We start from the raw sequence: 115,343 nt of genomic DNA on the forward strand, positions 1-115,343 counted from the left end.
GTGAGGGGGCGGCAATCGCTAGAGGATTAGGCGAAATTCTCGAACCGGTTAGAGGGTTTGAAAATGCATGGATGATATTGGTTAAGCCAAGTTTTGGCGTATCGACAAAAGACGTTTATGGTGGTCTAGAGCTGGGCGAAGTAAAAGCACATCCGGACACACCTAAAATGATAGAGGCACTAAAGACACAAAATAGGAAAGACATACTAAGTGGACTTATGAACGTCCTAGAAACGGTTACCTTGAAACTTTATCCTAAAGTCGAGGAAATCAAACAAACTCTAATGGCATTTGGCGCAGAGGGCGTTCTAATGAGTGGTAGTGGTCCAACTGTATTTGCTTTTTATGGCAGCTATGAAAAAGCGAAAAAGGCACATAAGAAGTTAAAGCTTCAGTATTCACAGTGTTATCTAGTAGCAACATATAATAAACAGTAAAAGTTGAGTGGAGGGGTTATGAACGTGAATTTTGACAAATTGGAAATCAGAAATTACAAACCACTTGGAGAGGTTGTTTTCGAGTACCTTAGAAATGCTATTCTTGCAGGTGAGTTAAAGCCAGGCGAAAGATTAATGGAAGTTACCATAGCTGATCAGCTAGGCGTTAGCCGTACACCTGTGCGTGAAGCCATTAGAAAGCTTGAAAAAGAAAGCTTTGTAATAATGATCCCAAGAAAAGGGGCATATGTCGCAGATTTAACTAAAAAGGATATCATGGAAGTACTTGAAATCCGTAAAGAATTAGAGGGCTTTGCAGCTTATTTGGCAGCAGAGAGAATGACTTTAAGTGAGAAAGAAGCACTTGGAAAAGTGGTTGAGCATTTTAATGAATCCCTTTTAAGCATGGATAAGAAAAGCATGATCGAAAGTGATAATGAATTTCACTCATTGATCTTTGAAGGCACAAAAAACCAAAGATTGATTAGTATCATTTACGATTTACACGATCAATTTCAACGCTTTAGATTAATTTACTTTAACGAGTTTAACAATTTCAAAGAGATACAAGCATCACATAATCGTATTTTCGATGCAATTATTCGTCAAGATGGTGCGGTAGCGAGACAAGAATCAGAAAGCCACGTGGAAAGTATCAAAACATTAGTTAATAAATGGATTGCAGAATAATGAAAAGTGAAAACTTAAAAATCATCGTTAGCTCCATTATCAAAAGTGGCGATGGTGAAATGAATGAAATGACACAGGTTGCAGAAGCAACTTATAAAAAAGAGCCTTATAAGACCTTCTTGATGTACAAGGAAGTAGAAATGGAAGGAACTAAGACACTTTTGACATTTGAAGATGACATTATTTCAATAAAACGCTATGGCGAAAATACAAGTGTTTTAAAAATCGAAAAAAATGTTTGGAACGAGACCGTTTATCAAACGCCATATGGTACATTTATCATGCAAACGTATGGCGTTGATATCAGTTGGAACGAATCCATAATCGAACTAAAGTATTTATTAAAAATCGAAGGTGAAGAAGTGAAACCTTCTGAAGTAGTGATTAAAATAGATATGAAAAGAGATTAGTGTCATGTTCAAAAAACGCGAGAAAAAACAAAAGAAATATAATTTTAGACAAATGGGCACACGGCGATTGTTTATATTTGCACTTGTGGCCAGTATTTTTCCGAGCGTTTGGATTACCATTAGTGAATTTACGAAATTTATTGAATGGTATATCGTTATTTTATTTTATACCGTCGTACTCTTGTTTTTAGCATTTGTCGTCAATGAATACTTCAATAAAGAAGTCTCTGAAAAAGTAAATGAGATTTTTAAAAATGAAGAAATTATCAGCCGTGAGCTTATCAAAATTAATACAGAAGAAAAATTAAAAAATGTTCTGTCATTAGAGTTTGAAAGAAGCCATCAATCACAAATGCTTTCAACCGTTGTATTTTTCGATGTTGATGATCTGGGTGAAGTTAATAAGAGGTTTGACATTTTTACTGGAGATAAAGTGCTTATTGATATCGTTAAAGTCACTAAAGCGTTTATTCAAGAAAATAGCATTCTTGCCTCCAATGGGTGTCAGGTGGCGAGGGTTAAAGGTGATACTTTCGCAATCGTAATGCCGAATGTTTCACATACGGTTGCTTATGACATTACCAATCAACTTAGAGATCGAATTCATAATATCAATTATGCCAAAATTAAAGATCAAGATAAGGAAAAAGAGATCAATGTAACCTGCCGTTATGTTATCTTGTCCATTGATCAGTGGCAATCAGAGGATAAGTTTGTTCACTTAGCTTATGAGAAGCTTAAGCTTGCAAAGGATTATGGAAAAGGGACCATATTATAAAGCGCCGAAATATCAGCAATAGCCGAAATGTCGGCGCTTTCAATATAGGAGTGTAGAGATGCATCCGATTTTAACTCTAGAACATGTAAAAATAATGCTTGAATATATAAGTGATGGTGTTCAAATCGTCGATGAAAAAGGGAATCTCGTTTATTGTAATCGAAATTCTGCCCTTCTTGATGACATCAACATAGAAGACTCGATTGGCAAACATATCACTGAAATCTATCCGTCACTTAAAGAAGAGGAAAGTACCCTTTTGAAAGTGCTTGCCACAGAATTGCCTATTTTGAATCGAGAGCAAACCTATCGTACCTATAAAGGAAAAAACATAGCGACGATCAATAGTACGCTTCCGATTATAAATGAGGGTCAAATAGCAGGAGCTATTGAAATTTCTAGAGACATTACAAGTTATAAGGAGCTTACAGAGAAAGTAATCGATTTGCAATCACAGGCGAAGGGCTCAGAAGAATCCCTTAAAGTCCAGCAATCAGGAAAAAAGGGCTATCATTTTGAAGATATAATAACCGTTCACTCAGAATTTAACCGTGTTAAGGCAATTGCTATGAAAGCTGCAGCAACGGATATAGCCATTCTAATATATGGCGAAACGGGCACGGGTAAGGAGCTTTTAACCCAGGCAATTCACAATTCAAGCAAAAGGAAAAACAAGCCATTTATCGCTCAAAACTGTGCCGCTTTGCCGAGTTCGTTACTTGAAGGAATCCTCTTTGGTACAGTTAAAGGGGGATTTACTGGTGCTGTAGATCGCCCAGGTCTTTTCGAACTTGCAGATACGGGAACTTTATTCTTAGATGAAATAAATTCAATGCCTCAAGAGCTTCAAGCAAAGCTTTTAAGGGTACTTCAAGATGGAAAAATTAGAAGAATCGGTGACACAAAAGAGCGAAGTGTTGATGTTAGAATAGTTGCAGCTACAAATATTGAACCAAATTTGGCCATTGATTTGGGATTGATTCGACGCGACTTATATTATCGACTGAACACAGTTACCCTATGGATTCCCAAGCTATGTGATCGACGTGAGGATATTCCAGTTCTTACAAGATATTTTATTAAGAAATATAACGGTCTTCTCTATAGAGGACTCAAAGGGGTTACACCTGAAGTTATGGCTCTTTTTAATGAGTATCCATGGGATGGTAACGTTAGAGAGCTAGAACATGTTATAGAGGGTGCAGCGAACCTTGTGGATGGGGATTTAATCCGAATAGATGATTTGCCATATAATTTTAGAGCGTTTTATGAAAAGCAAATGCCAAAAATTGAAAGGAATATCGTATCAACCCCTGAGTATTTTAACCTACAAGAAGCACTTTCTGGCTATGAAAAGCAGTTGATTATTACCGTTCTAGGTGAATCGGAAGGTAATATCTCTAAGGCAGCTAAAAGGTTAGGCTTACCAAGGCAAACCTTACAATCAAAAATGAAAAAATATCAGATATAGCGCCGATAATTCGGCGTTTTTTTATTGTTTTTTTTGATGGTCGCTGTTTAAATTTTTGATTTGTCTAAAAATTTGAGTGTTTCTAAAAGGATTTTTATTTTAGCAATATGTAGACAACTACGAACTGGAATATAGTTAATTCAATTGTTTCGCCCATCATAGTCAGCTACTTACAATTAGGTTTTTCACTGTATGTTCTAAGAATTAAACATTTGTTAAAGATTTGGCATAAGAATTGCACTTATAAAATACGTATGAAATAACGTTTAAGGTTATCGGGATTTGAGTCAATTTTTGGGAGGAACTTATGAAAAAAGGCTGTAAATTTGGAACACATCGTGTTATTGAACCAAAAGGAATTTTACCACAACCAGCACAAAAGATTTCTAATGATATGGAAATCTACGACAATGAGATTTTAATTGATGTGCAAACACTTAACATTGATTCTGCGTCATTTACGCAAATTAAAGAGCAAGCGAATGGTGATGAGAGCAAAATTAAAGAAATTATGCTCGACATCGTTGAAAAACAAGGTAAACACAAAAACCCTGTTACTGGATCAGGCGGTATGCTGATCGGTACTGTCGCTCAAATAGGCGATGCTTTAATAGGTAAAACTGACTTAAAAGTAGGCGATAAGATAGCGACATTAGTTTCATTATCATTAACGCCGCTTGTAATAGAAGAAATTATTGAAATTAGAAAAAGTATTGATCAAGTTGATATTAAGGGCCAAGCAATTCTATTTGAATCTGGATTATATGCTAAGATTCCTTCAGATATTCCAGAGAATTTAGCTTTATCTGTGCTTGACGTAGCTGGTGCACCAGCTCAAACCGCTAAACTCGTAAAACCAGGTGACACTGTACTCGTTATTGGTGGTGCTGGCAAGTCAGGTATGCTTTGCTTATATGAAGCTAAAAAAAGAGCTGGCGTAACGGGAAAAGTAATTTGCTTACAACACAACGACGCAGCTAAAGAACGCGTTATGGGTGCTGGTATTGCAGATGAGTTTCTAGTAGCAGATGCAACTGATGCAGTAGAAGTTTTAAGAAAAGTTGAAGAATTAACTGACGGCAAAATGTGTGATCTTGTTATAAACTGTGTCAACGTACCAAACACAGAAATGGCATCAATCTTAGCGACTAAAGACGATGGTATGGTTTATTTCTTCAGTATGGCGACAAGTTTTACAAAAGCGGCACTTGGTGCTGAAGGTGTAGGTAAAGACGTTACAATGATCGTTGGCAATGGTTATACAAAAGGACATGCAGAAATCACGTTACAAATCATAAGAGAAAGTGAAGTTTTAAGAAAAATCTATGAGGCGCTTTACGCGTAGGAAGGGGATTATCAAATGAGACATTACACTGAAATCGAAATGTGGAAAGACGTAACACAAGCTGAGTGGGATTCTTGGGAGTGGCAAGTAAGAAACAGAATTACAACACTTGATCAGCTTAAAAAAGTGGTTAACTTAACGGATCTTGAGCAAGATGGTGTTGTAAAAACATTGGCGCTTTTAAGAATGGGAATTACACCATACTATGCATTACTTATGGACAAAGATGATCCAAAATGTCCAGTGAGAATGCAGGCTGTTCCAACCATCTATGAAACTTACCAATGCTCAGCTGATATGGACGATCCACTTCATGAAGATGGTGACTCTCCTGTTCCTGGCATTACACATAGATATCCAGATAGAGTACTTTTCTTAATTACAGATATGTGTTCGATGTACTGTCGTCACTGTACAAGAAGAAGATTTGCCGGTCACAATGACGGCGGTGTACCAAGAGATAGAATCGACGCTGCAATCGAATATGTTGCAAATTCACCTATGGTTAGAGACGTTCTTTTATCAGGCGGCGATGCTTTACTCGTTTCAGATGAGCTTTTAGAGTACATCATCAGCAAGCTTAGAGCGATTCCACATGTGGAAATCATCCGTATTGGATCGAGAACACCTGTTGTTTGTCCACAAAGAATTACACCTGAGCTTGTTAACATGTTGAAAAAATACCATCCAGTTTGGTTAAATACACACTTCAATCATTCAAAAGAAATTACACCAGAAGCAAAAAAAGCATGTGCTTTACTTGCGGATGCAGGTATCCCACTTGGTAATCAATCGGTTCTATTAAAAGGCATCAACGACAGCGTTCATATTATGAGAGATTTGGTTCACGATTTAGTTATGATGCGTGTTCGACCATATTATATCTACCAATGTGACCTATCAATGGGTATTGAGCACTTTAGAACACCAGTATCTAAAGGGATTGAAATCATTGAAGGCTTAAGAGGCCACACTTCTGGATACTGTGTGCCAACATTCGTTGTTGACGCACCAGGCGGTGGTGGTAAAATTCCAGTAATGCCACAATATATGATTTCTCAATCTCCAGAAAGAGTAATCTTGAGAAACTATGAAGGTGTTATTACAACTTATACGCAACCTAGCTCTTATGAGTTTGACGTAGAAGGCGCAGTAGAAACTGAAGCGCAAAAAGAACACAAGTTATTTGGTGTTGGCGGTTTATTACAAGGCAACAGAGTATCCATCGAGCTAAAAGAGCTTGAAAGAACAAAACGTTCTCACCACGAAGAATAATTACCATACTGTGAAGGGAGTGCCTGCATGAAATTGATAGACTTATTTGAAGCGAAAGAACGTATTATTTCAATCGTTGGTATGGCTAAAAATGCAGGCAAAACCGTCACTCTAAATCATCTAATCGAAAGTTTTGATGAAAACGGGTTCAGAGTTGGGATAACTTCCATTGGTCGGGATGGTGAGCGGACAGACATCGTAACCAAGACAGACAAACCAATGATTTTTGTAAAAAAAGGGACATTGGTAGCAACCGCAGAAATGCTGTTTAATTTGTCAGAGTCAAAAATGGAAATTTTAGAAGTTACCGATTATCAGACTGCAATGGGGCGTGTGATTATTGGTAAAGCACTTACTGAGGGATTTGTACAGGTCGGGGGGCCAACGACAAATTCTGAAGTGAGAATGATATGTGAAAAAATGTGTGCCATTGGAGCAGATTATGTTCTCGTTGACGGTGCTCTGGATCGGACCTCTTCAGCTTCACCTGCAATTACAGATGCTTGTATTTTATCTACTGGTGCGGTGATTAGCCGTGACATGTACAAAACAGTTGACTTAACCGCTTATAAAGCTTCAATGTTCAGCTTAGAATCGATAGTAGATCCTATGATCCTATCGGCTTGGGAGATAGCAGAAGCCTCAAAACAACCGGTCTTGGTTGAATCGGATGGCACTGTAGTGCCTTTAAGTGAAGTCATAACTGCGATAGGATCAGGCAAATTAATTGCAGATCAAATTACTGAAGAAACAGTTGCAGTGTTAATTCCTGGCGCACTTGTTACACAGACGGTTAAAGACGTCATTTCAGTAAACAAAAACTTACAATGGGTGGTAGCAGATGCCACGCGATTGTTTATCGACTATAAAGATTGGCTTTATTTTAAACGAGTGGGACTTAAAATGAATGTGAGATATGGGATGCAGTTAAAAGCAGTTACTGCAAATCCTTTTTCACCGCAAGGCTATTACTATGATTCTGAAAGCTTTGTCTCCGAGCTACAGTCAAAGATTGTAGGTATACCGGTATATGATGTTATGGCATAACACACGAAAGAGGTTGGTATGAAGGACTTTATCAGTAAAAAAAATCTAACAGATTTAGATATGGGTTTTGTTCTTGACCGCCTTAGTCTTGTATCGCCTTATGGTGAAAGACATCGTAGAAACTTAAAGCCATTTAAAAGCGAATCAGCAAAATCGCTTGAAGCGGAATATGACAAATTATCGGCTATGATGACACTTTTTGAGCAGCGAAGAGCTGATGTTTTAAGAATTAAGGAAGAACTTAAGCGTATAAAGCTTTTGGATGGTTCTTTTGACCGTATCTTACAGGAGGATGTTTTAACAGAAACTGAACTCTTTGAGATTAAGCAACTCACTAGAACCATGGTCATGATTCTAAAGATTCAAGAATCGATTCACTGGCACAGTCGAATTGGTGACTATCAGCTAAAATCAGTGGATTCAATTATCGAGCTTCTCGATCCTGAGAAATCAGGAACACAAGCCTTTCATCTTTATAGTGTCTATTCGAAGGCATTGACTGAAATAAGAGCACAAATCGAACAAACAGATGTAGAGATGAAGCGATATAAGCTGGATCTGATAGAGGCATTATCTAATGACGGCTTTATAGTACAAGCAAATGGCGATGTCAGAATTAAGTCTTTTGAAACAGAACTTTTAAATCGAGCAAAAAATGATGAGAGGCTTTCCTATAAATCTGAGTTACCACTGTATAAGCTTTATACGGTTAAACCCTCTCAAAGCTTAAGCCAAATGAAAGAGAGCTTACTCTTAAAAGAAGAGCAAGAAGAATACGAGGTGAGAAGCCAACTCACTAAAGCGTTAAAAGAGAATTTGGAAACCCTAACTTCCAATACCGATGCAATCAGCTGGATCGATTTGTTGATTGCAAAAGCGCAATTCTCAATCGCATTCAGATGTGTACGACCTATGCTTCTTAACACTGAAGAAGTCGTAATGAAAGGCGCGAGGCATATAAAAGTTGCCATTGGACTTGAAAAACAAGGTAAGACGTTCACACCAATAGATGTTTCCCTCAAGAACTCAGTGACGTTGATAACGGGAGCCAATATGGGCGGTAAGACGGTTTCTTTGAAGCTGATTGGTCTTATGCTCAGCATGGCTCAGTATGGTTTTTTTGTCCCATGCGATGAACTTGCTTTTAAACCCTTTGATTATATCTTTATCTCTGTGGGAGATTTTCAGTCAATAGACATGGGTCTTAGCACATTTGGTGGCGAAATTGTCGAGATCGAGCAGGCAATAAAACGCACAGATGAGTATGGATTAATACTGATAGATGAGCTTGCAAGAGGGACAAACCCACTTGAAGGCTTTGCAATTTCCAAAGCGTTAATAGAGTATTTGACCAAACATAAGTCGAAAGCGGTTATTACGACGCATTTTGACGGTTTAACACATGTAAAAAACACGACGCATTACCAAGTTAAAGGGTTATCTGACGTGGATTTAAACATCGTAAGTGAGCGCATCAATCAACATGGCGCTGGATTACTCCACGAGTACATGGATTACCGGTTAATAGAAGTGAGCCAAACGAAAGAAATACCCAAGGAAGCGATTAGAATTTCTGAGCTTATGGGCCTTAATAAAGAAATTTTAGACCGTGCAAAAGAAATATTAGGAGGATCAAATGACGAGTAAGTTGAATTTGGATTTTAGTATCGTTGACAAAGCGCGTCAATCTGCAAGAGTGATTGCAGAGGATACACAAAAATTCATCGACCGACACACCACAGTGGCTGTAGAGAGAACAATCGTCAGATTACTAGGTGTCGATGGTATCGATGATATTGAAAGACCACTTCCAAATGTGGTAGTAGATAACATCAAAAAAGGTGGCGGTTTGGCAGAAGGTGCGGCTTTCTGGTTGGGCAATGCCATGGTAGCTTATGGAAAGACAGCTCAAGAAATTGCAGAAGACATTTCAGCAGGTGAAATAGACTTAGTAAAAGTTCCTGTACAAGACATGGGAAAAGTGACTGAAGTCGTTGAAGCAGAAGCGGCAAAAATGGTTGAACGCATTAAGAATAACCGCGCTCAAAGAGATCAGTTCTTAACAGAAATAGGTGAAGGTCCCAAACCTTATCTATATGTAATCGTAGCAACTGGCAATATCTACGAAGACGTTTTACAAGCTCAAGCAGCGGCAAGACAAGGTGCAGATATCATCGCTGTTATCAGAACGACAGCTCAAAGCTTATTGGATTACGTACCATTTGGTGCAACAACTGAAGGCTTTGGTGGTACTTACGCGACTCAAGAAAACTTTAGAATCATGCGTAAAGCACTTGATGAAGTTGGCATGGAAGTCGGTCGTTATATCAGACTTTGTAACTATTGTTCAGGCTTATGTATGCCTGAGATCGCTGCTATGGGTGCGATTGAGCGTCTTGACGTTATGCTAAACGATGCTTTATACGGCATTTTGTTTAGAGATATCAATATGCAAAGAACGTTGGTTGACCAGTATTTTTCAAGAATTATCAATGGCTATGCTGGTATTATTATCAATACAGGCGAAGATAACTATTTGACGACTGCAGATGCTATTGAAGAAGCGCATACCGTTCTCGCATCACAGTTTATCAATGAACAATTTGCACTTCTCGCTGGACTACCTGAAGAACAAATGGGACTTGGTCATGCATTTGAAATGAATCCAGATACTGAAGATGGCTTCTTACTTGAATTATCACAGGCACAAATGGCAAGAGAAATCTTCCCAAATGCACCGCTTAAATACATGCCACCAACAAAGTATATGACGGGTAATATTTTTAAAGGTCATATCCAAGATGCACTATTCAATGTGGTATCAATCATGACAAACCAAGGGTTACAATTACTTGGTATGCCAACTGAAGCGATTCATACACCACTTTTACAAGATAGAGCACTCTCAATTGAAAATGCGAAATACATCTTTAACAACATGCGTCATTTTGGCGATGAGGTTGAGTTTAAAAAAGATGGTATCATCCAAACAAGAGCACAAGGCGTTTTAAAAGAAGCGGCGGATCTATTAATGGAAATCGAAGAGATTGGTATCATGTCAACTATTGAACAAGGCAAGTTTGCTTCTGTTACTAGAAAAATCGATGGCGGTAAAGGTCTTGATGGCGTTACTCAAAAGGGAGAGCGTTATTTCAACCCATTTATTCCAATGATGTTAGGAGGGAAGTAGGATGAGCGCACAAAACGGATTGGATTTAACTAAAGTTAAACCTTATGGCGATACCATGAACGATGGTATGATGCAATTTTCTTTTACACTTCCTATTCCACTCAGTGAAGAAAGCAAGGAAGCAGCAAAACAGCTTTTAATCAAGATGGGCATAGAGGAGCCAGCAGTGGTTTCAGCACAAGATTTAGGCGTAGGCTATACGTTCTTCATCATGTACGGAAAATCAACACATACAGTAGATTTCACACAAATCGAAGTACCTAAGGTTGATTCTGACGTTATGGACAAATACGCAGTTGAAGACTTTATCGAAGCAAATATTGGTCGAGATGTGGTTATCGTCGGCGCTTGTACTGGAACAGATGCGCATACCGTTGGGATTGATGCGATCATGAATATGAAGGGCTATGACGGTCACTATGGTCTTGAGAGATATCATGGCATCAAAGCATATAACTTAGGCGCACAAGTACCAAATGAAGAGCTTGTGGCGAAAGCGATAGAGCTTGGTGCAGATGCGATTATCGTTTCTCAGATCGTAACCCAAAAAGACGTTCATATTCCTAACATGACACAGCTGATCGAACTTTTAGAATCCGAAGGCTTAAGAGATAAGATGATCGTCTGTGCAGGTGGTCCTAGAATTTCTTATGAACTTGCAAAAGAGCTTGGCTATGATGCTGGCTTTGGCACAGGTACCTATGCTGAAGATGTTGCATCCTTCGTGGTTCAAGCTTTGGCGAAAAAATTAAATGCGTAATATAATGCATAAACAAATACAAAAATATAGTTCTTAATTCAATATTAAAGACTCCTAAATCGGAAAAACTGATCTAGGAGTCTTTTTCATTTACAAATAATATTACAGTGGGGGTTTTTTGCCAATTAGATAACGAATCTTATTATTTCCTTTCATCGCAATCTATTTTTTTCTTCTAATATAAACGCCTATAGCGGTTAACATACCACCGACACCGTAGAATAGTTCAAGTGGTAATTGACCAGTTTGTGGTAATGCATCTGCTAGAGGTGTTTCTTCCTCTGCAATTACTTCTTCAGTAGGCATTTCCATATTATCGTAAATGCTATCAAAGTTTACTGGAATAACAGCTGCTCCCAATGGGACAACTTCCTCAGTAACCGCTTCAGTTGCTTCAGTTGTAGGAATTATTACTGCATCAGTTGGTAAAACACTCTCAGTTGTTGGTTGAGTTGGTGCTTCAGTAGATGGTTCTGTTGGTGGTTCTGTAGTAGGTTCGGTAGAAGGTTCAGTAGTTGGCTCTGTTGGTGGTTCAGTTGTAGGTTCAGGTGCTTCTTGATAAACAAAAGTTACAACAAAGTCTTCAGCGCCATCGCCTAATGTACCAGATGCATTTGGTGAAGTGTAAACATGTTCCCATCCAGTTATTGATGGAGCGACAAAATTATATGCCTCACCTAAATATACTTTTACGTCTTCACTTGGATGACCTGGAATAGGCACATCTTCCGTATCTACATATTCTAATGTTGCCATTACATAGGCATCTTCTTCATAAAATACTGTAATTTCTATATCACAGTCTTCAGAACCAAACAAGAAGTTTGGATCTTCAGTATCATATGGAGATGGGTTAACTATCATAACTTGTGGTAATGGTGGTTCACCAATTTCACACATGTATTCATAGTTGTATCCTACAAAATGCCAGTGCTCTATTGGATTTGGAATGACATTAAAAGTTTCACCAAGATAATATGCACCATCAAATCCCGGTTCGCCTGGTAATGCGTTGGCATCTAATGTAGGATTTCCCATACCATCTGGATCTGTATAAAGTTTTACATTGTATTTGCTTAATAAATCAAAATCAGCAATGGCGGATACGTTTTGTTCAGGCATTACAAACCCAGTAATAGGTGTAAAGGTTTGTGGGAAAAGATCATCGCCAAAGGTCCAATCATCGAAAACATAACCTCTACTTGGAATGGCTTCAAGCTGTACATTGTCACCAACTTGATATGGTCCTGCACCAGTTACAGTTCCACCGCCTTCTGGTGTAACGTCAGCAGTAACCATGAAAGTAGGTATTGCTTCAAAGTACAAATCGAGCTTTGCATCCATAGCAGGCATATTAAACACAATTAATTCAGCGATTGAATGTGGTTCTCCATTTAAAGACCAACCAGTCATTCTATATCCAGGATTGATAGTTGCACCACCAAAAATGGTCTCACCTGGGAAGTAATAACCGGGATCTTTTCCATCGTAGACTGCCATTTCACTAGAATGTATTTCATAAGAATACAGATATTTTTCTTTAAAAACAGCTCTTAAAGTAGTATCGTGCTTTATCTCAAAAGTGTCAGTTTGGTCATAAGAAGTATCTTTCCATCCCCATACTGGATGATTAAATGACCCACCGACTATAGTGTAACGTTGCCATTTTTCGAATACAAACTTTTCAGTCCCTGTTGCAGAAATGTGTGCTGTATGTGAATCAATTACCCAATAGTATTTCCAAAGGATATAACTAAATTTCCAATGTCCTTCTTCAGTAATACTACTCTCTGTAGTTCCAGATGGATCTGGAAAAACTGACAATGTTAATGTAGGTAAATTTGATGGTGGTGGTGGATCAGTTGGCATAGGAGGAAGTGTTATTTTATCAACTTCTGTCTCAGCAAAGACAGAACCCACAGTCCCCATAATTAAAACAAGAATTAACAAAAACATAAACAAAACTTTTAAATTCTTCATTCAGTAAATCTCCTCTCTTTAATAAATAAAGAAAGGGTCGGTTGCACTATTCACTCCACACCTCTTAAGTGCCCATTTTCAAGAGGCGTTTCATCATGTCCCTCCTTGTTAAAGTAACACCTTTCATATTTTAAAGTGTAGCCCCCACTTCTTAAAAACTCCATTTAATATGTACCAAAAAAAACAAAAAGTTAACATAATATTAGAAGTCATTCGTGACAAAGCATTAGATGCTTTTTAATAAATTTATTAATTGATTTAAAGAACAGGTTGAATCATGTATAATAAGGGTATTAAGTAATGAGTATTTTGAACAAGTCTAGGAATAATTAATCAATTATAACTGTATGGTTTTTGCATTGTATGTAATGTTAAGGTAGAACAATTAAATCAATTAAAGTACAGTAGTTCTTTTCCAGTACCTATAGAACTTGCTTTACATGGGAGGTAGCATGAAACAAAGAATTTTAAAACACAAATATGTCCTTACCACCTTTGGAATTTCATTTACTTTTATGATGATTGCATTTGCAGTTATCGGACTTTTTCCATTTGGAAAGAGTCAGATAATGGTAATAGACAGCTGGCATCAATATTATCCCTTCTTTCAAGAGCTGCAATATAAATTACAGCACGGAGAATCAATCTTTTATTCATGGGACATGGGTATGGGATCGAATTTCATCTTGGTTATGGCGTATTATGCATTCAGCCCAATTTATCTCCTTTCCGTTTTAGTACCAGCGCAATTTTTGAGAGAGTTTCTGATGCTTGCCACGGCTATTAAAATTGCACTTGCGGGCACTTTTTTTTCAGTTTATCTTAAGCATCAATTTAAAAGAGATGATTATACAATAACTGGATTTGGTTTATTATATGCCTTCTGTGGCTTTACGATGGGGTATTACTGGAATGTTATGTGGCTTGATGCAGTGGCTTTATTTCCGCTGATTATCCTTGGGATGAATCGAATTATTAGTGGAAAAGGTTTTAAGCTGTATGTAATTACTTTAGCAATTGCACTGATCAGTAACTTTTATATAGGGTATTTTATTTGTGAGTTTATTTTGATTTACTATTTTATCGCCTATTTTTCAAGAAGAGAAAAGTTCAATTTTAATCATTTTTTCAATAGAACGGTTCAGATTGCAATTTATTCTTTTATAGCAGTTGGATTATCTGCTGTTGTATTGCTACCTGCTTTCAGAGGCTTACAACTTTCACATGCAATAGAAGGTTCAAAACCAACCAGCTTTCAGACTTATTTTACAACCTTAGAGATATTGAACAATCTGTTGGTTGGCGTTCAACCAACTGTAAAAAGTGGTTTACCGAACATCTTTAGTAGCTTCTTAGCGTTATTAATGTTGCCAGTATACTACCTTTCAAATCGTATAAAGATTAAAGAAAAAGTATTACACAGTGCATTGATTGTGTTTTTAATTGCAAGCTTTAATATCAATTATTTAAATTATATTTGGCACGCATTCCACTTTCCAAATGAAGTACCTTATCGATTTGCATTTGTATTTTCTTTTGTTATCTTAACAATGGCTTATAAAGGCTTTGAACATTTTGAAGAAATCAGAACCAAACAGGTTTGGGGCATTTTGGCCGGATTCGTAATTTATTTACTTGTTAATGAAAGCATCGCTTTAAAAAATGCAGTATTATATGCGACTTTGGGAGCGGTGGTACTATATGGCACAGTCATCATGCTTTATCGTTATCAAGTCATCCGTAAAAAGCTGTATGTGATTCTTTTTTCAATATTGCTACTAAGTGAAGCCTTATTGTCGGCAATTTTAGGTACATCTACAACCGGAAGCTCAACGAGAGCAAGTTATCCATATTTAGGAGATGAAGTAAAATCAGCAATCAAAAAAGTATATAATGCTGATGATGATTTTTATCGTATGGACATGATTAAATGGTACTCGACAAACGACCCTGCTCTATATGGCTACAGAGGCGTCTCGATGTTTTCTTCAACGGTTAATTCTAATGTAACCAGCTATTTAAAAACACTTGGTCTTGCTGCATCGCCAGCTTCGAATAGATATTTATATGCAGCGAGTACCCCTCTTGTTAATGGGATGCTAAATGTTAAGTATTTGATTGCTAGGGGGAGTCAGGGTACCGAAAATAACGTAGGTTATAGTCCTTATATTAAAGATGAAAAAGTTTCAATTTATCAAAATAATTATCCGCTGTCACTAGGGTTTAGAGTAAATTACGACACTTATAATTGGACTGGAAATGCATCAAATCCATTTTTAGCTCAAGAGGAGTTCTTAAAAGGCGCTTTAGGCCAAGACTACAAACTATATACAAATGTTCCAATCACTACTGAAACCTATGTTAATATGGAACGCACAAATTTAAGCAATGATCTAAGATACTCATATAAGAACCTTGATGCTTCTGCAGTCGGCAATGCAACACTAACCTTTAACGCGCCTGAAACGAAGCAAATGTATTTAACCATGTATGCCAATCGTTCTTATAAAACAAAGGTTTCAATAGCGGGTGGTACGCCTGTTGAATATGAAACCCGAAGAGGATTAATTATTGATTTAGGTGTTTTAGAGGAAGGAACTGAAATTAAGCTGGAATTTGAAGTTCAAGCTGCAAAAGATGGCTATTTTAATCTACAAGCTGTAACCTTTGATGAATCAACCTGGAAGTCTGCATATGACCAATTGGCTGATGAGCAACTTGTTATAACAGACTATAGCTCACGTAAAATAGAGGGTTTTATAGATGTTAAGGAAGATGGCGTTTTGTATACTTCAATTCCATATGAGCTCGGATGGACTGTAAAAGTGGATGGACAGAAGGTGCTTCCTGATTCCTTGAAAGATGCGATGCTAATGGTTGACTTAGAACAAGGTCACCATGTACTTGAGTTTAGCTATGTGCCATATGGATTAAAGCAAGGGTTTATCATCACATTGATGGCATTAGCTCTTTTCTTAGTGGTTATAAAATTCGGGCTTAGCCAACCAGATCCAGAGTTTATTGAACCGGAAGTTGTCGCTTACAAAGAAAAACTAGAAGTTGAAGAAAATGATGAACATCGTGCTGCTGAAACTCAAATTGATCAACTAGAAATGAATGATTCAAATACATTAAGAGAAGATGAGGAAGTAAAGCCTTCCTGATCTGAAATATTGTAAATAAAACAAAGAATAAACAAAGAAAGACCTGTAAGCCAAACAAATTGGTTACAGGTCTTTTTTAATTAATGTCTTTCAGCTCGCTTTTCAATTAAATATCTTGGGCGGCGTTTAATTTCCTCATAGATTCTTGAGACATACAGCCCAATAATCCCTAACGAAAGCATAATCATCGATCCTGTAATTAAGATTAGAAGAATTACAGTAGAGAAGCCACTGATTGCATTTCCAAAAAAGAAGTTAAACAAGGTCTGAATACCCATTACAATGGCAAAACACAAGAAAAGTGCACCTGCAAATAATGTAAGATACAATGGTTTACTGGTATAAGATACAATTGCACTCATGGCTAAAAATAGTAAACGACCAAATGAAAAATGACTTGTTCCTTCTTGTCTTTCATCGACGTCAAATTCAAATTTCACTGTTTTAAAGCCTACCCAGCTGACAATACCACGAAAGAAGACATTTCTTTCATGGAAACTTCTCAAACTATCGATCACTTGACGATTCATCAGTTTAAAATCAGATGAGTTGTCCATTTCAAGACCAGTAATCCACCTTAAGGTCTTATAGAAGCTCTTTGCAAAAAACTTATGCCCGAGTGTTTCATTACCTCTAGAAGCCTTTACGCCGTCAATTATATCTGCATCGCTATCTTCCATAAGCTTGAGCATATCTTTAACGTATCTAGGTGGATGTTGTAAATCAGAATCCATCGTTAGATAAAGATCTGCATCTATCGTTTCTATTCCAGCTCTTAAAGCAATCTCTTTTCCAAAGTTTCGAGCAAACTTAATGCCAGAAACCTGATCAAACTCTTTAGAAAGAGATTCAATCACTTGCCATGTATGGTCTTTTGAACCATCATCTACGAAATGATAATCACAAAAGATTTCATCACCATCGAGAATTCTTTTAATTTCTAAAAAATTTGATCTTAGCGCATCTCCTTCGTTGAATACTGGGATTATAATGACAAGTTTAGAGTTTGAATTCATATAGTTACTCCTTGTAAATTATATATTTGTAGATAAGAAAATTCCAGCAGACGACGCAAGCCATCTTTATGAATGGTGAGATCAATGCATTAATCCCCAATACATCGGTTAAAAATTTTAATAAAAACGCATTGGCAACAATTAAGTTAAAAAAGAACAGCAAAAGATATAGAATTAATTGTCGATTCAGTTTTCCAGTCGATTTAAAAGACCATTTTCTATTAACAAAAAAGGAAAAAAGAAAAACAAGTGCGTATACAATCATGCTGGCAATAACATAATTCATTCCAATAAGTTTATATAAAATGACATATAAACTGTATTCAATCCCAAAAGCTGTAAACCCTGTAATGAGATAGCGAATAAGCTGATTAACGGTTTCTGAAGACAGTCGTTTCGTGATAAAATTCATAATATCTCCTAGTGTCAATTAAGTCTTACTTGTTCATTATAGTATAAATACCCAAACAAAGGAAGGATAGCCCCTGGAATCTAAATTAAGTGAAATAATAAAATGAGCTACTGTGTTTATCTTAATCACAGTAGCTCATAAATTTTGAATTAAGTCATTTATTAGAATTTACAGCGTTTATTTTTTTCTTTTTAAGAATACACCAGCAGCTGTTATCAATGTACCAATTCCGTAGAAGAGCTCAGGCGATGCTTGACCAGTTTTTGGTAGTGCATCAGCAAGAGGTGTTTTCTCTTCATCAATTATGATTTCAGTATCTGTTGTAGGTTCCATATTGTTATAAATACTATCAAAATTCATAGGTGTTTTTGTATTACCTAAAGCCACCTCTTCATCAAGAACCTCTACAAATGTAGTAGCTGGTGGAATAATTGGTTCGTCTGTCGGTAAAGTACTTGGTTGTTGTGGCGCTTCGGTAGAAGTTTGAGGTGCCTCTGTTGAAGGCTCTGGATTTTCATTTGTAGGTTCAGGAGCCTCTGTAGTTGGAGGTACTTCAGTAGTAGGTGGAACCACTACATTTTCAGTCCATTGTGCAGTTGCAGTAACACCATAAGAGCCATCAAATGGACTTGCGTATACTACGCTATAAGTTGTATCAAAAGTTGCTTCAGAGCCATCGTTATCATATGTCCAACCAGCAAAATCGTATCCTTCTCTTGTTGGGTCAGTTGGCATACTGAATGAAGTTTCTGGATGCGTTAAAACGATTGGACTTACAGCAGATCCGCCATTTGAATTAAAAGTTATCGTAAAAGTAGATGGATTTGGTTCAGGCTCAACAGTTGTTGGGACTTCTTTCCAGTTTGCAGTAGCAGTAACACTATAATTTCCATCGTAAGGGCTTTGATATACAACAGAGTATGAAGCATCAAAAGTTGATTCGGATCCATCATTATTATATGTCCATCCTTCAAATTCATAGCCTTCTCTTGTTGGATCTGCTGGCATACTAAATGAAGTTGAAGGATATGTTAATGGTATTGAACTAACTGCAGACCCACCATTAGAGTTGAAATTAATGGTGAATGTTGATGGTGCTTTAGGCGCCCATAATGCATACAATGTTATGTTATCAATTGTACCAAATGGTTTTGAGTAATTAACGATATTATTTAAATCAATTGGATTATTATTTGCGTCTACCCACATAATAAAGCTATTTCCTGCTTTTTCAGGGTTGGCTGGCATCGTAAAATCTTTCTGCGGATTAACTAATGGAATCGACGGGATTATATTGCCACCTCTAGTATCGAAATTAATAATAAACAACGATGGTGGAACAGGAATCCATTTTGCAAAAACAGTTGTTTCGTATTCGCCAAAGTATGGAGCAGCATAAGAAACCAATGTTGAGAAGTTTATATCATTACCTTGTTCATCAACCCAACCACCAAATATGAATCCTGTTTTTTCAGGAGCAGCAGGTAAGTCGAAAGAATTTACAGGATAAGTAACTGTAATTGGACTAACAGTTGAACCGCCATTAGAGTCGAAGTTAACTGTAAAGGTTGATGGTGTTTTAGCAATCCATTTAGCATATAAAGTTACTGTAGTATGAGAGTTAGTAGGGCTACTATAAGATACAGTATTATCAAACTCTGTTGTAAATTGATTATCTGTATACCAACCGATGAAAGTATAATCAGCATCAGTTGGTGTAGGTGTTGTAACTGAAGTTTCATTATATTTTTTCACTATAGGAGAGTGTGTTGAATGTTCAGATACAAACTCAACAGTGGCTGTTGACCATGCTTCGGTTTTAAATGAGCCAGAAGCGTTAATTGAATAATTAGTTGTGTATGTTACACCAATTAGTCTTGAACCGCCAGTGAAATTATCATTATTATCTTCTTGTATAATAGCTGATGAATCATAATTTGCTATGATTGCGTCTTTAGCACTAGAATAACTTGTATACTCAGTAGCATCAGAGTTTATTGTATAGTAAGTTACTCTATGATCAACTGAGTAACTATATTTTACATCAAGTACATCCCAACCAGAGTTGTCCACATGACCAAGAACTGTGTAACTAACATCTTTAGTATTCGGATGTTGCGCTTTCAACAAAGCGTCCATAGACAAGAAAGCATTTCTCCAGTCATTTGTTGTGTTGTAGACACGAACGTCCTGTTGCTCGTGTTTAATTTGTTTAGTGTATACTTTTATAAGAACATCTGATGTAACAACTGTATTAATACGTTCTTTTTTGTAAATTCTAAACTTATCAGTTGAAGTTGTTTTATAATTTGCTGTTATCGCAAGTGTGTAATCAGTTTTTTCAGTAAGACCAGAAAGAGAAAGGGCTTCACTTTCAATATTTATAGCCTGGGTATTGCCATTGAGTGTAGCAGAAGCGCTTGTCAGTACATAAGGTGCTGGCATATCATATTGCCAACTAAACTCGCCAGAAGTTGCTCCTGTAGCAGTGCCAGTTACATCAGAAAGTACTGGTGTGCTTTGAACCACAGCAAAACTTGAGAACGGTATCCCTAAGATAATCAATAATGCTGCCATCAGTAAAGATAAGTGTTTTTTGATAGTCATTTTCATAAATTTCTCCTTTGCCAAATTATAATATAAATTGGCAGTCGGACGATCGTGGTCTAATCGTAGATACCCCATTATTACCCATCTTAGACTTTAGACTCCTGACTTTGCGTCCCTTATTTTCATAAGGTTTGCCCTTGCTATAAGTAAACGCTAGATAGCGTTTATTACTCTTTCATCATGCCATGTACGCATCGGTTTCGAATCATTCGCCTGCTCAGAAACCGCTGAGTTGATCAAATTAATTAGTTCAAGTTCACTTCGGAAGTGCATCTTTTTACCTGTATCCAGCCATTCTACTGCACCTTGCCAGCTGTAGTTTTCTTGATGATAGATGGTGACTAAGAAGTTAGATCCAAAACTTTTAGATACGGGATTATTTTTCTTGTTCATCGCTCACCTCCTATGGACGTATTTTCTATTATATTTACAATTATAAGTGTCATGCGTGACACGGTGGGAACATCCATGTGACATCCTTGTGACAAATAAATAATTATTTTAAAATTAGAGATTATGTTAAACATAATTCTCATATAGTTTTAAAAATAAAAAAAGTGCTAGTGTAAATCTTATTGATAAGATTTACACTAGCACTTTTTTTAAATTGTTAGATTAATGTTGAAAGCATAAAGCCAAACTACTTAAGTTCTTTAATTTGTGTAATGGCTATTTGATCATTGTTAGGGAATGAAGTAAGCACCCTACTCAGTACTTTGTTCATTAAATTAGAGTCCACACCTGGAAGAAGCGCAATGAACTGAGAATCATTCCATTGTGTAAATGTGTCTCCTTTTCTTAGGTGATACATCAGATGCTGTTTTAAATGAGAAATTCTTAAATCTTCTTGTGGCTGACTATAGCCTGAAATTTTTTTAGCGCTAACAACACCGATGCTAAAAGAAACACCTGAGCGTTGAGATCTTCTTCTCTCAAGCTCATAGATGGATTTAAATGTACCTGGCTCACAATAAAATGCATTTTCCATGACGAGATCTGATTCTAATACTTCATATAAGCTGCTTTCTGATTTTACAGGTTGATGTGTTTGTAAAAGCTTCTTATAAAGTGATTTCATCGATACTGAAGGTTTTAGTCCCATCTCAGTATAGTAGAAACCAGTGATGTACTCATAATGCTCCAATGCTTCTTTTTGTTCACCCTTATGCATAAGGGCATCCATCAAACTCAAATGAAAACTTTCTTCATAAATATCGATGACAATCGCTCTACGACAAAGTGAGATGATTTCCTCGTATTCTCTTTGTGCCTTTAGAAGCTCAATTGCATTGAGGACGGTCTTTAAATACAAGCGTCTGTAGTGGTTGCGAATTGAAAACACCCAGTGCTGATCCACACAATCTGGTAAATAGTCTCCAGTATAAAGGTGGATGGCTTTCAAAAAACTCTGAAGAGCAAGTGAAGGTGAGTTTTGCATCAAAGCTTCACCATTTTTTATTAAGTATTCAAAATTTTCGACATCAATTTCAAAATGAATTTGATCGTTCCATTTATAATAACCATTAGAAAAGATGAGTGTTTTAGTCAGCTCGGAGTCATTGTTCTCTACGAGAGCTTGTCTAAGACGATGCATTTGTCTACGAAGTGTACTTCTTGGATCACTATAGGACTCAGTTACCCATAGCTGATCCATTAAAGACTCAGGTGTAAAAACACGATCACGATGTGTCAGCATAAACTTATAAAGCTCCCAAATTTTCTTGGAACCTGCAGATGAGTTGACGAGAGACTCGCCGTTTTTAGAAACGTCGAATTTTCCCAAGGTCTTTATGATAAATGTAGGATCAGTTTGCGTAACTGGGGAGATCAACATGATTAACTCCTTAAATAAGTATATTTGGGAATAGAATATTATACCATGAATGACGTTTTATAATATAGTAAAAGTAGTAAGTTCATCTATAGTATATCAATATAGTTATTATTACCAATTATAATAGATAATAAACTTTGGAAGCAAAAAAGATACGATTAAATAGAAAATTAAGTAGGTTTTTAAATTATTTTGTAATATTTTATTACTTAACAGATTATTCACAAAGGGGTCATAACCTATACACAACTCTATTTTAATATAAGAGCATGATAAGTGATAAACAGATCGCTTAACACAATAAACCCCCAAAATATTTACCTAAATTGCAACAAAACCCCAATAATGAATTCCGAGTGGGCATCCCCCAAATTAACCCACTCGTGAAATTCCCCCCTTCTTAACTTTTAGATGGACTTTCATTCGTATGAATTGAAGTCTTTTTTTTTACCTTAAATTCGATTAAAAGTTAAAAAGTATTTTCATCTAAAATCATTTCTATAAAAGCAGAAACAATTTCACTATCGTATTTTGTTCCCGAGAGTTCTTTCAGTTCAAGTAAAGCAGATTCAACAGATTTCCCTTTTTTATAAACTCTATCCGTTATCATGGCATCGTAGCTATCACAAACAGCTAAAATACGTGCTTCAAAACAAATCTCTTCCCCCTTTAGTCCATTTGGGTAGCCTGTGCCGTCTATTCTTTCATGATGCTGATAGATGATTTTAAATACATCAGGATCAAAGTTTTCAAGAATCAAGCTCTTACCATGCTCAACGTGAAGTTTAATCGCTTCGAATTCAGAAGCATCAAGCGCACCTGGTTTGTTTAGAATCTCATCTGGAATTTTTATTTTACCCAAATCATGATAATAAGCTGCTTTGTTAATTAAATTTAAAGCTTTTGATTTGTAACCGAGCTTCACGGCAAGTTTTTTTACCAGTTCAAAAACACGTTGACTGTGCTCGCCAGTATAATGATCTTTTTCTTGAATTTCTTTAATGAGGCGATCGACGATGCTGTGATTATTCTCAAGCGTTTTATAGACATCATAATTGGTTGCATGGACGACGATGATGGTGTCCTCTAAGGTTTTTAAGGTGTGTACTTCTGAAGTGTTTTTGAAAACAAGAATATCACCAGCCTTAACAATAGAAGCGTCTTCAAAAACAAAGCATGCGCCTTTAACGATATAATAGGTTTTAAAGTCCTCTTCTGAGGGGAGTGGCTCTATATATAGGATTCGATCAGAAGAAATATGCAAAACACTTATTTGCAAATCATCATCATGAAATTTTTTTTCTACCTGTGAATTTTTATTTTTCATTTCATACGTTGACTCAGCTTCTCCAGAACGTATTATTTTATAATCAGCCATAGAGTCCTCCAATTGCTGTATATACAGTATTACAGACTTTTCATATTTCACTCAATTATACACAAAATTTTCTGAAAATAAAAGTGGATTACATAATTATTACCTTTACAAGTTATGGACAACCAATCCAAATCATTTATCAAAAAAGATAAATCATACATAAATAAACGATCAATGTTACAAAATAAAGACAACCTGTTAATTTTCTTAAAGAAAATAGAGAAAATATCCGATATTCCTATTGTGGTGTATCCTGTCATAAGGGTGTCACATGCTTGTAAAGAGCCTTTAATCCAAATAGAAGAAAGTATTTGATATAATACAAGTATATTTTGCTATTATGGGAGAAGTGTATCTTGTAAAAAGCACAGTTAAAAAGTCAAATTCGTTTATAACTTTAGATAAGTAACATTAAAATTTTGCGTGAGGTGCATTATGAAAAAAACTTTGATTATATTGCTAACGATCATTACTATATTGGGGTCTATCCCGCTTGATGGCATCCTATCCTTTGCACTGGTCGTTGGATCGAGTGGCGGTGAAGATGTCGTCGTAACCGATGTAAAATACGCCATTTCACACGAAGTTTTTCAGATCACCAATGGCTATATTGAAATCCTAGGTGAGAATTTAAAAGATGTTGAAGTCCTCTTTGAGAAGTACGGGCAAGGCTTTGTCAGTATGGGAACGAGAGTGATTAACTCATCAACATTTGTAAAATTTAACCTCAACACAGATGAGACACAATCATTTATTGGTAGAGTTAGAATAGGAAATAGAACGATCAACTTAAATACAGGTACATTTCCAAACATTCAAAGCTCAAACAAACAAACCGTAAATAAAGATCAAACGCCAAATAGCATCACCTTTACAGGTAACTATTTGGATACCATCAACACAGGCAATATCACAGGTACTTATGGATCAGGTTTATCTTCAGCATCCTTAGGTACTGGTTCTTCATCATCAACCCTTACGCTTAACAATCCAACCAACCCAGGATCACTTGGCTATCAAAATATCATACTAAGAAAGTCTGTAACGGCCGATCCTAATGTTGAGATAGAGTACACCTATCAAAATGCATTTAGAATTATTGAAGACTTAAACTTAGACGATGTCCGTATGTTTCCAAACACAGGTGCAAAGGGCGACTCTACTACGGGTGTATTAGGAGATGAAGTTTATTTTAGAGCGGACAATTTTTCCGACACGAGAAATTATCAAGTCTATTTCCTTAAAGCACTTGATGGCTCAGATAAATTCACCTCTGTAAATAAAGCAGAGTTTGTTTCACTTGGTTTAAATGTCAATGGAGACGAAGACGTCCTCACCGTACGCCTCCCAAGTAATAAAGACTTTGAAAGAAGAAATTACTATGTTGTTATCACCGACGTGCAAAATGGACAGGTTGTTGCAGAACAGGTCGTCCTAAGGCAAGACGGTAGCTATGATGAATTTACAGTTATTCAGGCGGATTATAAACCATCCATCGTTAGTATTTATCCTGAAAAAGGGCCAGATACAGGTGGTAATGTCGAGATCAAGGCGTTAAATTTATTGACCTTAAACATTCCCGATTTATCGACAACAGGTGCTTTTAAAACTGACCCTACTAGTGAATCAAACGATGAAATATTGGTTTTAAACTATGCAGATGGCGTTTATAAAGGTGAAAACGTTACAATCGAGCGTAAAATCAACATGCAAATCGGTAAGAAAGTAAAATTCTATAAAGATACCGATGGCATTTTCCAAATTATAAAAGCAGCTACCGACCAGGTTATGGTTGTAACCGATAGTGTCACTGACGCTGAGACCAATCCGTTTAAAGATGTCATTATCGAAATTTCTACAGTACTGGAAATTAAAGACGGTGTGAACGCGGGCAAACAGTTTGTATTCAATCAAATCATTACCAAAACCAATGGCTTTGAATTTGAACCGAGTACTTTTACTCCAGTAATTGATACCTTTACGCCGGGTATGATTCAAATCGAAGATACGGCAACTGCGTATTCAAAGCTTAAAAATGAAACCTTAATTGCAATTCAAGGTGACAAATTCTTAGTAGATCGTTTCGTTGATACAGACGGTACGGTTATTACACGTAAGCCTACAGTCTTGATTAAGAAAAATGACAACAATACCTTTAATAACAGATATCAGCTTGGCTTCTTCCCAAATGAAGAGTATACAAGTGGCGGTGTTACGGTTAGAGGGATTATCAAATATAAACTTAATGAAACCGATGCCATTGAAAACGTACTTACGTATTCTGACGGGAAACCTGTGCCACTGGATATGATTGTTCTCGACAGTGAGGGCAACGTCGTAGATGGTACAAGTAACAATCAACTTGGAACGAAGATCCTCATCCGTATACCAAGTAGCGCTTTAATCGCCGATGGCGGTATCAAACACATTCAAGTGACCAACCCGACGAGAAAATCTGCAGATTACGGTAAATCAAGTATTAAATCAGATTTTGTTGAGTTTATCAAAACCTCAGACATTCCCGTTATTGAAAGTGTTAAGCCGAACATCATAACGGTAGAAGGTGGGGAAACGATTACCATTACAGGTTCTAACCTTCAAAATGGATTGAAGCTTTTCTTGGATGGAGAAGAGATTACGAACTTCACAAGAGAGCTCGATACGACTGGTAATAAAATACTGGTTAAATTTAAAGCGCCTCCAGGACGTGAAGGAACAACTCAAGTTCAAATTTTGAATCCGAGTGGTGGTTTGGCAGTAAGCGACTTCACGTATGTAAAAACCTTTAATAAGGATCCAATCTTTAATAGTTTTACACCACCACTTGGAACCTATGGTACTTTAGTTGTGGTTAATGGTGATAACTTCCTTAAACCGGATCCGACTGCTGTAACTGAACGTGGAATTGATGCTTACCGATTAATCGGATCGAGAATCTTATTAGATGGCAAAGAAGTTAACTCATATAAAAGAGATACGACGGGTAACATTATTTTTGATGTGTATGCTGCACCTTCAGAAGAGGCGCTGATTAAGCTAGATGCTGGTAAGCCTGTCTATTCTAAGTTTGCGGACAATACGACAACCATTAACCAAAGTACGGGAGATGTCGTTACGCTTTCAAATGACGCAGATGGCAATCCTGCAATCGTAACTGCAACTGAAGTATATGCAATTAAATACTCTGGTGGCAGCTATCAAGCTTATAATAAAAACAATGTATTAATAGGCAGTGCAAGCATTAGTTACAATGGTGGCACCTCTGCGACGACTATTGCAATAACAGGTGGTCCAACATTTGTTTCAACCATGAACAACCAACTGATTCGAATTGGATTAAATGAAGAAGGCGAAAAGCAAGTTTATTTGTCTGATTATACTGATTCGATCACATTAAAATCTGCAGATGGCGAGCGTTTCACACTTTCTTATAACTTTTTAGAGCAACCAATCTTAACCAATGGTAAGGACAAGAGCTATGTGGTTAAGTATGAAGCTGTGGATCAAATCGTTGCAGAGGATAGCATTGGTTACACTAGACCAATTGTTGTCAATAATCAGGGGATTGAGCTCGATGGTACTCAACTGGATATGATTACACCGTATACTGTTAACTCTGCAACGGGTCGAATTGATGGTAATCTATCTAAAGTATTATCCAAAAATCAAATTATTTTTACAGTGCCTTACCTAACCACAGGAAAGGGCTATAAAGATATTTCAGTTGTGAATCCAGATACTAAAACCGCTAGTAAAACGGGTGACAATGGTTTCTACTATATTACTCAAGCGACATCTAGTCCAATTATTACAACAATTGAACCTCCTAAGGGCTCGGTAGATGGCGGTTACTATGTCACGATATCAGGAAGTGATTTCGAAGACGAGGTAAGAGTGTTTATCGACTCTGTTGAAGTTCCTGCTTCAGACACATACGTCGCACTGGATGGTTCATGGATAAAAATTAAAATGCCAAAATCCATTAAAAAACTGAATGAAGACTATGGCGTAGATGAACTTGCTGTTCCAGTCGTTATCGTCAATCCAGATGGTGGTAATACGGGAAGAGACAAGGGCTTTACCTACATTATTCCGATGTCAGACCCAGTTATATCGAGAATTGTTCCAACGGGTGGTTCATCTAATGGTGGTGAAATCGTTGAGATTATTGGCTATGAGTTCAGATTCTATGAGCCATATGAAAACTCTGTAGGTGGTCCAAATTATGATTTAGGCGATATATTCATAGATCAGTACAAAAACGGTATTTGGGATGACCTGTTATCTGCAGCTGTAGATCCAGGTGCGGTGACTTCTTATCCAGAGCTGACCAACCCTTATTACTCTGTTTACTATGATTCAGTTATTTTGCCGAAAGTATACTTTGGCGAAAACGAAGCAAAAATCGTTGAATACTCGAAGGGCTTTATCAAAGTTATTACGCCAGCACATAGTGCAGGCGCTGTAGATGTATACGTCATCAACAATGACTCTGGTGTAAGTAATAAAGTAAAATACACATACAACGCAACGACGCCAGTGATCAGTAGCATCGTTCCAAACTTCGGTAGAAGACAGGGACAGGAACCAAAAGATATCTATGGTTCTAAACTATATCGTTCAGTCGTTTACGGCTATAAAGACGATGATGCATCTCAAATTCAATTATTAGATCATGTTCAAGCATTGGTGAGATTTGGCACTATTGACAACAGAAGCATCGATAGAAACTCAGCCAACTCTGGTTTAATTAACAATCAGAGGACGACCGTCAACTTAGATGGTGGCCTTTCAATGAGCTACTATGGTGATCTTGGTCAAGTGAAACTCACCGTTACAGAAAATAATATTATTTATTCGAGAACCTTTGATTATGACAATACTGTCGCTTATCTACCACTGGATATGCTACAAAATTCAGCTGGAGAGTACTACGTTCCAAATGGACTCAAAAATGTTGATAACAACGTTTACAGTGGCAACGCGTATGAATATGTCAAATTAGAGATTTCGGACCGTCGTGTCTTCGTTGAAAGAGGTTATGCACCTAAGGCAACCTATGACAACGACACACACGTTACAGTTGTGACACCATCGTATTACACGATCGGTACGGTTCAAATTGCTTACTATAACTCAGACGGTGGAAAGACAACTAAAAACTTCACTTATACCAACCCAGCAAGTGAACCAAAAATTCTTAACATTGAACCTCAAAACCTATCATTTGATGAAACCAAATGGTTAGTGGAAACCTCGATGGATGGTGGCATTGATATTGAAATTGTCGGTAATGACTTTAGAAATAATGTAGCCGTTTATATTGGTTCTTATAAAGCAACTGTTAAAGAAGTGACAACAAAGCAAATTAACGGCATCACATATGACTTGATCGTAGCAACCGTACCAAAGGCAACGATTAACGATGTGGATAAAGAATATCCAGTTATGATTCAAAATGAAGATAAGGGTTTGGCAACTTCAAATAACCTATCCGATTTAATTGGACCAAATTATGGCGCTTCAACTTTACCTTTCTACTTTGTTTACAAAAAGCCATTATCAGGACCAAGAATTGATAAGATCACACCGACAAAAACATCAATTTATGGTGGCAATAAAATCGTCATCACTGGTAGTGACTTTAGAGAAGGTGCTTATGTAATCATCGGTACGCGTGCTGGTATTCCAATCTATAATGGCGTTATAACAGAAAGAGGAACTATACTCACCTTTACGACACCTAATAATATGACGTTAGGAGCAAAAGGCGTTCAGGTTCTAAATAATGATTTCGGTATTGCGATTAAAAATCCAGGCATTACCGTAGTTTCTGCACCAACACTATCACCAGTAATCACGGATGAAAACGACAGTATAATCAATAGAATTCACGTTACTGGAGGGCAGGTAATCAAGCTTAAAGGAACTGGCTTTGCAGAAGGTGCAACCGTATACTTTGGTGGAGAGTGGTTAACTAAAGGCTCTTCTGATACAGTTGCAGAAACAGAACAAGGGATTTATAGAGACGACTCAATTAAATATGTAAAAGATGGCATCAAAGCGGCCAAGGTTGAGTTTGTTGACAGCGAGACGCTCTTGGTTACTACACCTGAAGTTGATTTTGAGGGAGATGTGACCATCGTCGTGAAAAATGCAGATGGTGGTATTACTGATAACAGTGTTAAACTCAACTATACGGTGCCAATACCGAAGGATCCTTCCGGACTTAAGGTTTCAGTAGTAGATGATCGTTATATTAAGCTTTATGATTATGTCTCAGACACTGCAAATTACTTTGAAATCTATGTCTATATTGGGATTAAAACAAACGCTGAACTGATGAGTAACAATTATCGTGACTTTAAATACCTTGGCATCACCAATATTGAACCTTACAAAATAACGACATTACCAGGGCTAGAAAATATGAGCTCTGCGGAAAGAGTTGTCTTTGTAGTAAAGGCTGTAAATAAGTTTGGTTCCTCAGGGTATTCAAATGTCGCAGCGTTAACTTATCAGGATACAAAAAATATCGATGAACTGGGTCCAGAAGACCTCGATGGAGATTTGGGCGTACCAAGTGGTCAAGATTATAGTACCGTACAAAATGGAAGTATCGTGACGGTAAATCTAGCATCTAAGATTACGAAGGGCTTGGTTAACATAGATTTATCAGACTCAGTGACCGCTCAAATGACGACGAAACGCATCTTATTACCAGAGACATTGGTAAGATCAGGGTTAACCAGCATCACGATAGATTTTGGCAACAGTCAGTACAGATTTACTCCAGTAGCAGCGAACACAGCAACCTTTAGAAGTGTTGCAGATCTTTATAGTGCTTATGCCCGAATTGTTGAGGATTCCTCAATGAGCTCTTCAAGATCCTATCTAACGCCAAACGTTCGAGGGAAAAAGCAAGTATCAAAAGTTCATAGCGTATCCTTTGATGTAAGTTCAAATGAATCTACTAAGAGCTTTACACAGCTTGCTTCCACCATGGACTTGACGCTTTACTATGATCCAACGGGTCTGACGACTTCTGGAGAAGCACAAATTCAGATGTATAAATACAATGTTTCGACAGGTACCTATACAGCCGTATCTGCAACTGTAGATACCATTAACAATCGCGTTACTGCAAGAATCAAAGATGCAGGACACTATGTATTGTTAGCAAATCGTTAGGGAGGAGAGGCTCATGAAGAAAATAATCATACTCATATTAGTCGTTTGCTTAGTGACGCCACTTGCTGCATTTGCTGCGATGCCATTTGACGTTCCAGTACCTGAGTTTACAGCACTTAAAACGGACACGACAAATGCCAATACACTAACTGGAAGTGTCAAAGGAAAAGACATCATTACAAATAGTTATTTCAGTGATATTAAGGGCACATACGGACATGAAAGTATCGTCCGTATGGCAGCTCTTGGAGTCATTAAACAATATGGTGATAAAAAGTATTATCCTGCTAGAAATGCCACTGGCTATGATATTCTTGGGATGCTAGTAAGGATGCGAGGTAATGAAGCTGCAGTAATGCAAAGAGTCTATAACCAAGCGGGCTCATCCACTACGGATGCTCAGCTCGTTCAGCTTCGCAATCAAGAGTATTTAACTGAAGCACAGACACTTGGAATTATTACCGCAGCAGAAGTGCTCAATCTTAACCAAGCGGTGAATAAAGAAACTGTAGCGGTTTGGACGGCGAGGGCGATAGGTAAAACGCCAGTTTTTAGTCAGCAAACTGTATTCACTTATTCAGATTGGGTGAATGTTAATCCAATTTACCGTTCTTTAATTGAAGATATGACGACGGAGGGCATTATTCCCCTTAATAATGACGGTTCATTTGGTCCTAAAGAGAACGTTACAAGAGGTGAACTTGCTGTTATTATGGCAGCCGCAACGGATACACAGTATACAGCAAGAAATATCGCATCTGGTTTTGGACTTGTAATTGGGGTTAAACCAGAGACCATTTACGAAAATGGTGATACCATTAAACGCAATACTGTAACGGTAAAAAATACGGATGGAACAGTGACCAACCTAGTGAGTGAAACGCACTCTAAAGGCAATTTACAATATGACTATGTTGTCTATAAAAACGGAATCGTATCGAATAACTCATATCTAAAGCTTGGTGATGAAGTGGAATATGTCACTCTTGCAGGAGATCTTCAGTACGTTGAAGTGGTAGACCACAACTTGATTTTGGAAAAAATTGCAGCAAGTAACGAAGCCGATATATATACGACGTTTCACTATGGCACACTGATCGATATCAATACAAAAACGCAGTACAAAAATGGTTCTACTGTCATTACAGAAATATACAGAGTTGTAGACATTACGGGTGATACCTTTGACATACTTGTCGATGAAAACATGTACGATGGTCAAAGGGATGATGTGATCACTTATAAAAATGATAAAGTTGGTGGTGTTCACTTGCTTGAAGTAGGCGATGTGATGGAGTATCTCGTTAACGAGAATAGAGAAATCATCTACATCAAGGTTGCACCCCTTGATAAAACGAGTCTTTCAGGAACTGTAAGAGAAGTAACACCTCTTGCTGAAGATGGTCCTGCTACGATGACGATCTACGGCTATGACGATAAAGTTTATCAGTTTCCCCTTGCGCCGTATGCGAATCTAAGAATTAATGATCGAGTAACGGATCTCAACAATTTTGTGTATGGTATGCCAGTTGATGTGGAGATTTCAAATGGCTATATTACCTTAGTTGAAGGAGAATCCTATAGTGGGGAACCAGGCTATATTCCTAAATACGGAAAAATGCGTATGGGGGACATCGTCGCGGTGTACCAAAACAGCTTCTCTGTCAAATTAAGCGACGGGAAAACAGAGTACTATCAAATTGCTTCAGATACGCAAATAACTAAGGATGGTAATACTGTCACTAAATCAGCATTAAAATCAGGTCAGCCAGTTAAAGTCTATTTTGACAATATTTCCACGGATCAGGCATCTAAAATTGAAATTGAAGCACCTGAGATTTTGTTTGAAATTATCTACAAGGGAAAAATAAAGAACGTTAATGAAGCGAGAAAAGAAGTTCAAATAATTGGTTCAGATGGTGTTTCTAAACCAGAGTACATCAGCAATAATGATTGGTTATCAGCAGATACTTATAGTATCAACCTTAAGGTAGATGAAAAAACGGAGTATTATGCGGGCAATCAAAAATTGACTTTAAATGAATTACAAAGAAACTATGCAGGCTATCAAACATATGCCGTTGTAAAGAACGTCTATGGCCAGCCAACAGTTGTTAAACTAAGTGTTAAAACTGGTGGTGAAATGATGTTCTCAAGTACAGTTAGAACGATTGACCATACACTGGGTAGCTTTGACATAGCAACAAAAGAGAACTTTAACATCACAGATGGCACCATTGTAATCAAAGATGGATTGGTTGTTCCTTCTTCTCAACTGAATGCAAGAGACACTGTATTTGTTGTATCAGAAAGCCCTATGGGCTCATACAACAAAAACGCAATGGTTGTAAAAGTTGTAACGCCTTATGATAGCATCTTTGATAGCATTAGGATTGGTGTTGTAGAAACTGTAAATCCTTCTAATATTACTTTCACGAATTATACACAGTACACAAACAATTTCCTAAATGCAGTTAACACCAATGAATCAGGTTATTATAAATTCTATACAGACAGTAAAATCGTCGATTTAACAGATGCGACTGATATCAAAACGATTAAGCCAGCAGATTTCTGGCATGCTTCCTATGCAAGAAGTGAGAACGTAGATAAAACCTACACATCATCGTCTGCGGGATTACAATTTGAACGTTACTATGCGTTTATGGTCGTCAATGAAGCGGATAGTGCTATTGTTGCGATGCATCTAAGACAAAAAGGTTTGTTGTCTGGACAGAATTTTGATGATACCCTATATTATGAGTCAGACATTCCAAAGAAACTGGAAGATACTTTTACAGGAGCTGTTCTTTCGAGAGGCATTGTAACGGGAGATGATGCTACTTGGGATCGTATAGAAATCACAGATTCACATGACTGGACAGATTATACTGGACAGTGGACAGCAAATAAAGCAAACATCTTTATAAAATACACGGACGCAATCGTCATAAAAAATAATCGAGTTATTTCGGTAGATGACATTCAAATGGGCGACTATATTTATGTGATGCGTATTAAAGAAAGTGCATTGGTAATCTTTGTTGAGTAAGGAGTCACTATGAAAGTAAAATTTAAGGTAAGCATCGTCCTATTTATGGTGCTCATTTGGATCAGTACAATCACATATGAATCAAGTGCTCAGGTGGTCTGGATGGATGGCGGGCTCGTAGGGGATCTGATGATTTCAGGTACCAATGAATATCAAGAGCTATGCTTCATTACGGGTGAGCCAGTACTTTTAAAAGGGACGGTTAAGTTACCTACCATACCGACAGGAAGTGACAAATATTCATTGAAATATACCTTTGCACTCAGTAATGCTGCAAAAGGCATTACACTTACAAGAGATATCACTTTTGATGTTACCAAAACCTCTAACAGTGGTTTGGGTCAAACAGCCTATGAACAAAAGCTTTCAAAGTATGCCGAGACCATAACTACAGGAAGTGGTACTTATACGCTAGGGAAATACACCTTTAACGAGAGTAAGCTTGAGGATAATACACCTGCAGTCAATTATTTTTCTGGCAATATTATTTCTGAAAGAACCTACTATCTCAATGGGGATTATCTAGACAACGAAGGCTATGTTACCTATATCATCGATGCAAAGCCAATCGTAGGCTATGATCATCTATATGGTAATAATGAAACCATCGTCGTCAGTCAAGAGATTCAAAGCGCCACACCAAACGCGAACTATGATCCTACTGTTTATGGTTCGAAGGAGTACAACATTTGGACAGGTACAGTAGACATCGGCATGTCATCCACAAAGTCTGTGAGCTACCTCTATCAAAATACGGATCCTCAAAGCATCAGTTTTAGAGGCAATTACTTTCAAGTAACCAGTGAAGAGAACGTACTAACTTACACGTATTCGCTTCCCTATATGAGTGGCGGTGCAATTGATACCACAAGCACCAGACGAAATACAGGAGATGTTCATATGAGCAAGGATGTCGTGCTCGAATCAAAAGCACTTGTAACGCCAAAGATTCGTGATATCGGTGGGCATTGGGCAGAGAAAGAAATTTTCCTCCTCACTTCATTAGAAGTGTTTGATGTTGAAAAAGAGTATTTTGTTCCAAGTGGTGTGATTTCAAGACTTGATTTTGGTAAAGCAATGGTGGTAGCAACACATGGTGTCTTACCAGAACCAACCAGTACACAAATCATCAAACGGATGCGACCAGGTGTTGAGACGCCTTATTTAGATATTATGGTGACCGATCCTGACTATCATTATATTGAGTACATTAAAGAAAACAATATAATGGCAGGGAAAAATGGTTACTTTAAGGGCGGAGAAACGCTCACAAGAGCAGAAGCCATAACCATAATGATCAAAGCTTTAGGACTAGAGTACATGGCACCAGCGCCACCTTATCGTACGAGCTTTGCTGATGATGCCGCTATACCGGAATGGGCAAAGGACTATATTTACATGGCCAATGAAATTGGACTTGTAACCGGTACACCAGAGGGTTACATTAACCCAAATAAAGCGGTTACAAAGGCCGAGGCAGCGGCGATGATCAATAGCTTTATCAACCATCTTAAGGACTATATCACTTATGATTATAGAGAAAAAATATTAAATAGATAATAACCGTAAAAAGACAAAACCCATAAATAGACAAAAACAGTAATTTGATAAATTTTAAGCACAAAAATCCCCACATTTAAAGGTGATAAGACACTTTTGAATGTGGGGTTATTTTTTTTGACCATTATAAATCATTTGCGTTCTTAAAGAAGGGGATAAATTGTTCTGGTAGCATAGGCTTTGCAAACCAATAGCCTTGAATAATGTCACAATCAAATACGGCGAGGACGTCACATTGCATCTTAGTTTCGACACCTTCAGCGACGACATCAAAGCCCAAAGTATGGGCCATGATAATCAATGCTTCAACAAGCTTGAGTGCTTTATCATTGTTCATCATTGAATCGACAAATCGTTTGTCGATTTTCAGAACATCAACATCAAGTGCATGCAGATATTCAAGGTTTGAAAAGCCAGTTCCAAAATCATCTATTGCTATTGTAAAGCCTTTTGATTTTAAGTAGCTAAGTGTTTGTTTTGCATTTTCTGTAAGTGATATCAAAGTACTTTCGGTGATTTCAATTTCAAAAGGATGAGGAAGATCTTTGAATTGATGATCCAGTTTACCATTGATGGACAAAGCAGATATGTTCACAGCCAGTTGAAATTTAAAATCAGGATTAATTTCTGTAATTTGATTATGTATTACAGAGGCTTCTTTGACGATGTGTTCTGTGAGTAGGTCGATTAAGTACATCTGCTCAGCAATTGGAATAAACTCATTTGGACTAACCTCACCATATTCAGGATGGTGCCACCTTGCCAATATTTCAGCGCCGTGTACTTTGTAATCCTTTAATGTGACCTGTGGCTGTATGACGATATAAATGTCACCACTTTGTATCGCTTGTTCTAGGTCCTTCTCAAGTCGAATTCGACGTTTTAACTGATCAAAAGACCTTTGGTCGTACCACCTAATAGAATTTATACTTGGTGAATTTGAATATTTCAAGTGATACAGATTGTCGATTAACTGACTTGGATAGGTGCCATCTTGTGGGTATTGTGTTGCTAAAAGCTGATACTTGAAGTGAATTTCTTGATTTTCATAAAATTTGGTACTTTCCAACTGGTTTATAATTTCAAGTAGATTTGTTTTTGAGTCAATTAATGCGTTTTGGTCAGAATGTATGATATATGCTAAAACTGGGCCGTCGAGTTTGTATGTAGAACCAAATGGAATCATCAAGGATTGTATTCTTGCTAGCTCCTCAATATACAGCTTGTGAATCGTTCGATATCCAAAATGGTGATTTAATTCTTGTAAGTTAGAGAGATCAATTGCAAGTACAATTAGCTTATTTTGATCAGAAATTGCCTTTGATAAAACGTGCTCAAACTGTCGTTCATTATAAAGACCAGTTTTAAGATCAATATAAAGAAGGTTTTTGATAAATCTAGTTGCACGATTAATACTCATCATTAAAGCGATATTAAAAAGTGAAATCATAATCAAAAGGTAATTCAAAGAAATTAAGATTGAAAAATAAAGCGTTGCATCCACATATTCACTTATGTTCGGGTGAGTAGGCTCAAGTGCTGCATATATATTTAAATAGAGCACAGTACCAATACCCAAAATAAGGGTCACTTTTCTGTTTTCATACCAAGTACTTAAAATGAGCTGAATCAGTACAAGCGTAATACTGACAGAAATGAGTGCAATCAGATTATTGCTTGAAGGAAAAAACGTTACGATTGTTAAGCTAATGGAAAGGCACAATAAAATTGAGATGTGTGCCAGCGCTTTTTTTTCATAGATCAGTCCCAATAGTGCGAGGATTTGAATCGATAAATTGATACATCTTAAAGTTACAATAATTGTATAGAGATTTTCTGTGACCAGCGATTTGTTGGCAACCGTAAAAACGATTGCCATAATCGTGTTCATAATAAAAATAACAATGAGACCAATTAACTGTTTCTTCACATTTTTAGTCATAAAAGTATCAAGATGCTCCATGTTAACTCCTCTCCTAGGTGAAAAAAGTAAAACTAATCTATTTGAGATAAATAGGTTTCAAACAAGTCAACTAGATCAGGATCAAATTGTGTACCAGAACAGCGTCGGATTTCTGCTAAAGCGTTTTCTGTACTTAACGCTTTGCGATAAGGTCGATCGTTAGTCATTGCATCGTATGAATCAACCAAAGATAAAATTCGACATTCAAGTGGTATGTCACTACCTGATAATCCAAGCGGGTAGCCTGACCCGTCCCATTTTTCATGATGCTTATAGATTAAGTCTGAAATGGTCTCAAGTTCAGGTGAAGCCGCTGCAATCCTTTGACCGATAGCAGTATGTGTTTTCATAACTACCCACTCGTCGTCAGTTAATGGACCGGGCTTTTTTAAAATGCTATCTGGAATTCCAACTTTCCCTAAATCGTGAAATTTGGTTAAAAGAATCAAACGATCAAGACGATGCGGTGGCAATTTCATAGCGGTACCAAGTCTAAAAGCTAAATCTCCCATCCTGTCCGTATGACCCTCTGTCACATAGTCCTTAGCCTCCAGTGCCTTCATAAGTGTCTTAACGAGATTAGACTTACTGCTTTCTTGCTTTAGCAATTTATGATTAAACAAGTTATGATCAGCAGTTTGATATAGCCCTGATGCATTGAGGGGATCGTCTTTGGTAGTTGCCATACCATGAGAAACGGAAATTTTAAAAGTACTGGATTCATTGGTTCTTGAAAGTGCTTTTTCGAAGATTTCATGTTTCTGTAAAATACTTTCTAATGGTAGCGTTTCGTATAAAATTGCAAATTCATTACCGCCAATGCGACTGATGATTTTTGCATCCTGATAGGTGCTGTTTAAATGATTGGCGACTTGCTTGATGACTTGATCGCCAACCGTATGACCCAAAGTATCGTTAATATTTTTAAGTCCATCAATGTCATAAATCAATAGCGTTAATTGACTGACAGGGGTGATCTCATAATCTAGCATTGCTTCTTCGAACTTTCTCCGGTTATAAAGCCCCGTACTACTATCGCGTTCAGCCATATCTCTTAATCGATTTTCTAGTAGAACTCTATTGGTCATATCGCGAATAATAATTAAAACTTCAGAGGATTCTGCCAACTGAAATCTTGCTTCATAATGCTTGATGCCTTTTTCGGAAGTTAGAGTAAACTCAATAATTTGTGGCACACGGTTGTCAAATACTTCATCAATCCCTTTAATAAGTAATGCTGTAATCGTTTTACTTCTCATTAATTGCATCACAAGTGCCGCTTCCTCCTTACCTGATGCAGAAAACGGTGTAAAATGATGCTGGCGATCACTTACAAGTAAAATATCTGGGATTGCCATCATCAAAGCTTTATTTCGTGCTCTGATTTGCTCTAAAGCACTGACCTTGTCCTGTAGCTCAGGATAGTAATTTTTTCTAATTGAATCTTCACCAAGACCAATAATAGCCTCTTTGCTAAGTGGCTTTTTAGGTTTTGAATAAGACGCCATATATTGATTTCACCTCATCATAAGTTAGTTCTTTAGGATTTGTTACCATACAAGGATCACTCATTGCTGCCAAAACCATCGCTGTCATCGTATCTTCAGTTGGATAGTCGAGTGCAATAAGCGATGGAATGCCAATAGCAGACCTTAAGTGTGAAATTTTGCTAACCAACGCCTGTTTAACGGCATTCATATCAACTGAAGGATGATATTCAATGCCAAGAGCAATGGCTATGTTTTGATATCTTTCCTTTGCACTATCAAAATTTATGTCGATTAAATGTTCCAGTAAGATGCTGTTACATTCGCCGTGGGGGAGATCTAAGACACCGCCGAGGCTGTGTGCCATTGCATGCACTGCTCCTAAACTGGCATTTGAAAAGGCGAAGCCCGCATGCATGGATGCCAGCATCATTTGATACATCGTATCAAGTGTGCGGTTGGGTTTTACAGCATTCTCAAGATTGCTGTTTATTAGCTGAATTGCAGTTAAAGCATGAATGTCAGTAATTGGTGATGAGGCCGTTGAAACATATGCTTCAATAGCATGTGTTAGTGCGTCCATACCTGTGCAAGCAGTTAGATAGGCATCCATAGTCATAAGAGGTACAGGGTCGATTAAAGCGAGATCAGGTACGACTTTCTTGCTGATAATTGCTTTTTTAATATGCTCTTGTGAATCTGTAATAATCGCAAACTGAGACACATCGGCAGAAGTACCAGCTGTCGTAGGTACGCAAATCAGTGGTGGACCGGGAAGTCGAATTTCATCTACGCCAACATAGTCTAAAATATGACCACCATTAGTAGAAACTATACTGATGCATTTTGCACAATCGATTGGGCTACCACCACCTATGGCGACAAGACAATCGCAATCCTCAGCCAGAAACAATTCTGCTCCTAACATCGCTTCGAAATCTTTTGGATTACTTGATGTATCATCAAATACAACATATGGGTATTGATCCCTTTCAAACAAGGATAATAATTTCTTAAACCAAACCTGTTCAGATACGTTTTTATCTGTTACAATCATGGTTTTTCGTGCACCAAAGTGCTTTAAATACTGCGTTATAAGCAAACTTGACTCAAGTCCAATAATTAATTCAGGAACTACAAATTTTCTTTGTTCAAGTGTAGGGTTCATAAATTCACCTCTAAGACGATGGTTATACATAGGAAAAACAGATACAAATTATCTTTGGTATATACCCTTAGTAGACATAAAATAAACCGATCACCTAGGCGATCGGTTTATTAAAAAATTGTTACTAATTAGAGTTTAAAGCGATTGATAATGGTTTCAAGATCTCTTGCAAGCTCATTTAATTTAGCTGTTTGATCGTTGATTTCAGTCATGCCTGCAAGTTGCTCTTCGGTTGCTGCTGAAACCTCTTCAGTGCTTGCCGAAGTTTCTTCAGTAGATGCTGAAATACCAGTCATAGCATCTACGATAGAGTCCTTTAATCTTAACATTTGGTTGACTTCGTTTTCGATTTTTACTAGTTCATTACTTAGCTCTATAATCCCTTTTGAAATAACTTCAAATTGAGATTGAGTTGTTTCAACTGATTGATTTTGTTCAACAGTGACCTTCTTGAGTTCATTCATCGTTTCGATAGAGAGCGTTGAGTGACTGTTGATTTCACCTATAATACTCTTAATTTCGCCTACCTGATTAGCCGATTGTTCAGCGAGTTTTCTAATCTCTTCCGCGACGACTGCAAAACCTCTTCCAGCCTCACCAGCACGCGCTGCTTCTATAGAAGCGTTTAGAGCAAGTAAGTTAGTTTGTTCTGAAATACCAGTTATTGCATCGGTAATAGTGTGAATTTTTTCAGTGCTTTCGGAAACTTTGAGTATTACTTCATTTATTTTTTCTGTTGCTTTATTGGTTTCTTCATTTGCTGTGAGGAGCTGTTTTACTATTTGTGAACCGTCGATACTTAGAGTTTCAACAGCCTTTGAGTACTCTTCAACATTTGCAGTTGACTGTTTTACGCCATCAATGCTAGTTGCAAGCTCATTGACTTTAATAACAGTTTCTTCAGTTGTTGAAGCCTCTTCACTAACTGCTTTAGCAACTTCGCCAATGGTTTGAGCCACTTCATTAATTGCATTGGTCGTTTGATCCGTAACTTCCACCAGTGAATGTGCAAGACCAGTAACTGTACTAGAAGATTTTTGCATTGTTTCGATCAAGTGTCTCATGTTTGTAAGCATTGTATTATATGATGTTGCAAGTGTGCCAATTTCATCTTTGTTTTTAATGTGGATTTCTGAGACATCAAGGTTGTTATTCGAAACCTCGAGTAATGATTTAGAAATCTGACGTATTGGTTTTGCGAAACTACCTGAATAGAGTGTTATAACTAGTAGACCTATGACCAAAGAGATCAACAAAACAACTACTATTACAAGAAGTATCAGGTTAGCGCCTTTATTAAAGTCCTGAACGTATGCGCCAGCAGACACTACCCAACCCCAATCAGCATCGTATTCTTGATAGGTAATTTTATCACCGATGCTTTCAGAACCTGGTAAAGTCCAAGCGTATGTAACAAAACCACCACCGTTCATAGCGACTTTAATTTGTTCTTGTACAAGCTTAAAGCCTGATCCAGATTTATCTTCAACGTCCCAAACGTTTGTCCCCTCAAGTGACGGATGCATTACTTCAACGCCATCAGAAGAATAGGCTAAAAAGTATCCGTTAGGTCCTAAGTCTATCGTTTTACTAATTGGTCTTTTATTATCTGCATCTTTTACACCGAGCATTTTTACTCGAACTTCTTCTTGCGCATCTTCTAAAGAGATACTACCTCGAGAAACTTCAAGTTTCTTTGCATCGATAAGCTGCATAACTTGTTTTACGCCGTTTTTGAGAATGGTTTCACCTTTTAAAGAAAGTTGGTTTTTTGCAAAGAAATAGCTAGTTGTTCCAATTGCTAAAATAGGAATGATTAGAAGCAAACTGGAAATGAGAATGAGTTTTTTTCGTATTGATAACTTCAATTATGATGCCCCCTTTAATTATTCAAATTGGTATTAACCCTAACGTAATACCATCGCTCACATCTATAATATACTATTTATAGTGGTGTGCAATCCTTTTAGACAAAGTTCTGATAAAAAAACAAATAAATTCAATAATATGCATATCTTCTTTCTGAGAGTGAGAAGTCATAGCGCTTGTGGTGAGTTTATATCCTGTTAAACTTGTCTTTATTCAAAAGAATTTGAACAAAATATCAATTATTTGTATAAGCATAGACCGATACAAGGTACATCAGTTATAATAGTAGGGAACAAAAACGATAAAACTAAAAATTTATGTTGAGGTGAATCTGTGGTTTTTACAAACAAAATTGAAGAAAGAGACCTGCACAAGGAGCAAAAGCTGTTGATATTGGCTTTGTTTCCGACCCTATTTTTACTATTCGGTTTAATTTATGCACTTCTCGATCATGAAACACTTTTAGGAGGTTTAAAAGCAATTATAAAATCTCCAACCACTCTTTTAACCGACTTTATGGCATTGGGCGGTATCGGTGCGGCATTTGTCAATTCAGCACTTATCGGCTTTTTTAACTTGTATTTATTAAAGCGCTTTAAGTTGCGTATCAACGGACTTTTAATAGCTGCTTTTTTCACTGTCTTAGGTTTTTCATTTTTTGGGAAAAACGTTTTAAACATTTTACCGATCTATTTTGGTGGGTATCTTTATGCACGTTATCAACAAATCCCTATGAAAAACATTATTCTCGTCATTATGTTTAGTACAGCACTTGCACCAATCGTTAGCTTCATTACCTTTAGTGGTATTTTTACTGAGGGATTTAGCTATTTAATGGGGCTGATCACAGGGATTTCTATAGGATTTATTATCGTACCTTTGTCGTCGCATATGATTCGTTTTCATGATGGTTTCAACCTTTATAACATTGGTTTTACTGCGGGAATCGTAGGCACGGTCATTACAAGTGCATTAAGAAGTTTTGATGTGGACATTGCAACCGTCAACATCATACATGACACAAACAGTCCTTATATCATTGGTCTTTTAATCCTTTCTTTTGTCTATTTGATAGGCGTTGGGGTATATACTAACAAGGACGCATTTAAACGTTATAAAGAGATCTTTGACTATAGAGGTCGTACGATAACGGATTTTACATCCTTATTAGGTTATGGGATTACCTTTGTTAACATGGGATTAATGGGACTTGCCAGTGTGGCATTTGTCTTAATTCTAGGTGGTGTCATAAATGGTCCTGTTATTGCAGGTATCTTAACCATCGTAGGTTTCGCTGCATTTGGTAAGCAACCAAAAAACTGTTACCCGATAGTTTTAGGTGTGCTTCTTGCAGGAATCTTCTTTGGATATGACTTTTCAAGCACGACATTTTTAATCTCCGCACTGTTTTCTACAACCATAGCACCAATTGCAGGAGCCTATGGTCCAATTGTAGGTGCTATGGCAGGAATGCTACACTTGACTCTAGTAACAAATATAGGTATTATTCATGGAGGGATAAACCTTTACAACAACGGTTTTTCTGGGGGAATCGTTGCTGGATTTATGTTACCAATCATAGATGCATTTAAGAGGGGGAGTAGAAAGGCATGAGACACGAAATAAAAAAGCTCTGTAAAATAGTAGATGAGCTAACCACATTGTTTTTAAGAGAGGATACCAACGAAGTTGATTTTAAAATCATCACAGAATCAGATCGTTCTATCGTAAGAATCGTTGATTACAATACAAAATACTCTGAGGATTTTATCAACCACTTTGAAAAGATGTTGAACAATCAAAGACAATCTGAAATAGAAGAATATTACTGGCAGCTTGCAGGTGAAAACGACGATGATGATGAGTTAACGCTAATCAGCGCAATGATTGATTCTGCAACTGTAGAGAAAAGGGATGGCAATCTCTATATAGAGTTGGTAAGACTTAATAAATAAAGATTGGTGGTTCGTCGTAAAATATTTATTAGCAAGATTTAAAGACTGATATTATTAAATCAAATGAATAAAAGTTAAAGACGGTAAAAAGACAAGCATGAAAAGGTTTGTCTTTTTTATTAGGAGGCAAAAGTAATGTCGTATGTTTATGGATTTTTACTGAGTTTTATAGTGAGTCTATTTGCTTTTAAAAAAGGTTCATTGACCTTATCAGGAATGATTGCCTCGGTTATCCTAGGTACCTTATTATTTGGGTTTCAATCTGCGACGATTTATATGAGCTTAGTTGGCTTTTTCATTTCTTCGAGTTTTTTATCAAAGATCAGTAAATTTATGGGTGGTAAAGAAAACGAAGAAATTGAAAAACGACTAGAGAAATCGGACAAAAGAGATTATACACAGGTGATAGCAAATGGCGGGGTAGTGTTAATATGTGCTGTTCTTTTTCAAATGACAAGTGTTACACTATTTAAACTTGGAGCAGTAATTGCAATAGCTGCAGCTAATGCAGATACGTGGGCGTCAGAAATTGGAGTTTTAAGTAAAGACATACCAATTAATATTCTATCGAAAACCCCAGTTGCAAAAGGGTTATCTGGTGGAGTTACGAAGCTTGGCTTTATGGCTTCGTTTGCGGGTGCTTTATTTATAGCCTTTATCAACACTTTTTTATCTATAGGAACGATGTCCTTTTATATATCGATATTACATTTGTCTTTAGTTGCATTTTTCGGTTTTTTGGGGTCTATTATTGATAGTATTCTTGGAGAAGTATTTCAAGCTAAGTATCAAAATCCTCAAACAAATGAACTTACTGAAAAGACATATGAACTTGGGCAAAGACCAGTCAGTGGCATAAAAATAGTGACCAATAATGTCGTTAACTTTATCAGTGGCTTAATTGCAACTGGATTAGGTATGCTGATCCTGAGTTTGATGAGGTTTTAGCGGATTTACAGAGTTCTTGTGTCGGGATTGAAATTGCCTATTAAGTTTCCTTGAATTAGTATGTTATAAGGGGTATAATTAATTCCATGACAAAGGAGGTTGGATATGGCACAAACGAATTCAATAAAAAAAGATCCTAAAACACTTTTAATGGAGAAAAAACTGCGTAAGCAAAGGCGCAATAAATTAATAAAAAGCGGACTTGCTATTTTAATGGCGCTTTTGTTAATTGGTACAGCTCTCGCCCCAATATTCGCAGATACTTATATAGCACCAGATAGTTATTATTTAGGTAATGGACAGACTTTGGTTTCCGATAACGACATTGCATATACTGCACAAATTTCTACATCTGATGCTGCAACAGATGAGAATTTTCATGATTTTATAGACTTCATGATGGAAACAATTCAAAGCAATTATTATAAAGACGTCAATAAGCAAAGCTTAATTGAAGGTGCTTATAAAGGAATCTTTAATGTTCTTGATCCATATAGCACCTACTTCACCCCTTCTGAGTATGAAAGCTTTAGCACTTCTTTAGAGGGTGAGTTTAGTGGCATTGGCGCTTCTATAACTGAGGGCGATTCAGGCTACGTTGAGGTTGTTGCACCTATTAAAGATACACCAGCTGATAAAGCAGGCTTACAATCAGGAGATATGATTATTAAGATTGACGGCGTTGATGCAACTGGATTCACTACTGAAAAAGCAGTATCGATGATTAGAGGTGAGAAGGGGACGCCAGTCACACTTACCATTAAGCGCCCTGGTTTAACTGAACCTTTGGAATTTACAATTGTACGCGATACAATCATCTTAAAATCTGTTAATTATGAAATGTTGGATGGTGGTATTGGGTATATCCAGATTACAGAGTTTGGAGATAAAACCAATAGTGAGTTTGATGCAGCAATGGCATATATGACAAATAATGATGTGAAAAAGTTAGTTGTCGACGTCAGAAATAATCCAGGTGGTTATCTTGACACTGCTATTCACATCTCAGATTATTTTATTCCTGCTGGAAAACAAATTGTTAAGATCGATTATAAAGGCACTAACGATCGTACCTATAGAGCGACTACTGCAAAAGCGCCTATGGAGGTTGCAGTACTTGTCAACGGTGGCTCTGCAAGTGCTTCAGAGATCTTCTCAGGAAGCTTACAACAAACGGGAAATGCAGTTGTCATTGGTACGAATTCATTTGGTAAAGGTACGGTTCAAAACCTTATGCCTCTAACAAATGGTGGTGCAGTAAAGCTAACAATTGCCGAGTATTTACTCAATAATGATTATAAAGTCAATGGTATCGGCATTAAACCAGATATCATAGTAGAAGCTCCTGTCAATATGACGGATGAATTAGCGGCATCACTTGCACCTTTGAATGTAAATTCAGGCTCGATTTCACTGAATGTCTATGCGATACAACAAAGACTTGCACTGCTAGGCTATGATATTAAGGCAGATGGTTCTTATGGACCAATGACGAAGTCGATTATAAAAGAATTTCAATCTTCTCATAGCTTAACGGCGTCGGGACTTTTGACAAAAGAGACTCTAGAAGCGATTCAAAGTGCGTTGGTCTCTGAAGATGCTAGAAACTATGATCCGCAGCTTGAGGCGGCCATTGATTATCTTAATAAATAGTTGAAACTATTGAGGGTTGCTATAAATATAATATTTATAGCAACCCTCTTTTACATAGATCAACTGATTTATCGTCGTTGGCAAGTGAAGGAACTACAAAAGTACTTATTATAGCATTTCTTTTATAGACAGCAACTTTTTACAGTTTCTTTTAAATGACAAGTCTGCATACTCTGTGATATGGTAGTTGTAGGTGGGATGATAAGGGTTTATCAAACTTTTGCATGACCTTTGTTTATGCTAGAATATTAGTCGTTTCGAAAGATAAAGCTTAATTGTGATAATGAGGTAGAGATGAAGCAAATCGTTATTGTTGAGGATGATATTAATTTAAGCCGCGGTCTGGTATTAGCACTTAAATCAAATACGATTCAGTTGGTACAGTGTTATGATGTTAAGACTGCTAAGGCTCAGATTGCATGTGGTATGACATCGCTTGTCATCCTAGATATAAATTTACCAGACGGAAGTGGGTTTGAGATTTTAGAGCTCATCAAGAGCAATGACCCTCACATCCCTGTGATTCTTTTGTCTGCAAATGATATGGATGCAGATATCATTATGGGGCTTGAAAAAGGCGCTGATGATTACATAACCAAGCCCTTTAATCTAGATATTTTAAGAGCTCGAGTGAACACACAGCTAAATAGGCTTCCAGCGAAAACCCCAAATATTCTTGAATTTGATGATTATAGATTTGACTTCGATAAGATGATATTTACAAAGAGACATATTCAAATTGAACTCAGTAAGATAGAGCAAAGATTACTTAGAGTATTGGTTGAAAACAAAGGATTAACTCTGCGCCGTGATCTTTTAATCGAAAAGGTTTGGCAGACTGAGGGCAACTGGATTGAAGAAAGTACTTTGTCGGTTACGGTAAAAAGACTTAGGGACAAGCTGGACGCAGCCAATTATATTAAAACCATATATGGCATTGGTTACACATGGGTGACAAAGATATGATGCAATGGCTTTTGCACGAAATCATTATAAGTAAGGCGTTCTTAATCGCCCTATTTATCATTATGCTAACCGTTATTATCTACGCCAGTTATAGAGTTCATAAAACCTCGATTGTCATGAAAAAGCTTAAAAACATGCTCGAGCAGGCAGCTAATGGAACTTTTAATGCATCTGAGTACAATGAGAGTCTATTTTCATCAATTGAAGATCAATTTAGTAAATATATAGCTATATCTGAACGCAGTAAAACCAGTATTGAAGAAGAAAGAAACCGTATTAAAGCACTTATATCTGATATCTCACATCAAACTAAAACACCTTTAGCGAACATACAGCTCTACAGTCAACTTATATCGGAACAGCTTCAGGAGGAAGAACAAAGCGATCAGATTGAGGCGATCCGTGCGGTTCAAAATCAAACCAATAAGCTCAGTTTTCTTATTGATACGCTTATCAAGCTGTCTAGGCTTGACGCTGGCATTATTAAACTATCACCTTGCTTAAATGATGTAATGCCTTTACTTAGAGAGCTAAAGCTGATATACGAACCCGTCGCTGAAATGAAGGGAATTAGCTTTTCGATCTTGCCAACTGAAAGTAAAGCTGTCTTTGATATGAAATGGACAATAGAGGCTGTAGGAAATGTTATCGACAATGCAATTAAGTACGCTCCAAAGGGAGGAAAGGTTAATATCTCTGTGATTGAGTACGAACTTTTCTTAGCGATCAATGTTGATGACAATGGGATGGGCGTTGATGAATCTGAGCATGCCAATATCTTTACGAGATTTTATCGCTCTAAGGACGCAGCCAGTGTCGAGGGGCTGGGTATTGGTCTTTTCTTGACGCGAGAAATTTTATCGGATCAAAACGGGTATGTGAAAATAAAATCCTCAAAGGGCAATGGTGCAACTTTTTCAATTTATCTTCCCAAGGGCTAATTCTTTCAAGTTTGTCAGATTTTAAAAAGCGTTATTAAGAATTGAGTAAGAATCACTTGATAAAATCTGTATAGAGTATACAGATTTTTATTTTATAGGAGGCAAGATGACCGTTTTAAAAGCAGAAGGACTGAAGAAGGTATATGGCACTGGTGAGCAAAGTGTATTTGCACTCAATGGTGTGAATATAGAAGTAAAAAAGGGAGAGTTCGTTGCAATTGTTGGCACATCTGGCAGTGGTAAATCAACCCTGTTACATATGCTGGGCGGACTCGATCGACCGACTGAAGGCAGTGTTATGGTTGAAAACCAATCGATATTTTCTTTAAAAGAAGAGGCGTTGACGATTTTTAGAAGAAGAAAGATTGGATTTGTGTTTCAAAGCTATAACCTGATTCCTGTATTAACGGTATATGAAAACATACTTATGCCCATACAGCTTGATGGTGGTACACCGGATATCGAATACATTCATCAAGTGGTGGATACTTTAGGACTTTCTAAAAAACTACAAAATTTACCCAATAATTTGTCGGGAGGACAACAGCAGAGAGTTGCTATCGCTAGAGCAATTGCAAGCAAGCCCGCTATTATTTTAGCTGATGAACCAACTGGCAATTTAGATTCTAAAACCAGCCAAGATGTTATGAGTCTACTTAAAGTATCCAATCAAAAATTTCAACAGACCATTGTTATGATCACACATAATGAGGAAATCGCTCAGCTTGCAGATAGAATCATCCGTATAGAAGATGGCAAGATCATTTAAAGGGGAGGGTTAAAATGCGAGTTGCTAACAGAAAGTACTTATGGCATTTAAGTGTTCGAATATTGAAATCACAAAAAACGAGAAATAGAATCGCTGTTTTAGCGATGATCCTTACGACGGTTTTGTTTACAACCCTTTTTACCATAGGGATGTCATTTAACGATGCGGTACAAGAAGCGAACTTTAGACAGGTGGGTGGCTATGCGCATGGTACTTTTAAATACCTAAGTGAAGCAGAGTTTGATCAAATCAAAAATGATTCAGAAATTAAAGCCTATGGACTAAGACGCGTGGTTGGTATGCTTATGGAACCGCCGTTTAACAAATACCATGTGGAGGTTGGGTATAGCGATGCCAATCAAGCAAAGTGGATGTACTGTGAGCCGATCGTTGGTAAGCTTCCGACGGAAGGCACCAATGAAGTTGCAACCGACTTAAAGGTTTTATCTTTACTGGGTGTAAAGCCCGAGGTTGGAGCAAACATCGAGCTTGAGATAGACGTTAATGGCACCAAAGTACTTGAAAAATTTGTCCTCAGCGGTTGGTGGCCATATGATAGTGCTGTAAAAGCAAATCACGTATTAGTGCCTGAAAGCAGAGTGGCGTCAATTTTCAAATCAGCCGGATATGACGTAACAAAGGGTGAAAATATATACGTGGGCACTTGGAGTATGGATGTCATGTTTCAAAACTCACTTCAGATAGAAAATACTATGTTGCGTATCATAGAGAAAAATGGTTTTCAAGTTGAAGACCCTAAGAATGAAAATACGTATATCAACGTTGGCATCAATTGGGGCTATACAGGTGCGCAGCTCATTGAAAATATGGATATGGGAACTATCATCGGAATGATCGGTATACTTTTAATGATTACTACAACTGGATATTTGATTATCTATAACATCTTTCAAATTTCAGTTATGAACGATACGCGTCTGTGGGGGCTGACAAAGACAATCGGTTTAACAGGCAAGCAGATTAAAGGTATCGTATATAAACAGGCGAGTATACTTGCGTTAATAGGTGTACCAATTGGCTTATGTATGGGTTATTTAATCGGCAGCTTACTTACGCCTGTCGTTTTGAATCAGATGAGTGGTGTTGTGAAAGAAACGGTCTCGATAAGTCCAGCAATTTTTATGTTTTCTGCACTGTTTTCTTATCTTACAATCATCATTTCATGCTTAAAGCCAAGTAAAATTGCTGCAAAGGTAACGCCAATAGAAGCGATTCGATATGTAGAAGCAAATGGTTATCGACCTAAAAAAAGTAAAAAATCAAGTCAAGTGAAGGTATCATCGCTACAGCTGGCTATTCGCAACTTGATGCGGAGTAAAAAAAAGACTGCAGTCACCTTGCTTTCCTTATCTCTGTCAATTGTACTCTTAACGATGACAGTTACTTTTTCGGATGGCTTTGACATGGATAAGTATCTCTCTGATCTTGCAGTGGACTATATAGTAGCAGACAGTGATTATTTTGAGGTAACCCGTCATTGGGAGAACGATAAGGGGTTGACCGATGATGTCATCGAAGCGATGGATCAGCTTGAAGGCATAATTGATTTTGGTCGGGTATATGGGCTGAACACTGGTGCTACTGAATATGTTCCAGAAGCATATTATAGAGCATACTTTGGCAGATGGAATGACGAATCAACGTTAAATCAGATGATTCAAAATGCTAAAAAGGACAGCTTTGGAAATGTTGGCAACTGGGTGCAGCTCTACGGTATGGATCAGTTCCTTATGGATCAACTTATCATTATCGACGGGGATTTATCCAAACTAAGCGATCCGAGTGGTCGCTATATCGCTGCAGTCTACTCTATGGATGATTACGGTCATGTGATGGAGGGCTCACATTGGGCTAAGATTGGCGAACAGGTAACATTAACCTTAGGAGAAACTAGGGACGTGGTGTACGAGGTCGCAGCAACTGTTCATGTGCCACATGCGATTAGCTATCGCTATTATGGTATTGATGAGTTTATTCTCAGTACAGAAGCCTTTTTAGAGGATACACAGACCAATGATGTCATGTATGTTGCTTTTGACGCAGAGGATGCTTCGAAAAAGGTGATTGATCAATACTTGAGTGACGTTACTTCGAATGATTTTTCTAACCTGAACTTTGAGAGTAAGAAGACACAAGAGGACGCTTTTCGGTCCTTTCAAAATATGTTTTTAACGATAGGCAGCCTATTGAGTTTGATTATTGGACTTATTGGAATTCTAAACTTTATTAACGCGACTATCACCAGTATCGTTGCTAGAAAGCACGAGTTTGCTTTGATGCAGTCCATCGGGATGACGGGCAAACAGCTTAAAATTATGCTGATTAGTGAAGGCCTGCTCTATACAGTGGGATCCGTTTTATTTGTAGGTATTATTGTGGTCGTAACCAGTCCGTTGATTGAACATTTTCTAACCAATGTATTTTGGTTCATCACGTACCGATTTACCCTAGTACCCGTTTTATCTGTACTGCCAATCTTCGGTATTTTAGGGATCTACATCCCTCTAGTGATCCTTAGATCCGTCAATCGATCTAGTATAGTAGAACGACTACGAGAATCAGAGCTTTAAAGTCAAAGTACACCTGTTGATATGTGATGGGTGTACTTTTAATTTGCTTTACACTTGCACAAACACTGGAAATACCATACCATGTATGTAAATCACACATATATTGCGGTGCCAATAGGAGGCCAGTATGAGCTACATAGATCAATTGTTTTCATATAAAAATATATATGATCAAGCAGGAAGTGAGCACTTGTTTGTGGCCGCGATGAAGGAATCACTGCAGCATCACGGCTCAAATACAGTATTTTGGAAGGATGCGCTTTTGCATTTGAACCAGTTTAAATCAACTGAGGACTTATATGCCATCGCACCTATTCCGTCAGATGTCTTCAAACGCAATGAGGTACTGAGCGTTCCAAAAGAGAACATCGTTTTACATGCCACATCATCTGGTACATCAGGACAAAAAAGCCAGATTTTTTTAGATCAGAAGACGTTAGATCTCGGTGTAAAAATGATCATCAAATCCATGCGTTACCATGGTCTGTTCTCATTATTACCTACCAACTACATCATCCTCGGCTATGAACCTGGACCAGAAAATGCTATGGGAAACACAAAGGTCGCCGATGGCATGCGCCGATTTGCACCGGCTTTAAACACAAAGTATGCCATCAGAGCCATAGGAAATTCGTATGAGACGGATCTCATCGGTGTACTGGAAACACTTAAAAAATATGAAAAAATGCACCTGCCTGTAAGGCTACTCGGCTTTCCAGTCTATCTAAATCGTCTACTTGATGTGATGGATGAAATGGGTATGCCTTCGCTTAATCTCAGTAAAAAATCAGTTGTCCTTACTGGTGGTGGGTGGAAGCAGTTTGCTGGGAGTGAGATCCCAAAAGCTGAACTGCGTGAGCGCGTATTTACCCGACTGCGTATCCCAAAGGAGAATATTAGAGATTTTTACAGTGCGGTGGAGCACAGCGTCGCCTATCCAGAATGTCGAAATCATCATATGCACGTCCCCATCTGGAGTCGTGTGGTGATCAGAGATGTTAAAACGCTAAAGCCACTCGGGTATGATCAGCCGGGGTTTTTGAATTTTATCAGTCCACTTGTGCAGTCTATGCCGCTATCCAGTGTGATGATGAAGGACATCGCAGTGCTTAGAGAGGGTAGAAGCTGTGGTTGTGGGATATCGACGCCTTATTTTGAGGTGCTTGGTAGAGCGGGAGTAACGCAGAGTAAGACGTGTGCGATAACCGCTGGTGAACTGATCGGAGGAGGCGCATGATGAATCTGTTTAGAGGTGAAAGGTGCTCAAGAGAAAGCTTTGTTAATCAGATATCGGATTTAGGCGATATCATCGCACAGGATTTGGCGATGGAGATTTTAGATGCTGAAATTGTAATCGATGCCGTAGATCGACTAGCTAACAGCGTTACTAAGGAAGATGCACTATCATTGTTAAAAATGATGGGGATTGGTACGCAAGGGATAGAAGCGGTTTTGACACATACTTTAGAGGACATGAAGCGTGAGGCACTGGCATATAAACTTAAGTCGGAGTTAGTTGCACCGTTAGGTGAATGGATAACATCGAAAGACCCAAACGGGACTGAAAGAAAATCATGCTATCTACCACTTGGCGTACTCATGCATATCGGTGCAGGCAATACGATAGGGCTTTCAGCTTTTTCTGTAATTGAGGGCCTCTTAACGGGCAATATCAACATACTTAAGCTGCCTGAAGGCGAATCGGGGATTTCTTATTTTTTACTTGAAAAATTGATTCAGATAGAGCCGAGGCTAAAACCCTATATATATGTAACTAATCTACCTTCGAGTGACGAAATGAGACTACAGGCTCTAGCGGAAGTTTCAGATGCGGTAGTGGTCTGGGGAAGTGATGCGACCATAAAGGCGCTGAGAACTTCTCTTCCAGCAAATAAGCCGATGATAGAGTGGGGACATAAGATCAGTTTTGCTTATTTCTCAGAGTGCGAAACAACGGATGCAGACCTAAAGTTATTAGCGGAAGAAGTCTGTATCACCAACCAGCTATATTGTAGCTCCCCTCAATGCGTTTTTTACGAGATACCAGATCAAGCGGGAGTTGATAGAGTGGGGGCTGATATAGAGGTGAAAACATATCTAGATGAAAAAGCATATCTAGATGATTTTGCTAGAAGATTGGCGAGTACACTTTGTGACTGTTCTAATCGCTTTCCCCAAACTGAGCTCAGCTTTGAAGGACAAGCTGAGATTACTTTCTTGCATCAGACGTTAAGTATGGAAGGAAATTTAAAAGGTAAATTTCCGTTAACGGATGCGGATCATAGTTATGGCGTTCTAATCGCAGACGAGAGTACCTTAAGGACATCGCCACTTTTTAGAAACCTTTGGGTCGTGCCAATAAAACGCTCAGATTTGATCAAAATGCTTAGACCTCATATTGGACATCTTCAGACTGTAGGGCTAAGTGTACCAGAGTCGATTAAGAATGATCTACTGATGAGACTGTACCGATCTGGCGTTACGAAGATTACAAAATGCGGTGAAATGTATCTGAGTAAACCTGGCGAAGCACACGACGGTAAAATGACACTGAGTCACTATGTGAAAAAGGTAGATAATCGACAGTAAAGAGTGACACTAAATTTTCTTTCCTTTATATATGGAAAATAAAGTGCTCCCAAATAACTGTTTTTATAGGTAATTGGTACTGGAACTTTTTAAAAAATATCGCGTCTAATTAAATAATTGAGTATCACAAAGTGGATAGTGGTATATAACTTCTGTCATGGTATTGTAACACGATGTAATGGTATGGTAACAGACTTCATATACAAAAACATGTATAATGAGGTAGTACAAGTAGTTCTGTACTTTTACAGTTCTATTACAATAAAAAACTTTGATTGACCGAGCTTCTTGTAAGGTGATATAATCAGTAATAGGATTTTGCGATATCCCACGCGGGTTACGCGGTTCCGAGGCAGAGCTTTGGCCTTGGAAGGGGGTTATTGATCAAAACTCTCTTCTGTAACAAGAAGCAAGAAATTAAACCTAAAATTAAAGGGAGGAATTCGCAATGAAAAGAGTATTATCTTTAGTATTAGCTTTAGTGCTTGTACTAGGTATGATGCCAACTGCATTCGCTGCAGACATGAGCGGAGCTGAAATGTTATTAGACAACGGCTTCATCTCAGGTAAAGACGGCGCTACAGTTGACGCGAAGCTTGACGTTAATGCTAAATTAACTAGAGCTCAATTAGCAGCATTAATCGCTGAATTAAACGGCGCTAAAGAAGAAGCTGCTGCTTTTGCACAACCAGCTGATTTTACAGACGCTGACACATTCCAAGATTGGGCTAAGCCTTTTATCGCTTACGCACAACAAAATGAATGGATGAACGGTTATCCAGATGGAACATTCAGAGCTGATGCTGAAGTTCCAGCTAACCAATTAGCTGCTGTATTGTTAAACGCTCTTGGCTATGAATTCGAATACGGTACAGTTTTAGAAACTGCTGCTGGTCTTGGAATCATGGTTGAAGGTACTGCTTTAACAAGAGGCGAAGCTTTCGAAGCTATGTGGGTTGCAGTTTCAGAAGTTCCTATGAACACTGAAGCTGGTTTAACACTTGGCGTATTCTTAGGCAAACTTGAGCCTGCTACTCCAGTTGTTACAGATTTAACTGTTAAATCAGTATCTGCAACTAACTTAAGAGAAGTTATGGTTGAGTTTAACAACGAAATCGATGCTGATACACTTGACAAAGCTAACTTCACAATCGGTGGTACTGCTGCTGATAGCGTAGCTTTATCAGAAGATGGCATGACAGTTACTGCAATCTTCACATTAGCTAACCAATCAACTTACACTTTAAAAATCGCTGAAATCGCTGACGTAAACGGTTCTGAAGTGAAAGATTTCTCACAACAATTTACTGTAAATGATTTCGTTGCACCTATGGTAACTGGTGTTGAAATCGTTGGTAACAAAAAATTAGTTGTAACTTTCAGTGAGCCAGTTCAACCTGCTCAAGCATCAATCTTAAGCAACTACAAAATTGATGGTTTATTATTTGGCGCTACTGTAACTGTTGATGGTAGAACTGTAACTTTAGTTACTTCTACTAGATTAGCAGAAGGCGTACACAATGTTGAAGTTAATGCAAACGTTGTTGACTATGCTAACTTCAAACTTGTTGCTAACAAAACTGAATTCGTTGTAGCTAACGATACTACTGTTGCTGCTTTAGCTTCATTAGATTCAGCTACTCAAACTAAAGTTGTTGTTACTTTATCTAAACCAGTTGAAGGTACTTTCACAGTAACTACTGGTAATGGTGTTGCATTAGTAAGCAAAACTACTAAAGACAACCAAACTTGGACTTTAAACTTTGCTAAAGCTGCTCCACTTCCATTATCAGGTACTGAAATTACTTTAAAAGACGTTGTTGACTACTATGGCAACAAAGGCGACATTAAGTTCAACGTAGTTCCTACATTAGACTTAACTAGACCTGAAGTTGTTAGCGTAACTGCAACTTCACAAACTGAATTACTTGTTAAATTCAGCAAAGACGTTATGGCTGCTGGTTCATTTGTAATCAAAACTACAGATGCTACTCCTGTAACTGTTCCTGTAACTGCTGTTGCTTATGATCAAAATGACGATAGCGAAGATATCTTAACTGATCTTGTATTAACTGGCGCATTTGATGCTGATGAATACAAAGTTGAGTTCACAGCTGTAACTGATACTACAGTTCAAGCTAACGTTATGGTTCCTTACACTGCTACTATTACAGTTGCAGACTTAACAAAACCTGTTGTTACTGATGTTAAAGTTCTTCAACCAACAACAACTACTACTGGTTCTATCATCGTAGAATTCAGCGAAAAAGTTGATGCTGCTACAGCACTTGACAAAGCTAACTACTCTTATATCTTAAACAGCACTAAGCCAGTTGCTTTAGGTACTTCACACACAGTTGAATTACTTGCAGATGGCAAAAGCGTTAAGATCACAGTTCCTAAAAACGCTACAGCTAACGCTGGCGATGTTGTAACTAGCGTTACAATCATCAACGTAACTGACGTTGCTGCTAACAAAATGGTAGCTAAAATTGCTACTGCATTAAATGCTATTCCGGCTGCTTATGTAACAGTGACAAACGCTGTTGCTACAGCTACAAATAAAGTTGTTGTTGCAGTTTCTGCTAACATCAACCCTGCTACAGTAACTGCTTCTGACTTCAGAGTAGATGCTACATCAGGTACAGTTTATGTAATCAACGCTGAATACAGTGCTGATGATAACGAAATCACTTTAACATTATCAAGTGACTTAACAGTTAACGCTTTAGTTGGTACTACAGTTCCACACGTATCAATCATCGCTCACAACTTAGCTGATATCTATGGAAACAAAGTAGATCCAGCTCAAACAGTTGTTGCTGGTAACATCACTGATGGTATCGCTCCATCTGCAGTAAAAGTAGCTACAGCTAACTCTAGTGCAACTAACGCAGTTGTAAAAGTTAACTTAACTGAAGCTTTAGCATCTACTGCTTTAGACAAAGCTTACATGGTAGTAAAAATCAACGGTGTTATCTACACTGCTGCTAACTACACTGTAACTTACGGTTTAGATGGTACAACTCCACAAGTAACTTTCAACGTAACTGTTGCTTCTGATATGACAGGTAAATCTTACAGTGTTGAATTCTTCAAACATGCAGGCACTGAAGATGCTGCTGGTAACAAACTAGCTAACTTCTCATACACTGGTACACTTGAATAGTTATTAGTTAAAAACTAAAGCCAAGGTCTTTGACCTTGGCTTTTTTTATTGCAAAAATGGCACGCCAGTTGTAAAATCTGACAACTCGATATCAGAATATTTGATGCGAACCATATGGTGAGTACTAGTTGCAAATTAGACAAACATAGTAAGGGCTACACTATTATAATTATTATGATGAATTTGTAATTGTGGCTGGTAAAAGGTTTGATCTATAGTATCAATATTAAGGCACTAAGATGTGCAAGTGTAATTGTTAGACTCATAATCTAAAAAGTGGTTTAAACTTGAGAAGGGTGTGTTAAGACTGAGACTTTGTTTTTTAATGAAAGTAGATCTGTGTACATATAAATAGATGAAATGCTTAGATTAGCGGATTTTGAGACCCTGGACGACATCTAAGGAGAGCATTTAATGACTATAAGATAGAACCTTTTGGAAAACTATTAACTATAAGTAAAGTATAAGTATATAGTTGAATGATACGGTATTAAATTGAAGCTAAAGTTTAGTTTGAGATAATGTTAAAGAATAAAACAAAATCCAAATCCCTTAGTCATGGATTTAGGCAAGAGCTAAGCGTTATATTGTGATGTTATAGTACTTACAATAATGGTTATACAAAGCTTTATTGAATAAGTGCAAGTCCTTGTTAAAGCAAAAATTGTGAAACTCAGAAATGATAAGTTTAGATTGATGAACTTGGAAATGAAGAACTGAAAAAGACGAACTGAAAAAGAGGAACATAGAAGAAAAGTTGAGAAAAAGCGCAGACAAAAACACATCTTATTTTTCTTGAGTTACTATGATGCTAAGCGATCTTACATAAAGCACTGATATAAAAAGCCCCCAGCGTTCTAATCGAACATGGGGGCTTTGATACTTGCTAGAACTTTTGATTACTTTTCAAGCATTGATTTGATTATACTTACTGCTTCAGCTCTAGTTGATAGATCACCAGGTCTGAATAAGTTGTTATAACCCACGATAATGCCTTTGCTTTGTACGTATCCAACATACATTGCATTGCCATCAGTGATTGATGAAGCATCTGTGAAAGTAACGCTAGGTGTCTTATCGGTTAACTTAATGTTATTGATAAGTGCATGAGCTTTAGCTGTAATAGTTGCTATTTCTTCTCTTGTGATGTTTTCTAATGGATTGATACTTCCGTCAGCTTTTGCATCTATTAAACCAAGATCAGCTGCTTTAGCTAAATAACCAGCATACCATTTGTCAGCAGTAACATCTGTGAAAGTTGTATTGCCTTCTGGTGTTTCGCCCATTGCTTTAAGAATCATTGCAACAAACTCTGCTCTATTAACGTTTTTATTTGGTGCAAATGTAGATTCGCTTACACCTGATACAACGTATTTTGAAGCCATTTCTTCGATATTTGCTTGACCCCAATGTCCTTGGATATCATCAAAAGTTTTGCTGAAAGACATTAAAGCGTATGTGCTAAAGTGAGGTGCTTTGAAAGAAACTGTATTTGTTGCTGCATTGTAGAAGCTCATTACATAGGTCCATGTACCGTCTTCATTTTGAACATAAGCACCAAGTTTTGAAGCTGAAGCAGTTCCTTTTGGTAAAGTTACTGTAATTTCAGGTCTAGTACCAAACTCAGTTACTTTTTCACCATCAAGTGTAATATTGAAATCGTATACGATTCCTGATGGTGTTACACCACTCTCAACGTTATAGTCTTCAACTTTTGTAGGATTCATTGAGAAGACAAGTTTTGTTGCTTTATCAAGATTTGTAATGTTACCATTTAATTTAAATGATACTTCACTACCTTGAATGACAAGTTCTTTACCAGCTGCAAGAAGTTCTTTTAATGAGCTTGCAGGGATATTAACTTCGATTGGTTTATCTGTGTTGATTGTTGCAGGTAATTTAAGAATTACTTCATTTCCAGTAGCTTGTTTAATTTGCTCTGTAATTGTTTCAGCAGGAACAGTTACAAGTGATGCTGATCCATTATTGCTGTAAGGTAATTCGGTAGTTCCTGGAACACTTGGTGTTGATGGTGTAGAAGGTGATTCAGGGTTAGATGGAACTGGTGGATTTACTACTTGTGTATCTGGAGTTGCAGTAGTTTCAGTTCTGTTACCTGCATAGTCAGTTACTACAAGTGCCAAATCTTCTAATGTTAAACCAGTGACATCTAAAACATTAGTAGCAGATTGAACAACTACGTTATTTTGTGCATCTACAAGTTCATAACTCATAATCGCATGATTATCATAAGTGGTTAAAGTAAGTTGATTATTTGATAGTGATCTGTTTGTTACTGATGGCTCAGAGTAGTCAACATACACAGGATATGCAAAATACTGAGTACCAAAGCCACCTGCGATATTAGCTTCTACCACATAGTAGTATTGGCCTTCTGGTGCAGGTTCGTTGCTGAGTGTTCCATCCCAAATAATGCTTGCTAGCTCATTATCTGGAGTTGGGAACTCATAAGGTACAAAGTTACCATTACTCAAGAATGGTTTTCTTAAGAAGCCAACTTCATTTAAGCTAATGAATTCCAATGGATTTTGGTTTTCATCTGCGATGAAGACATTCAAGCTTTCAATGTTTCTTAACATAGACATCAATACGGCTGCATTATCATTTACGCCATCGCCATTTGGAGAAATTGCGATGTTATCATATGAAGCAGTATCAGCGATACTGTTTACGCCTAAGAAGAAACCATCGTAAACACTGTTACCAGTATCTACTACTGAAATCATTGATTGGAACTGAGGATAGAAGTAAGACCAATCAGCACCCATGTAGATATCGTCATCAAATACTGATGCATCTTCCCAATCACCTACAAATCCCATATAAGGAATACTTAAGTTAGGATTATCATCAGTTTCAGCTAAGCTTAAGAACTGAACAAAGCCATCTGCGAAGAATCCATTAAAGCAATAGTCATATAATGATGGGTCGATTCCTGAAAGATCTACGCTAACGGTTACAGTTTCAGTCGAGTTAGCAGCCACAGGAACGATTACCATTGTAGCGCCTGAAGTAGTTGAAGCATCAACTGCATTAAATACGTTAACTGTTGAAGGTGCTACTGCTGGAGTAATTTGATATACGCCTACTGTAGTAATTTCAGCAGTTTTAACATTAGTACCAGATACTTTAACTACGGCACCAGTTAAATCCATAGCATAACCAGCATTTACAGGAATACCAGAGAACATGCCAACAGCATCTGTTAAAGCACTTACACTTACAGCAAACTCGTGATTGTTACCACTAAAGTTATCTAAAGTAACTTGGAAGCTGAATTGTGAACCAACTTCGCCTAGTGCAAGTTTAGCATCATCAGTTGATAATGTAGAATAAGCATATACATCTGTATTAACCGCAGCTTCAAGGTCTAATAGACCAGCACCTTGTTGTCTAGGAGAATATTCTGTATCGCCATCGATTACAGGAACAGCAGTACTCATCATCAATGCTTTTGCAAGTTTACCTTGTTCAACAGCAGTTAAACCAGGGAATTGATCTCTGATGTACTCAAGCATAATTGCCGACGCACCAGCGATGTGAGGAGCTGCCATAGAAGTACCGCTCATTGATTCATATTTATTGTCATTTACTGTAGAGTAAATGTCGCCACCTGGAGCAGTAATTTCAGGTTTGAACTCTAAGCTTGGTGTAGGACCCCAAGAAGAGAAGTCGCTCATAGTACCAGCAGTAGGGTTTGCAAAGCTATCAACATATGTTGGGTCAAATGTAACTGTTTTTACTGTAGCATTAACGAGTTTGTTACCATCAGTTTGTCCGATAAAGATCGCTGGAATCGTTTCTCCATCTGGATAAGCCATGCTAATCATGCTGTTACCTGAGTTATTAAATACGATAACACCAGCAGCGCCAGCAGCAATTGCATTATTGATTTTATCTACGAAAGCGTAAGATCCTCTTGAGATAAGAGCGATTTTACCAGTTAAAGTCTTACCTTCAAAATCAGCAGTAGCGCCAAGTCCGCAATATACATATTCAACTGGACCTGCGTTGAAGACTGAAGTTGGATCTGTATTTCCAGCTGGCATGAACTGCATTTTATCACTATCTGCAGAAAGGACATATGGTGACATCGCCATGATGTTTTCTATAGAAGCTACTGAAAATGTGCCAGTACCAGCACTTGGGCTACCTAAAAGACCAGTATCAGGATTCCATGGGAATGTGAAATCGTAAGGGAATCCACTACCTTCACCAAATCTAGCAGAGTTACCTGCTGATACTGCAACTACAAGACCAGCATTTTTTGCATTTGCAATTGCTTGTTGTTCAGGATCTGTATCATCAGTAAAGCCAGCAGTTGCACCTAAGCTCATGTTGATAACGTCAGCTCCGATAAGGATTGCATCTTCGATACCAGCAACGATATCATCTTCATAAGCATATGGGCTATCATCACTGAAAATTTTCATTGTAGCGATTTGTGCTTCTGGTGCGATTCCTTTAATATTACCATTAGCTGCGACTGTACCAGAAACGTGAACACCGTGGATTGACGCTTGTGGTTTTGTCATATCTGGTTTAGGATCAGTGTCGATATCAGCATAGTCAAAAGCAAAAGGAACTTTTGATGATTTGTATAAATCAGCTGCAGTAATTGCTAAGCTTTGAGAAGCTGCAAATTCTTCAACAGCTAAGTCATTATTTGCTAATAAATCGGTTATGTCATTTTGGTCTAACTTTGCATTGCCTGGATTGGTTAGAACAAAGTCTTGATGTTGATAATCGATACCTGTATCAAGAACAGCTACCAACATCCCTTCGCCTTTGTAACCTAAATCCCACATGCTATTAACGTTAACCATTCCTCCGCTTGTAAGCATTTGTGGTTCTGGTTTTTCATAGCGGTTTGCAATGTGAACAGATTTAACATTATCAAGTGCTTGAATTTCTGAAATTAAGCTTGATTTCAAATCTGCAGAGAAGCCATTATAGCTCTTCACATAAGTATGTCTAAATGTTACATCAGTGCTCAAAACTAAGATATCATCTTTGACTTCGTTTTGAACTTCAATGAGTTTAGCAGTTTCAGATGCAAGATAATCTGAGTTGATCTCACTTAAACTCATCCCCCTTGTGCCTGAACGGTCTAAAATTGGAGCTTCCTCTAACTCAACGATAACGCGAACGATTTCGTCAGGTTCAGTGAAAGTAATTTTAGCAGGCAAGTCGTTCTGTCTATCAAGTGTTACACCGAACGCAGGTGAAATGGTACCAACTACGATAATTAGTGTTAACACGAGAGACCAGATTTTTCTCTTTAACATAAATACCTCCTGATAAATTTTGTAAAATTCAGATATCTGAAAATTTACAATGTGTTAACAAATATTATAGTACTATCGTAATGTCTTGTCATTAAAAATGCATTAAAAAAACTACACATATAATTTATTTTATATGATAAAAAAAAATAATAAAAAAGCACCTCTATTCATCCAATTATCAGCATTTGGCTGAAAATGGTAAAGAGGTGCAAATTCATTATAAGAATATAACTATTTCTTTAAAACGTTAAATTTCGATATTGAAGCGGATAACGCAAGTAGGACCCAAAAGACACTGCTTAATTGCACTGAGGAATCATTAAAGAAAGCTGCAACAGAATAACTAATAACTGAAAGTACAATTGCAACATTCCATGAGGACATAGGATTTGATCGATTATAGATAAATCCTTTATAGAGTACTAAAATTGTTAATCCTAAATAGACAATTAATGAAGGAATTCCAGAATTCATAGGGATTTGCAAATACATATTGTGTGATTTATCTACAATCATATTTGTCGTATTATAGGCATTGTATTTCCCAACATAATCTTGTTGAGGAAACACAACTGCAAAAGTATCTGCCCCGTATCCTAATATAGGTTTTTCTAAAATCAAAGGTAAAGTGCGCGACCAAATATAGCCTCTAGATGAACCAAGCTTTTCGCGTCCTTCAAATCCTAATGTATCAGGCTGGGTGATGATATCAAATTTTCCGAAGGCATTAACGTACTTAAGTTCCTTTGTGTCATCATATGCGAAGTTCCACTTTTCGCCATAGGCATTTATCGTTAGCATGGTAAGTGTATCATATTGCGTTAGAAACAAATTAACGCCATTTAGTTTTTCATCATCAAAAACATAATAATTATTTGCACTATCAAGCGTCAAAGCTGTAGGTTCAGAATTAAAATAAAATTCAGAAGTCCAATCGGAATTAGTATCTGAAAGAACATTGATCAACAATTCACCCGTACTTAACTCAAATTTGATTTGATTATCTATGATCTCTATTGTGTTAAGCTTGTTTTGTGTTTCGACTGAGGTGAAGATGCTCTTAATTCTTGTTGTAATAAAACCATTAGTTGAGGCTTCAAATGCTGTGAAGACAATTACGAAAACGAGACAAAGCACGAGCACTACTTTTTTATTTTTTATTAAAATGTGTCTATTGAAATAAATGAAAAAAGGTATAGATGCAATTACACCTACAAGGCCACCTCTAGCGGATGATCCTAGTAAATTAAACACAGATAGCGCAAGTAGTAAAACCATTGACAATTGAAGGACTCTATTTTTCTCATGTAAGATAAAGGTTAGTATAAAAGGAATACTTAAAGATAAATAAAAGCCAACATAATTATAATGGTATAACGTTTGTACGATTACTTTATAATTAATTGAATAATCCGCATTAAAATCAATTCCGTTCATCTTAAAGCTCGTTATAAAAGGCTTGGTTAAATTATTAAAAACAGGATCGAATCCTAAATACTGAAAAACGCCGATTATTCCCAAAATGGCAGTGGATGCAAGGAAAGCGTATTTAATCTTCAATAATGCTTTATCACTCCAGTTTTCACCATAAACACATAGGAAAATTAAAATATAAGAAATCCATACCCAACTGCTTTCAAATCGATCAATCATTCCGGAATTTGAGATGTTAGGAATAGAAGAGAAAAATTGAGATAATAAGATTAAAATTAAAAATAGCAATGAAGTGATTACTATTGGATCTTTGAAAGAATAAGTTTTATATAAATATTGTCTAATAAATAATATAATTAATGAAGCAACACCTAAAAATAAGATGACATTTGATTTAATTAAAGAGTAAGAGTCAAATCTAACTGCGTCGGAATTGTACCAAGAATAAGTATTCAGGTAGTTTGCAACTGGCGTTACACGAACTAGTAAAGGTACTATTGCCAATCCAATAAATGCAATGATAAATACCACTAAACTGATTAAACTCTCAGTGCTATGTTTTGATGAATAGGATTTATTTTTCATTTTGATTTCCTTTCTTAAAAACTAATATCTCTATTTTAACATACATAGATTGTTTGTAATACACTGTTAATGTCTAATCTCTATGATTTTAAGTTAAACTCATGTATAATAACCTTGGACTAGAAAATGGAGGAAGTACAAATGGATAATAGAGAAACAAATTATACGGATGAAATTAGTTTAAAAGAACTAATATTGAATTTGATTGATTATAAAAGGCTGATTATTGTTATTACTATTGTTTCAGTTCTTTTGGGAATGCTTTATGCGTTTGTAATTAAGGATGAATTATATGAGGCTTCTGTAGATGGAACGATATTAATTTCTGAGTCGGCTACAAGTAAGTATGGTACATTTGTGTTTCCATCGACTTTAAAGTCGGATTATTTAAATGTCTTATTGAGTGAAGAAGTTCTCTCAAAAGTAAAGACAAAACTTGAACTTTCATATTCTACAGATGAGTTAAAAAAGAAAGTTAATATTTCTACCTCAGATGATAGTAGCAATTTTTCAATCTCTATAAGAGATAACGATAAACAATATTCAAAAGTTATATTAAATGAATTGACCTCTACCTTTGTGAATTCATTAAATATGAAATATAAAAAACTTGCTGTAGATATGTTCGAACGCGACTACTTTGTTCAAATACGTTCATTAAATGAGCAAGTCGATAAAAAAACAATTGAAATTTCTGAATTACACAATCAATTATCACAAATTTCACCAGTAATTACACTTAAAAAACTTGTATCTTCTGATCCTAGTTTGTTAATTAAAATTGCAAATGACAAAGGTGTTTCAGTTGAGAACTTATCTGAAGAGATGATGTTAGAGGAAATTGAGAATCCAAATTACACGATGCTAGAAGAGACACTTATAAGAACAGAGACTGAACTTATTGGCCTTCAAACCTCAATTGAACAAAATCAAAAATTGCTAGATGAATTAAAGGAAGAAAAGGCTGCGATAACAGAGTATTATACTAATGGTACAGTTGATTCTTTGGACGAGGGTTCTCTCGAATTTATGAAATCAAGAATAAATATAAGTTCATATTTAAGTGTGTCAGAGAATCCAGTTGAGCCTAATAAAATTATGATCATATTGATTTCACTTATACTCGGTTTAATGGTTGGCGTATTTGTTGCATTTTTTAGAGGTTACTGGAAAAACAACTAATTAGGGTGATTTTTATGGTAAAAGAGAATCAAAAAAGTTTAATTCGATTAAAGGTCTTTTTAGATGGGTTTATACTTCTATTATCCTTTTTAGTTGCGTACTACTTAAGATTTTACACGAATATTATTTCAGAAGGTATAATAGTATTTAGCCTTTGGGAATCAATTCTACCTATTATTTTTAGTTTACCTATCTACATTTTAATCTACAATGCTTTAGATTTATATAATGTGAAAAATCAATACGGTATATATGAATCATTCCTTAGAGTATTTCGTGGAAATACTCTAGGAATGCTTGTTATCGTTTTAGCATTATACTTATTGAAAATTGTAGATTTTTCAAGATGGACCTTGGCTTTATTTTTAGCGATTAATATTGTTTTAACAACAGTTGCTCGAATATTGTTTCAATATATATGGCGCGAGAGTACTCAAAATGAAAAATACTTTAAAAAATGTTTGATTATAGGCTGTAATGATATATCAACACAATTAACTCAAAACTTATCTGTAAGAAAAGACTGGGGTTATAATATTGTCGGATTTATCGATGAAACAAGGGACTTGGGTTCTTGGTTTAACGAGAAAAACATTTTAGGAAGATTAAATGACCTTGATTACATACTTGAAAAGCACGAGGTCGATATAGTAATTATTGCATTAAACGATGCGGACTATGTGAAATTGGGCGAAATTATTCTAAGTTGTGAAAAAGCGGGTGTTAAAACTCAGATTATTCCATATTACTATAAATATATTCCAACCAGACCGTATATGGATGATTTGGATGGTCTCCCTGTGATTGATACTAGACATGTTCCTCTTGATAACTTTGTTAAAAAAGCTTTAAAGAGAGGCTTTGATATTTTGTTCTCACTAGTAGCAATTATTTTAACATCACCTATAATGCTACTATCAGCAATAATAGTTAAACTTACTTCAAAGGGGCCAGTTTTTTATAAACAGGAGAGAGTTGGATTAAATCGACAAACCTTTATGATGTTGAAGTTTAGATCTATGATTGTGCAAAACTGCGATGATGAAAAGGCAAAATGGACTACCCCAAATGATCCTAGAAAAACGAAATGGGGATCATTTATGAGAAAGACGAGCATAGATGAGTTGCCACAATTTTTTAATGTTCTTAAGGGAGATATGAGCGTCGTTGGACCTAGACCAGAAAGACCTTTTTTTGTTGACCGTTTTAAAAATGAGATTCCAAAGTATATGATTAAGCATCAGGTCCGTCCTGGTATCACTGGTTGGGCTCAAGTAAATGGTTGGCGTGGAGATACGAGTATTATAAAAAGAATTGAATGTGATTTGTATTATATTGAAAATTGGAAATTTTCTTTTGATATAAAAATCATTTTATTAACCGTTTTAAAAGGTTTTATTAATCGAAACGCATATTAGTAGATAAAGGGCTAGTAATAGCCCTTTTTTTGATACTTTAATGTAGATTTAATCCAGTTTTAATCCAGTTACATTGACGATATATTCTAGAAATGTTATTCTATCATTAGCGTTCAAGAATTGAACGCATGGGGTGGGATAATGGATATCAATGAACTAAACATACTTGAAGTTATTTATAAACATGAATATATTTCTCAAAGAGAAATTTCGAATGAAGTAGGCATTTCCTTAGGAATGGTTAACCTTTTACTTAAAAAGTTTCTTAAGGTGGGGATAATTAAGGCTGAGAGGTTGAATGGAAATAAGGTAAAGTATATTTTAACACCAGATGGCATTGCTTTTTTATCAAAAAAAACCATCGACTTTGTTTCTAGATCATATCAAGCAGTGAAAAAAATTCAAGCGCATATGATTGATGTGGTTAAAGAGCATTATCGTGAAGATGAAGTAGTGATAATGGTTGGACAAGAAGATGAAGTAGGAAATCTACTTTATGATATATTGAAGCATAACGGTTATACAATCGACTGGAGAAAAGAATCAGTAGAGACAGTTAAGTTTTTACAATGGATGGATCCTAAAGGTGAAGGCATTTATGTATTGCATAAAATCTAGATGATAATTGGAGGCTTTTATGGCAGAAAAAATTTGGTTAGCATCACCACATATGAGTGATGAAGGTTATGAAATGAAATATATTAATGAAGCATTTGAAACAAATTGGATAGCGCCGTTAGGACCAAATGTTACTAATTTCGAGAATGAAATTGCAGAAAAAGTATCGATTAATGCCGCTTCAGCAACTACTACGGGAACTGCAGCAATACATTTAGCATTAAAATCATTGAACATTAATGAAGGAGACATTGTGATTTGTCAATCATTGACTTTTTCTGCGACAGCAAATCCAATCATCTATGAAAAGGCAGTACCTGTTTTCGTAGATAGTGATTTCGAAACTTGGAATATGAGCCCATCAGCTTTAGAAGAAGCATTAATAAAGTATCCAAATGCCAAAGCGGTAATTGTTGTACACCTTTATGGATTATCTGCAGATCTCGATAGTATTATTGATATTTGCAATAGATATAATGTACCTTTAATAGAAGATGCTGCAGAGTCTTTAGGAACTTATTACAAAGGAAAGCATACAGGTACATTTGGCGAATATGGAATATTTTCGTTTAATGGAAATAAAATAATTACAACATCTGGCGGTGGAATGCTCGTTTCAAATAATGTTGATAAAATCAATAAAACTCGCTTTTGGGCGACACAGTCAAGAGACCAAGCACGTCACTATCAGCATAGTGAACTTGGATTTAACTATAGAATGAGTAACATTGTGGCTGGTATTGGAAGAGGGCAATTGAAAGTTTTAGATCAAAGAGTAGAAAAAAAGAATTATATTTTTGAATATTATAAGAGTCATCTTAGCGATTTAGAGGGAATTTCGTTCATGCCAATTAATGATTGGAATAAACCAAATTGTTGGTTAAGTGTTATTACACTCGATGGGAAAGTGAAACCATTAGATGTTATGCTTGCACTTGAAAAAGATAACATTGAGTCAAGACCGGTCTGGAAACCGATGCATCTTCAGCCTTACTTCGAAAAGTATGACTATATCGGAGGAAAAGTAAGTGAAGAGTTGTTTGAAAAGGGTGTCTGTTTGCCTAGTGATACGAAGATGACAGAAGAAGATTTGGCTAGAGTTTGTAATGTAATTAGAAATGTTTGGGGATAGATAGATTTATGGCAAATGAGAATAACGGAATAAAGGGTTTATACAAAAAATATTTTAAGAGGATGATAGATATTGTTCTGTCATTCTTCGCATTAATCATACTATCTCCATTATTGCTGACTATTGCCATAATTGTTTCAGTTAATTTAGGTATGCCTGTTATTTTTAAACAAGCAAGACCAGGACTAAACGGTGAAATATTTCATTTGTACAAATTTAGGAGTATGAGCAATAAAAAGGATAATGAAGGAAATTTGTTACCTGATGATGTGAGATTAACTAAATTTGGAAAAATCCTAAGAGCGACAAGTCTTGATGAACTTCCTGAGTTGATTAATATTTTAAAGGGTGATATGAGTATAGTCGGGCCAAGACCTTTATTAGTTCAATATTTACCATTGTACAATGAAGAACAAAAAAAGAGACATGATGTTAGGCCTGGGCTAACAGGCCTTGCTCAAGTAAATGGAAGAAACGCTATTAGTTGGGAAGAAAAATTTTCTTTCGATGTAAAATACGTTGAAAATATATGCTTTACTCAAGACATAATCATAATTATAAAAACGATAAAAAAGGTATTAATTAGAGAAGGAATTAGCTCTAATGAATCAGTTACAATGGACTACTTTAAAGGCAATGAAAAAAATAAGGAAGTATAACTCTATGAAAAGTAAACTAATTGTTATTGGAGCTAGTGGTCATGGTAAAGTCATTGCTGACATTGCATTGAAAATGAAGTGTTGGGACAAAATAATATTCTTAGATAAAAATGATCAGATTAACAAATGCCTTGATATGGAAGTTTATTTTGATCATGGTGAATACGAAAAATATGTAGATGATTATGACTTTATAGTCGCTATAGGTAATAACAAAATAAGAAAATTAATTATGACCAAGCTTGAAAATATCAATGCCTCATTGGGAATATTAATTCATCCAAGTGCTGTAATAGGTTGTGATGTCTCTTTAGGTGTAGGAACTGTAGTAATGGCAGGTGCTATTATAAATACATCCACTCAGATTGGTAAGGGTTGTATTATAAATACTGGTAGCACAATTGATCACGATAATTTTATTGAAGATTATGTTCATATTTCTCCAGGTGTAAAAGTTGCTGGTGGTGTAACTATTGGCATGAATAGCTGGATTGGAATAGGAAGCACAATAATTAATAATAAGTCGATTTGTGCAGACGTAATGGTGGGTGCCGGAACTGTCGTTATTAAAGATATCGATGAATCTGGCACTTATGTAGGCTGTCCAGCGAGGAGATTATACTAATGAATATATTATTTTTGACATTGCTTGACTTTCACTCATTGGACCAGCAAGGTATTTATACGGATCTCTTAATGACATTTGCGAAAAATGGACACCACTTATATATAATTTCACCTGTTGAAAAAAGAAACAAAATGCCAACAAAGTTAATTACTAGTGATAATGTTAACTTGTTAAAGTTAGAGATTGGGAATGTTCAAAAAACAAATATTTTTGAAAAAGGAATTTCAACATTAACTTTAGAGAGTAAGTTTAAAAAAGCCATTGAGACATATTTTAATGATGTTAAATTTGATTTAGTTTTATACACAACACCACCAATTACATTGCAGTCAGCGGTGGAATATGTGAAAAAAAGAGATTCTGCAAAAACATACTTGTTGTTAAAAGATATTTTCCCACAAAATGCTTTGGATTTAGGAATGTTAAAAAAAACAGGTTTGAAAGGATTGTTATATAAATATTTTAGAAATAAAGAGCAAAAACTATATCAGACATCAGATTATATAGGTTGCATGTCGGAGGCAAATGTCGAGTTTCTTCTGAATAATAATCCCATAAAACCGAGTAAAGTCGAAATATGTCCTAATACTCTTACACCTAGAATTCAAAATCTATCACAAGATGATAGAGTTGCTTTAAGGAAAAAGTATAACTTACCTCAAGAAAAAGTAATTTTTGTGTATGGTGGCAATTTAGGTAAGCCACAAGGGGTACCATTTTTGAAGGAGTGTATTAAAGCTAACGAACTAAGGTCTAATGCACACTTTTTGATTGTTGGATCTGGAACAGAATATGTTAAAATAAAGGACTATTTTGATGACAATGAGTTTGTAAATTCAACTTTATATGAGTCTATTCCAAGAGCAGAATATGAAAACCTTGTTGCTGCATGTGATGTTGGAATGATTTTTTTAGATCATCGATTTACAATACCAAACTTCCCATCTCGATTATTATCTTATATGCAAGCTGGCTTACCTGTGATTGCAGCGACTGATATAAATACGGATATTGGAAATGTCATTAGAAATGGCAACTTTGGATATTGGTGTAAAAGTGGAGAATTACAATCATTTAATACAATAGTCGATAAGTTTCTTGATATGGAAAGGATTCATTTAATGGGATTGAATTCTAATAGATACTTGTTAAATAACTATACTTCTGATCACGCTTACGAGATCATTATGAAGCATTTTGAATAAGGGGAAGGATATGTTTAAAGATAAAATATTACTTATTACTGGTGGCACTGGATCGTTTGGTAATGCTGTAATGGAAAGATTTTTAGATTCAGATATTAGAGAGATTAGAATTTTTTCAAGAGATGAAAAAAAGCAAGATGATATGCGGAAAAAATATAACAATGCAAAACTGAAATTTTATATAGGTGATGTAAGGGATTTGGCAAGTGTTAAGAATGCGATGCACGGTGTGAATTATATTTTTCATGCAGCTGCTTTAAAACAAGTACCTTCCTGTGAGTTTTTTCCAATGGAAGCAGTAAAGACGAATATCATTGGAACAGATAACGTGCTGACTGCAGCAATAGAAATGAATGTTGAAAAGGTTATCTGTTTATCAACAGATAAAGCTGCCTATCCAATTAACGCAATGGGAATATCTAAAGCAATGATGGAAAAGGTTTTCGTTGCAAAATCTAAGACAGTAGATCAGGAAAAAACACTTATTTGTGGAACTCGATATGGAAATGTAATGGCATCAAGAGGTTCGGTGATTCCATTATTTATAGACCAAATAAAAAGTGGTAAGGATCTAACAGTAACAGATCCTAATATGACTCGATTCTTAATGAGTTTAGAAGAAGCAGTTGAACTTGTTGTTTTTGCTTTTAATAATGCTCAAGCTGGCGATATCATGGTACAAAAATCACCAGCATCTACAGTAGGTGATTTGGCAATCGCATTAAAAGAACTCTTTGAAGTTGAGAATGAGATTAGAGTTATTGGTACGCGACATGGTGAAAAATTATATGAGACATTATTGACTAAAGAGGAGCATATCGTTGCTAAAGATATGGGCAATTTCTTCTGTGTTCCAGCGGATACAAGGGACTTAAATTATGATAAATATTTTGTAGAAGGATTAAAAGAATTGTCATCAGAAGATGAATATAATTCACATAATACCGAAAGACTAAATGTTGAACAGATAAAGGAAAAGTTATTAACCTTAGACTATGTAAGACAAGAATTAGAGTTGTGGAGAAGAAGATGAAAATACTCGTAACTGGATCAAATGGTTTTATAGCTAAAAACTTAATTTCTGAATTAAAAATGAAGCCGAATCTTGAAATTTATGAATATAGTAAATCTACGACTTTAGATGATCTAAATGAGTATTGTAGAGACGCTGATTTTGTCTACCATTTAGCAGGTGTTAATCGACCGATAGATCCCGAAGAATTTACTAAAGGAAATGTAGATTTAACGGATACTTTGCTAAAATTCTTGGAAAACCATGAGAATAGATGCCCTGTAATGCTTTCTTCTTCAACACAAGCAAGTTTAGATAACCCTTATGGAAGAAGTAAAAGAGAGGGCGAACTACTCGTATTGAATCATAAATGCGAACGTAAACTAATATACAGATTTCCGAATGTATTTGGAAAGTGGTGTAAACCCAATTATAATAGTGTAATTGCAACATTTTGTCATAATATTGCTAATGATCTCTCAATTAGTATTAATGATCCATCCGTTGAATTAAATCTCGTCTATATTGACGATATTGTCAAAGAACTTATAAATGGTCTTGATGGTGCTGAAAATAGAAATGGTGAATTTTGTGAAGTTAAAGAGTTTTATAAAGTGAAGCTGGGGAGAGTTGCTGATTTAATTTATGAATTTAAAAACAGTCGTGATTTAAGAAACGTTCCTAATATGTCTGATGCCTTCACAAAAAAGCTTTACAGCACATACATTAGTTATTTGCCTACAGATCAGTTCAGTTATCCACTAAAAATGAATGTGGATTCGAGAGGCTCGTTTACTGAATTTATAAAAACGGATGACAGAGGTCAAGTCTCAGTCAATATTTCAAAACCAGGGATAACTAAAGGTAATCATTGGCATCATACTAAAAACGAAAAATTTCTTGTTGTCTCTGGAAAAGGTGTAATTAGATTTAGAAATATATATTCTGAAGAAATTATTGAGTATTTTGTAAGTGGCGAAAAGCTTGAAGTTGTTGATATTCCAACGGGATATACACATAATATTGAAAATTTAGGATCTGAAGATATGATTACAATTATGTGGGCAAATGAATCTTTTGACCCTGCAAATCCAGATACTTATTTTTTGGAGGTATAGGATGAAAAAGTTGAAGGTAATGACAGTAGTTGGCACTAGACCGGAAATAATCCGATTGTCAGCTGTGATTAACAAATTAGATGAGTCAGATGCGGTTGAGCATATATTAGTTCATACAGGACAGAATTATGATTACGAACTTAACGAAGTGTTTTTTAAGGACTTTAAATTAAGGAAGCCTGATTATTTCTTAAATGCAGCAACAGGAACTGCTGTAGAAACCATAGGGAATATATTAGTCAAAATTGATCCAATTCTCGAAGAAGTAAATCCGGATGCCTTTTTAGTTTTGGGTGATACTAACAGTTGCTTGTGCGCCATAGCTGCCAAAAGACGACATATCCCGATTTTTCATATGGAGGCAGGTAATCGATGCTTTGACCAAAGAGTACCTGAGGAAACAAACAGAAAGATTGTCGATCATACCTCAGATATAAATTTAACCTATAGTGATATTGCAAGAGAGTATTTACTAAGAGAAGGATTGCCGGCAGATAGAGTTATAAAAACTGGTAGCCCTATGTTTGAAGTTTTAAACTCTAGAAAAGAAGATATTGCTCAATCCAATATCTTAAGTGAATTGAATTTAAAGGAAAATGAGTATTTCGTTGTTTCCGCACATCGTGAAGAGAATATTAACTCTGAAACAAATTTTACTGATTTAATGGAGAGTTTAAATGCAATTGCAGAAAGGTATAATAAGCCAATTATTATTAGCACTCATCCAAGAACTAGGAAGATGATTGAACTTAAAAATATAGAATTAAATCCTTTAATTAGAACTTTAAAACCCTTAGGATTTAATGATTATATTAAACTTCAAATGAATGCAAAAGCCGTACTAAGTGATAGTGGCACAATTAGTGAGGAATCATCAATTCTAGGACTAAAAGCGCTTAACATTAGACAGGCACATGAACGACCAGAAGCGATGGAAGAAGCATCTGTAATGATGGTTGGCTTGAAATTTGACAGGATACTACAAGGTTTAGAAGTCCTTGAAAATCAAAAGGAAGAAACACTTAGGTTGGTTTCAGATTACAGTATGCCGAATGTTTCAGACAAAGTATTAAGAATCATTCTCTCCTACACTGATTATGTGAATAGAGTTGTTTGGGGAAAGTAAATTGATATTGAAATGATGGAGGAAAAAATGAGCAATATTTTGATTACAGGTGCAGATGGTTTTATCGGAAGCCATTTAGTAGAAGAAATGGTTCATAAAGGTCATAAAGTTAGAGCTTTTGTCAACTATAACTCTTTTAATACTTGGGGATGGTTAGATACAGTTTCCAAAGAAATAATGAATGAGGTTGAAATTTTTGCAGGTGATGTCAGAGACCCAAATGGAGTTAGAAATGCTGTGAAAGGTATGGAGCAGGTTTTTCACTTAGCTGCATTGATTGCTATCCCATTTAGTTATCACTCTCCAGATGCCTATGTTGACACCAATATAAAAGGGACGCTCAATATTTTGCAAGCTTCACGTGATTTAGATGTTAGTAAAATTCTAGTTACTTCTACATCAGAAGTATATGGTTCTGCTCAATATGTTCCAATAGATGAAAAACATCCTTTTCAAGGACAATCACCTTATTCTGCTACTAAAATTGGTGCAGATAGATTAGCGGAGTCTTTTTATCGTAGCTTTAATTTACCAGTAACAATCGTTCGACCATTTAATACCTATGGTCCAAGACAGTCAGCTAGAGCTGTTATACCTACTATTATTACTCAACTTCTTAGTGGTAAAGAGCAAATTAAACTAGGTTCTTTAACGCCAACTAGGGATTTCAATTACGTTTTAGATACAGTTAATGGATTTATCAAGATATCTGAATCAGACAAAACGATAGGTGAAGAGATTAATATTGCTACACAGCAAGAGATTTCTATCGAAATGCTTGCGAAGGAACTTATAAGACAAATTAATCCTAATGCACAAATTGTGACTGATAATGTGCGTATAAGACCAGAGAATAGCGAAGTTGACCGCTTATTAGGATCGAATAAAAAAATCATGGAACTAACAGATTGGAAACCACAATATTCTTTTGAGCAAGGAATAGCAGATACAATTGCATTTTTCAAAGCAAATTTGCACAAATACAAGTCAGATATTTACAATTTATAAGTGAGGTGAATAGCTATATGGCACAGAAGTTTATACCTTTATCTGTTCCAAATCTCAAAGGTAGAGAATTAGAGCTAGTATCAGAAGCCATTAATACAGAGTGGGTTTCTACAGGTGGTAAATATATTAATGACTTTGAAGCGGCAATTAGCGGATATGTTAAATCATCTGGCGCAGTAGCTTGTCAAAGTGGTACAGCAGGTCTTCATATGTCTTTACTAATTGCAGGTGTTACATCAGCTGATGAAGTAATTGTACCAACATTGACATTTATAGCTGCAGTTAATCCAGTTAAATATGTTGGAGCAAATCCTGTTTTTATGGATTGTGATAGTGATTTATGCTTGGATCCAGAAAAGCTTAAAAAGTTTTGTGAAGATGAATGTGATTATAGAGATGGTAAACTTATTAATAGAAAGACAAATAAGCATGTTAAAGCCATAATTGTAGTTCACGTATTTGGAAATATGGCTGATATGGAAAAAATTATGGAAATAACACGCAAGTATGGCTTATTTGTTATAGAAGATGCAACAGAAGCAATAGGAACTTACTATACTTCTGGTGTGTACTCAGGAAAATTTGCTGGAACCATTGGGGATATTGGTGTTTTTTCATTTAACGAAACAAAATCATAACCACAGGTGGTGGTGGCGCTATCGTAAGTAACCAAAGTGCTTTTTTGGAAAGAGCAAAGCATCTCACCACTCAAGCTAAAAGCGATGAGCTTTACTATACCCATGATGAAATTGGCTACAATTATAGAATGACAAACGTTCAAGCTGCTATTGGTCTTGCACAGCTTGAACAACTAGAAAAGTTTATTGAAACTAAAATAGAGAACTATCATCTTTATGCTAGTGAGATTTCAAAAATCAAGGGGATTGAGTTGCTTTCGTTTAGAGCGAATACCCGTCCTAATTATTGGTTTTATTCCTTACTTATCTCTGAAGATTGGAAGATGAATAGAGATGATCTTATACAGTTTTTACAAGATAATAAAGTACAAACTAGACCAATATGGGGCTTAATTCATGAGCAAAAACCATATTTGAATGATTATGCCTATCAAATAGAAAATGCAACGACGTATTATACTAAAGTAATTAACTTACCATGTAGTACTAATTTAAATGCAGATGATATTAACTATGTTTTGAGCTTAATCAAATAAAGCTTATTTTATACTAATATTAAAAGAAAGTGGTAATCTTATGACAAACATAGAAGAAATATGTGTAGGTGTTGATACCACCATTATAAAAGTAATTGACAAGTTAGATACAACGTCAAAAAAAATAATTTTAGTTGTTGATGAACTACGTCAATTGCTAGGAATTGTAACAGATGGAGATTTCAGAAGATGGGTATTGAAAAATGGTGATCTTTATCTACCCGTAACGCATTTAATGAACTCAAAACCCATTGTTGTCAGAGATAATCAAATTCATGATGCCCAAAAAATCATGCAAGAAAAGTTTATAGATGCAATACCTGTTATCGATGAAAACAATACAGTGATTGATGTGGTGTTTTGGAACGTTGAAGTGAGTAAAAAAAACAATCTAAATCTTCAAAATACAGATATTGTTATTATGGCGGGTGGAAAAGGTACAAGACTATATCCGTATACCCATATCCTACCTAAACCTTTGGTACCTATTGGTGAGATCCCAATAGTAGAACGTATCATAGACAAATTTCTAGATTTTGGCGCAAAACAGTTCTATATGACAGTGAACTATAAGAAGAACATGATAAAGTCATACTTTGAAGAAGTAGATAAGAATTATGAACTCAACTATGTAGAAGAACCTATGCCATTAGGAACTGGTGGAAGTTTAAGATTAATTAAAGATACATTAAAAAGCACATTTATTATCAGTAATTGTGATATATTAATTGAAGCGGATTATTCTGACATTCTAAATTTTCATAGAAAGAATAACAATAAAATTACAATGGTAACGTCACTTAGAAAATTTCAAATTCCATATGGCGTAATTTTGATTGATGATTCTGGACAAGTTACTCAAACTATTGAGAAACCTGAAAATAGCCATTTGGTTAACACTGGGTTTTATGTAGTCGAACCTGATGTCATAGAAATGATTCCAGATAATCAACTTTTTCACTTTACACAATTAATTGATGAATGCTTGAATAAGGGAATTAAAGTAGGAACTTATCCCATCAACGAAGGTAACTGGTTGGATATGGGTGAGTTGTCTGAAATGGAGAGAATGGTTGAAAAATTAGGATATAGTAAAAGTAGCTTATAGACATAGAGGGTGAAAATTTGAAGTATGCATTTGGTACTGTGGTGTATAAGGCAGCATTAAACTATATTGATGCGTTTTGTGATTCTATCAATGCACAAAACTACAATAATTATGAGATATTGATAATTAATGATGATTTAGAAGAGAATGAAATAGTAACAATGATATCAAAATTAAATCGACATGCTGTAGTCATAAAAGGAATAGATCATGCTTCACCTGCAGTTTTAAGATGTCAATTAATCAAGTATGCATATTTTAATGACTATGATCTTTTGATATTAGGTGATGCTGACGATACGTTCAAATACGATAGAATTCATTCTATAGTTGAAAAATATGAAACTAATAAGGACGTCTCCTTTTTCTATAACGATCTAAGATATTTAGATTCTGACAGTCGAGTTTTTATTGATATTCCAGAGAGACTAAATGAACCTTCAGATTTAGTGGAGTATAATTTTGTTGGCTTAAGCAATTCAGCAATTAATTTAAAAAAAATTGACAATGATATATTAAATATTATTTCTTTTGGAGAAACTGCTATTTTTGATTGGTATTTATATTCTGTTATTTTATCTTTCAAAGGAGTTGGATTATTTGTACCTAAAGCAGTTACTTATTATAGAATACATGAAAATAATACGGTTGGTGTTTTAAATAACAAATATAAAGATTATGAAATAGAATATAGCGTTAAATTAAGGCATTATTCTTTACTTAAGGAACTGGATGTTGTCTGGTATAATGCTTTAAGTTGTTATCAAACTTTGGATCTTATGGCATATTATAATCAAGATAATACAATGGAAACCAACTCATTTTGGTGGTCAAAAATTAAGATTTTATAGGAGTTAATTATGAAATTAGGTAGAAAAGAAATTAAAAATTTTGGAGAACCGTATGTAATTGCTGAGATTGGTGCTAATCACAATGGTGACATGGCATTAGCTAAGGAAATGATTGACTCAGCTGTTGAAAACGGCGCTGATGCAGTGAAGTTTCAATCTTGGACAGATAAATCATTAATAGCAAAAGAAGAATATGAAAGAAACCAAAGCTACGATGATTCTCCAAAGAAACATTTTGGATCTTTAGAAGCTATGGTTAAAAAATATTATTTAAGAGAAGAACAACATTACCTCTTAAAAGAATACTGTGATTTGAAAGGTGTTGATTTCTGTTCAACTCCTTTTTCTGAGGAAGAAGTTGATTTACTCGAAAAATTAGAAGTCCCTTTTTATAAAGTTGCTTCTATGGATATCAATAATTTTAGATTACTTGAGCATATTGCTAAAAAAAATAAACCAGTTGTTATTTCAACTGGAATGGCAACTTTAGCTGAAATTGATGCTGCAGTAAAAGTAATTGAATCCTGTAATAATTTTGATATTGTTTTGCTACATTGTGTTTCAATATATCCTCCAAAAGTAGATGATATTAATTTGAGAAATATTACGATGCTTCAAGAAATGTATCCTATGTATACTGTGGGTTTTTCAGATCACACACTAGGAACCTCTGTTCCTCTAGCATCAATTGCATTAGGTGCTGCTGTAATTGAAAAACACTTCACGACAGATAAAAATTTACCAGGTTGGGATCATGAGATATCAGCAAATCCTGAAGAATTAAAAGTAATTGTTGAAGAAGGTAAAATGCTAAGTCGTGCAATGGGGAATTATTATAGAACCGTTTCTGATGATGAAAAAGCAAAAATGCACAAATTTAGAAGAAGTATCGTAATAAATAAATCACTAAAAGCAGGTGAAGTGTTGAAAGAAAGTGATTTAGAATATAAAAGACCTGGAACTGGAATTAGACCTGATGAAACGAAGTATGTGATTGGTAGAGAATTAAAAGTAGATGTCCCCGAAGATTATGTTTTGAGATGGGAAGACTTAAAATAAAGAGGATAATATGATTGCAATAATACCTGCAAGAGGAGGATCAAAAGGTCTTCCTCGTAAGAACATAAGAGATCTCTGTGGTAAGCCATTGATTGCATATACGATTGAAGCAGCTTTGAATTCAAAGTATATAAGCGAGGTTATTATTTCTACTGATGACAAAGAAATAGCAGAGATTTCAAAAAAGTATAATGCTAAAGTTCCGTTTTTAAGACCTCAGGAGTTGGCGGGAGATAATTCTAAGGCGATTGATGCATATCTATTTACTGTTGATAAGCTAAAACAGGATTTTGATATGGAGATTGAAGATTTTATGGTTTTATTGCCAACTTCACCATTGAGAGACGCTGTCGAAATAGATAAAGCCGTTGAGCTTTTTTATAGCAAAAAAGCGCATACGGTTATTTCTGTTGTAGAGTCTGAACATCCACCTACTTGGTATAAAACGATTTCTGCCGAAGGTAAATTAAATGATTTTTTTACTGGAGCTGACAATAGCTTAAATAGGCAGGAAGCAGTTAAAACTTATCTACCAAATGGAGCAATCTATATTTTTAATTTAGAAGCCCTTAAACAAAATGGCAATTATTATAACGATGACACATATGCATATATAATGGCAAAGCATAAGAGTGTTGATATAGATACATTGTTTGATTTTAGAATAGCAGAATTTATTATGGCTGAGGGTGATAAAAATGGTAACGTGTAAAAGCAAAGTTGGTTTATATGTTAGACCATGGAATGATAAGTATTATCAAAGTATAGTATCTGAATGCTTTCCAGAAAGCCAAATAGTCACGATAAGCGAATTTCGAAATGTGGGAAGTATTTGGACTGGCGATGGCATTTATAAAAATGAGAATCGTGAAATATTAGATTTTAAAATATTAAATGACATACATTATAGATGTAGATTCCTGAGAAGCCTTCCGATAACTAAATCATTTGAACTAATTGAAAAAAGCTATTTTTATCTTAATAAATTGTTTGATACCAATGACTTTCACGTTTTTTTTGGAGCGCTTGTCGACAATTATACTTTAGATATTTTAAGTCGTATTTGTTCTGAGAGAAAAATTCCTTTTGTTTCTTTAGTAAGTCATTTTATTAATGGATACTCAAGATTTTCTATAAAGGGTGAAATGACCTGTTTTAAACGTGAAGTTTCAGACGACGAGGTTAAGAGGGTACTTTCAACTATTGATAAAGATGATTATTCACCAAACTTTGAATTTAATAAGAAGAAAACATATTCAGGAAGTGTAAAATACTACTATAAAGAACGGCTAAAACAGATAGTATTTACACTAAAAAAAATAGCTGACAGAGATCCATATAATTATCATTACAATACGTTGATATTTAAAGGAATAAAGAAGAAAAATATTATAAGCAAAGAAATTATTAAAGAGTTTGATTTGATTTCTGATCTTACCGTTGAAAATAATGCTATATATTTCCCTTTGCATTATACACCAGAAGCTACAGTTGACTATTGGGCAGATGATTTTGAATGTGCAAGATATGAAGGCTCTGTTCTTGAAATAATTAAAAACTCATCTAGTAAGGTTCAAATACTAATTAAAGAACATCCAGCAATGTATTTGAAAAGAGATTTAAACTTCTATAAACAATTAAAGAAGTATCCAAATGTTAATTTGATTCATCCTTACGAATCTAGTAATGAGCTATTGCGGTTGGTTGAAAATGTATATGTTTATACTGGTTCAGTTGGATTAGAAGCCCTCATACGAGGTAAACGTGTCTTCACTAAAACGAGTAACTATTACTCTAATTTAAGTGAGAATATCCTAAGAAAGGATTTTATTGCTTTTGAAGACATTGAAGTGAAATTAACATCTGTAAATAAAGAGAATATTATCAAAAGTATTCTTGAAGGTCTTATCCCTGCAAAATTTATTAATAGTAGGAATATTGACAATAGTGAAAGTGGTAAAATAATTGAATTTATTAAGTTGTATGTAAGTGATTATTATAATAAGATTGGATGATTATGAGAAAACTATATTATATGCTGCTTCCTGTGTATTTAGTTGGATTTGTAGCATTTGCAGTATTAAAGTTTATATTTCCTGCAACGCCTTTGGAAGTTGTAGTTAAACTATATTTTGTTTCAAACTTATCTATAATGGCGATGTATTTATTGCTAAACGGTAAGCTGAAGATCTTTCGAGAGACAATTGTATTTTATATTTTCTCGATTTTTCCACTGGTTTATGGATTATATCAATTTGGTATTAGGTCAGAAACATTTGCACATTTGTTTGCGATTGTACTACCAACCTTGGGCATGTCATTTGGATATTATCTAGGAGAACACTCAGAGCAGGATAGAAGTTTAGTAAGATTTGATAAAATAATGAAATTTTCATATATTACTAACATTTTAATTATTATTTTTTTCCAGTTGTCTGTAACCTTAGGATTTGCAAGATACCCAGCGATAGCGCCAACAGGTTTAATTATATCTTCGATTTATTATTTAGGTAATAAGAAGTGGCCATTATTTTTCAGTGGGTTAATTTTTATTGTACTTTCTGGAAAAAGAGCTTCTCTTGTTATGGTTATGTTCGCATTATTAGTATTTATTTATGACCTAATTAGAAATAAGTCAATTGATCCTAAGTTATTTAAAAGAGCAAAAAAAATAATTGGAGTGTCATCAATTTTTATCGCTGTAGTAGTTTTCTATCTATGGAACTTTACTAGATATCTAAATCGAGTGAAACTAGTTTTTCAATTTGACTTTTCAGACCCGCATGCGATGTATATCGCAACTGGCGGAAGAAGTGAGGAAATAATCAATATACTTGGATTTTTAAGTGAAAAGCCATTACGATATATATTTGGTTCAGGTTTTGGTGTTAAAGTAGAAGTCGCTGAAAATTTTTATAGACATTACTCTCACTTTTCTCCTTTGTCATATGCCTTAATATTTGGTGTGATTTTTTCAGTGATAATATATGGTTATTTTTTTAAGCGAATCCTTACAAAAGGAGATGTCAGCCATCCATTATATTTTACGAAATTAGTATTTGCAGGCTTTTTTGCATCTTCATTTTTAGGTGCTATTGTTATGAATGACATTAATATGTGGGTTTTTTATGGCTTAACGATATATATAGCGAAAGTATCAAGTAAAAAAACGCTCAGCAAACAATCTAGATGAAATATGGTGGAAACAATGAAAAAAGCAGTATTCTCTTTATTTATCTTTACAATCTTAGTTAAGCTAACTGGATTGCTAAGAGAGCTTTCTTTATCATATGCGTATGGTGCATCAAATATTAGTGATGCGTATATTATTTCAATGACAATACCAAGTGTTGTTTTTTCATTTGTAGGGATTGCCATTTCAACTTCATTTATTCCATTATTTATGAAAATTAATAAAAATGGAAAAGATCAATATACGACTAATAAGTACTCTAATAATTTAATCAATTTTGCATTAATACTATCAGCAATTGTTTACTTTCTAAGTTTTATATTTACGGAGCAATTAATTAGAGTTTTTGCTTCAGGGTTTTCAAATGATGTTATGAACATTGCAATAACGTTTACAAGAATTACACTAATAAGCATCTTCCTATCGAGTATTAACTTTGTTTTTAATGGATATATTCAATCAAATAACAATTACAACTATACTTCATTCGTTAATATTCCGGTTAATATAATTGCAACTGTTTTCATTTTAGTTAGTTCTTTTTCTGATATTAGATTATTGGCTTGGGGAACTGTTATTTCTATTTTATTTCAGTTAATCTTACTAGTAAGCAAAGCAAAAAAATATGGATATAAATACAAATTTGAAGTTGATATAAAAAATGAATATTTAATGCAAACACTTAGGTTGGCAGTACCATTAATTCTTGGAATATCGGTAAACCAAATAAACGTATTAGTTGATAGAACAATAGCTTCAACAATTGTTGAAGGTGGTATTTCGGCTTTAAATTATGCAAACAAATTAAATATGTTTGTCTATGGAACTTTGGTAATTGCAATTACAACTGTAGTTTTTCCAAAGATATCTAAACTAGCAGCAGAAAATAATATTGCTGATTTAAAAAATGAAACAGTTAAAGCACTAAATCTAGTTATGCTATTTGTAATGCCTGCAACAATAGGTGCAATGATATTTAGTAATCAAATTGTAGAAATGTTATTTCTAAGAGGAGAATTTGGGTTAGAAGCCGTAAATTTAACATCGGGGGCGCTACTATTCTACTCAATAGGTATGATTTTTGTAGGGATAAGAGAAATCATTACAAGATGTTTTTACGCTGTTAATGATTCTAAAACGCCTACTAAAAATGCAATAATTGCGGTAATAGTAAATATAACATTGAATATAGTTTTATCTAGATTTTGGGGACTAAATGGTCTTGCATTAGCAACAAGTATTTCTGCAATTTCAAGTGCTTTATTGCTTGCAAAGGATTTTAAACGAAAATTCAAGAGTAGTATTTTTAAGGGCTCAAAAGTCGAATATACGAAAATATTTCTGTCGTCTATTATTATGGGACTAATTTCAAAGCTTGTATTTCAATACATTTCAAACGTTATAGGTTCAAACTTATCGCTGATAATCTCTATTTTTATAGGAATAATTGTTTATTTTGCGTGTACTCTAGTTATGAAAGTGAATGAAATACATGAATTGAAGAGAGAAATTTTCTCTAAAATAATGAGAATTATATCAAAAAAAGAATAAAGGAATCATTATGCTTAAAAAGTTGGGATGGCAAGGACTTCTATTTTCTATAGTGGTATTAACGATAAATATTAATAAAGTTATCTATATAGGTGAGGGAGCCAAATTTAATGCAACATTTGCGGATCTCTTTTTACCTATAGTTGGTTTGATAATATTAATTGATGCAATAAAACATAAGCGTTTGGACAACTTTAAATATATGTCAATATTTATTGGCTTAGTTGTATGGCTTGTGTTTACTGGTGTGTTAAACATTTATAGTGGAAATGTTGTAAATCAGGGGATTATGGGGATTCTGGAAGAAGTTATAAAAACACTGATTTGCATCGCTTACTTTTGGGTGGGATATAACACATTAAACTACATAAGCGAAACGCAAGTAAATAAATTATTGAAGATTTCATTAGTGGTCTTCATTTTTTTAGGGTTAATTATATTTGTTCTTGCTCAAAATAATATTAATATTATGGGAACAAACTCAAATTATGCGATTTATTACATGGGAACTGATACAGATCCTAATCATGCGGCTATGTTTTTAACGATTATGTTCTTTTATATTGGAGCAAAATATCAAGAGAGTTTATCTAAAAAAGCATTGGTTTTACAAGGTCTGCTGTTAGGCTTAACAGCAATAGCATTAATTTTGACGGGTTCAAGAGGTGGTTTAGTTGGTTTCACTTTAGGAATAACGACGCTTATGTTGTTCAACCTAAAACATCATCGAAAGCAAATCGTAATCATTGGTTTGTTTATAGTGATATCTCTTTTAGCAGTTGTCAATTTGGATACATTTGTATTTCATGATACGTTTTCAAGCAGAATCATTTATAAATTAGTTAATTTTTCTGATGGTTTTGATGTGCGTTTTAATTTAACTCAAGTTGCATTTGAAATGGGTAAAGACCATTTACTAACTGGTGTTGGTCGAGGCAACTTTAATTTAAATAAAGAGTATTATTTCAAGGCCTTATCTTTACCGATAAGAGGTGATATTCCTCATAATACGTACATGGGTTTATTTGCAGAGGTTGGATTGATTGGGTTAATACTATATAGTATGCCAATTTTAATTTTAATTAAAAAAGCAACTTATATTCTAAAAAAGAAAGAGTTATCTGAGTATACCTTTGTTAAAAGATTTCCTTGGTTTTTTTCTATTGCAGTAGCAATAGGCATACAAGCATCGGTATTAAATGTTGAAAACAGAAGATTTTTGTGGTTTCTAGTTGGTTTAATGATTGCATATTTCAATCAACTTATAGCTGGCAATAAAGAAGTAAAACTAAAGCCATTTAATACAGGAGCTGCTAGCGATACATTATTATCAAAGCTAAATAAAAAATATATGGTGACTGTTCTTTTAGCAGTTATGTTGCCTGCGTTAATATTTACCTGTATAAATGAAAAAGTTGAAATGAGTTATATGACCGTTAAGGATTCATATCAATACGAAATTCCTGTTGTGTTTGATGATCACCATGGGGGAGTTACATTTAAAAGTTCAATATATGGAATATCTGATGACAAAGCTGAAGATGTTGCTAATGTATCCATACATGAAATAAGACAGGATGGTTCCAAAAGACTAATATTAACTGAAATTTATCCGTCAGTAAAAGGTGATTTTGTTTATCATATTGATAATCTAAGCCGTGGATCAAAATTAATAGTAGAATATAAAAATCTTAGTCACACTCTAAATTCAATTTTAGTGAAGCCTTTGGAAGTGCAATTTGCAGATAAAGTAATGTCTTTAAAAGAGTTTCATTACTTGCTACCTAAGATAGTTCAATCAAATTTTAATCATTTGTACTGGCAAGCCATAAAACAGGATGAGAATAAAGTTGATTTTGAAGAAATGCCACTCAGTATTTCAAACCAATTTCAAATTAATAATATTACAACTGAGTTGAAAAATGAAATGTGCTTGATTGAGATAGAAATGATAGCATTGCGCGATATTGAATTTAGCTATAAATTTTGGGCTATAGGTTATCCAAATGATCTACATTATATCGACTCATCAAGGTATTCATTTGGCTATGAGGCATATGATATAGACCAACCTTTCGATACAAAAGAATTAAAAGAAAATACTACCTTTGTTGTATCATTTGAAATTCCAAGAACGAAAGGCAAATATCAACTTGAACTTGGTTTAAATTATTATGATCAAAAGATATATAAGTCGTTACAAATAGATAATCTTGGTAATACAAGAATGCCAATAGGCAGTATCAATTTAGATTAGAAAAAAGGTGGAATTAATGAATAAGAAGATATTAAAAAAAGCTACACTCTCTATACTTGACATACTTTGTTTTATAATATCACTCTTTTTTGCTTATACAGTTAAGTTTGATCAAATAACTAAAGTTACCATTACATGGACTAAGTCAATTATATTTGTTTTAGCACTAATCATAGTAATTAAATATCTAACTATGTTAGTTTTAAAAATGTATAGTAAAATGTGGCGATTTGCTGGAATAACTGAGCTCGTCGATGTGATTATAGCTTGTCTTGTTGGCTCGTCCTTAAGTATGGCGATGCTGTTTCTTATGTCGAGACAGCCTGAGTTTCATCACATTGTCATTCCGAGAAGCATTATGGTGCTGGCTTTAATATTCGATATAGCTTTAATAGGAGGTTCTAGGTTTACCTATAGAATGCTTTTTCATGTAAGTCCAAAGGAAGTGCTTAAATATCAGCAAAAGAAAAGAACTTTGATTTACGGCGCTGGACAAGCTGGTGTAATGGTATTAAAAGAGCTAAATTCAAAAGGTTATGGCGATTTCATGCCGGTGGGATTTGTCGATGATGATACATCAAAGAAAGGCCAAAAGCTTCACGGGTTACCAATCTACGGAAGTAGAAATGATTTAGATAAAACAGTAATCAAAGAAAAAATTCAAGCTATCATTATTGCCATTCCTTCAGCATCTGATGAATCAAGAAAACTTGCAATCAATGCTGCTAAGGAAACGGGGGCAATGGTGAGCATTCTTCCAAGAGTTCACGATCTAATCGACGGTGCTGTCACAGTATCAAAAATTAGACCTGTGGAAATAGAGGATTTGCTTGGTAGAGAACAAATTAAATTAAATAATGAATTTGTCAGTGGATATATAAGAGGAAAACGTGTCATGATTACTGGTGGTGGCGGTTCAATCGGATCAGAATTGTGTAGACAAATATCTGTATACAATCCATCTGCACTAATCATAGTCGATATTTATGAAAACAATGCATATGACATTCAACAGGAACTGAAAAGAAATAATTCAGAATTAAACTTAAAGGTGTTAGTCGCTTCTGTTCGTGATCGTGATCGGATGGCCAAAATAATGGAAACTGAAAAGCCAGAAGTCGTCTTCCACGCTGCAGCACACAAACATGTACCACTAATGGAAGATTCTCCAGAAGAAGCAATTAAAAACAACGTTTTTGGAACAAAGAATATGGTTGAATTATCCAACCAGTTCAATGTTAGCAAATTTGTTCTAATATCAACGGACAAGGCTGTAAATCCTACAAATGTAATGGGCGCATCAAAACGACTCTGTGAAATGATCGTTCAAAGCTATTCTCAAAACGAAGGGATTTCAACAGAATATGCTGCAGTCAGATTTGGTAATGTATTGGGAAGCAATGGTAGTGTAATCCCTCTTTTTAAGAATCAAATTCAAAATGGTGGTCCTGTAACTGTAACGCATCCTGATATTATAAGGTACTTTATGACGATACCAGAAGCGGTTCAGCTTGTGATACAAGCAGGTGGATTGGCGAAGCGTGGGGAAATTTTTGTTCTAGATATGGGAAGCCCTGTGAAGATAGATACACTTGCTAGAGATTTAATAAGATTGTCTGGTTTTATTCCAGATGAGGACATCAAGATTGAGTACTCAGGCTTAAGACCTGGTGAGAAATTATATGAAGAGCTATTAATGTCCGAAGAAGGTTTAAGCGATACTGAGATTGACAAAATATTTGTCGCAAAACCGATGTCCCAATCCTATGATTCATTGAGTACACAGCTTGCAGATTTGAAGTTACTTTATAATGATAATAACAAACTAACCACAAAATTAAAGGAAATCGTTCCAACCTTCAAAACACCAGAAGAAATTAACGATGGCTTTGCAAAACAAAATAACTGACGTAGCACTTAAAAGGGATTAATGGATATAGAAAGAAGGGAAAAGTGTATTTTAAGAAAATAAGTTGGCTTTTGGTTATTCTATGTTTACTCGGTATTTTCATAATGTCAAATCTCAATGGTGTAAAATCGTGGTATCTGACAGGAGAAGTGCTAAATGTAGCAAAAGGAAATATTAATTCGGAAGCCACCTTTGAGGATAAAATGGCGTCATACGAAGAAGATCACACGAGAATTCAAATGATTGTTCTGAGAAAAGTGGCACACTTTACAGAGTATTTCATCTTAGCGTTATTGCTTATGAATGCATTGTTATTTAGCTATGACATAAAAGGTGCGTTGACGAGGGCAGTCCTATTTGGCGTCCTATATAGCTTATTTGACGAGTTTCATCAGCTCTTTATACCTGGAAGAACGCCTAAGATTTTTGACGTGGGAATCGATAGTATAGGCGTGTTGGTAGGGTGTGGGTTATTCTATGTTTTGACGAAAAATAGGAAGGTAAAAACATATGGGCAATAAAGTAAAGATCTTAATAATCGCCGAAACGGTTATGGATGGCGTCGGCAAGCATGTCGATGACATCATAGAATATATAGATAAAGATAAATTTGACTTAGTGGTTGCTCATGGCGCTTCTAGAATGGATTATAGATTTAAGTGGATAAAAAAGAAATGGGAAAATGAAATTGAGTTTGTTGAAATTCCCGAGCTAAAGCGTGAAATTAAGCTTTCTGAAGATTTAAAGGCAATCAAACGTATCATAAAAGTTATTAAACGCACGAAACCTGACGTCGTACACTGCCATAGTTCAAAAGCAGGTGTTGTAGGAAGAGTGGCAGCAAAATTATGTCGCGTTAAAAGAGTTTATTATACACCACATGCCTATGCCGTTCAAAATCCGGAGAGTCAAACCTCGAAGTATTTATTGTACTTGTCAATTGAGCGATTTTTAGCGAGATTTGCTACGACTTTAACCATAAACGTTTCAAGAGGTGAAAAGCACTTTGCTATTAATCATAACATTCAAAAGCCCAATCATTTTAGAGTGATTTACAATGCTTTGGGTCCTCAAAAATCAAACCATCCTGCTAAAGTTTCATTTGATTATATCCCTGAAGGGGTTCATGTAATCGGATGTGTAGCAAGAATTTATGAACAAAAGAACCCAGAAGAGTTTCTCAAAATTGCTAAAGAAATATGCGAGAGACGTGACGATGTTAAGTTTATATGGGTTGGTGTCGGCTCTTTATATGATATGTGTATGGCACTTGTTAAAGAATATCAATTAGAAAATAAAGTCTACTTTGTTGGTCATCAGGTTAACATCCCGGCTTTTTTAGATCGTTTTGATATATTTCTTTCAACCTCTTTATATGAGGGGCTACCTTATACTTTGATTGAATCGATGCAGTCAAATTGCCCGATTTTAGCTTCAGATGTAATCGGAAATAATGAAGTAATCAAGAGTGGTTATAACGGCTACTTATATAAACTTGGTGACGTAAGGGAAGCCTGTGATAAAATTGAGTTATTGTTAGATAGTCCTTCGATTATTTCTAAAATGAAAATCGCATCACAAATGCGTTTTAAAGAACTATTTACTATTGATAAAATGATTTCACAAATTGAAACGTTATATTATAGTGGTGAGATAGAGTAATTAGAAAGGTGGTTTTCGCTATAGATAGAGCTGGTAAAATCAAGATCATAGTAATTTTATTTCTCATGGTGGCACTATTAAATCCTACTAAAGCATATGCAATAGATTTAAACTGGTCTGCTGGTAGCGTAGAAGAACTTGAAAGTTATCATTTTCTAAAGTCAACCATGTTTGACAATCTAGAGGATACGATTTCAAGGCAAGAATTTATTTATCTTGTAGTTAGAGTGTGTGAGCTTATCGGTGGGGAATATATTGAACCAATAAAAGATAAACCATTTAGTGATACAAACGACATTTATGTAAAAAAAGCTGTCACCTTAGGACTAACAACTGGTGTTGGTGGCGGGTTATTTTCTCCGGATGCTAAAATGACTAGAGAACAAATGGTAAGCTATTATGATAAAATCAATCAGCTTTACCATATTGCAGTGAATCAATCGACGGATGAAATTTTTGTTGATGATACAGACATAAGCTCATGGGCAAAAGCGTCCGTTTATTTAGCACGTACAAATCAGATTATTACAGGTAAAGAGGATAATTATTTTTACCCAAAGATTGAAGTAAGCAAAGCTGAAGCATTAGTATTCATTAACAATATCATAAAGTCTTATCAATCTGAATTGTCAGGGTTCGATAGCTATAACAACAAGAGACTTCAGGCGATTTTAAGTAATAAAGAAAATTATCCATCTGTGGTGTCTGATGACGCTTATGAGAAAAACATGTATATCGCTCACGGTGGTGGCGAAATTTTAGATTTGACAGTTACAAACACGCACGAAGCAATTATGAATTCTTTAGAAAAAGAGTATTTACTCCTTGAAATCGATTTTCTTAAAACTCAAGATAATAAATATGTTCTTGGTCATGACTATAGCTATATAAGTAAATACTTTGAAATTCCTTATGGATCATTTACATTGGATCGATTTAAAAAAGCAGCATCTAAATTTGAAATTACGCAAATGGATTTAGACGATTTAATTTATCTAATGGAAACCAATCCTAACTTCAAAGTAATAACAGATACAAAAGACGGTAACATAGAATTACTAACGTATATATCAAATGTTTACCCAGATTATATCAATCGTTTTATTCCTCAAATATTTGATATGGACAATTATGATCAGGTTAGAGCCATGGGATATAAAAATATCATCTACTCTCTTTACAAGATTTATAAAACCGATTGGCAAGTTGTAGTATTTGCTAAATCCCATAAACTCTTTGGGGTCACTTTCGCTGAGTCCCGAGCCAACACATACATAGCCTCTGAACTAAATAAGTTAGGAGTCAGAAGTTATGTGCATACAATAAACGAGTTTCAGCGAGTAAAATATTTGCGAGATTTAGGTATATTTGGTTTTTATACAGATAATTTATTTTAGCCTTGAAAGAACAAAATAATGCAAATTATATTATTAACCATGAACATCTAAAACACATATAGTCTTCATGTCATCCATCAATATCCACAAAACACTTAAATGAGAGCTTAGCTCTCTTTTTTTATGCTCAAAATTCAAAGTAACGTTAATGAAGCAAATGCAATTGTAGATAGTTCACATAGCAAATAGTTACATAGAATGCTTTCAAGAGGTGCAAAAATAATGAGGAAAGTTATTACTTTTTTACAATTCTCAAGTGGAATTGAATGAAATAAATTCATAATTATTCAAAATAACTTAGTAATAACATAATAATTGGCAATTGAGAAATATTCTCTAATGAAATTTTAATGAATATATTGAATTTTCTGACATTGACAGTATAGAAAAATTTATATATCTTTATTATTGGACCTATAATTTACAGAGAAGTAACCAGAAGTTAAAAAAAATAGCATCCAAAATTAACAACGGATGCATATAATCAGATTTGCAGCATGACGATTATGTTAACATACATACTCAAATAAGGTGGTAAAAATGAATAAATATTCAACGAATAGCATAAACAAAAGCGTAATTAACAAAATAGCAGTCATTGTAGTTTTTTCACTATTGTATATAAGTGTACTGCTATGGGCAAATTGGCCACAAGACGGTACATATGCCACAGCTGCAAGTAAAATATGGTTTGAAAAAGCCCATGTATCTGAGCTAATAAGCGATGACGCGAGTCCTGACACATGGACAGAAGGCTTAAGGCTGGGAACACAATATGTCGTTCTAACTTTGGACAGTGGGAAGTACAAAGATAATGAGTTAGAAGTGATCAATTATCTTGCTGCCTATGGGAATATCGATCTTAAAGAGGGCTCGAAAGTTATCGTCAGGATGGATTATTTAGAGGATCAAACCCCATATGTCGTAGGAATTTTAAATTATAATCGAACCTTTATGATGGGGATATTGATCTTGATTTTTGCAGGATGTTTAATTGGATTTGGTGGAAAGAAAGGGCTAGCAGCGCTTGTTGGGCTTTCTTTTACAATCTTAAGCATTTGGTTTTTATTGATTCCACTTATTCGAAAAGGGGTTCCATCTATCCTTGCAGCGATATTTTTAGTGGCGATAACGACTTTTGTTTCTCATTTGGTTCTAAATGGTTTTTCAAAGAAGACATATATTTCTGTTATTGGGTGTATTGGCGGCGTAACAATCGCAGGTATGATTGCATATCTTGCAGGACAACTGACACCGATCAACGGATTTAATATGCCAGAAGCAGAGGAGCTTGTACTTAGAGCAGCAGATGAAGGTTTAAGGATTAGCGGTCTATTGGTTAGTGGCGTATTAATCGCATCACTTGGCGCTGTAATGGATGTTTCCATCACTATTACCGCAGCCATTGCAGAACTAAAAGAGTTAAATGCACACATTACGATGAAAGAGCTGATTCAATCAGGTCTTAACATAGGAAGAGATGCAATGGGGACAATGGCAAATACGCTGATATTAGCATTTGCTGGTGCATCTTTAAATATGTTAGTGCTATTTAGAGTTTTTGATTACCCTTATATTCAAATCTTCAATAGTGATCTAATGGCGATAGAGGTCATACAAGGAATATCGGGATCTATAGGAATTATTCTAACGGTTCCTTTGGTGACTGTGTTGGGGGCATATTTCTATAGTCATGAAAATCAAACCGTAAAAAGTAAAAATTAGTGAATGTTTAGGAGTTGTGTTAAACGATTAATTTTAACAATAAAAGTGTAATCGATATAGTTTAACTGATTTGTGTAGATTATTGCAGTTTTTTCGTTATCTGCAATCATCATATATAATTCTCATTTATTAAAAGTAACTAGAGGGGGTTCTTATGAAACAAAGGGCAAAAAAATACTTAAGCCTGCTTATGATTGTACTCATGATCATGAGTACAATGAACATCCAAGCCTTCGCAGCTGAGGGTGTACTTGCAAATCACGTCGTAATTAATCAAATTTATGGCGCAGGAGGAAATAGTGGAGCAGTCTATAACGCAGACTTTGTGGAACTCTACAATCCAACCGATAGCGATATTGATTTAGCTGGTTGGTCTGTACAGTATGCAAGTTCAACTGGCGCTTTCACAAATATTTGTGGACTGACAGGAACTATTAAAGCAAAAGATTATTATCTTGTGGTTATGGCACCAGGAGCGAATGGGGTTGCAATTCCAAATTCGAATCAAACTGGAACTTTGAATTTTTCAGGTTCAAATGGAAAAGTGGCTCTCGCATCGAAGGTGACTTCTATAAGTGGCAAAGCAGATGCTGCAGTAATTGATTTTGTTGGTTATGGATCATCAGCAAACGAATATGAAGGATCAGCAGCTGCACCTGCTCCAAGTTCGACAGAATCAATTATAAGAACTACAGATGGTGTAGATACGGATAGTAATAGTATAGATTTTACTAAAACAGCTGCAAATCCTAGAGCTGGGGCTGTACCACCACCAACAGTATGTGCAACTCCTATAGCGAACATTCCATCAGGAGTAGTACTTCCAAATACAGTTGTATCATTTTCAACATCTACTGCTGGTGCAAATGTTGTATATAATACATTTTCAGCAGAAAGTGCTGAATGGACAACAAGCTCTGTAATTACGATTACAGCAGATACAAATGTTTATGTAAAGGCTGTAAAAGAAGATTTAGGAGACAGTCCAGTAAATGTATTTAATTACACAGTAGACTCAACTGAACCATTAACCATTGCTGCTGCTAAAACAGTTCCTTTAACGACTGAAAATGTTAAAGTTAAAGGTGTGGTTTCTTATATAAATAATAAAAATGTCTATATTCAAGATAACACAGGCGCAATTTGCCTTTATTTAACTGCAAACGCAAGCTCATTGCATGTTGGTGATGAGATTGTGGCATTAGGTAAAAGAGAGAATTACAATGGTTTGGTTGAACTGACAGGTGTTATGGAAAGTAAATTATCAGTGCTTTCAACATCAAATGATGTACCTGATAGAGGTACGGCAACGATTGCAGAGATTACTGCAACACCAGATGGATTAACCGCTGGATACAACCATATGTGTGAAATAATCAAGATTGAAGGAGCAACGCTTACTGATTTATCAACACTAACTCAGGAAAGTGCAAATATTACAATTTCACCTTCAATTGTTGAATCTAATTTTCCAGGGATTACAATAGGCGACACTGTAGATGTTGTCGTGCGAGTTTTCGATCAAGGTGGAACAACAAAAGTTGAAGTAGTTTCTATGTCAAAAACAGGAGCTGCAAATAATTTGTACTTAGCTTTATCGAATGGCTCTGCTGATGTCGTTAGTGGTGCAACGATTACAGTAACATGTAATGATGAAGCGGCGGCTATTTACTATACTTTAGATGGTAGTGACCCTACAGAAGCAAGTACATTATATAATGGTGGCATTCATATTAATGGTGAAATAGGGGATGTCATTACTTTAAAAGTAATCGCAAAACTTGAAGGAAAAGTGGATAGTGAAGTTGTTAGCGCAACTTATAAAATCAAAGATCCAAGTGAAGCTAGAACGATTAAAGACGTATTATCGTTGGCAAGCGGAACTGCCGATGTTGAAGTAAAAGGAACTTTGGTATATTTCGCAACAAACTATTCCAACCCAGTTATTCAATCAGAGATCAATGGAGAGATGTACTCACTTTATGTGTACGGTTCGGCCCCAGAGGGTGCTAAAATTGGGGACGAAGTGAAATTTAAAGGCACATACACCATTTATGGTGGATTACCAGAGATGACGAGTATTCTATCATCAGAGATTTTATCTAGTGGAACACCTATTCCACCTCAAGAAATAACAATTGCTGAACTTAAAGCAAATGGGTTAACTATGCTTGGGAGATACGTAAAGGTTAAAGACGTTACATTAGGTGCGACAAGTAGTAACAATACTGCAATCTCTGATTCAACAGGAACTATGAACATCTATAAAGCTACTAGCTTCCCAGTTCAAGTGGTCCAAGGTGATGTCGTTGATTTATATGCTATGGTAGGCTGTTATAATACAACGGTTCAGTTGTATACAGGCTTAAAAGAAACCAATGGTTATAACGTATACGATGTTGTTAACGATATTAAAGGACCAGTCGTCACACTTAAAGAAAGCTATCTTCCTGCAAAAGTAGGACAAGACTATACCGTTGCACTAAATGTGGAAGATAACAAAGGTGTGGACAACGTTAAGATTAGCTATACGATAGGAGATGCAACAGTAAGCAATCAAATGATGACCTATGTTGCTGAAAACAATGAATATCAATTTGTAATTCCAGCAGTAGAAGTAATCGCAGAAGCGGATACGATTGACTTTACAGTAACTGCAACAGACGTAACCGGTTTAACTACAACGACAAATGCAAAGAGCATTATGATCGATAGCAAACCACAATTTATATCTGTTTCACCAGCTAGAAACGGTAGTACAGGTGAAGATAAAGCACCGATGATTTCTGTTGAAATTCAAAATGCTGGTGAAAATCCAGTGGTTAAATTAACGGTTTCTAGTGAAGATTCAGTAATTATTAACGATCAAGTAATGAATGTAGTTGTTCAGGATAGTAAGTACGCTTACCCGATGCCGACATCTGTGGATGGTAAATACTCTGCAACAGTTACGGTTACGAGAGCGGACAGCTTAACTGCAACGACAACTTGGAGCTTTACAGTGGGAACACCTACGATTAAAGCTTTCTTTGGTCAACTTCATGCCCATACTGCACAGTATTCAGATGGTTCTGGAACTCTAGCAGACGGTTTAAGTTACCTTAAAAATTTACCTTCAAGTGAAAATGTAGACTTCGTCGCATTTACAGATCACTCAAACTACTTTGATACACAATCGGCAGCAAATCCAGCTGATGCAATGAACGATAAGACTTTAATGACGGCGCAAAGCTTAGAAAAGTGGAACACATATGTATCTGATATGGCTACGTTCAATGAAGAAAATGCTGGAAGCAAGCTTGCTTTCCCAGGATATGAGATGACATGGTCAGGTGGTCCTGGACATATCAACACATTTAACTCAGTAGGATTAGTAAGTAGAAATAACACAACACTAAACAATAAAACTGCTGATGCAGGAATGAAAGCTTATTATGACACATTAATAAAGAATTCAGATCCACTTGCAAACTTATCACAGTTCAACCATCCAGGCTCAACCTTCGGAACTTTCTCTGATTTTGCATACTGGTCAGCATCTTATGATAATAAAATGGTTGCTGTAGAAGTAGGTAACGGTGAAGGTGCTATTGGATCGGGCGGCTACTTCCCAAGCTTTACAGAATATACGAAAGCTTTGGATAAAGGATGGCATGTGGCACCTACGAACAACCAAGATAACCATAAAGGTAAATGGGGTAATGCCAATAACGCACGTACGGTTATCATTTCTGACGATTTAAGTACAACAGGTCTTTTAAATGGTCTTAAAAATATGTCAGTTTACGCAACTGAAGATAAAAATCTTAATATAAGCTATACAATTAATGATTTAATGATGGGTAGCATTATCAGCGATGTTCCTAACACACCATTACAAGTGATGGTAACAGTTGATGACCCTGATTCAAATGATGTAATATCAAAAGTTGAGATTATAACCAATAGCGGTAGAGTTGCAGCATCTAAAACCTTTGAAACAAACGCTGTTGAATGGAACTTTGAATTACCATCTGTACAAGGCTACTACTATGTAAGAGTAACTCAAGCAGATAAAAACATTGCTGTGACTGCACCTGTTTGGGTAGGTCAAGCACCGCTTGTAGGCATTAGTTCATTAGAAGCGTCTACAAAAATGCCTGTAACTAACGAAGCGCTTAACTTTACGACGACTTTATTTAATAATGAAGCATCTAACGTAACGCTTAAGTCGCTAGAATATACAGTGAATGGTCAATTGATTAAAAAAGAAGTTTTAAATGAAAGTATCGTTCCAACTGGAACTTATAAACACTCACAGGAATATATACCGACGACAGCAGGTGATAATAATGTTGTAGTAACCGCTGAATTCCTAGTAGGTGATCAAACAAAAATCTTTACACAAGAAATTAAAATCAATGTTAGAAATGCTGAAAAATTGGTTTATATAGGTATTGATGCAAGCCATTACAACGAATACGTAAACGGAAACTATAAAGACAGCATGGGCAATTTTGCTAATATGGCTGTTGAATATGATGTTCGCGTGGTTGAGTTAAAAACAAGTGAAGAATTCATGGCAGCAACAAGTAATCCGAAGTTCAAAATGCTAATTTTAACTCCGCCAACAAGAAGAAACGGAAGTAACTTCAAAATTGGATATATGAACTATACGGAAGCTGAACTTGAAGCAATCAAGTCATTTGCAGAAGCAGGAAATACGATTATCATCACAGGCTGGGGTGACTACTATGAAAGCTATACTAAGTACTCAGATGGTACAGCGTATACACTTCCAGCAGCTGATCAGATGTCAGCACAACAAAATAGAGTGCTTGAATCAATCGGTTCATCGCTTAGAATTTCAGATGATGAAGCAAAAGACGATGTAACAAATGGTGGACAACCACAACGTTTGTACTTAACCAATTACAATACGAGCAATCCTTTTATCAGCCGTGTTGTTACAGATGAACAAGTGTACTCAAGTTATGGTGGATCAACAATCTATGCAGTGGATTCAGCAAAAATGCCTACGGATACACTTTCAGAAAACATCAGTCCAATGGTTTACAGCTTTACAACAAGCTATTCGTCAGATGACGACAAAGATGGTACAACTGGAATTTCAGAAGTAATGGTTCCAAAGTATTCGGATAAATATCTTATCGCAGCATCTGAAACTGTTAATTATGACAATGGTAACACTTCAACGATCATCGTTGCAGGTGCGGTTTTCATGAGTAACTTTGAAATTCAAGTAACTATGGATAGCTACGCGACACCAGCTTATAGTAACTACACCATTATGGAAGACATCGTTAAGTTTGTTAACCCTGTGGTTATTTCGAATATTGCTGATGTTCAAAGTGCAAATGAAGGTGAACGCTTTACTGTTAGAGGGATCGTTACATCAAATGCTTCAGGCTATGATAAAGATACAGCATTCTTTGATTGTATTTATGTTCAAGATGGAACTGCTGGTATCAATGCATTCCCTGTTGCTGGTGATATAAGAGCCGGTCAATTGGTTGAAATCACTGGTAAAACAAGTTCATACAACGGTGAAAGACAGATAGCAGTAGAAAAAATATCAATAATTGATTCAAACATTAGCCCATTACCAACACCATATTTGTTAACCACAGCACAAGTCGCTGCAAGTTCACATCTTGGTAGTTTGGTACAAGTAAGTGGTAAAATTGTTAACTTAGAGTATTCAAATAATGTAATCGAAAGCATCTATGTTAAAGATGATAGCGGTGTCACTTGCAGAGTGTTCATCGATGGCTATATCACATCAACTAAGACTATTGATAACCTTCAAGTAGGCGCAAACCTTACAGCGATTGGTTTATCATCAATCGATACAGAAGGTGCACGTATTAGAGTTAGAGATAGAGCAGATATCATCTGTACAGCTGCTTCAAATCCTGGCTTACCAGGAGAAGAGCCAACGCCAGTTGATCCTAAACCGACGACTGTAACCATCGTTGAAACGACTCAAGGACAGAAAGTGGTTACTGGTTCAATCCAAGTAGGAGAAACTCAAACTCAAAATGGTCAAACAGTAGCAACTGTTTCAAAGGAAACTTTAAATCAAGCAATCGATCAACTTACTCAAAACAACACAAATGGTTCAAAGAACGTCATAGAAGTTAAAATCGATACAACTTCTGATGCAGATAAGTTAACAGTCACATTTGATAAAGATGCTTTATCAAGAGTGTCTAATGAAGCAAACGCAGACATGAAAATCACATCTGGTTTAGGGACTTTATTATTTGATCAAAAAGCTTTAAGTTCGATTGGAGCTAGTTCAAATAATGAAGAGATTTCAATCAGCATTAACAAAGTAGACACAAGTGATTTAAGTGATGCAGTAAAGGAAATAGTGAAAGATAGACCTGTGTTCGATTTCAGTGTAACCTCTGGAACGCAAACAATTAGTGATTTTGGAAATGGCTCTGTTAAAGTGAGTATTCCTTATACACTACAACCTGGTGAAAAGAAAAATGCAATAGTCGTATATTATCTCAATGATAAAGGTGAGTTAGAAACCATCAGAGGTAACTATAACGAAGAGACGCATATGGTTGAGTTTAAAACCAAGCATTTTTCAACCTATATGTTAGGCTATAAAGATAAGTCGTTTAACGATGTAAGTTCAGGAGCATGGTATTATGACGCTATCTCTTACATCGCATCAAGACAAATTGCAAATGGTACATCAGAGCTTGAATTTAGTCCAGAAGCAGAGATTACGAGAGGTCAATTCTTAGTAATGCTGATGAATGCTTATAATGTAGAAGTTGAAGCATCACTTAAAGAGAATTTTGCTGATGCAGGCAATTCATATTATACGGCTTATCTGGCTACTGCTAAGAAATTAGGTCTAGCGTCAGGTACGGGCGATAATAAGTTTAAACCAGATGCAGCGTTGACAAGAGAAGACATGATGACTTTACTTTACAATGCACTAAGCATCGTAGGTGAGTTACCAGAAGGGACATCAGAAGCTAGTTTCGAGCAGTTTGGCGATCATGCTAAGGTTTCAAGTTATGCACAGGATGCCGTGAAGCTATTTGTTGAAGGTGGATTTGTAAGTGGAAAATCAGGTAACTTAGATCCTAAAGGATATGCAACAAGAGCACAAATGGCTCAAATTTTATACAACTTATTGATGATTAAATAATCTCCTTTATTTATCTCCAAGTTTTAATGTTTCAGATAGATAGGTCGTGTAATGAGTCATTACATGGCCTATCTTTTTTTCTAAAAAGATAAATTGAGTATTTTGTGTTTATGCTTAAGACTAAGTGGACATCTATGAACTAAAAATAGTGAGTTTGAATTACTGTAATAATTAACTGTGACTTGATACAATTACTATAAATTCGAATGATGCAATCTCATTGTGAGGTAAAGTAATATGACAAATTATACTATTGGAAGACAATATCATCAGGATGAACCGATACCATTGATAATTAGACACGGATGGACTGAAAACCAAGTGTCAAATCGGTTTAGGCTCGTTTTAGTAGAATCAGACAAAGCAAATCAAAGACTTTATGTAAATTTTGAAGACAAAGAGTTACCTGTAGTGTTTTGTTTGAATTTGAATGAACCTTTGGATATCAAAAACGGAGAGACGTATACCATCACGGAGATAATTTTCCACCCTTTGTTTCTTAATCCAGCATATGAGAGTCTTGAAACGGAGGTCACAGGTTTAAGCGCATTTTTAATAAAAGATAACCTTAAAAGGGGTTACTATTCAGTTTTACCTTCGACTGCTCATAGATTAAAAGGCTTGTTTGGTAGGATTGAAGAAGAGTTAGAAATCCAGAATGATGCATTTTGGCCGTGTCGTTCGAGATCGTATTTAATTGAGTGCTTAATGCTGATTGAGCGCTTGTACTTAGGTCATATTGAATCAAAGACGAAAACCATTCCAAATGAAACGATAGATGCAATAATGAGTGAACTTTTAATCAGTTATCAAAATCCCCCTTCTCTTCAAGATCTTTCTGAGCGATACCATATTAATCGAACCTCACTTTCAGATCAGTTCAAAGAAAGTACGGGACAAACCATAAGTGATTATATTTCAAATTTGCGTTTAAGGATTGCAAAAGACCTGTTATTGGGTACGGCGCTACCTATAAGTGAGATTTCTGAAAGAGTTGGGTTCGACGATCCGTCAAGTTTTTATCGATATTTTAAAAGGAAAATGAGATTGACACCACTGTCTTTTAGAGAAAGTAATACATGGTTATAATACTTAAGCTGATCAATCCTGTAAATTGACCAGCTTATCTTGTTTCTAGGTCATCATATTCATAGTCACAGCCCATTATAATTATAGGAAAGGGGTGAATGTGATGTTTAAAATGCAAAATGAAGTAATGAATCGTATTATATGGATGCTGGTTATTATTATTATATTGTTTACGTGTGGCATACTTACTGCATACAATTTAGAAGGTAAATCATTAGAAAATGAGAGACAAGTGTCCTTTTATTGGGAAAAGGTAAATCAAATCAAGGTGCCTCATTCCGTATTTTATAGTGGTTTTTTTGATCAAATACATGGAGTAACCGTTGGCTATCATGGCGCTACATACACGACAAATGATGGTGGTCTGACATGGATTAAAGGAGATAACGAGGCGAATTGTAGATATGGTTTAGATTGGTTAGATTTAAATTATATTTGGACTGTGGGGAATTATGGAGGGAACAGAGTTTCTCTAAACGGAGGAAGATCATTGTTTGCCGTTTCCGATCTACCTTTGATTAAAGAAATCCCCAATAATCTAGTGGATATCGTTAGCCAACAAGTGGTTTGGGTAGGTGCCATCAATCAGTTAGCTGTGACAAATGATGCGGGATTCACATTTTCCAACATTCAATTTCCAGAGCAATTAAATGGCCTAGCTGCAATATCGTTTGTATCTGAAAATACGGGATGCATCTTGGATTTCTCAGGCAATTTGTTTCAAACACTTGATGGTGGGATGACCTGGGCATCAATAGGCAAACTGCCTACAGCTCTGACCATTATGCATGATGAAGTGCCAACCGCTACTATGCGTTTAGATGATCAACTAAATGGTAAAGTAGTTTTTAGAGGATCAGACAGAAAGCTGTATGCTTTCATAACAGATGATCATTGTCAGAGTTTTAAAGAGGTCCTATTCAATATTGAAGAGAGGGGATTGCCCTATCTTTCTAAGGATTCGGCTACGTTAACTTTAACAGATTATTTAGGTGTAATCACACTGTATCAATTTAAATAAAAATGAAAGGAAAAGTAATATCGTTTATTGATGCCTCATTAGAGAAAGAATTAACTTTTCAAGTGTAAGAACAACAAATTCGTCATACAAAGTACCAGTTAAAGACTTTAACTCTTCAAGTGCTACTTGTTCAGACATCCCTTTTTTATAAGGGCGATCAGTCGTCATTGCATCAAAACTATCAACGACAGCCATAATTCTTGACTCTATAGAAATTTGATCGCCAGACAGACCATTTGGATAACCACTTCCGTTAAGTCTCTCGTGGTGTTCTAGTGCAATTTTAGCCAATTGTTCATTGCCGGTTTCTTTTAAAATGAGTGCATAGCCATCATTGGTATGTCGTTTAATTAATTCATATTCTCGCGGATTTAACTGAGAAGGTTTGTTTAAAATATGCTCTGGAACAAATAATTTACCGATATCATGAATTTTAGCACCGTGGAGTAGATTACTTATAGACTTCTCAGAAACTTTCATAAGAGTTGCAATTTGAACTGCCAGGTTACCAGAACGATTACAATGACTTTCAGTATAATTATCTTTTTCTTGAATTTTGTGTATTAATTCATAGACTTTATTTGTTTCCCCCGCTTGTTTCATAAAATGGACACTAGTACGCACTCTTAGAATTTTAGTTTTTTCCACAACACTCAAATGATGCGTAAATTCAAGGTCTTTAAACTCGATACGTTCCCCTGGTAGCACCCAACTAAGAGAGTTCGTATGAAAAAGTCGTCCACTTAAGACGAATATCACATTAATTGCATTTTTAGATTCATAAGGTTGACAGATAATAGATTTACCTTCATTTATTTCAGATTCAAATATCTCTAGGTTCTTATCTTGAACGATAAGCTTAAATTTTCCCGCATTGTTTTGGAATTTTTGAATCGCATCATCTTCCTTATATATTTTAAAGACTTCCATAAGTCAACCTCTCCTATTTTAAATCTTTTTTTATACAATTATATTAGGGCACTCTTTAATATTACTGCGTATAAATTGATTTTACAACGGGCACTTTAATCGTCAATGGAGCAACAATAATCACTTTGTGGAAGAGACCATATAAATAATTATGATTGCCTATGGTCTGCCACAGTTTGACCTTTGAACTCACAAGACCAAGACGCGTATACTCTAAATAAGCCAAAGGGAAACCATGACATCTTTGGTGAGGTCAATCGATATATATAATTCGAAAGGAGTATACTTTATGAAAAGAAGGATTAATTTAGGGAAAATCGCGCTTAGCTGTATCGCTATTGTATTAATTGCAGCACCGACAATGTCGTTTGCAGATACAACTGAGAAAATCGATCTTAAAGCAGGTGAATTTACCGAACGTTTAGAGGCAAAAGCAGCAGATGTCATCGAGAAGAGAGATGCATACAGAGCAAAATTAACTGAAGTGATTGGTAGCTACGCACCTGATCTTCAGAGCTCGTTCGACTCACTTTGGGATGAACACGATGCGCTTCATACATCACTCATCGCTGAAAGAGAAAGAATTATATCTGAAAACGCTGTTGAAGGCAAGGCATTTATGGACAGTATCAAAGCAAGTGTACTAGCTGGTGATTTAACAAGAGAAGAAGCAAAGGTTCAAATCGAGGCATATAGAGCAGGGTTAAAAGCGGAAAGAGACGCAACAAAATCAGAGATAGATACATTAAAAGCGACCTATGATGTACCAGAGGGTACTATTAAAACATTAAACGACGCCATTAAATCTGCAGTAGAAGCAGATGACGCAGCAGCAGTTACGGCAGCACTTACTGACCTTATGAACAGTTTGTCACAACATATCACATTTGACCAAGCGAAGCTTGAACTTTTAATCACCAAATAAAATCTAGAATTTTAAGTTCTTAAATTGTATCGATATAACTAAAGCCCGAAATCACACAAAAACATTCGTCGGACGCTCCGCAGGCAAAGCCGAGGACCGACGTCCAGAGAATGCTTTTGTGTGGTTTCGGGTTTTCATATGCCATAGATTATAAGAACTTAAATATCAATGCAACGATGAACGTAGGTATCGCAGCATAGAGCAAAAGCAATCTAGGTGAGATACCGAATTTAAAATACTTTCTAAGTATGGACTGACTGATGGGATTGGGTGCGTTGGCGATAAGCGTGAGCCCACCACCAGTCACTGCACCAGTGACGATGGCGTATTTAAGTTCATCAGATAATCCACTAACAAGGCTACTGAGATAAGTGATGGCTGCGTTATCATTAAAAGAGGTTAAAACGATTGCACAGAGATTTAAAGCAGTTGCAGATAAGCTACTTAACAAAGGCTCAATCCACCATGCTTGAAAGTGACTATGGATGATTAACCCTGCTAAGAAAAAAGCGACCATAAGGGCAGGTTTTAGGTTTAACCGGTTTTGATAAAGCGATGTAATCTGAACGAAGCCAATATAAAACATAAACGTTCCAATGAATATAACGGGCTGGTGATCATTGATGATGACGATGACCATAAAAATCAGATGCATAAGAATCATCCACATAGGCACTTTATCATCCCGTCGGTCCCAGTCGGGGTCATTGTATTTAGGTCTGATATCATCCGGCAGTAGCCCTGGAATTGTTCGCTTCATTTCGCTCAGTTTTATCGTATCGAATCTTTGTGATAAATAAACGTCTATTTGATACTGCTCTAGTTCTTCCTCTGAAAGCGTTATTCGTGCGCTTTTCTCTATTTCTTGCCTTAAAGCTTCTGAGCTCTTTTCGAATTCTGAGATGAATCCAACCTGTTGATTTGTCATCAGCTCCAGTTCATCAATTTTTTTAGACACTATCATTTTGTCTACAAATCTTCTTTGAACAAACTTCTTAAACCGATCTTTTTTATAAGCCTCTTCAAGTGCTTTAAACGCATGTCTATTAATTAAATAATAAATTGAGTTATTGATGAGAATTGCGATGATTGCTTTATAACCGATATGGGTGAACATAAACGAAGTGGTCCATTGCCATTGATCTGCGATCATTAAAACGGGAGGTGCAGCAAAGCTAGTTAAAGTGCCACCAATAGATATATTGATTAAAAGCAATGCAAGCGTAGAATATTTAAGTTTTCTAGGCGGATTTAAATCATAGAACTTATCAGCCAAAAGCATTGCGCAAAGTACCATTGCAGCAGGCTCAGTAATGAGTGACCCTAATAAAGGTCCAAGGGTCAATATCATTAGCCACCATACCTCAAGGCGACCACCTATCAGCTTCACAAGCTGCCATAAAAACAGTTCAACCCCTTTTACTATTGGGCGACTACCAGCGATGGTCATAATGACGATAACGAACATAGGCTCAGTAAAGGAAAGGGATTCTACGATACTGACAAAAGTCTGCCAATTGTAATAATATGCTGTAAAAAGAGCAAGTGGAATCGCCCATAATCCAAAGACAACTTCTATCTCACCTAAGAAATTGAGAATCCCAGATTGGATGTCACTTAGGCGGTTATGATGTTTGTGTTCATAACTTGAAATAAAGGTAGTCAGAAGGGCATGAACAATTGCTAGGAAGAATATTGCAGTTGCGATATAGGAGAAAGAAATACGATCTCTCATTGCCATCACCTCGACACGTTTATATGCGGACTATTAACAATTACCTTGGTAATACCCACTATTATTAAGCCAAAAGCATCAAATTTGCTATAAAGTGATTAAAAGATATCAATAGGGTATATTTATGTAAATCACATGATATTTGTGTGTGGTTTGAAAAAGTGAGTAGAGGTGTGTTATGACACGTAAAAACTACGATCAAATGATTCTTGAACGTGTTGAGAAGAGCTTTGACTTAATTATTCCGATATCCGCCATCGTTGCAGTAATTAGCTCCTATGTCGTTTCAATTGCGGATAAAAAAAGTAATTTTATCTATTATGATTTAATGATCTGTATCTTTCTTATTGGCGTCTATTTCTTCAGACATAAGATCAAAGTACATATTAAAATCATAATTGTTGCGCTTGTAACCACTTTACTTGGAGCAGTCTCTTTGGTCCAAAGTGGATTTTCCGGTACAGGCGTTATATTAATTGCGCTCAGCAATCTAGTCATCGTTAGTTTTCTTTCAAAAAAATTAGGCTACTATTACACAGTGATATCTATTGCGATATTTGCTTTGCCACCAGTATTATTAAAACTTGATTTAATCAGTTATAGTGGAAATGGTGCTTATTTATTGAACAATCGTTCTGAATGGTTCTTGCACATTGTCGCATATTTGCTGTTTGGCATGGTAATGGTAGTCAGCATCAATGCCATTAAAGACTACTTACTTGAGAATATTAACGAAGGAAAAATACATTCTGAACAGTTGACGCAATTGGCTTATTTTGATTCATTAACAGGGATTATTAACAAACACCGTTTCGTCGCAGATATGAATCAAAACAAAGTCGATCAAGGTTGGGTCGTGCTTCTTAGTATTAGAGGATTAAACTTAATTAACTCCATCTATGGTAGTGAAGTCGGTGATAACGTTATCAAGCACGTTGCACGACAACTTGCACTCAGTTCAAAAGAAGGCGAGTTAGTTGCGAAAAGTGGGGGTAATGAGTTCATCTGGTACAGTCGATCGACAGACTCAGAGGTTATGATGAATCGCTTACTAATTCTTCTTGAGAACATACACGCGTCAGCAGAATCAAATGATATGCCTGCAAAATTTAACCTTAATATTGGGTTTGCGGGCATAGACGAACCTTATGAGAATATCGCAAGGGTTATACAAAAGTCATCTATAGCACTTGAACAGTCTAAGTCATCTAAAGGTGCTAGTATTACCCGCTATGATTTGCAGCTTGAGAACGTCTTTAGAACAGAAGAAGAAATGCGTCGATTTTTACTGAAAGGGATTGAAAATAACGAATTTTACATTAGTTATCAGGAAAAAAGAGACTGCGTTGAAAACAAAGTTGTCGGACTTGAAGCGCTTGCTAGATGGAATTCACCTGAATTAGGTGCTGTATCACCAGGGGATTTCGTCCCTGTTATCGAAAAGGCAAGCCTAAGTCAGATTTTTGGTAACATGATCATCAGAAAAGTCTTAGATGAGTACTCAATACTAGAGAAACAGTATGGTGAAGGTGTAAAAATTTCAATCAATATTTCTCCAGTACATTTATCCTCAGATGAGTTTAGTAGTTTTATTATTAAAGAGACATTATCAAGAGGGATTGGTCCAGAGCAAATCATCCTAGAAATTACAGAAGATAGTTTAATCGAAGATTTTGAAGGTATATCTGAAACCTTATTTACTCTCAGAAAAGTTGGATATCGAATTTCATTAGATGACTTCGGAACAGGGTATTCTTCTCTTAGCTACCTATCAAGATTGGGCTTTGATGAGCTAAAAATCGATCGATCCTTTGTGCAGATGATTGGAAAGGATGAGAGAACGATCAACTTGGTGAGGGCAATTATTAATTTAAAAGATACCTATGGTATCGATATCGTCGCAGAGGGTGTTGAGACAGTTGATCAGAGTGAGGTTTTAAAGATGCTAGGGTGTAACGTACATCAAGGCTTTTTATTTTCTAAGCCAAAACCAATCGAGCTACCACTGAAAGGTTAACATAAGAATGTTAAGCGTAAACGCATGGCTTTTTAAGGTTTCTCTAAGCGGATACGAACATATGTTAATTTTAGTTAACAATCGGTGTAAAAAAACAATAATAAAGACATAATCATCGCTATTTTCTATGATAATTTGATCATATTTTATAAAAATCATAAGAAAAGTAAAAAAATTTTTAATAAAATTTTAACTAACTTTGTTAAAATCAATTGTCAAATTTTATAGATATGGTAAAATCTTAACTGAGGAATGTTTTACAAGGATTATATATATATTAATAAGGGGGTCCTTAATGAAAAAGGTATTATCTTTCTTAATGGTACTTATGTTAGTTGCGTTAAGCGTACCAGCTTTCGCTGATACAGATGCTACATCTTCTGCATCTGAGTCTTACACTGAACCTACTACTACAACTACTACAACTACTGCTGAACCAGTTGTTGAAGGCAACGCTGTTGTTTACACAGTAGTTAAAGGCGATGTATTCTGGAAAATTGCTAAAGACAATGGTTTAACTACTGCTGCTCTTTGGAAATTAAATCCACAAATCAAAAACCCTAACGTTATCGAAGTGGGTCAAAAAATTATCGTTAAAGCTGGTGAAATGACTGAAGTAACTACTCCAGTTGCTGAAGCTAAATACTACACTGGTTTTGCTATGCTTGATAACTTCAGAGTTAGAACTGCTGGCAAACACCAATTTAACGTAGTTGCTGCAAGCGCAATCTTTGATCAAGATGGAAAAATCATCAGCGTTGATTTAGACGTTGTTGAATTAGCAATGGGCGAGTTCTACTGGCCAGCTGATGATGCTACAGCTGAAGAATTAGAAGCAGCTAGAGTTGAAATGGAAGAAGCTATCATGACTAAAACTGAATTAAAAGAAAACTATGGCATGGGAGCTAGAGCTACTACTGGTTTAGAGTGGTACCAACAAATGGCTAACTATGAAAAATTCTTTGTAGGTAAAACTGTTGCTGAGTTAAGAACTTGGTTTGACAAAAACACTGATGCTGCTGGTAAACCAATCAAAATCGGTACTGAGTTAAATCCAGAAGATCAAGCTAAAGTTGATGCATTAACAGATGCTGAAAAAGAAGTTTTAGCTGACGTTATCACAGGTGCTACAATGTCTTTATCTGATGCACACGGTCTTTTCTTAGAAACATTAGAAAAAGCATGGGCAAACAAAGTAGAAGTTAAATTTTAATTAAAGTCGTTTTAATTAAAAACATTCCGAATTTTAAACGAGTCTTTTAAAGGCTCGTTTTTTATTTTTTTGTTTATAATGCTGTAATTACAACAACTTCAGCCTAAATGAAACGATTACAATTATGAAAAAACTCTAAAATAACATTCATGTCACACAGATGTCACAGAGATGTCCGTGATATGTCACAGAAATGGGTAAAGATAGTAGTAAGAGAATTATTCTCTTAAGTGCAATTTGGTTTGCCCTAGGAGGCGGTACTATGAAAGTTGAAAAGGTTCCAAATGATTGGAAGAAACTTAGCGGAACTAATTTTCTTGTTACTGTATATAGTAATGAGAATCAGAACCTTCAGGGCTTGATTCATTGGTTAGATACAGGTAAGAAAGTTCATTTTAGAAGCGTTATTGAATTGATTGAGCTTTTAAACGAGGCGTCAAGAATTCAAAATCACGTTTCTGTAACCAAAAGGACTTGGTTAGCTGCCTCGTTCGAAGGTGAATTGAAGCCAATGATTTAATTGAAAGGAGTGATGTACTAAAAGAAATGGGGCTGTTAGTAAGGAATTAAAGAACTAATATCTGACTAACGAAAAAGGCAAACCCAGTGAAAACTGGCGACGCAAAGTCTGGAGTCTAAAGTTTAATAGAAATGGGGATTTTTATTTAAACTAAGATCGTCCGACTGCCAAAGAAACTATTTGGCAAAGGAGAAATCTTATGAAAAATGAAAGTAAGCACTTTAGAACTGTTAAGAGTGTCTTTGCACTACTCTTGACCTTTATTCTGGTGTTTGGTATGTATCCAGCACCTACATTCGCATTGCCTGAGGGCGTGATTATATCCGACTCAGGCAATGACCCAGTCACTTCATTACCTACCTCTTTGATGAATGGCCAAATTTGGACTGATAAAAGTGTAAGCTACGCTGGTGATGGCATTTTCGATATCACACTCAGAGCCATTGGACAAAAATACATGGTATCAAACCCAAAACCAAATGATACGCTTGATGTGGTATTGGTTTTAGATACTTCAGGATCTATGGGTGACGATGGAAAACTAGGAAAATTGAAAACAGCAGCAAAAAATGCTGTCGAAACGTTATTAGGCGTTAATGGCAATCGTGTCGCTATTGTTGAATATAGTAGCTCAGCTTCTTTAGTAAGAAATTTTACTGATAATGAGAATAATTTAAAAGACGATATCGATGATTTAAACGCATATGGTGGTACAAATATTCAACATGCGTTTTACCTTGCGCAAAAGACGATTTTAGACCGACCATCAAATGATAACGATAGAAAACCCGTTATTATACTAATGAGTGACGGTAGACCAACTTACTATTACGATGGTCTTTATTCACCTTCTAAGAGCAGACGTGGTACTGGTGATGGTGATGATACAAATGGTACCTATGTTTGGAATACGATTTTACAAGCAGTTGAAGCTAAAAATAATATTCCAGATGTAAGAATTTATACGATAGGCTTCGGTGTTGGTTCAGACGCATATGCAATTGCAACACTTATGCCGACGGATGCAAATACCTCAAGTTATCGACCAGTTTCATCCTATTCGGGTGAAATGAGAACTAGATCTGAATCAGCTGAAGTGCCATATTATTGGTCTTTTAATGGCTGGAATCAATCGAGTCGTTTAGATCCGAGAAACCAACAAACCAATAATGGCATCTGGACGTCATTTTCAGACTACTCAAATGCGCCTTCTAGTTCATGGGGACAGTATTCTACTGATTTTGACAATCCAATAGAGACCGTTAGACGAAATGGCGTTGACTATACTTATTTCCTTAGATCTAGAACTGGAGAAGAGTATAGAAACATCACAGGACAGCCAACCCCGTTTAACCATAAGTATTGGGAAGACGAGAGTAGTATAACCTCATCAAGTGCTCAAGATATATTTGATGCATTTGTTGCTATTATTAACGAATTGTTGATAATGAAACCAAACGATAAAGATGAATCTGATCAATATACAGATGTTGTCATTAAAGATATTATCGGTAGTGGCTTCGAAGTTGTAGGTGGTTTACCTTCTGGTTTAAGTCAATCGGGAAATGCAGTGACTTGGACAATCAACGGAGATGACTTTGAAGCGATGTCACCTGATGAAGATTTGGATGATAATGTACCTCGTCCAATGGATCTAAATTATCTTTATTCTGTTACCTTTAAAGTGAAAATTAAAAATGATGCACTGCCAGGAACATATTACACTAACGATAATAGTGCAAATGAGTTGGTAAATAGAACTCATTCTAGCTTTGAAGTGTCAGAAGACAATCCATTCTATGATGAAGTGGGTCAAGTTCTTGTTCCGCTTAACAACACAGGATGGTTAACACTTACTGCACCTCCAGTTCAAGCGTCTATTACGGTAACTAAAAATGTTACTGGTCCAGTGACCAATGAAAATAGAACCTTTAGCTTTAGCTTATACAGTACACAAAGTGGTGGAACGCCAATTGGTGAGCCAATTTTAATCGATGTGAACGGTGCAAACAGCAATAATGGCACCTTTAACTTTGAGATCCCATATAACGGCTTTGTAAACAATCAAGCCACTTACTATGTACAAGAGAACAACTCATCTGCTCCTGATTACTGGACATATGATAATGCAACAAGAAAAGCAGTTACCGTATCTAGAGCAAATCCAACCGGATCAACTAGCTTTACAAATAGCTATTCACCAAAAGTAACCTTAATCGTCAATAAGGTGTGGACTGGTGGCGGATCTGACACAGCTGCAAACTTTGATTTATACAAACTTGTAGACAGTGATTGGGTACTAGTATCTGGTGGACATACAATCGATACAAGTGATCCTACAAAAGATGAAGTTACTATTAGTGATCTGAACCTAGACACTGAATACAAAATCGTTGAGACACCGATGTTAGATTATACGGTTACGTATTCACCACAAAGCTTTATCGTAAGAACAAGCGATCTGATTTCTGGTGAAAGCACATTGGTTAATAGAATTACAATAACCAATGACTATCATAAACCAATTGGAAAAATCACAATTAACAAAGTTTGGTCTGATGAAGATAATGCTGCAGGAGATCGACCAGAAACCTTAACCTTTAGCATTAAAGGGCCAGAAGGATACAAAGGTACTAAAAGTATCACCTTAACAGCTGATGATGAATGGACAAATGTATTTGAAACGGAAGTTTTCGGAACTTATGAATTTACCGAAGATGTACCACTAGATTATATCAGTTCAGTTAATCCTCAATCTCAAACAGTTGAAGTTCTACCAGTTGGTAATAGAACAGCAAGTATAACTTTCAACAACAGCTATGTTGAACCGAAAGGGAGCTTAACAGTTAAAAAAATCTGGGCAAATGAAGATGATTTTTCAAGCTCATATCGCCCAGAATCAATTGAAATTAAACTGTTGAAAGATGGCAGTGTTGTTGATACAATCGAACTTCCAGAAGCTGATGCAACTCCTTGGGAGCATACTTTTACAGATCTTGAATTTGGCGTATATTCTGTAGAAGAAATTTCAGTGCCAGATTATTTAGTAGGTTACTCAAGTAACGTTGTGTTGAAAAAACTAGATGCTAAAGGCGGTACGACTGAAAGAAGTGGCCAAATCAACATTACAAATACGTTTACCAATCCAAAAGGAAATATAATTGTATCTAAAACATGGGTTGAAGCAGGTGTAGATGCATCTGTCGTTAGACCTGAGAGCATTGAGATAAACCTTTACAAAAACGGAAGTTTTGTAGAGACACAAACGCTTAATGACAGCAACAGCTGGACTTGGAATTTCACAGGATTACCACTTGATAATGGTGTTTATACCATTACTGAATCCTCAAGTGAATTGAGCAAATTAGCAATGTATGATGCGAATACAAGCTACAGTGGAAACGGTGCATCTGAGTCTAGTTTAAGATTGGGTCCAGATGCTAGAACAGGAACGGCTTCTATCACAAACACATATGCAAAAGGTACAATTAGAGTCGATAAAGTATGGGTGGATGGAGATAACCCAACACTTGAACAACCTCATAGTGCGGTTATTACTTTGCATAAGATTACTGATTTAAGTCAAGTAGAGACATTCAAACCTGAAGATCCAGATATGACGAGTGAAAGCCCGATTGAAGTTGGTCCTTCAGATGAACCAGAGGAGCAAAAAATTCTTGCTGGTCCAACGGATGAAATTGTTGATACAAAAACAATTATTCGACCAAACAATGCACCAGTAATCTTCTACAATTTAGAGATTGGTGATCATATTAAGTATTATATTACTGAAGAGGAAATCCCATTCTACAACACTTCAATTGACAATGATTTTGTTATCTTAAATGATAACAATCAAAACGGTTCCTTTACTGTGACAAACACTTATACCGATCCAAAAGGCAGCTTGAAAGTGGTTAAAGTTTGGGATCATGGCAATAACCCAAATCAACCTACTGAAATCACTGTTGAATTGTATGAAGATGGTGAGTATTTAACAGAAGCAACATTTGCAGGCGAATATATTTTCACAAACCTTGACTTAGGAAAGACTTATACGATTCAAGAAGTAACTGTACCAAATTACAGTACAAGCTACAATGGTTTCGAAGGTTATGTTCCAGTGAAGGGACAAAATAGCATTCCTGAGGGCTCTGCAACAATCAAAAACACTTATATTCCAGAGTTAAGCAATTTAACCATTAATAAGGAATGGGTGGGTAAAGTTGGTGGCCCGATTACAGTTACAGTTTATAGAACCATAGGTTTAGAATCTACATTGGTTGGCACGACTGAGCTTAATGAGGAAAATAATTGGACACACACTTTTGTTGGACTTGAGATTTATGGACAAGGTGGTGTAAGATTCACTTATTCAGTTCAAGAAAACGGATCTGATTTATCACTTTATGATACAGATACAACTGAAACAGCTATGCTAAACCCAGAAGTACCAAGTGTAATTACTATTACCAATACCTATGCACCTGAAAAAGGCGTATTAACAATTTCGAAAGAGTGGTTAAACGTAGAAGAAGAATCTATGTCACCGCCTACAGATTTTGTTGAGGTTAGGTTATTGGTTAACGGTATTCCTGAAGAATCAACTATGATTTTAAATGAACAAAACAACTGGACGGTTGTTAGATCTGAGCTTAATGCTGAAAAAACTTATTCAGTTGAAGAAGTTAGCACCTTTGAAGCATTCAATGTTTCATATAGTGCAAC

At 35.9% G+C, this 115,343-nt stretch carries 74 protein-coding genes, 1 pseudogene and 3 riboswitches (2 of these 78 running past the window's edge); of the genes and pseudogenes, 59 read left to right on the top strand and 16 right to left on the bottom strand.

Going from position 1 to position 115,343, the window contains the following annotated elements; genetic code table 11:
* The 11 genes from ispE to kamE all read left to right on the top strand — a co-directional run.
* On the top strand, nt 1-437 hold the end of the coding sequence (gene ispE / locus AC4PID_RS08430; protein WP_492135125.1) for a 4-(cytidine 5'-diphospho)-2-C-methyl-D-erythritol kinase. Its footprint begins 442 nt before the window's first position; only the last 437 of its 879 coding nucleotides appear in the window; the start codon falls outside the window, past its left edge; the stop codon is at nt 435-437.
* A gap of 18 nt (nt 438-455) precedes the next feature.
* Nucleotides 456-1,127, top strand: coding sequence for a GntR family transcriptional regulator (locus AC4PID_RS08435; protein ID WP_492135126.1), 672 nt, complete (start codon nt 456-458; stop codon nt 1,125-1,127).
* A complete protein-coding gene (locus AC4PID_RS08440) occupies nt 1,127-1,537 on the top strand; it encodes a YwiB family protein (protein WP_492135127.1) in 411 nt (136 codons plus the stop codon). The genes AC4PID_RS08435 and AC4PID_RS08440 overlap by 1 nt, the downstream gene beginning before the upstream one ends.
* A gap of 4 nt (nt 1,538-1,541) precedes the next feature.
* Entirely contained in the window at nt 1,542-2,315 is a 774-nt protein-coding gene (locus tag AC4PID_RS08445) for a GGDEF domain-containing protein (RefSeq protein WP_492135128.1), read from the top strand.
* Nucleotides 2,316-2,373: 58 nt separating this feature from the next.
* Nucleotides 2,374-3,786, top strand: coding sequence for a sigma-54 interaction domain-containing protein (locus tag AC4PID_RS08450; RefSeq protein ID WP_492135129.1), 1,413 nt, complete (start codon nt 2,374-2,376; stop codon nt 3,784-3,786).
* Nucleotides 3,787-4,093: 307 nt separating this feature from the next.
* On the top strand, nt 4,094-5,131 hold the full coding sequence (gene kdd / locus AC4PID_RS08455; RefSeq protein WP_492135130.1) for an L-erythro-3,5-diaminohexanoate dehydrogenase: 1,038 nt from the start codon (nt 4,094-4,096) through the stop codon (nt 5,129-5,131).
* Between the two features lie 15 nt (nt 5,132-5,146).
* Nucleotides 5,147-6,406: a lysine 2,3-aminomutase gene (kamA, locus tag AC4PID_RS08460; protein ID WP_492135131.1), complete on the top strand. Its 1,260-nt coding sequence runs from the start codon at nt 5,147-5,149 to the stop codon at nt 6,404-6,406.
* 27 nt (nt 6,407-6,433) lie between these two features.
* A complete protein-coding gene (kamB, locus tag AC4PID_RS08465; RefSeq protein WP_492135132.1) occupies nt 6,434-7,453 on the top strand; it encodes a lysine 5,6-aminomutase reactivase subunit KamB in 1,020 nt (339 codons plus the stop codon).
* 18 nt (nt 7,454-7,471) lie between these two features.
* Nucleotides 7,472-9,100 carry a lysine 5,6-aminomutase reactivase ATPase KamC gene (gene kamC, locus AC4PID_RS08470; RefSeq protein ID WP_492135133.1) on the top strand — a complete coding sequence of 543 codons (1,629 nt, stop codon included), beginning with the start codon at nt 7,472-7,474 and terminating at the stop codon, nt 9,098-9,100.
* Nucleotides 9,090-10,643, top strand: a complete 1,554-nt coding sequence (gene kamD / locus AC4PID_RS08475) for a lysine 5,6-aminomutase subunit alpha (RefSeq protein WP_492135134.1) — start codon at nt 9,090-9,092, stop codon at nt 10,641-10,643. Before kamC ends, kamD begins: the two co-directional genes overlap by 11 nt.
* Nucleotide 10,644: 1 nt before the next feature.
* The gene (gene kamE, locus AC4PID_RS08480) at nt 10,645-11,403 is read left to right on the top strand and encodes a lysine 5,6-aminomutase subunit beta (RefSeq protein WP_492135135.1); all 759 of its coding nucleotides are present in this window, start codon (nt 10,645-10,647) and stop codon (nt 11,401-11,403) included.
* A gap of 162 nt (nt 11,404-11,565) precedes the next feature.
* Here kamE and AC4PID_RS08485 read toward each other — a convergent pair whose 3' ends face one another.
* Entirely contained in the window at nt 11,566-13,383 is a 1,818-nt protein-coding gene (locus AC4PID_RS08485; protein WP_492135136.1) for an InlB B-repeat-containing protein, read from the bottom strand.
* A 26-nt stretch (nt 13,384-13,409) separates the two neighbouring features.
* Nucleotides 13,410-13,493, bottom strand: a riboswitch (cyclic di-GMP riboswitch).
* 342 nt (nt 13,494-13,835) lie between these two features.
* Between AC4PID_RS08485 and AC4PID_RS08490 the strand changes: the two genes are divergently transcribed.
* The gene (locus AC4PID_RS08490; protein ID WP_492135137.1) at nt 13,836-16,547 is read left to right on the top strand and encodes a YfhO family protein; all 2,712 of its coding nucleotides are present in this window, start codon (nt 13,836-13,838) and stop codon (nt 16,545-16,547) included.
* 80 nt (nt 16,548-16,627) lie between these two features.
* Here AC4PID_RS08490 and AC4PID_RS08495 read toward each other — a convergent pair whose 3' ends face one another.
* The 6 genes from AC4PID_RS08495 to AC4PID_RS08520 form a co-directional block, all read right to left on the bottom strand.
* The gene (locus AC4PID_RS08495; protein WP_492135138.1) at nt 16,628-17,563 is read right to left on the bottom strand and encodes a glycosyltransferase family 2 protein; all 936 of its coding nucleotides are present in this window, start codon (nt 17,561-17,563) and stop codon (nt 16,628-16,630) included.
* A gap of 4 nt (nt 17,564-17,567) precedes the next feature.
* Complete coding sequence (locus tag AC4PID_RS08500; protein ID WP_492135139.1) at nt 17,568-17,975, bottom strand: GtrA family protein; 408 nt, start codon at nt 17,973-17,975, stop codon at nt 17,568-17,570.
* 177 nt (nt 17,976-18,152) lie between these two features.
* The gene (locus tag AC4PID_RS08505; protein WP_492135140.1) at nt 18,153-20,588 is read right to left on the bottom strand and encodes an InlB B-repeat-containing protein; all 2,436 of its coding nucleotides are present in this window, start codon (nt 20,586-20,588) and stop codon (nt 18,153-18,155) included.
* Nucleotides 20,589-20,618: 30 nt separating this feature from the next.
* Nucleotides 20,619-20,731, bottom strand: a riboswitch (cyclic di-GMP riboswitch).
* Between the two features lie 7 nt (nt 20,732-20,738).
* A complete protein-coding gene (locus AC4PID_RS08510) occupies nt 20,739-20,978 on the bottom strand; it encodes a hypothetical protein (RefSeq protein ID WP_492135141.1) in 240 nt (79 codons plus the stop codon).
* Nucleotides 20,979-21,225: 247 nt separating this feature from the next.
* Nucleotides 21,226-22,419 carry an AfsR/SARP family transcriptional regulator gene (locus AC4PID_RS08515; RefSeq protein WP_492135142.1) on the bottom strand — a complete coding sequence of 398 codons (1,194 nt, stop codon included), beginning with the start codon at nt 22,417-22,419 and terminating at the stop codon, nt 21,226-21,228.
* 469 nt (nt 22,420-22,888) lie between these two features.
* A complete protein-coding gene (locus tag AC4PID_RS08520) occupies nt 22,889-23,797 on the bottom strand; it encodes an HD-GYP domain-containing protein (RefSeq protein ID WP_492135143.1) in 909 nt (302 codons plus the stop codon).
* 435 nt (nt 23,798-24,232) lie between these two features.
* On the opposite strand from AC4PID_RS08520, the gene AC4PID_RS08525 reads away from it, so the two are divergent.
* From AC4PID_RS08525 to AC4PID_RS08535, 3 genes are read left to right on the top strand one after another with little or no spacing between them, the layout of a single operon-like run.
* Entirely contained in the window at nt 24,233-30,988 is a 6,756-nt protein-coding gene (locus tag AC4PID_RS08525) for an IPT/TIG domain-containing protein (protein WP_492135144.1), read from the top strand.
* Between the two features lie 13 nt (nt 30,989-31,001).
* The gene (locus AC4PID_RS08530; RefSeq protein WP_492135145.1) at nt 31,002-34,040 is read left to right on the top strand and encodes an S-layer homology domain-containing protein; all 3,039 of its coding nucleotides are present in this window, start codon (nt 31,002-31,004) and stop codon (nt 34,038-34,040) included.
* Nucleotides 34,041-34,049: 9 nt separating this feature from the next.
* A complete protein-coding gene (locus tag AC4PID_RS08535; RefSeq protein ID WP_492135146.1) occupies nt 34,050-35,600 on the top strand; it encodes an S-layer homology domain-containing protein in 1,551 nt (516 codons plus the stop codon).
* 124 nt (nt 35,601-35,724) lie between these two features.
* Here AC4PID_RS08535 and AC4PID_RS08540 read toward each other — a convergent pair whose 3' ends face one another.
* The 4 genes from AC4PID_RS08540 to AC4PID_RS08555 all read right to left on the bottom strand — a co-directional run bounded on the left by AC4PID_RS08540 (nt 35,725) and on the right by AC4PID_RS08555 (nt 42,086).
* Nucleotides 35,725-37,563: a bifunctional diguanylate cyclase/phosphodiesterase gene (locus tag AC4PID_RS08540; RefSeq protein WP_492135147.1), complete on the bottom strand. Its 1,839-nt coding sequence runs from the start codon at nt 37,561-37,563 to the stop codon at nt 35,725-35,727.
* A 32-nt stretch (nt 37,564-37,595) separates the two neighbouring features.
* Nucleotides 37,596-39,071: a bifunctional diguanylate cyclase/phosphohydrolase gene (locus AC4PID_RS08545; RefSeq protein ID WP_492135148.1), complete on the bottom strand. Its 1,476-nt coding sequence runs from the start codon at nt 39,069-39,071 to the stop codon at nt 37,596-37,598.
* A complete protein-coding gene (locus AC4PID_RS08550; RefSeq protein WP_492135149.1) occupies nt 39,049-40,218 on the bottom strand; it encodes an iron-containing alcohol dehydrogenase in 1,170 nt (389 codons plus the stop codon). The genes AC4PID_RS08545 and AC4PID_RS08550 overlap by 23 nt, the downstream gene beginning before the upstream one ends.
* A gap of 128 nt (nt 40,219-40,346) precedes the next feature.
* Nucleotides 40,347-42,086, bottom strand: a complete 1,740-nt coding sequence (locus tag AC4PID_RS08555) for a methyl-accepting chemotaxis protein (RefSeq protein WP_492135150.1) — start codon at nt 42,084-42,086, stop codon at nt 40,347-40,349.
* Nucleotides 42,087-42,420: 334 nt separating this feature from the next.
* Between AC4PID_RS08555 and AC4PID_RS08560 the strand changes: the two genes are divergently transcribed.
* The 11 genes from AC4PID_RS08560 to AC4PID_RS08610 all read left to right on the top strand — a co-directional run bounded on the left by AC4PID_RS08560 (nt 42,421) and on the right by AC4PID_RS08610 (nt 57,668).
* Nucleotides 42,421-43,701 carry a DUF1576 domain-containing protein gene (locus AC4PID_RS08560; RefSeq protein ID WP_492135151.1) on the top strand — a complete coding sequence of 427 codons (1,281 nt, stop codon included), beginning with the start codon at nt 42,421-42,423 and terminating at the stop codon, nt 43,699-43,701.
* Nucleotides 43,698-44,042, top strand: coding sequence for a hypothetical protein (locus AC4PID_RS08565; protein WP_492135152.1), 345 nt, complete (start codon nt 43,698-43,700; stop codon nt 44,040-44,042). The genes AC4PID_RS08560 and AC4PID_RS08565 overlap by 4 nt, the downstream gene beginning before the upstream one ends.
* Before the next feature lie 135 nt (nt 44,043-44,177).
* A complete protein-coding gene (locus AC4PID_RS08570; RefSeq protein WP_492135153.1) occupies nt 44,178-44,990 on the top strand; it encodes a DUF92 domain-containing protein in 813 nt (270 codons plus the stop codon).
* Nucleotides 44,991-45,095: 105 nt separating this feature from the next.
* The gene (locus tag AC4PID_RS08575; RefSeq protein ID WP_492135154.1) at nt 45,096-46,643 is read left to right on the top strand and encodes a S41 family peptidase; all 1,548 of its coding nucleotides are present in this window, start codon (nt 45,096-45,098) and stop codon (nt 46,641-46,643) included.
* A gap of 294 nt (nt 46,644-46,937) precedes the next feature.
* Complete coding sequence (locus AC4PID_RS08580) at nt 46,938-47,609, top strand: response regulator transcription factor (RefSeq protein ID WP_492135155.1); 672 nt, start codon at nt 46,938-46,940, stop codon at nt 47,607-47,609.
* Nucleotides 47,591-48,550: a sensor histidine kinase gene (locus tag AC4PID_RS08585; protein ID WP_492135156.1), complete on the top strand. Its 960-nt coding sequence runs from the start codon at nt 47,591-47,593 to the stop codon at nt 48,548-48,550. Before AC4PID_RS08580 ends, AC4PID_RS08585 begins: the two co-directional genes overlap by 19 nt.
* Nucleotides 48,551-48,656: 106 nt before the next feature.
* Complete coding sequence (locus AC4PID_RS08590; RefSeq protein WP_492135157.1) at nt 48,657-49,319, top strand: ABC transporter ATP-binding protein; 663 nt, start codon at nt 48,657-48,659, stop codon at nt 49,317-49,319.
* Between the two features lie 14 nt (nt 49,320-49,333).
* Nucleotides 49,334-51,910 carry an ABC transporter permease gene (locus AC4PID_RS08595; protein ID WP_492135158.1) on the top strand — a complete coding sequence of 859 codons (2,577 nt, stop codon included), beginning with the start codon at nt 49,334-49,336 and terminating at the stop codon, nt 51,908-51,910.
* Nucleotides 51,911-52,037: 127 nt separating this feature from the next.
* The gene (locus AC4PID_RS08600; protein WP_492135159.1) at nt 52,038-53,147 is read left to right on the top strand and encodes a LuxE/PaaK family acyltransferase; all 1,110 of its coding nucleotides are present in this window, start codon (nt 52,038-52,040) and stop codon (nt 53,145-53,147) included.
* The gene (locus tag AC4PID_RS08605; RefSeq protein ID WP_492135160.1) at nt 53,147-54,499 is read left to right on the top strand and encodes an acyl-CoA reductase; all 1,353 of its coding nucleotides are present in this window, start codon (nt 53,147-53,149) and stop codon (nt 54,497-54,499) included. Before AC4PID_RS08600 ends, AC4PID_RS08605 begins: the two co-directional genes overlap by 1 nt.
* Before the next feature lie 448 nt (nt 54,500-54,947).
* The gene (locus tag AC4PID_RS08610) at nt 54,948-57,668 is read left to right on the top strand and encodes an S-layer homology domain-containing protein (protein ID WP_492135161.1); all 2,721 of its coding nucleotides are present in this window, start codon (nt 54,948-54,950) and stop codon (nt 57,666-57,668) included.
* 899 nt (nt 57,669-58,567) lie between these two features.
* Here AC4PID_RS08610 and AC4PID_RS08615 read toward each other — a convergent pair.
* Together AC4PID_RS08615 and AC4PID_RS08620 are read right to left on the bottom strand one after the other, a co-directional pair.
* The gene (locus AC4PID_RS08615) at nt 58,568-62,977 is read right to left on the bottom strand and encodes a S8 family serine peptidase (RefSeq protein ID WP_492135162.1); all 4,410 of its coding nucleotides are present in this window, start codon (nt 62,975-62,977) and stop codon (nt 58,568-58,570) included.
* A 231-nt stretch (nt 62,978-63,208) separates the two neighbouring features.
* The gene (locus tag AC4PID_RS08620; protein WP_492135163.1) at nt 63,209-64,996 is read right to left on the bottom strand and encodes an O-antigen ligase family protein; all 1,788 of its coding nucleotides are present in this window, start codon (nt 64,994-64,996) and stop codon (nt 63,209-63,211) included.
* Nucleotides 64,997-65,137: 141 nt separating this feature from the next.
* On the opposite strand from AC4PID_RS08620, the gene AC4PID_RS08625 reads away from it, so the two are divergent.
* The 28 genes and pseudogenes from AC4PID_RS08625 to AC4PID_RS08760 all read left to right on the top strand — a co-directional run bounded on the left by AC4PID_RS08625 (nt 65,138) and on the right by AC4PID_RS08760 (nt 103,275).
* Entirely contained in the window at nt 65,138-66,178 is a 1,041-nt protein-coding gene (locus AC4PID_RS08625; RefSeq protein WP_492135164.1) for a Wzz/FepE/Etk N-terminal domain-containing protein, read from the top strand.
* 14 nt (nt 66,179-66,192) lie between these two features.
* Complete coding sequence (locus tag AC4PID_RS08630; protein ID WP_492135165.1) at nt 66,193-67,596, top strand: undecaprenyl-phosphate glucose phosphotransferase; 1,404 nt, start codon at nt 66,193-66,195, stop codon at nt 67,594-67,596.
* Nucleotides 67,597-67,737: 141 nt separating this feature from the next.
* Nucleotides 67,738-68,214 (top strand): winged helix-turn-helix transcriptional regulator, encoded by a 477-nt coding sequence (locus tag AC4PID_RS08635; protein ID WP_492135166.1) that lies wholly within the window; start codon nt 67,738-67,740, stop codon nt 68,212-68,214.
* Nucleotides 68,215-68,233: 19 nt separating this feature from the next.
* A complete protein-coding gene (locus tag AC4PID_RS08640; RefSeq protein WP_492135167.1) occupies nt 68,234-69,346 on the top strand; it encodes a DegT/DnrJ/EryC1/StrS family aminotransferase in 1,113 nt (370 codons plus the stop codon).
* Between the two features lie 8 nt (nt 69,347-69,354).
* Complete coding sequence (locus AC4PID_RS08645) at nt 69,355-70,005, top strand: sugar transferase (protein WP_492135168.1); 651 nt, start codon at nt 69,355-69,357, stop codon at nt 70,003-70,005.
* 4 nt (nt 70,006-70,009) lie between these two features.
* Entirely contained in the window at nt 70,010-70,630 is a 621-nt protein-coding gene (locus tag AC4PID_RS08650) for an acetyltransferase (protein ID WP_492135169.1), read from the top strand.
* Nucleotides 70,630-71,838 (top strand): glycosyltransferase family 4 protein, encoded by a 1,209-nt coding sequence (locus AC4PID_RS08655; protein ID WP_492135170.1) that lies wholly within the window; start codon nt 70,630-70,632, stop codon nt 71,836-71,838. The genes AC4PID_RS08650 and AC4PID_RS08655 overlap by 1 nt, the downstream gene beginning before the upstream one ends.
* 10 nt (nt 71,839-71,848) lie before the next feature.
* Nucleotides 71,849-72,871, top strand: a complete 1,023-nt coding sequence (locus tag AC4PID_RS08660; RefSeq protein ID WP_492135171.1) for a polysaccharide biosynthesis protein — start codon at nt 71,849-71,851, stop codon at nt 72,869-72,871.
* Entirely contained in the window at nt 72,868-73,968 is a 1,101-nt protein-coding gene (locus AC4PID_RS08665; RefSeq protein ID WP_492135172.1) for a polysaccharide biosynthesis C-terminal domain-containing protein, read from the top strand. The genes AC4PID_RS08660 and AC4PID_RS08665 overlap by 4 nt, the downstream gene beginning before the upstream one ends.
* A 1-nt stretch (nt 73,969) precedes the next feature.
* Nucleotides 73,970-75,094 carry a non-hydrolyzing UDP-N-acetylglucosamine 2-epimerase gene (gene wecB, locus AC4PID_RS08670; RefSeq protein ID WP_492135173.1) on the top strand — a complete coding sequence of 375 codons (1,125 nt, stop codon included), beginning with the start codon at nt 73,970-73,972 and terminating at the stop codon, nt 75,092-75,094.
* A 27-nt stretch (nt 75,095-75,121) separates the two neighbouring features.
* On the top strand, nt 75,122-76,102 hold the full coding sequence (locus AC4PID_RS08675) for an NAD-dependent 4,6-dehydratase LegB (RefSeq protein WP_492135174.1): 981 nt from the start codon (nt 75,122-75,124) through the stop codon (nt 76,100-76,102).
* Between the two features lie 17 nt (nt 76,103-76,119).
* Nucleotides 76,120-77,276, top strand: a pseudogene (locus tag AC4PID_RS08680) (LegC family aminotransferase).
* Between the two features lie 40 nt (nt 77,277-77,316).
* Complete coding sequence (locus tag AC4PID_RS08685) at nt 77,317-78,384, top strand: nucleotidyltransferase family protein (protein ID WP_492135175.1); 1,068 nt, start codon at nt 77,317-77,319, stop codon at nt 78,382-78,384.
* 17 nt (nt 78,385-78,401) lie between these two features.
* On the top strand, nt 78,402-79,235 hold the full coding sequence (locus tag AC4PID_RS08690) for a glycosyltransferase (RefSeq protein WP_492135176.1): 834 nt from the start codon (nt 78,402-78,404) through the stop codon (nt 79,233-79,235).
* 9 nt (nt 79,236-79,244) lie between these two features.
* Entirely contained in the window at nt 79,245-80,294 is a 1,050-nt protein-coding gene (locus AC4PID_RS08695; protein WP_492135177.1) for an N-acetylneuraminate synthase family protein, read from the top strand.
* Nucleotides 80,295-80,304: 10 nt separating this feature from the next.
* On the top strand, nt 80,305-81,006 hold the full coding sequence (locus tag AC4PID_RS08700) for an acylneuraminate cytidylyltransferase family protein (RefSeq protein ID WP_492135178.1): 702 nt from the start codon (nt 80,305-80,307) through the stop codon (nt 81,004-81,006).
* On the top strand, nt 80,993-82,309 hold the full coding sequence (locus AC4PID_RS08705) for a capsular polysaccharide export protein, LipB/KpsS family (protein ID WP_492135179.1): 1,317 nt from the start codon (nt 80,993-80,995) through the stop codon (nt 82,307-82,309). Before AC4PID_RS08700 ends, AC4PID_RS08705 begins: the two co-directional genes overlap by 14 nt.
* A 2-nt stretch (nt 82,310-82,311) precedes the next feature.
* Nucleotides 82,312-83,487 carry a hypothetical protein gene (locus AC4PID_RS08710; RefSeq protein WP_492135180.1) on the top strand — a complete coding sequence of 392 codons (1,176 nt, stop codon included), beginning with the start codon at nt 82,312-82,314 and terminating at the stop codon, nt 83,485-83,487.
* Nucleotides 83,488-83,502: 15 nt separating this feature from the next.
* Nucleotides 83,503-85,038 (top strand): murein biosynthesis integral membrane protein MurJ, encoded by a 1,536-nt coding sequence (gene murJ / locus AC4PID_RS08715; RefSeq protein ID WP_492135181.1) that lies wholly within the window; start codon nt 83,503-83,505, stop codon nt 85,036-85,038.
* A 10-nt stretch (nt 85,039-85,048) separates the two neighbouring features.
* On the top strand, nt 85,049-87,295 hold the full coding sequence (locus tag AC4PID_RS08720; RefSeq protein ID WP_492135182.1) for an O-antigen ligase family protein: 2,247 nt from the start codon (nt 85,049-85,051) through the stop codon (nt 87,293-87,295).
* A 16-nt stretch (nt 87,296-87,311) separates the two neighbouring features.
* Nucleotides 87,312-89,204 carry a polysaccharide biosynthesis protein gene (locus AC4PID_RS08725; RefSeq protein ID WP_492135183.1) on the top strand — a complete coding sequence of 631 codons (1,893 nt, stop codon included), beginning with the start codon at nt 87,312-87,314 and terminating at the stop codon, nt 89,202-89,204.
* 104 nt (nt 89,205-89,308) lie between these two features.
* Nucleotides 89,309-89,725 (top strand): VanZ family protein, encoded by a 417-nt coding sequence (locus tag AC4PID_RS08730; RefSeq protein WP_492135184.1) that lies wholly within the window; start codon nt 89,309-89,311, stop codon nt 89,723-89,725.
* Nucleotides 89,715-90,866, top strand: coding sequence for a glycosyltransferase family 4 protein (locus AC4PID_RS08735; protein ID WP_492135185.1), 1,152 nt, complete (start codon nt 89,715-89,717; stop codon nt 90,864-90,866). The genes AC4PID_RS08730 and AC4PID_RS08735 overlap by 11 nt, the downstream gene beginning before the upstream one ends.
* Nucleotides 90,867-90,931: 65 nt before the next feature.
* On the top strand, nt 90,932-92,263 hold the full coding sequence (locus tag AC4PID_RS08740) for an S-layer homology domain-containing protein (RefSeq protein ID WP_492135186.1): 1,332 nt from the start codon (nt 90,932-90,934) through the stop codon (nt 92,261-92,263).
* Between the two features lie 540 nt (nt 92,264-92,803).
* Nucleotides 92,804-93,988, top strand: coding sequence for a YibE/F family protein (locus AC4PID_RS08745; protein ID WP_492135187.1), 1,185 nt, complete (start codon nt 92,804-92,806; stop codon nt 93,986-93,988).
* 154 nt (nt 93,989-94,142) lie between these two features.
* Complete coding sequence (locus tag AC4PID_RS08750; protein ID WP_492135188.1) at nt 94,143-101,165, top strand: S-layer homology domain-containing protein; 7,023 nt, start codon at nt 94,143-94,145, stop codon at nt 101,163-101,165.
* 237 nt (nt 101,166-101,402) lie between these two features.
* The gene (locus tag AC4PID_RS08755) at nt 101,403-102,254 is read left to right on the top strand and encodes a helix-turn-helix transcriptional regulator (RefSeq protein WP_492135189.1); all 852 of its coding nucleotides are present in this window, start codon (nt 101,403-101,405) and stop codon (nt 102,252-102,254) included.
* 103 nt (nt 102,255-102,357) lie between these two features.
* Nucleotides 102,358-103,275: a WD40/YVTN/BNR-like repeat-containing protein gene (locus AC4PID_RS08760; RefSeq protein WP_492135190.1), complete on the top strand. Its 918-nt coding sequence runs from the start codon at nt 102,358-102,360 to the stop codon at nt 103,273-103,275.
* A gap of 24 nt (nt 103,276-103,299) precedes the next feature.
* Here AC4PID_RS08760 and AC4PID_RS08765 read toward each other — a convergent pair whose 3' ends face one another.
* Complete coding sequence (locus AC4PID_RS08765) at nt 103,300-104,205, bottom strand: HD-GYP domain-containing protein (RefSeq protein ID WP_492135191.1); 906 nt, start codon at nt 104,203-104,205, stop codon at nt 103,300-103,302.
* 61 nt (nt 104,206-104,266) lie between these two features.
* Nucleotides 104,267-104,431, bottom strand: coding sequence for a hypothetical protein (locus AC4PID_RS08770; protein ID WP_492135192.1), 165 nt, complete (start codon nt 104,429-104,431; stop codon nt 104,267-104,269).
* Between the two features lie 63 nt (nt 104,432-104,494).
* On the opposite strand from AC4PID_RS08770, the gene AC4PID_RS08775 reads away from it, so the two are divergent.
* Entirely contained in the window at nt 104,495-105,130 is a 636-nt protein-coding gene (locus AC4PID_RS08775; protein WP_492135193.1) for a hypothetical protein, read from the top strand.
* 148 nt (nt 105,131-105,278) lie between these two features.
* Here AC4PID_RS08775 and AC4PID_RS08780 read toward each other — a convergent pair whose 3' ends face one another.
* A complete protein-coding gene (locus tag AC4PID_RS08780) occupies nt 105,279-106,865 on the bottom strand; it encodes a putative Na+/H+ antiporter (protein ID WP_492135194.1) in 1,587 nt (528 codons plus the stop codon).
* Nucleotides 106,866-107,043: 178 nt separating this feature from the next.
* On the opposite strand from AC4PID_RS08780, the gene AC4PID_RS08785 reads away from it, so the two are divergent.
* The 4 genes from AC4PID_RS08785 to AC4PID_RS08800 all read left to right on the top strand — a co-directional run.
* Entirely contained in the window at nt 107,044-108,882 is a 1,839-nt protein-coding gene (locus AC4PID_RS08785; protein ID WP_492135195.1) for a putative bifunctional diguanylate cyclase/phosphodiesterase, read from the top strand.
* A gap of 295 nt (nt 108,883-109,177) precedes the next feature.
* Nucleotides 109,178-110,095 carry a LysM peptidoglycan-binding domain-containing protein gene (locus tag AC4PID_RS08790; protein WP_492135196.1) on the top strand — a complete coding sequence of 306 codons (918 nt, stop codon included), beginning with the start codon at nt 109,178-109,180 and terminating at the stop codon, nt 110,093-110,095.
* Between the two features lie 262 nt (nt 110,096-110,357).
* The gene (locus AC4PID_RS08795) at nt 110,358-110,615 is read left to right on the top strand and encodes a hypothetical protein (protein WP_492135197.1); all 258 of its coding nucleotides are present in this window, start codon (nt 110,358-110,360) and stop codon (nt 110,613-110,615) included.
* A 66-nt stretch (nt 110,616-110,681) separates the two neighbouring features.
* Nucleotides 110,682-110,787, top strand: a riboswitch (cyclic di-GMP riboswitch).
* Between the two features lie 27 nt (nt 110,788-110,814).
* Nucleotides 110,815-115,343, top strand: partial view of a Cna B-type domain-containing protein gene (locus tag AC4PID_RS08800; RefSeq protein ID WP_492135198.1) — the 5' portion only. 901 nt of this gene lie beyond the right edge of the window; only the first 4,529 of its 5,430 coding nucleotides appear in the window; the start codon lies at nt 110,815-110,817; its stop codon lies beyond the right edge, outside the window.

It is taken from the genome of Fusibacter sp. QWL-12 (assembly GCF_058683495.1).

Bases quoted from the DNA above. Each gene is read 5' to 3' on its own strand.
- AC4PID_RS08720 (WP_492135182.1), top strand. From the start codon at position 85,049: ATGCTTAAAAAGTTGGGATGGCAAGGACTTCTATTTTCTATAGTGGTA.
- kamE (WP_492135135.1), top strand. From the start codon at position 10,645: ATGAGCGCACAAAACGGATTGGATTTAACTAAAGTTAAACCTTATGGC.
- AC4PID_RS08660 (WP_492135171.1), top strand. From the start codon at position 71,849: ATGTTTAAAGATAAAATATTACTTATTACTGGTGGCACTGGATCGTTT.
- kamD (WP_492135134.1), top strand. From the start codon at position 9,090: ATGACGAGTAAGTTGAATTTGGATTTTAGTATCGTTGACAAAGCGCGT.
- AC4PID_RS08760 (WP_492135190.1), top strand. From the start codon at position 102,358: ATGTTTAAAATGCAAAATGAAGTAATGAATCGTATTATATGGATGCTG.
- AC4PID_RS08705 (WP_492135179.1), top strand. From the start codon at position 80,993: ATGGTAACGTGTAAAAGCAAAGTTGGTTTATATGTTAGACCATGGAAT.
- AC4PID_RS08735 (WP_492135185.1), top strand. From the start codon at position 89,715: ATGGGCAATAAAGTAAAGATCTTAATAATCGCCGAAACGGTTATGGAT.
- AC4PID_RS08450 (WP_492135129.1), top strand. From the start codon at position 2,374: ATGCATCCGATTTTAACTCTAGAACATGTAAAAATAATGCTTGAATAT.
- AC4PID_RS08665 (WP_492135172.1), top strand. From the start codon at position 72,868: ATGAAAATACTCGTAACTGGATCAAATGGTTTTATAGCTAAAAACTTA.
- AC4PID_RS08775 (WP_492135193.1), top strand. From the start codon at position 104,495: ATGAAAAGAAGGATTAATTTAGGGAAAATCGCGCTTAGCTGTATCGCT.
- AC4PID_RS08600 (WP_492135159.1), top strand. From the start codon at position 52,038: ATGAGCTACATAGATCAATTGTTTTCATATAAAAATATATATGATCAA.
- AC4PID_RS08580 (WP_492135155.1), top strand. From the start codon at position 46,938: ATGAAGCAAATCGTTATTGTTGAGGATGATATTAATTTAAGCCGCGGT.
- AC4PID_RS08625 (WP_492135164.1), top strand. From the start codon at position 65,138: ATGGATAATAGAGAAACAAATTATACGGATGAAATTAGTTTAAAAGAA.
- AC4PID_RS08590 (WP_492135157.1), top strand. From the start codon at position 48,657: ATGACCGTTTTAAAAGCAGAAGGACTGAAGAAGGTATATGGCACTGGT.
- AC4PID_RS08645 (WP_492135168.1), top strand. From the start codon at position 69,355: ATGGCAAATGAGAATAACGGAATAAAGGGTTTATACAAAAAATATTTT.
- AC4PID_RS08435 (WP_492135126.1), top strand. From the start codon at position 456: ATGAACGTGAATTTTGACAAATTGGAAATCAGAAATTACAAACCACTT.
- AC4PID_RS08490 (WP_492135137.1), top strand. From the start codon at position 13,836: ATGAAACAAAGAATTTTAAAACACAAATATGTCCTTACCACCTTTGGA.
- AC4PID_RS08585 (WP_492135156.1), top strand. From the start codon at position 47,591: ATGGGTGACAAAGATATGATGCAATGGCTTTTGCACGAAATCATTATA.
- AC4PID_RS08500 (WP_492135139.1), bottom strand. From the start codon at position 17,975: ATGAATTTTATCACGAAACGACTGTCTTCAGAAACCGTTAATCAGCTT.
- AC4PID_RS08700 (WP_492135178.1), top strand. From the start codon at position 80,305: ATGATTGCAATAATACCTGCAAGAGGAGGATCAAAAGGTCTTCCTCGT.
- AC4PID_RS08610 (WP_492135161.1), top strand. From the start codon at position 54,948: ATGAAAAGAGTATTATCTTTAGTATTAGCTTTAGTGCTTGTACTAGGT.
- AC4PID_RS08730 (WP_492135184.1), top strand. From the start codon at position 89,309: ATGTCAAATCTCAATGGTGTAAAATCGTGGTATCTGACAGGAGAAGTG.
- AC4PID_RS08780 (WP_492135194.1), bottom strand. From the start codon at position 106,865: ATGAGAGATCGTATTTCTTTCTCCTATATCGCAACTGCAATATTCTTC.
- AC4PID_RS08515 (WP_492135142.1), bottom strand. From the start codon at position 22,419: ATGTTGATCTCCCCAGTTACGCAAACTGATCCTACATTTATCATAAAG.
- AC4PID_RS08445 (WP_492135128.1), top strand. From the start codon at position 1,542: ATGTTCAAAAAACGCGAGAAAAAACAAAAGAAATATAATTTTAGACAA.
- AC4PID_RS08525 (WP_492135144.1), top strand. From the start codon at position 24,233: ATGAAAAAAACTTTGATTATATTGCTAACGATCATTACTATATTGGGG.
- murJ (WP_492135181.1), top strand. From the start codon at position 83,503: ATGAAAAAAGCAGTATTCTCTTTATTTATCTTTACAATCTTAGTTAAG.
- AC4PID_RS08595 (WP_492135158.1), top strand. From the start codon at position 49,334: ATGCGAGTTGCTAACAGAAAGTACTTATGGCATTTAAGTGTTCGAATA.
- AC4PID_RS08535 (WP_492135146.1), top strand. From the start codon at position 34,050: ATGAAAGTAAAATTTAAGGTAAGCATCGTCCTATTTATGGTGCTCATT.
- AC4PID_RS08520 (WP_492135143.1), bottom strand. From the start codon at position 23,797: ATGGCTGATTATAAAATAATACGTTCTGGAGAAGCTGAGTCAACGTAT.
- AC4PID_RS08510 (WP_492135141.1), bottom strand. From the start codon at position 20,978: ATGAACAAGAAAAATAATCCCGTATCTAAAAGTTTTGGATCTAACTTC.
- AC4PID_RS08630 (WP_492135165.1), top strand. From the start codon at position 66,193: ATGGTAAAAGAGAATCAAAAAAGTTTAATTCGATTAAAGGTCTTTTTA.
- AC4PID_RS08570 (WP_492135153.1), top strand. From the start codon at position 44,178: ATGTCGTATGTTTATGGATTTTTACTGAGTTTTATAGTGAGTCTATTT.
- AC4PID_RS08495 (WP_492135138.1), bottom strand. From the start codon at position 17,563: ATGAATTCAAACTCTAAACTTGTCATTATAATCCCAGTATTCAACGAA.
- AC4PID_RS08745 (WP_492135187.1), top strand. From the start codon at position 92,804: ATGAATAAATATTCAACGAATAGCATAAACAAAAGCGTAATTAACAAA.
- AC4PID_RS08540 (WP_492135147.1), bottom strand. From the start codon at position 37,563: ATGGAGCATCTTGATACTTTTATGACTAAAAATGTGAAGAAACAGTTA.
- AC4PID_RS08650 (WP_492135169.1), top strand. From the start codon at position 70,010: ATGAAAAGTAAACTAATTGTTATTGGAGCTAGTGGTCATGGTAAAGTC.
- AC4PID_RS08685 (WP_492135175.1), top strand. From the start codon at position 77,317: ATGACAAACATAGAAGAAATATGTGTAGGTGTTGATACCACCATTATA.
- AC4PID_RS08485 (WP_492135136.1), bottom strand. From the start codon at position 13,383: ATGAAGAATTTAAAAGTTTTGTTTATGTTTTTGTTAATTCTTGTTTTA.
- AC4PID_RS08795 (WP_492135197.1), top strand. From the start codon at position 110,358: ATGAAAGTTGAAAAGGTTCCAAATGATTGGAAGAAACTTAGCGGAACT.
- AC4PID_RS08675 (WP_492135174.1), top strand. From the start codon at position 75,122: ATGAGCAATATTTTGATTACAGGTGCAGATGGTTTTATCGGAAGCCAT.
- AC4PID_RS08710 (WP_492135180.1), top strand. From the start codon at position 82,312: ATGAGAAAACTATATTATATGCTGCTTCCTGTGTATTTAGTTGGATTT.
- AC4PID_RS08615 (WP_492135162.1), bottom strand. From the start codon at position 62,977: ATGTTAAAGAGAAAAATCTGGTCTCTCGTGTTAACACTAATTATCGTA.
- AC4PID_RS08565 (WP_492135152.1), top strand. From the start codon at position 43,698: ATGAGACACGAAATAAAAAAGCTCTGTAAAATAGTAGATGAGCTAACC.
- kamA (WP_492135131.1), top strand. From the start codon at position 5,147: ATGAGACATTACACTGAAATCGAAATGTGGAAAGACGTAACACAAGCT.
- AC4PID_RS08725 (WP_492135183.1), top strand. From the start codon at position 87,312: ATGAATAAGAAGATATTAAAAAAAGCTACACTCTCTATACTTGACATA.
- kdd (WP_492135130.1), top strand. From the start codon at position 4,094: ATGAAAAAAGGCTGTAAATTTGGAACACATCGTGTTATTGAACCAAAA.
- wecB (WP_492135173.1), top strand. From the start codon at position 73,970: ATGAAAAAGTTGAAGGTAATGACAGTAGTTGGCACTAGACCGGAAATA.
- AC4PID_RS08620 (WP_492135163.1), bottom strand. From the start codon at position 64,996: ATGAAAAATAAATCCTATTCATCAAAACATAGCACTGAGAGTTTAATC.
- AC4PID_RS08695 (WP_492135177.1), top strand. From the start codon at position 79,245: ATGAAATTAGGTAGAAAAGAAATTAAAAATTTTGGAGAACCGTATGTA.
- AC4PID_RS08550 (WP_492135149.1), bottom strand. From the start codon at position 40,218: ATGAACCCTACACTTGAACAAAGAAAATTTGTAGTTCCTGAATTAATT.
- AC4PID_RS08530 (WP_492135145.1), top strand. From the start codon at position 31,002: ATGAAGAAAATAATCATACTCATATTAGTCGTTTGCTTAGTGACGCCA.
- AC4PID_RS08740 (WP_492135186.1), top strand. From the start codon at position 90,932: ATGGTGGCACTATTAAATCCTACTAAAGCATATGCAATAGATTTAAAC.
- AC4PID_RS08785 (WP_492135195.1), top strand. From the start codon at position 107,044: ATGACACGTAAAAACTACGATCAAATGATTCTTGAACGTGTTGAGAAG.
- AC4PID_RS08605 (WP_492135160.1), top strand. From the start codon at position 53,147: ATGAATCTGTTTAGAGGTGAAAGGTGCTCAAGAGAAAGCTTTGTTAAT.
- AC4PID_RS08755 (WP_492135189.1), top strand. From the start codon at position 101,403: ATGACAAATTATACTATTGGAAGACAATATCATCAGGATGAACCGATA.
- kamB (WP_492135132.1), top strand. From the start codon at position 6,434: ATGAAATTGATAGACTTATTTGAAGCGAAAGAACGTATTATTTCAATC.
- AC4PID_RS08635 (WP_492135166.1), top strand. From the start codon at position 67,738: ATGGATATCAATGAACTAAACATACTTGAAGTTATTTATAAACATGAA.
- AC4PID_RS08655 (WP_492135170.1), top strand. From the start codon at position 70,630: ATGAATATATTATTTTTGACATTGCTTGACTTTCACTCATTGGACCAG.
- AC4PID_RS08790 (WP_492135196.1), top strand. From the start codon at position 109,178: ATGAAAAAGGTATTATCTTTCTTAATGGTACTTATGTTAGTTGCGTTA.
- AC4PID_RS08505 (WP_492135140.1), bottom strand. From the start codon at position 20,588: ATGAAAATGACTATCAAAAAACACTTATCTTTACTGATGGCAGCATTA.
- AC4PID_RS08640 (WP_492135167.1), top strand. From the start codon at position 68,234: ATGGCAGAAAAAATTTGGTTAGCATCACCACATATGAGTGATGAAGGT.
- AC4PID_RS08440 (WP_492135127.1), top strand. From the start codon at position 1,127: ATGAAAAGTGAAAACTTAAAAATCATCGTTAGCTCCATTATCAAAAGT.
- AC4PID_RS08750 (WP_492135188.1), top strand. From the start codon at position 94,143: ATGAAACAAAGGGCAAAAAAATACTTAAGCCTGCTTATGATTGTACTC.
- AC4PID_RS08765 (WP_492135191.1), bottom strand. From the start codon at position 104,205: ATGGAAGTCTTTAAAATATATAAGGAAGATGATGCGATTCAAAAATTC.
- kamC (WP_492135133.1), top strand. From the start codon at position 7,472: ATGAAGGACTTTATCAGTAAAAAAAATCTAACAGATTTAGATATGGGT.
- AC4PID_RS08545 (WP_492135148.1), bottom strand. From the start codon at position 39,071: ATGGCGTCTTATTCAAAACCTAAAAAGCCACTTAGCAAAGAGGCTATT.
- AC4PID_RS08575 (WP_492135154.1), top strand. From the start codon at position 45,096: ATGGCACAAACGAATTCAATAAAAAAAGATCCTAAAACACTTTTAATG.